At 63.6% G+C, this 110,854-nt stretch carries 116 protein-coding genes, 2 tRNA genes and 1 pseudogene (2 of these 119 cut by a window edge); 56 read left to right on the forward strand and 63 right to left on the reverse strand.

From position 1 onward, the window contains the following. The 5 genes from QMG80_RS19640 to QMG80_RS19660 all read left to right on the forward strand — a co-directional run. Positions 1-274 carry the 3' portion of a transposase gene (locus tag QMG80_RS19640; protein ID WP_199769031.1) on the forward strand. The gene continues 221 nt to the left of window position 1, outside the view, so 274 of the gene's 495 nt are visible here — the last part of the coding sequence; the start codon falls outside the window, past its left edge; its stop codon occupies positions 272-274. Between the two features lie 11 nt (positions 275-285). Then, positions 286-882 carry a cob(I)yrinic acid a,c-diamide adenosyltransferase gene (locus tag QMG80_RS19645; protein WP_085770703.1) on the forward strand — a complete coding sequence of 199 codons (597 nt, stop codon included), beginning with the start codon at positions 286-288 and terminating at the stop codon, positions 880-882. Positions 883-964: 82 nt separating this feature from the next. After that, the gene (locus tag QMG80_RS19650; RefSeq protein WP_085773539.1) at positions 965-1,279 is read left to right on the forward strand and encodes a DUF4164 family protein; all 315 of its coding nucleotides are present in this window, start codon (positions 965-967) and stop codon (positions 1,277-1,279) included. Between the two features lie 4 nt (positions 1,280-1,283). Then, positions 1,284-1,661 (forward strand): cell division protein ZapA, encoded by a 378-nt coding sequence (locus QMG80_RS19655; protein WP_085770704.1) that lies wholly within the window; start codon positions 1,284-1,286, stop codon positions 1,659-1,661. Positions 1,662-1,692: 31 nt separating this feature from the next. Then, positions 1,693-1,992, forward strand: coding sequence for a DUF1905 domain-containing protein (locus QMG80_RS19660; protein ID WP_085770705.1), 300 nt, complete (start codon positions 1,693-1,695; stop codon positions 1,990-1,992). Between the two features lie 21 nt (positions 1,993-2,013). Here the strand turns inward: QMG80_RS19660 and QMG80_RS19665 are convergent, their stop codons facing one another. The 4 genes from QMG80_RS19665 to QMG80_RS19680 all read right to left on the reverse strand — a co-directional run bounded on the left by QMG80_RS19665 (position 2,014) and on the right by QMG80_RS19680 (position 5,410). Continuing rightward, positions 2,014-2,538: a GNAT family N-acetyltransferase gene (locus QMG80_RS19665; protein ID WP_245300085.1), complete on the reverse strand. Its 525-nt coding sequence runs from the start codon at positions 2,536-2,538 to the stop codon at positions 2,014-2,016. Between the two features lie 8 nt (positions 2,539-2,546). Then, complete coding sequence (locus QMG80_RS19670; RefSeq protein WP_245300086.1) at positions 2,547-4,226, reverse strand: electron transfer flavoprotein-ubiquinone oxidoreductase; 1,680 nt, start codon at positions 4,224-4,226, stop codon at positions 2,547-2,549. A 96-nt stretch (positions 4,227-4,322) separates the two neighbouring features. Continuing rightward, positions 4,323-4,721 carry a hypothetical protein gene (locus tag QMG80_RS19675; protein WP_210190841.1) on the reverse strand — a complete coding sequence of 133 codons (399 nt, stop codon included), beginning with the start codon at positions 4,719-4,721 and terminating at the stop codon, positions 4,323-4,325. A gap of 116 nt (positions 4,722-4,837) precedes the next feature. Continuing rightward, on the reverse strand, positions 4,838-5,410 hold the full coding sequence (locus QMG80_RS19680) for a L,D-transpeptidase (protein WP_085770708.1): 573 nt from the start codon (positions 5,408-5,410) through the stop codon (positions 4,838-4,840). Positions 5,411-5,678: 268 nt separating this feature from the next. On the opposite strand from QMG80_RS19680, the gene QMG80_RS19685 reads away from it, so the two are divergent. Beyond that, a complete protein-coding gene (locus tag QMG80_RS19685) occupies positions 5,679-6,893 on the forward strand; it encodes a cation:proton antiporter (protein WP_158658611.1) in 1,215 nt (404 codons plus the stop codon). A gap of 56 nt (positions 6,894-6,949) precedes the next feature. Here the strand turns inward: QMG80_RS19685 and cysE are convergent, their stop codons facing one another. Continuing rightward, positions 6,950-7,834, reverse strand: coding sequence for a serine O-acetyltransferase (cysE, locus tag QMG80_RS19690; protein WP_085770710.1), 885 nt, complete (start codon positions 7,832-7,834; stop codon positions 6,950-6,952). A 263-nt stretch (positions 7,835-8,097) separates the two neighbouring features. Here cysE and QMG80_RS19695 point away from each other — a divergent pair, with 263 nt between their 5' ends. The 5 genes from QMG80_RS19695 (at position 8,098) to QMG80_RS19715 (ending at position 15,267) form a co-directional block, all read left to right on the forward strand. After that, positions 8,098-8,514: a SufE family protein gene (locus QMG80_RS19695; protein ID WP_085770711.1), complete on the forward strand. Its 417-nt coding sequence runs from the start codon at positions 8,098-8,100 to the stop codon at positions 8,512-8,514. Between the two features lie 304 nt (positions 8,515-8,818). Continuing rightward, on the forward strand, positions 8,819-11,122 hold the full coding sequence (gene rnr, locus QMG80_RS19700; RefSeq protein WP_085770712.1) for a ribonuclease R: 2,304 nt from the start codon (positions 8,819-8,821) through the stop codon (positions 11,120-11,122). Between the two features lie 326 nt (positions 11,123-11,448). Next, a complete protein-coding gene (locus QMG80_RS19705) occupies positions 11,449-12,072 on the forward strand; it encodes a CvpA family protein (RefSeq protein ID WP_085770713.1) in 624 nt (207 codons plus the stop codon). Positions 12,073-12,118: 46 nt separating this feature from the next. Continuing rightward, entirely contained in the window at positions 12,119-13,609 is a 1,491-nt protein-coding gene (gene purF, locus QMG80_RS19710) for an amidophosphoribosyltransferase (RefSeq protein ID WP_085770714.1), read from the forward strand. A 500-nt stretch (positions 13,610-14,109) separates the two neighbouring features. After that, positions 14,110-15,267 carry a hypothetical protein gene (locus QMG80_RS19715; protein WP_158658612.1) on the forward strand — a complete coding sequence of 386 codons (1,158 nt, stop codon included), beginning with the start codon at positions 14,110-14,112 and terminating at the stop codon, positions 15,265-15,267. A 490-nt stretch (positions 15,268-15,757) separates the two neighbouring features. Here QMG80_RS19715 and QMG80_RS19720 read toward each other — a convergent pair whose 3' ends face one another. Together QMG80_RS19720 and QMG80_RS19725 are read right to left on the reverse strand one after the other, a co-directional pair. After that, a complete protein-coding gene (locus QMG80_RS19720) occupies positions 15,758-17,179 on the reverse strand; it encodes an MDR family MFS transporter (protein WP_085770716.1) in 1,422 nt (473 codons plus the stop codon). After that, positions 17,176-17,865, reverse strand: a complete 690-nt coding sequence (locus QMG80_RS19725; protein WP_199769032.1) for a uracil-DNA glycosylase — start codon at positions 17,863-17,865, stop codon at positions 17,176-17,178. The genes QMG80_RS19720 and QMG80_RS19725 overlap by 4 nt, the downstream gene beginning before the upstream one ends. Before the next feature lie 419 nt (positions 17,866-18,284). On the opposite strand from QMG80_RS19725, the gene QMG80_RS19730 reads away from it, so the two are divergent. Beyond that, a complete protein-coding gene (locus tag QMG80_RS19730; protein WP_085770718.1) occupies positions 18,285-18,857 on the forward strand; it encodes an NnrU family protein in 573 nt (190 codons plus the stop codon). Between the two features lie 85 nt (positions 18,858-18,942). Beyond that, positions 18,943-20,376 (forward strand): homospermidine synthase, encoded by a 1,434-nt coding sequence (locus QMG80_RS19735; protein WP_085770719.1) that lies wholly within the window; start codon positions 18,943-18,945, stop codon positions 20,374-20,376. A 261-nt stretch (positions 20,377-20,637) separates the two neighbouring features. On the opposite strand, the gene grxD is transcribed toward QMG80_RS19735, so the two are convergent. The 3 genes from grxD to purL form a co-directional block, all read right to left on the reverse strand. Beyond that, positions 20,638-20,979: a Grx4 family monothiol glutaredoxin gene (grxD, locus tag QMG80_RS19740; protein ID WP_085770720.1), complete on the reverse strand. Its 342-nt coding sequence runs from the start codon at positions 20,977-20,979 to the stop codon at positions 20,638-20,640. 167 nt (positions 20,980-21,146) lie between these two features. Beyond that, positions 21,147-21,377 carry a BolA family protein gene (locus QMG80_RS19745; protein ID WP_199769033.1) on the reverse strand — a complete coding sequence of 77 codons (231 nt, stop codon included), beginning with the start codon at positions 21,375-21,377 and terminating at the stop codon, positions 21,147-21,149. A 4-nt stretch (positions 21,378-21,381) separates the two neighbouring features. Next, entirely contained in the window at positions 21,382-23,610 is a 2,229-nt protein-coding gene (gene purL / locus QMG80_RS19750; protein WP_085770721.1) for a phosphoribosylformylglycinamidine synthase subunit PurL, read from the reverse strand. Between the two features lie 410 nt (positions 23,611-24,020). Here purL and QMG80_RS19755 point away from each other — a divergent pair, with 410 nt between their 5' ends. Further along, positions 24,021-24,935 (forward strand): OmpW/AlkL family protein, encoded by a 915-nt coding sequence (locus tag QMG80_RS19755; RefSeq protein WP_085770722.1) that lies wholly within the window; start codon positions 24,021-24,023, stop codon positions 24,933-24,935. Positions 24,936-25,047: 112 nt separating this feature from the next. Here the strand turns inward: QMG80_RS19755 and QMG80_RS19760 are convergent, their stop codons facing one another. Beyond that, positions 25,048-25,485: a four-helix bundle copper-binding protein gene (locus QMG80_RS19760; RefSeq protein WP_085770723.1), complete on the reverse strand. Its 438-nt coding sequence runs from the start codon at positions 25,483-25,485 to the stop codon at positions 25,048-25,050. A gap of 245 nt (positions 25,486-25,730) precedes the next feature. Here QMG80_RS19760 and QMG80_RS19765 point away from each other — a divergent pair, with 245 nt between their 5' ends. Continuing rightward, positions 25,731-26,576, forward strand: a complete 846-nt coding sequence (locus QMG80_RS19765; RefSeq protein ID WP_085770724.1) for a hypothetical protein — start codon at positions 25,731-25,733, stop codon at positions 26,574-26,576. After that, positions 26,500-28,149 carry a Y-family DNA polymerase gene (locus tag QMG80_RS19770; RefSeq protein WP_085770725.1) on the forward strand — a complete coding sequence of 550 codons (1,650 nt, stop codon included), beginning with the start codon at positions 26,500-26,502 and terminating at the stop codon, positions 28,147-28,149. The genes QMG80_RS19765 and QMG80_RS19770 overlap by 77 nt, the downstream gene beginning before the upstream one ends. 485 nt (positions 28,150-28,634) lie before the next feature. Here QMG80_RS19770 and QMG80_RS19775 read toward each other — a convergent pair whose 3' ends face one another. After that, complete coding sequence (locus QMG80_RS19775) at positions 28,635-29,516, reverse strand: polysaccharide deacetylase family protein (protein WP_085773542.1); 882 nt, start codon at positions 29,514-29,516, stop codon at positions 28,635-28,637. A 98-nt stretch (positions 29,517-29,614) separates the two neighbouring features. Between QMG80_RS19775 and QMG80_RS19780 the strand changes: the two genes are divergently transcribed. Then, positions 29,615-30,043, forward strand: a complete 429-nt coding sequence (locus tag QMG80_RS19780; RefSeq protein WP_085770727.1) for a GNAT family N-acetyltransferase — start codon at positions 29,615-29,617, stop codon at positions 30,041-30,043. On the opposite strand, the gene QMG80_RS19785 is transcribed toward QMG80_RS19780, so the two are convergent. The 3 genes from QMG80_RS19785 to QMG80_RS19795 form a co-directional block, all read right to left on the reverse strand. Further along, the gene (locus QMG80_RS19785; RefSeq protein WP_085770728.1) at positions 30,040-31,542 is read right to left on the reverse strand and encodes a bifunctional aminoglycoside phosphotransferase/ATP-binding protein; all 1,503 of its coding nucleotides are present in this window, start codon (positions 31,540-31,542) and stop codon (positions 30,040-30,042) included. The two genes, QMG80_RS19780 and QMG80_RS19785, sit on opposite strands and share 4 nt — an antisense overlap. 117 nt (positions 31,543-31,659) lie before the next feature. Continuing rightward, on the reverse strand, positions 31,660-32,463 hold the full coding sequence (locus tag QMG80_RS19790) for an N-acetylmuramoyl-L-alanine amidase (protein WP_085770729.1): 804 nt from the start codon (positions 32,461-32,463) through the stop codon (positions 31,660-31,662). Then, a complete protein-coding gene (locus QMG80_RS19795) occupies positions 32,460-34,400 on the reverse strand; it encodes an acyl CoA:acetate/3-ketoacid CoA transferase (RefSeq protein ID WP_085773543.1) in 1,941 nt (646 codons plus the stop codon). The genes QMG80_RS19790 and QMG80_RS19795 overlap by 4 nt, the downstream gene beginning before the upstream one ends. A gap of 329 nt (positions 34,401-34,729) precedes the next feature. Here QMG80_RS19795 and QMG80_RS19800 point away from each other — a divergent pair, with 329 nt between their 5' ends. The 5 genes from QMG80_RS19800 to QMG80_RS19820 all read left to right on the forward strand — a co-directional run bounded on the left by QMG80_RS19800 (position 34,730) and on the right by QMG80_RS19820 (position 40,287). Then, positions 34,730-35,056: a copper resistance CopC family protein gene (locus QMG80_RS19800; protein ID WP_245300089.1), complete on the forward strand. Its 327-nt coding sequence runs from the start codon at positions 34,730-34,732 to the stop codon at positions 35,054-35,056. Between the two features lie 4 nt (positions 35,057-35,060). Beyond that, positions 35,061-36,665 carry a copper resistance D family protein gene (locus QMG80_RS19805; RefSeq protein ID WP_085770731.1) on the forward strand — a complete coding sequence of 535 codons (1,605 nt, stop codon included), beginning with the start codon at positions 35,061-35,063 and terminating at the stop codon, positions 36,663-36,665. A 122-nt stretch (positions 36,666-36,787) separates the two neighbouring features. After that, entirely contained in the window at positions 36,788-38,350 is a 1,563-nt protein-coding gene (locus QMG80_RS19810) for a glycosyltransferase (protein ID WP_085770732.1), read from the forward strand. A 148-nt stretch (positions 38,351-38,498) separates the two neighbouring features. Then, positions 38,499-38,780 carry a hypothetical protein gene (locus QMG80_RS19815; RefSeq protein ID WP_158658613.1) on the forward strand — a complete coding sequence of 94 codons (282 nt, stop codon included), beginning with the start codon at positions 38,499-38,501 and terminating at the stop codon, positions 38,778-38,780. Between the two features lie 139 nt (positions 38,781-38,919). Then, the gene (locus QMG80_RS19820) at positions 38,920-40,287 is read left to right on the forward strand and encodes a tyrosine-type recombinase/integrase (RefSeq protein ID WP_085770734.1); all 1,368 of its coding nucleotides are present in this window, start codon (positions 38,920-38,922) and stop codon (positions 40,285-40,287) included. A gap of 593 nt (positions 40,288-40,880) precedes the next feature. On the opposite strand, the gene QMG80_RS19825 is transcribed toward QMG80_RS19820, so the two are convergent. After that, positions 40,881-41,789: a hypothetical protein gene (locus QMG80_RS19825; RefSeq protein ID WP_158658614.1), complete on the reverse strand. Its 909-nt coding sequence runs from the start codon at positions 41,787-41,789 to the stop codon at positions 40,881-40,883. A 269-nt stretch (positions 41,790-42,058) separates the two neighbouring features. Between QMG80_RS19825 and QMG80_RS19830 the strand changes: the two genes are divergently transcribed. Together QMG80_RS19830 and QMG80_RS19835 are read left to right on the forward strand one after the other, a co-directional pair. Then, complete coding sequence (locus QMG80_RS19830) at positions 42,059-42,271, forward strand: hypothetical protein (RefSeq protein ID WP_085770735.1); 213 nt, start codon at positions 42,059-42,061, stop codon at positions 42,269-42,271. A gap of 246 nt (positions 42,272-42,517) precedes the next feature. Beyond that, positions 42,518-42,787: a hypothetical protein gene (locus tag QMG80_RS19835; RefSeq protein WP_085770736.1), complete on the forward strand. Its 270-nt coding sequence runs from the start codon at positions 42,518-42,520 to the stop codon at positions 42,785-42,787. 60 nt (positions 42,788-42,847) lie between these two features. Here the strand turns inward: QMG80_RS19835 and QMG80_RS19840 are convergent, their stop codons facing one another. After that, positions 42,848-43,351 carry a hypothetical protein gene (locus QMG80_RS19840; protein WP_199769100.1) on the reverse strand — a complete coding sequence of 168 codons (504 nt, stop codon included), beginning with the start codon at positions 43,349-43,351 and terminating at the stop codon, positions 42,848-42,850. On the opposite strand from QMG80_RS19840, the gene QMG80_RS19845 reads away from it, so the two are divergent. Next, a complete protein-coding gene (locus QMG80_RS19845) occupies positions 43,341-43,604 on the forward strand; it encodes a DUF3761 domain-containing protein (RefSeq protein ID WP_245300234.1) in 264 nt (87 codons plus the stop codon). The two genes, QMG80_RS19840 and QMG80_RS19845, sit on opposite strands and share 11 nt — an antisense overlap. Positions 43,605-43,639: 35 nt before the next feature. On the opposite strand, the gene QMG80_RS19850 is transcribed toward QMG80_RS19845, so the two are convergent. From QMG80_RS19850 to QMG80_RS19870, 5 genes are all read right to left on the reverse strand, one after another. Next, on the reverse strand, positions 43,640-43,870 hold the full coding sequence (locus tag QMG80_RS19850) for a hypothetical protein (protein ID WP_085770739.1): 231 nt from the start codon (positions 43,868-43,870) through the stop codon (positions 43,640-43,642). Between the two features lie 239 nt (positions 43,871-44,109). Next, positions 44,110-44,352 carry a hypothetical protein gene (locus QMG80_RS19855; protein WP_158658615.1) on the reverse strand — a complete coding sequence of 81 codons (243 nt, stop codon included), beginning with the start codon at positions 44,350-44,352 and terminating at the stop codon, positions 44,110-44,112. Positions 44,353-44,873: 521 nt separating this feature from the next. Beyond that, complete coding sequence (locus tag QMG80_RS19860; RefSeq protein ID WP_085770741.1) at positions 44,874-45,278, reverse strand: hypothetical protein; 405 nt, start codon at positions 45,276-45,278, stop codon at positions 44,874-44,876. Continuing rightward, positions 45,275-45,673, reverse strand: a complete 399-nt coding sequence (locus tag QMG80_RS19865; RefSeq protein ID WP_085770742.1) for a hypothetical protein — start codon at positions 45,671-45,673, stop codon at positions 45,275-45,277. The genes QMG80_RS19860 and QMG80_RS19865 overlap by 4 nt, the downstream gene beginning before the upstream one ends. A gap of 65 nt (positions 45,674-45,738) precedes the next feature. After that, complete coding sequence (locus QMG80_RS19870) at positions 45,739-46,053, reverse strand: hypothetical protein (RefSeq protein ID WP_085770743.1); 315 nt, start codon at positions 46,051-46,053, stop codon at positions 45,739-45,741. A 175-nt stretch (positions 46,054-46,228) separates the two neighbouring features. Here QMG80_RS19870 and QMG80_RS21610 point away from each other — a divergent pair, with 175 nt between their 5' ends. The 5 genes from QMG80_RS21610 to QMG80_RS19895 all read left to right on the forward strand — a co-directional run bounded on the left by QMG80_RS21610 (position 46,229) and on the right by QMG80_RS19895 (position 49,611). Further along, entirely contained in the window at positions 46,229-46,675 is a 447-nt protein-coding gene (locus QMG80_RS21610; RefSeq protein ID WP_342586569.1) for a helix-turn-helix domain-containing protein, read from the forward strand. 284 nt (positions 46,676-46,959) lie between these two features. After that, positions 46,960-47,166: a TOBE domain-containing protein gene (locus QMG80_RS19880; RefSeq protein ID WP_085770744.1), complete on the forward strand. Its 207-nt coding sequence runs from the start codon at positions 46,960-46,962 to the stop codon at positions 47,164-47,166. A 588-nt stretch (positions 47,167-47,754) separates the two neighbouring features. Then, positions 47,755-48,078, forward strand: coding sequence for a hypothetical protein (locus QMG80_RS19885; RefSeq protein WP_158658616.1), 324 nt, complete (start codon positions 47,755-47,757; stop codon positions 48,076-48,078). A gap of 153 nt (positions 48,079-48,231) precedes the next feature. Continuing rightward, positions 48,232-48,486 (forward strand): hypothetical protein, encoded by a 255-nt coding sequence (locus QMG80_RS19890; RefSeq protein WP_085770747.1) that lies wholly within the window; start codon positions 48,232-48,234, stop codon positions 48,484-48,486. Between the two features lie 582 nt (positions 48,487-49,068). Further along, positions 49,069-49,611, forward strand: coding sequence for a flavin reductase family protein (locus tag QMG80_RS19895; RefSeq protein ID WP_085770749.1), 543 nt, complete (start codon positions 49,069-49,071; stop codon positions 49,609-49,611). Positions 49,612-49,916: 305 nt separating this feature from the next. Here the strand turns inward: QMG80_RS19895 and QMG80_RS19900 are convergent, their stop codons facing one another. The 14 genes from QMG80_RS19900 to QMG80_RS19965 all read right to left on the reverse strand — a co-directional run bounded on the left by QMG80_RS19900 (position 49,917) and on the right by QMG80_RS19965 (position 58,165). Then, positions 49,917-50,288, reverse strand: coding sequence for a hypothetical protein (locus QMG80_RS19900; RefSeq protein WP_085770750.1), 372 nt, complete (start codon positions 50,286-50,288; stop codon positions 49,917-49,919). A gap of 143 nt (positions 50,289-50,431) precedes the next feature. Next, on the reverse strand, positions 50,432-50,761 hold the full coding sequence (locus QMG80_RS19905; RefSeq protein ID WP_085770751.1) for a hypothetical protein: 330 nt from the start codon (positions 50,759-50,761) through the stop codon (positions 50,432-50,434). A gap of 305 nt (positions 50,762-51,066) precedes the next feature. Further along, positions 51,067-51,651, reverse strand: a complete 585-nt coding sequence (locus QMG80_RS19910; protein WP_085770753.1) for a hypothetical protein — start codon at positions 51,649-51,651, stop codon at positions 51,067-51,069. Then, a complete protein-coding gene (locus QMG80_RS19915) occupies positions 51,651-51,908 on the reverse strand; it encodes a hypothetical protein (protein ID WP_085770754.1) in 258 nt (85 codons plus the stop codon). Before QMG80_RS19915 ends, QMG80_RS19910 begins: the two co-directional genes overlap by 1 nt. Beyond that, positions 51,905-52,132, reverse strand: a complete 228-nt coding sequence (locus tag QMG80_RS19920) for a hypothetical protein (protein ID WP_085770755.1) — start codon at positions 52,130-52,132, stop codon at positions 51,905-51,907. Before QMG80_RS19920 ends, QMG80_RS19915 begins: the two co-directional genes overlap by 4 nt. Then, positions 52,129-52,575 carry a DUF5681 domain-containing protein gene (locus QMG80_RS19925; protein ID WP_085770756.1) on the reverse strand — a complete coding sequence of 149 codons (447 nt, stop codon included), beginning with the start codon at positions 52,573-52,575 and terminating at the stop codon, positions 52,129-52,131. Before QMG80_RS19925 ends, QMG80_RS19920 begins: the two co-directional genes overlap by 4 nt. Next, complete coding sequence (locus tag QMG80_RS19930) at positions 52,572-52,925, reverse strand: hypothetical protein (protein WP_085770757.1); 354 nt, start codon at positions 52,923-52,925, stop codon at positions 52,572-52,574. Before QMG80_RS19930 ends, QMG80_RS19925 begins: the two co-directional genes overlap by 4 nt. Continuing rightward, the gene (locus QMG80_RS19935) at positions 52,922-53,413 is read right to left on the reverse strand and encodes a RuvC family protein (RefSeq protein ID WP_085770758.1); all 492 of its coding nucleotides are present in this window, start codon (positions 53,411-53,413) and stop codon (positions 52,922-52,924) included. Before QMG80_RS19935 ends, QMG80_RS19930 begins: the two co-directional genes overlap by 4 nt. Continuing rightward, on the reverse strand, positions 53,410-53,724 hold the full coding sequence (locus QMG80_RS19940; protein WP_085770759.1) for a hypothetical protein: 315 nt from the start codon (positions 53,722-53,724) through the stop codon (positions 53,410-53,412). The genes QMG80_RS19935 and QMG80_RS19940 overlap by 4 nt, the downstream gene beginning before the upstream one ends. A 151-nt stretch (positions 53,725-53,875) precedes the next feature. Continuing rightward, entirely contained in the window at positions 53,876-55,060 is a 1,185-nt protein-coding gene (locus QMG80_RS19945) for an AAA family ATPase (protein ID WP_085770760.1), read from the reverse strand. Further along, positions 55,057-55,704, reverse strand: coding sequence for a hypothetical protein (locus QMG80_RS19950; RefSeq protein WP_085770761.1), 648 nt, complete (start codon positions 55,702-55,704; stop codon positions 55,057-55,059). Before QMG80_RS19950 ends, QMG80_RS19945 begins: the two co-directional genes overlap by 4 nt. 75 nt (positions 55,705-55,779) lie before the next feature. Continuing rightward, on the reverse strand, positions 55,780-56,022 hold the full coding sequence (locus tag QMG80_RS19955) for a MerR family transcriptional regulator (RefSeq protein WP_085770762.1): 243 nt from the start codon (positions 56,020-56,022) through the stop codon (positions 55,780-55,782). Between the two features lie 81 nt (positions 56,023-56,103). Continuing rightward, positions 56,104-56,805: a hypothetical protein gene (locus QMG80_RS19960; RefSeq protein ID WP_085770763.1), complete on the reverse strand. Its 702-nt coding sequence runs from the start codon at positions 56,803-56,805 to the stop codon at positions 56,104-56,106. Positions 56,806-56,899: 94 nt separating this feature from the next. After that, positions 56,900-58,165, reverse strand: a complete 1,266-nt coding sequence (locus QMG80_RS19965; protein WP_085770764.1) for a tyrosine-type recombinase/integrase — start codon at positions 58,163-58,165, stop codon at positions 56,900-56,902. 132 nt (positions 58,166-58,297) lie between these two features. Here QMG80_RS19965 and QMG80_RS19970 point away from each other — a divergent pair, with 132 nt between their 5' ends. Together QMG80_RS19970 and QMG80_RS19975 are read left to right on the forward strand one after the other, a co-directional pair. Further along, the gene (locus QMG80_RS19970; RefSeq protein ID WP_158658618.1) at positions 58,298-58,771 is read left to right on the forward strand and encodes a hypothetical protein; all 474 of its coding nucleotides are present in this window, start codon (positions 58,298-58,300) and stop codon (positions 58,769-58,771) included. A 225-nt stretch (positions 58,772-58,996) separates the two neighbouring features. After that, positions 58,997-59,929, forward strand: a complete 933-nt coding sequence (locus tag QMG80_RS19975; RefSeq protein ID WP_210190842.1) for a hypothetical protein — start codon at positions 58,997-58,999, stop codon at positions 59,927-59,929. Between the two features lie 94 nt (positions 59,930-60,023). Here the strand turns inward: QMG80_RS19975 and QMG80_RS19980 are convergent, their stop codons facing one another. Beyond that, positions 60,024-60,470, reverse strand: a complete 447-nt coding sequence (locus QMG80_RS19980; RefSeq protein WP_085770767.1) for a hypothetical protein — start codon at positions 60,468-60,470, stop codon at positions 60,024-60,026. 21 nt (positions 60,471-60,491) lie between these two features. Further along, positions 60,492-61,619: a DGQHR domain-containing protein gene (locus tag QMG80_RS19985; RefSeq protein WP_085773544.1), complete on the reverse strand. Its 1,128-nt coding sequence runs from the start codon at positions 61,617-61,619 to the stop codon at positions 60,492-60,494. Between the two features lie 607 nt (positions 61,620-62,226). On the opposite strand from QMG80_RS19985, the gene rplJ reads away from it, so the two are divergent. The 5 genes from rplJ (at position 62,227) to QMG80_RS20010 (ending at position 73,667) form a co-directional block, all read left to right on the forward strand. Then, a complete protein-coding gene (gene rplJ / locus QMG80_RS19990; protein ID WP_085770768.1) occupies positions 62,227-62,742 on the forward strand; it encodes a 50S ribosomal protein L10 in 516 nt (171 codons plus the stop codon). 51 nt (positions 62,743-62,793) lie between these two features. Further along, positions 62,794-63,174, forward strand: a complete 381-nt coding sequence (gene rplL / locus QMG80_RS19995; RefSeq protein ID WP_085770769.1) for a 50S ribosomal protein L7/L12 — start codon at positions 62,794-62,796, stop codon at positions 63,172-63,174. Between the two features lie 159 nt (positions 63,175-63,333). Continuing rightward, positions 63,334-67,470 carry a DNA-directed RNA polymerase subunit beta gene (gene rpoB / locus QMG80_RS20000; RefSeq protein WP_085770770.1) on the forward strand — a complete coding sequence of 1,379 codons (4,137 nt, stop codon included), beginning with the start codon at positions 63,334-63,336 and terminating at the stop codon, positions 67,468-67,470. 191 nt (positions 67,471-67,661) lie between these two features. Continuing rightward, positions 67,662-71,873 carry a DNA-directed RNA polymerase subunit beta' gene (rpoC, locus tag QMG80_RS20005; protein ID WP_199769066.1) on the forward strand — a complete coding sequence of 1,404 codons (4,212 nt, stop codon included), beginning with the start codon at positions 67,662-67,664 and terminating at the stop codon, positions 71,871-71,873. A gap of 345 nt (positions 71,874-72,218) precedes the next feature. After that, entirely contained in the window at positions 72,219-73,667 is a 1,449-nt protein-coding gene (locus QMG80_RS20010) for a L,D-transpeptidase family protein (RefSeq protein WP_085770772.1), read from the forward strand. Positions 73,668-73,849: 182 nt separating this feature from the next. Here the strand turns inward: QMG80_RS20010 and QMG80_RS20015 are convergent, their stop codons facing one another. Next, complete coding sequence (locus QMG80_RS20015; RefSeq protein ID WP_085770773.1) at positions 73,850-74,866, reverse strand: RluA family pseudouridine synthase; 1,017 nt, start codon at positions 74,864-74,866, stop codon at positions 73,850-73,852. Positions 74,867-75,052: 186 nt separating this feature from the next. Here QMG80_RS20015 and QMG80_RS20020 point away from each other — a divergent pair, with 186 nt between their 5' ends. After that, positions 75,053-75,607: a hypothetical protein gene (locus QMG80_RS20020; protein WP_085770774.1), complete on the forward strand. Its 555-nt coding sequence runs from the start codon at positions 75,053-75,055 to the stop codon at positions 75,605-75,607. A 17-nt stretch (positions 75,608-75,624) separates the two neighbouring features. Here the strand turns inward: QMG80_RS20020 and dctA are convergent, their stop codons facing one another. Beyond that, a complete protein-coding gene (gene dctA / locus QMG80_RS20025) occupies positions 75,625-76,884 on the reverse strand; it encodes a C4-dicarboxylate transporter DctA (protein ID WP_199769034.1) in 1,260 nt (419 codons plus the stop codon). Between the two features lie 434 nt (positions 76,885-77,318). On the opposite strand from dctA, the gene QMG80_RS20030 reads away from it, so the two are divergent. Continuing rightward, positions 77,319-77,756, forward strand: a complete 438-nt coding sequence (locus QMG80_RS20030; RefSeq protein WP_158658619.1) for a hypothetical protein — start codon at positions 77,319-77,321, stop codon at positions 77,754-77,756. 3 nt (positions 77,757-77,759) lie between these two features. Here the strand turns inward: QMG80_RS20030 and QMG80_RS20035 are convergent, their stop codons facing one another. Continuing rightward, the gene (locus QMG80_RS20035; protein WP_085770776.1) at positions 77,760-78,524 is read right to left on the reverse strand and encodes a hypothetical protein; all 765 of its coding nucleotides are present in this window, start codon (positions 78,522-78,524) and stop codon (positions 77,760-77,762) included. Between the two features lie 240 nt (positions 78,525-78,764). On the opposite strand from QMG80_RS20035, the gene QMG80_RS20040 reads away from it, so the two are divergent. From QMG80_RS20040 to QMG80_RS20075, 9 genes and pseudogenes are all read left to right on the forward strand, one after another. Then, positions 78,765-78,841 (forward strand) — tRNA-Pro (locus QMG80_RS20040). A gap of 50 nt (positions 78,842-78,891) precedes the next feature. Continuing rightward, positions 78,892-79,209, forward strand: a complete 318-nt coding sequence (locus QMG80_RS20045) for an ETC complex I subunit (protein ID WP_085770777.1) — start codon at positions 78,892-78,894, stop codon at positions 79,207-79,209. A gap of 105 nt (positions 79,210-79,314) precedes the next feature. Beyond that, a tRNA-Arg gene (locus QMG80_RS20050) sits at positions 79,315-79,391 on the forward strand. A gap of 256 nt (positions 79,392-79,647) precedes the next feature. Next, entirely contained in the window at positions 79,648-80,070 is a 423-nt protein-coding gene (locus tag QMG80_RS20055) for an SxtJ family membrane protein (RefSeq protein ID WP_085770778.1), read from the forward strand. Positions 80,071-80,147: 77 nt separating this feature from the next. Next, complete coding sequence (locus QMG80_RS20060) at positions 80,148-80,297, forward strand: DUF5989 family protein (RefSeq protein WP_199769035.1); 150 nt, start codon at positions 80,148-80,150, stop codon at positions 80,295-80,297. Positions 80,298-80,306: 9 nt separating this feature from the next. After that, the gene (locus QMG80_RS20065; RefSeq protein WP_085770779.1) at positions 80,307-82,142 is read left to right on the forward strand and encodes a carbamoyltransferase family protein; all 1,836 of its coding nucleotides are present in this window, start codon (positions 80,307-80,309) and stop codon (positions 82,140-82,142) included. A 47-nt stretch (positions 82,143-82,189) separates the two neighbouring features. Beyond that, positions 82,190-82,390: pseudogene (locus QMG80_RS21770) on the forward strand (helix-turn-helix domain-containing protein); the annotation flags it as partial. Positions 82,391-82,813: 423 nt separating this feature from the next. Beyond that, positions 82,814-83,917 (forward strand): hypothetical protein, encoded by a 1,104-nt coding sequence (locus tag QMG80_RS20070; protein ID WP_158658620.1) that lies wholly within the window; start codon positions 82,814-82,816, stop codon positions 83,915-83,917. Continuing rightward, positions 83,917-84,672 (forward strand): Imm52 family immunity protein, encoded by a 756-nt coding sequence (locus QMG80_RS20075; protein ID WP_085770783.1) that lies wholly within the window; start codon positions 83,917-83,919, stop codon positions 84,670-84,672. Before QMG80_RS20070 ends, QMG80_RS20075 begins: the two co-directional genes overlap by 1 nt. A gap of 92 nt (positions 84,673-84,764) precedes the next feature. Here the strand turns inward: QMG80_RS20075 and QMG80_RS20080 are convergent, their stop codons facing one another. Next, entirely contained in the window at positions 84,765-85,016 is a 252-nt protein-coding gene (locus QMG80_RS20080) for a hypothetical protein (protein WP_085773545.1), read from the reverse strand. 302 nt (positions 85,017-85,318) lie between these two features. Between QMG80_RS20080 and ruvB the strand changes: the two genes are divergently transcribed. From ruvB to QMG80_RS20095, 3 genes are read left to right on the forward strand one after another with little or no spacing between them, the layout of a single operon-like run. After that, the gene (gene ruvB / locus QMG80_RS20085) at positions 85,319-86,365 is read left to right on the forward strand and encodes a Holliday junction branch migration DNA helicase RuvB (protein WP_085770784.1); all 1,047 of its coding nucleotides are present in this window, start codon (positions 85,319-85,321) and stop codon (positions 86,363-86,365) included. 23 nt (positions 86,366-86,388) lie between these two features. After that, the gene (locus QMG80_RS20090) at positions 86,389-86,559 is read left to right on the forward strand and encodes a hypothetical protein (RefSeq protein ID WP_158658621.1); all 171 of its coding nucleotides are present in this window, start codon (positions 86,389-86,391) and stop codon (positions 86,557-86,559) included. Continuing rightward, a complete protein-coding gene (locus QMG80_RS20095; RefSeq protein WP_085770785.1) occupies positions 86,556-87,098 on the forward strand; it encodes an RNA pyrophosphohydrolase in 543 nt (180 codons plus the stop codon). Before QMG80_RS20090 ends, QMG80_RS20095 begins: the two co-directional genes overlap by 4 nt. Before the next feature lie 46 nt (positions 87,099-87,144). Here QMG80_RS20095 and mnmA read toward each other — a convergent pair whose 3' ends face one another. Continuing rightward, on the reverse strand, positions 87,145-88,377 hold the full coding sequence (mnmA, locus tag QMG80_RS20100; protein WP_085770786.1) for a tRNA 2-thiouridine(34) synthase MnmA: 1,233 nt from the start codon (positions 88,375-88,377) through the stop codon (positions 87,145-87,147). Positions 88,378-88,774: 397 nt separating this feature from the next. Between mnmA and QMG80_RS20105 the strand changes: the two genes are divergently transcribed. Then, positions 88,775-89,302 (forward strand): GcrA family cell cycle regulator, encoded by a 528-nt coding sequence (locus QMG80_RS20105; RefSeq protein ID WP_085770787.1) that lies wholly within the window; start codon positions 88,775-88,777, stop codon positions 89,300-89,302. Positions 89,303-89,663: 361 nt separating this feature from the next. On the opposite strand, the gene phoB is transcribed toward QMG80_RS20105, so the two are convergent. The 16 genes from phoB to coaBC form a co-directional block, all read right to left on the reverse strand. Then, a complete protein-coding gene (phoB, locus tag QMG80_RS20110) occupies positions 89,664-90,410 on the reverse strand; it encodes a phosphate regulon transcriptional regulator PhoB (RefSeq protein ID WP_085770789.1) in 747 nt (248 codons plus the stop codon). A gap of 30 nt (positions 90,411-90,440) precedes the next feature. After that, entirely contained in the window at positions 90,441-91,148 is a 708-nt protein-coding gene (gene phoU / locus QMG80_RS20115; protein WP_085770790.1) for a phosphate signaling complex protein PhoU, read from the reverse strand. A gap of 62 nt (positions 91,149-91,210) precedes the next feature. Continuing rightward, positions 91,211-91,996, reverse strand: a complete 786-nt coding sequence (gene pstB, locus QMG80_RS20120; protein ID WP_085770791.1) for a phosphate ABC transporter ATP-binding protein PstB — start codon at positions 91,994-91,996, stop codon at positions 91,211-91,213. Next, positions 91,993-92,832, reverse strand: coding sequence for a phosphate ABC transporter permease PstA (pstA, locus tag QMG80_RS20125; protein ID WP_085770792.1), 840 nt, complete (start codon positions 92,830-92,832; stop codon positions 91,993-91,995). Before pstA ends, pstB begins: the two co-directional genes overlap by 4 nt. A 2-nt stretch (positions 92,833-92,834) precedes the next feature. After that, complete coding sequence (pstC, locus tag QMG80_RS20130; protein ID WP_085770793.1) at positions 92,835-93,839, reverse strand: phosphate ABC transporter permease subunit PstC; 1,005 nt, start codon at positions 93,837-93,839, stop codon at positions 92,835-92,837. A 94-nt stretch (positions 93,840-93,933) separates the two neighbouring features. Then, positions 93,934-94,977 carry a phosphate ABC transporter substrate-binding protein PstS gene (gene pstS, locus QMG80_RS20135; RefSeq protein WP_085770794.1) on the reverse strand — a complete coding sequence of 348 codons (1,044 nt, stop codon included), beginning with the start codon at positions 94,975-94,977 and terminating at the stop codon, positions 93,934-93,936. A gap of 227 nt (positions 94,978-95,204) precedes the next feature. Next, positions 95,205-96,665, reverse strand: a complete 1,461-nt coding sequence (pqqE, locus tag QMG80_RS20140) for a pyrroloquinoline quinone biosynthesis protein PqqE (RefSeq protein WP_245300093.1) — start codon at positions 96,663-96,665, stop codon at positions 95,205-95,207. Then, the gene (pqqC, locus tag QMG80_RS20145; RefSeq protein ID WP_085770796.1) at positions 96,662-97,438 is read right to left on the reverse strand and encodes a pyrroloquinoline-quinone synthase PqqC; all 777 of its coding nucleotides are present in this window, start codon (positions 97,436-97,438) and stop codon (positions 96,662-96,664) included. The genes pqqE and pqqC overlap by 4 nt, the downstream gene beginning before the upstream one ends. Continuing rightward, positions 97,435-98,364, reverse strand: a complete 930-nt coding sequence (pqqB, locus tag QMG80_RS20150; RefSeq protein WP_085770797.1) for a pyrroloquinoline quinone biosynthesis protein PqqB — start codon at positions 98,362-98,364, stop codon at positions 97,435-97,437. The genes pqqC and pqqB overlap by 4 nt, the downstream gene beginning before the upstream one ends. 197 nt (positions 98,365-98,561) lie before the next feature. Beyond that, positions 98,562-99,296 (reverse strand): hypothetical protein, encoded by a 735-nt coding sequence (locus QMG80_RS20155; RefSeq protein ID WP_158658622.1) that lies wholly within the window; start codon positions 99,294-99,296, stop codon positions 98,562-98,564. Positions 99,297-99,372: 76 nt separating this feature from the next. Next, positions 99,373-100,206: a CDP-alcohol phosphatidyltransferase family protein gene (locus QMG80_RS20160; protein ID WP_245300095.1), complete on the reverse strand. Its 834-nt coding sequence runs from the start codon at positions 100,204-100,206 to the stop codon at positions 99,373-99,375. A 47-nt stretch (positions 100,207-100,253) separates the two neighbouring features. Then, on the reverse strand, positions 100,254-100,952 hold the full coding sequence (locus QMG80_RS20165; protein WP_085770799.1) for a phosphatidylserine decarboxylase: 699 nt from the start codon (positions 100,950-100,952) through the stop codon (positions 100,254-100,256). A 242-nt stretch (positions 100,953-101,194) separates the two neighbouring features. Further along, positions 101,195-101,392, reverse strand: coding sequence for a hypothetical protein (locus tag QMG80_RS20170; RefSeq protein ID WP_245300097.1), 198 nt, complete (start codon positions 101,390-101,392; stop codon positions 101,195-101,197). A gap of 302 nt (positions 101,393-101,694) precedes the next feature. Continuing rightward, positions 101,695-102,147: an RrF2 family transcriptional regulator gene (locus QMG80_RS20175; RefSeq protein ID WP_085770801.1), complete on the reverse strand. Its 453-nt coding sequence runs from the start codon at positions 102,145-102,147 to the stop codon at positions 101,695-101,697. Continuing rightward, positions 102,144-102,608 carry a dUTP diphosphatase gene (gene dut / locus QMG80_RS20180; RefSeq protein WP_085770802.1) on the reverse strand — a complete coding sequence of 155 codons (465 nt, stop codon included), beginning with the start codon at positions 102,606-102,608 and terminating at the stop codon, positions 102,144-102,146. The genes QMG80_RS20175 and dut overlap by 4 nt, the downstream gene beginning before the upstream one ends. After that, on the reverse strand, positions 102,605-103,849 hold the full coding sequence (gene coaBC / locus QMG80_RS20185; protein WP_245300098.1) for a bifunctional phosphopantothenoylcysteine decarboxylase/phosphopantothenate--cysteine ligase CoaBC: 1,245 nt from the start codon (positions 103,847-103,849) through the stop codon (positions 102,605-102,607). The genes dut and coaBC overlap by 4 nt, the downstream gene beginning before the upstream one ends. A 145-nt stretch (positions 103,850-103,994) precedes the next feature. On the opposite strand from coaBC, the gene QMG80_RS20190 reads away from it, so the two are divergent. Then, complete coding sequence (locus QMG80_RS20190) at positions 103,995-104,516, forward strand: hypothetical protein (protein WP_158658623.1); 522 nt, start codon at positions 103,995-103,997, stop codon at positions 104,514-104,516. Positions 104,517-104,873: 357 nt separating this feature from the next. Here QMG80_RS20190 and QMG80_RS21775 read toward each other — a convergent pair whose 3' ends face one another. The 4 genes from QMG80_RS21775 to alr form a co-directional block, all read right to left on the reverse strand. After that, positions 104,874-105,206 (reverse strand): GcrA family cell cycle regulator, encoded by a 333-nt coding sequence (locus QMG80_RS21775; RefSeq protein WP_085770804.1) that lies wholly within the window; start codon positions 105,204-105,206, stop codon positions 104,874-104,876. 249 nt (positions 105,207-105,455) lie between these two features. Beyond that, a complete protein-coding gene (locus tag QMG80_RS20195) occupies positions 105,456-105,779 on the reverse strand; it encodes a phasin family protein (protein ID WP_085770805.1) in 324 nt (107 codons plus the stop codon). Between the two features lie 280 nt (positions 105,780-106,059). Beyond that, positions 106,060-107,409: a 30S ribosomal protein S12 methylthiotransferase RimO gene (rimO, locus tag QMG80_RS20200; protein ID WP_085770806.1), complete on the reverse strand. Its 1,350-nt coding sequence runs from the start codon at positions 107,407-107,409 to the stop codon at positions 106,060-106,062. Positions 107,410-107,457: 48 nt separating this feature from the next. Then, positions 107,458-108,594: an alanine racemase gene (gene alr, locus QMG80_RS20205; RefSeq protein ID WP_085773548.1), complete on the reverse strand. Its 1,137-nt coding sequence runs from the start codon at positions 108,592-108,594 to the stop codon at positions 107,458-107,460. Positions 108,595-108,751: 157 nt separating this feature from the next. Between alr and QMG80_RS20210 the strand changes: the two genes are divergently transcribed. From QMG80_RS20210 to QMG80_RS20220, 3 genes are all read left to right on the forward strand, one after another. Next, positions 108,752-109,015, forward strand: a complete 264-nt coding sequence (locus QMG80_RS20210) for a type II toxin-antitoxin system ParD family antitoxin (RefSeq protein WP_199769037.1) — start codon at positions 108,752-108,754, stop codon at positions 109,013-109,015. Then, positions 109,012-109,392 (forward strand): type II toxin-antitoxin system RelE/ParE family toxin, encoded by a 381-nt coding sequence (locus tag QMG80_RS20215; RefSeq protein WP_158658624.1) that lies wholly within the window; start codon positions 109,012-109,014, stop codon positions 109,390-109,392. Before QMG80_RS20210 ends, QMG80_RS20215 begins: the two co-directional genes overlap by 4 nt. A gap of 105 nt (positions 109,393-109,497) precedes the next feature. Continuing rightward, positions 109,498-110,854 carry the 5' portion of a lysine--tRNA ligase gene (locus tag QMG80_RS20220; RefSeq protein WP_085770808.1) on the forward strand. 344 nt of this gene lie beyond the right edge of the window, so the window shows 1,357 of its 1,701 coding nt (coding positions 1-1,357); the start codon lies at positions 109,498-109,500; the stop codon falls past the right edge of the window.

Below are 110,854 nucleotides of genomic sequence, written 5' to 3' on the forward strand. Positions count from 1 at the left end.
CCCAAAGGGCTCGCGGGTGCTCGACCCGCGCCGGGAGCTGCTCATCGCCGAAGCCATCGAGCATTATCGGGCAGCGCAACCGACGCCAAAATTCAGCGAGCTCGTCCAAACGGTCAGCCAGCGGTGCCGTGAGGAGCGTCTCCCCGCGCCCAATTGGCGCACCATCAGATCGCGGTTGGTCGATTCGCTGGGGCGACAGGAGCGCGAGCTCCTCGCGGCAGGATTTTCCGCCTCGCCGCACGAGGCGCTTGCTGACGGATCATCGAGGCGATAACCAGCCTCCCCATGGTGCGACTGGACAGAATCTACACGCGCGGCGGAGACGCAGGAGAAACTTCGCTCGTCGGCGGCGAGCGTCGACGTAAGGACGATGCGCGCGTCGGCGCCTATGGCGACATCGACGAGACCAACGCGGCGATCGGCGTGGCCCGCGCGGCGCTGCCCTCCGAGGATCAGGCGCTCGACCCCATGCTCGAGCGCATCCAGAACGAACTTTTCGATCTCGGGGCCGAGCTCGCGACGCCTGCCGCCAAGGGCGCCGCCTCGGCGCGACTTGCGGTCACGCAAGAGCAGGTGGCGCGCCTCGAGGCGGAGATCGACGAAATGAACGGCGCGCTGGCGCCGCTGAAATCCTTCGTGCTGCCGGGCGGCGCGCCGGTCGCGGCGCATCTTCATCTCGCCCGCGCCATCTCGCGCCGGGCCGAGCGCGCCATGGTGGCGCTCGCCGCCCTGCCAGGGGAAGAAGTCGCCGCGGTCGCGCTGAGCTATGTCAACCGCCTCTCCGACTTCCTGTTCGTCGCCTCGCGCTGGGTCAATCGCCGGCAGGGGGACGTTTTGTGGCGTCCTGGCGCGACGCGATCCTCCTCGTCAACGCCGCGCTAACCATTCCGCTGCTTTTTCCGTGTTAGAACGCGATGCGAGACGGCTCGAGCCGCCTTCGCAGGAAAGGATGCGCGTCGAACCCATGCCGCCCTCATCGAACGACGCCGAGCTGCCGCCTGCCCTCGCCGCGGCCTTCGACCGCCTTGAGGCCGCGCTCGAGGCCGCGGAGGACGTTGTGCGTCTGCGGCTCGATGAAGATTTGTCGCTCGCCGATTTCGAGGAGGAGCTCACCGTCATGCAGGACGACAGGAACCGCCTCGCGCAGGAGCTCGACGCGGCGCTCGCCCGCGCCTCGGGCATCGAACGTATCCGCGAGGAGGCCGTGCGCCGCGTTGAGCGCGCCAGCGCCGGCGTGGCGGCTGTTCTCGGCCTCGCGCCGCGCGAAGAGGGAAAATAGACTCATGGCGGTCGCCGTCGTTACGGTTGCCGGGCGCGCCTATCGCGTCGGCTGCGAGCAGGGCGACGAGCCCAGGATCGAGGCGCTCGGACGTCTCGTCGATGAGCGCATCGAGAAGCTGCGGGGAGGCTTCGGCGAGATCGGCGACCAGCGCCTGCTCGTCATGGGCGCGCTGGGATTCGCCGACGAGGCCGAGGACCAGCGGCTGCGCGCCGAGGCCCTGCAGAAGGAGGTGGAAACCTTGCGCGCTGAGCGTGTTGAGCGGGACGCGCGCGAGGCGGCCGTCGAGGCGCGGCTCGCTGAAAAGGTCACGGACGCAGCCGATCGTCTCGCCAAGCTCGCCCGCGATCTCGCGGGCCGCGGGGAGCCGGAGACGCCCTGAGCGGAAGGCTCCGGCTCCGAAGGAAAAACCAATGACCGGGACATATCGGTTCGCCTCCACGATTTGGCGCTATCCCGGAGAGGCGGCGTGGCGTTTCGTTACTCTGCCAGAGCCGATATCGAGAGAAATCCAGCTTTTCCATCCCAGACGCGCCGGCTTTGGGTCCGTCAAGGTCACGGCGGCCATCGGAGGATCCGAGTGGCGGACGTCACTGTTCCCGGACAAGAAGACCGGCCGCTACCTTCTGCCGATCAAGGCGGACGTCCGCAAAAAGGAACATCTCGAGGATGGCGCCGAACTGGAAGTAAGCCTCGTCGTTCCTTGCGACTGAGCGGCGCCCGCTCCGAGGCGCTCAGCCCCCGGCGAGGCTGAGCGACATCAGCATCTCATCGAAATAAAGGCCGTCTTCCTTCACGGCGCGAGGCTCGATCCCGTAACTCTCAAAGCCCCAGCGCCGATAGAACCCCACGGCCGGCGCATTGCCGCTCATGACCGTGAGGGTGACGATTTCGACCGTTCGTCTCGCTTCGTCGAGCAGCGCAGACATCAACGCGTCGGCGATGCCGGACCCGCGATATTCTCTGCGAAGATACATGCCGAAGAGCAGCGCTTTATGCGCGATCTTGCATCCGACGCCTCGAGAAAGTCCGCCGATCCCGACGAGCTCATCCTCGCAAAAGGCGCCAACGACGAAATCGCGGAGGAGCCGCGCTTCGATCTCTTTCGGCGTCAGCCGCTCTTCATCCGCGGGGGCATAGCGAAACTCGCGCGTCTGCAGCGCGAAGCCCTCGAGCCGCAGCCGATGGAAGTCGCGCGCGTCAGCGGGCGCGAGCCTGCGTATCTCGAACCCGCCGACGCCCAAGTCCGGCCGTCCCAAGCCCAGCCTCACATATTCGGATAGTTCGGCCCGCCGCCGCCCTCGGGCGGCGCCCAGGTGATGTTTTGCGCCGGGTCCTTGATGTCGCAGGTTTTGCAATGCACGCAATTCTGCGCGTTGATCACGAAGCGCGGGTCACTTTTCGCCGCCTCGTCGGCGTAGACCACCTCATAGACTCCCGCCGGGCAATAAAGCCGGGCCGGCTCCCCGTAGCGAGGAAGATTGTCGTGGATCGGAACAGCCGGATCCCTGAGCTTGAGATGACAGGGCTGGTCCTCCTCGTGATTCGTGTTCGAGACGAAGACGGAGGAGAGCTTGTCGAAGGCGATTTTTCCCGAAAGCTTCGGATAGGTCTTGGGCGCCACTTCGGAAATCGGCTTCAGCGACGCGTAGTCGGGCTTTCCGTGCGGCAAGGTGCCGAAGACGGAGAAGCCGAAAAGCTCGTTCGTCCACATGTCGAAGCCGCCAAGCAGCACGCCGACATAGAGCCCATATTTCGAGAGGAGCGGCTTGACGTTGCGCACCAGCTTCAGATCGCGGCCGATGTCGGAAGCGCGCCAGGACGAGTCATATTCGCCGAGCTCGTCCTGCGCACGGCCCGCCTTCAGCGCCTTTTCCAAATGCTCGGCGGCGAGCATCCCCGAGAGCATCGCATTGTGCGAGCCCTTCACACGCGGGAGGTTCATGAAGCCCGCGGCGCAACCGATCAGCGCGCCTCCAGGGAAGACGAGCTTCGGCACGCTTTGCCAGCCGCCCTCGGTCAATGCGCGCGCGCCATAGGAAATGCGCTCGCCGCCTTCGAGCTGCTTGGCGATCAAGGGATGCGTCTTGAAGCGTTGGAACTCGTCGAAGGGGGAGAGCGTCGGATCGTCGTAGTTCAAATGGATGACGAAGCCGATCGAGACGAGGTCGTCGTCGAAGTGATAGAGGAAGGAGCCGCCGCCCGTGCGGCTGTCGAGCGGCCAGCCGAAGGTGTGCATCACGGCGCCGGCGCGATGCTTCTCCTTGGGGATGCGCCAAAGCTCTTTCAGGCCGATGCCGAATTTCTGCGGCTCGCTATTCTTGTCGAGCCCGAATTTGGCGATGAGCTGCTTCGAGAGCGACCCGCGCGCGCCTTCGGCGAACAGCGTGTAACGCCCGCGCAGCTCCATGCCGCGCGTGAAACTCTCCTTGTGATGGCCGTCCTTGGCGACGCCCATGTCGCCGGTCGCGACGCCCAGCACCTCGCCCTTGTCGCCATAGAGAATTTCGGCGCCGGCGAAGCCCGGATAGATCTCGACGCCGAGACCTTCGGCCTCCTGGGCGAGAAAGCGCACGACATTGCCGAGCGAGCCCACGAACTTGCCGTGATTGCTCATGAGCTTGGGGTTGATGACATGCGGCAGCGGCGTCGCGCCCGTCTCGCTCAAGAGAAAGATTTCGTCGGACGTCACTTGCGTGGAGATCGGATGATCGGCGCGCTCGCGCCAGCCCGGCAGCAGGCGATCCAGCGCGATCGGATCAATCACGGCGCCCGATAAGATATGCGCGCCGGGCTCCGAGCCCTTCTCGATCACGACGACCGAGAGGTTCTCATCGAGCTGCTTCAGGCGAATGGCGGCGCAAAGGCCCGCGGGTCCGGCGCCCACGATGACGACGTCGTAATCCATTGCTTCGCGCGGCGGCAATTCGTCCTGTTCCGATTCCATGCTTCTCCCCTTCGCGGCGGCCGGGCGATCCGCTGCGCTTTGGCGTCTTTGAGCGGCACCTTATAGGCTTTGCCGCGCGTTGCAAAAGTGGCGGCGCTACTTCCGCTCGCTGCTATGGTCGATGATCTCTTCCTCTAACGTGCGCGTCGCAGGGTTGTAGGTGACGTTGACCCTGATGTTGTCCTGCTTCAGCTCCAGCGCATAATCATGCTTGCCGTTCGCTGCGAACAGCTCCGCCTCGAGGCGGCTCATTTGCTTGGCGTTTTCGTATCCCATCATCGGATCGAACGGCAAGCCGTCCACGTAGAATACGGGATAGACCCGATGGTTGAGGAGATCGACCTTCGTCAGTTTTATTTTCCATTTGGAAAAAACGTCTTTCGTCGGGTGACGCCAATTGGCGATATCGTCGACGGTGACAACATCATCCGCACTTAATACAGTGCATGTCAGAGCAATAATTAGGCCCAAGCCAGCAGCAAACCTTCGCCCCATCCGTCGCACCCTTCCCTACTCCCGAAGATCGCGGCGAAGGCGCCCGCCGCATGCCCGATCACACGGTGACGCGTGCGGGAGCGGGCCAATCTTAGGGCGTTGGACCCGGTGGCCCATTAGTTCAGCACGACGACTTTGGTTCCGACCTTCACCCGTCCATAGAGATCGACGACATCACGATTTGTCATGCGAATGCACCCCGATGAAACGGCGGCGCCAATCGTGTCGGGCTCATTGGAGCCATGAATTCGGTATTCGCTCGAGCCCAGATAAAGCGCGCGGGCGCCGAGCGGATTTTCCATTCCTCCGGCCATGTGCCGCGGCAGATCCGGTCGTCTTTTGAGCATTTGCGGCGGCGGGCTCCAATCCGGCCACTCACGCTTGGCCGAAATCGTCTTCGTGCCCGACCAGGTAAAACCCTCGCGGCCAACGCCGACGCCGTATTCGATCGCGTGGCCGTCGCCAAGCACATAGTACAGCCGACGCTCCTTGGTCGAGACGACAACAGTGCCTTTTTTGTATTCAGGGTGCTTCCACCGCACGACCTGAGCCGGGATCGCTTGCTCGCGGAAAAGATTGACGAAATCGGCGAGCGCGCCGCGATCGAAAGGACTCCCCAGCGCTTGCGCGGGAAGGACAAGGCTGAGGGCCACCAAACCCCCGCAAAGCCAAGCATGCTGACGAATCATTTTCAGACCTCTCCCGGCGCTTTCGAAGACTTGTGCGAGCGCCGACGGGGCGGAACTTTCGTTAACGAATGCGGCAGGAATCCGGCGCCCGCCACGAGTGACGTTACGGTGGAGACTGACAGAAAATGGGCGTGTCAAGGCAGAGCTGGAGCCCTAACTAAGTCCCAGCGACGCAGGATGTGTCTCAAGCCGGGTTCTTCTCCCGCTCTGCTCGCCAAGGGTCCGCGCGGCGGTGGGCTCCTTTTACGCTCAGGCGCAGGAGTCGATCATGGACGAAATCAATCCCAGCAATCTGATCGCCGTCGCCGTCGCCATGGTGATCGCTGCGGGAATTCCGGCTTTGCTGCCGCGCCTGCCGCTGCCGGCCGTCGTGTTGGAGATCGTGCTCGGCGCCGTGGTCGGGCCGCAGGTTCTTGGACTCGTCCATCCCGGCGCAAGGCTGAACTTCCTGGCGGACTTCCTCGGTCTCGGCATGCTGTTCCTCATGGCCGGCTTCGAGACCGACCCAAAAGTGCTCCGAGGCCGCCCGATTCGTAACGCTTTGTTCGGGTGGGCCATGACCGCGGTTATCGCGTTCGGCGCGGCCATGTTGCTCAACATGTTAGGGCTCGCGAGCGCCCCTCTCTACACAGGGCTCGCGCTCACCACCACGACGATCGGCACGCTTCTGCCCATGCTGCGCGATTCCGGCCTTTTGGCTCCGCCTTATGGACCGATGGTGCTGGCCGCCGGCGCCATCGGCGAGGTCGGCCCGGTCATCGCGCTGTCGCTCATACAGGCCAAGGACCGCGCCCCCGAACAGGCGCTGATCATGATCGTTTTCGCCGCCCTTGCGGCCGGAGCTGTCGTCCTGGCCCAGCGGGCGAGCCGCAGCTCCTTCGAGGGAATTGTGACGCGAACCATGACGACGTCCAGCCAGCTTCCCGTGCGCCTGGCGATGTGCGCCCTCATCCTTCTGGGCGTGTTGTCCGAACAGCTGCAAATTGAAGTGGTCGTCGGCGCCTTTATCGCAGGGGCTCTGACCCGAGCCGCGCTCGAGCGTCAGCATGACGAAGCCATGAAGGCGCGCCTGGACGGCGCGGGTTCCGCTTTCCTGATTCCGATCTTTTTCGTGACCTCTGGCGTGCGCCTGGATGTCGCCTCGCTCGTTTCCAGCCCGATCGCCTTGACGATGGCGGCGGTCTACGCCCTTTTGATGCTGGTGGCGCGCGGCGCGCCGGCTCTCCTGCTCTACGGCGCCGATTTGTCTCTCCGGCAGCGCGTGGGGCTAGCGCTTCATTCTGGCACACAGCTTCCACTGGTGGTGGCTATCACCGCTATAGCTGTTCGACACGGCGCGATGTCGAGCGCGCAGGGGGCCGTCCTGGTTGGCGGCGGAATTCTCTCGACGATCCTCTTCCCGCAGCTGGCCAAGCTATTCTTGGAGGCGGAACCCGCCCCACAGCCTGTCAAGGCAAGGGGCCGCTGGGCGTTTTGGGTCTGATCAGCTCGGTTGAAGCTCCTGCGAGCGAACAGGATGTCGAACGTCAAGGCCGCAATTCAGATCACATAGCTGAACGAGTCATAAGCGATGTCGCTCAGCAGCTGATCCATATCGCGCGCGGGCTCGCCGCAGCCCGCGGCGCCGACGATCTTGGCCGGCACGCCGGCGACCGTCACATTGCGCGGCACGTCTTGCAGCACGACCGAGCCGGCGGCGACGCGGGAGCAGCGGCCGATCTCGATGTTGCCGAGGATTTTCGCGCCGGCGCCGATCAGCACGCCGTCCCTCACCTTGGGATGCCGGTCGCCGGAGACCTTGCCGGTTCCACCTAGCGTCACCCCCTGCATGAGCGAGACATTGCGGCCGACCGCCGCCGTCTCGCCGATGACGAGCCCCGTCGCATGATCGAGAAACACCCCTTCGCCAAAAGGCGCCGCCGGGTGAATGTCGGTCTGGAAGACCTCCGACGAGCGGCTCTGCAGATAAAGGGCGAGATCGCGCCGGCCGTTTCGCCACAGCCAATTGGCGAGCCGATGCGCCTCTATCGCATGAAACCCCTTAAAATGCAGAAAGGGTTCGAGGAGCCGCACGCAAGCCGGATCGCGCTCGACGATCGCCGTGAGGTCCGCTCGAAAGGCCGAGAGGAGCGCGGGTTCGGCGAAGATCGCGCCGCAATAGGCGTCGGCGAGCAGCTCCGCCGGCGCCGCCGGCGTCCCGAGGCGCGCGGCGATCCGCCGAACCAGGGCTTCCCCGAAGCTCTGGCGATTGAGCACGGCGCCGGTCAGAAACCCCGAAAGCGCCGGCTCCAGCGCCATCGCCGCTCTGGCCTCGTCGCGCAAATGGCGCCACAAAGCGTCACGCCCGGCGCAAATTTCGCTTAGCGTCGCGCGCGCGTCGGAAGACGCCGCGTCGGACCGAAAATTTGCGCTGATTCTGTTCATGTCGCTCGCGCCGTTTCGCCGCCTGCCCTCCCGCAGCGCGGCAAGACTACCTATCATATAGCGCGGGGACGGGCGTGGAAGGGCGTCGGCGGGGAGGGTCATCGTGTAAACGGATGATGGGCGTAAGTCCCTCCCCTGGAGGGCGAAGCGCGACGGTCGGGGTGAAAATCTTCGCCTTGATCCTGCCCCAGAGGATGCGGCCTTTCCGCTCGGCCGCGGCCATGCGAGAAAGGCCGGGCAGCGGACTTTAACTGGAAGCGAGAATGGATATCGAGGAGATCATCGGCAATTTCGAGCTGCTCGACGAGTGGGACGACCGCTATCGCTATTTGATCGAGCTCGGCCGCACGTTGGAGCCGCTGCCGCAGGAGGCATACAGCGACGCAAACAAGGTCCGCGGCTGCGCGAGCCAGGTCTGGCTCGAGACGCGGCCCGGAGCCGGCCCCGCGGGCGAGCCCGTGATTCTCTATCGCGGCGACAGCGACGCGCATATCGTCAAGGGTCTCGTCGCGCTGGCGCTCGCGCTCTTCTCGGGGCGCGCGCCGCAGACGATCATCGAGACAGACCCGCAGCCGGTCTTCGCGAAGCTCGGCCTCGCGCAGCATCTGACGCCGCAGCGCGCCAACGGTCTCCGGGCCATGGTCGACCGGATCAAAAATGAAGCCCGAACTCTTGCCTAGCGGCTCACAGCATGAACCATTCTAAGGTCTGAAACACCGTCATGGCCGGGCTTGTCCCGGCCACCCACGCCGGCCAGACGCCGCGGAGTCGGAAAGCGGCGAAATTCGTCTCTCCGCAAAGATCCTGCCGGGGACGAGGTTCCAGCTAAACCGATAACCTCGGGTGGAACGTGGAGTTTACCGGACCTCGTCATATTCGCCAGAATCTCGTAGAAAGCCTCAATGTCTCTGCGTGGATGGCCGGGACAAGCCCGGCCATGACGGGGTCAGTGAAGTGCGATTCCCAAAGGCAGAGCGCGAGACCATGCCAGGGGAAACCGGCCGCGTGAAGAAAACGAAGCGGAGCGCCGCGTCCTCCTCCCTGCCGACCCGCGAGGAGATTCTGGCCTTTTTGGCGCGCGAGGAGCAGGCGATGCGCGAATCCGGCCACGCCGCCAAGCTCGGCAAGCGCGAGATCGCGCGCGCCTTCTCGATCAAGGGCGCGGACCGGATCGAGCTCAAGCGCCTCATCGCCGGCCTCGTCGAGGAGGGCAAGCTCGAGCGGGGTCGCGGCGCCAGACCCAAACGCGGCGCGCTGCCGCCTGTCGCTCTCGTCGACATCGTCGGGCGCGATCCCGATGGGGAACTCGTCGCCGTTCCCGTCGACTGGGACGAGACGGTTCATGGCGCGCCGCCCCGCATCCGGATCGAGGCCCCGCGGCGGGCGAGGCCGGGCGAGCCGCTCGGAGGCGTCGGCGAGCGAGCGCTCGTGCGCGCCTCGCGCGATTTCGACGCCGGCCCCAACGAGCCCGCCTTCGTCGGCCGCGTCATCAAGCTTTTGACGCGCGAGCGGCGCCGGCAAATCGGCGTTTTGCGGATCGCCGAGAATGGCGCGGCGCGCATCGAGCCGGTCGACAAGAAGCAGGCGGGACGGGAAGTGACTGTCCTGCGGGACGACTGCGGCGACGCCGAAGACGGCGAGCTCGTCGCCTTCGATCTCCTGCCGAGAGCGCGCCATGGCGGGCATTTGGGCCGCGTGCGCGAGAAGCTCGGGTCGCTCACGAGCGAGAAAGCGGTGAGCCTCATCGCGCTTCGCGCCCATGACATCCCCGACCTCTTTCGCGCCGAAGCCTTGGCCGAAGCGGCCAAGGCGCGGCCCGCGAAGCTCGACTCGCATCGCGAGGACTGGCGCGACCTCCCCTTCGTGACGATCGATCCCCCCGACGCCAAAGATCATGACGACGCCGTGCATGCGACGCCGGACACTTCCCCGGACAATCCCGACGGCTTTGTGGTGAGCGTCGCGATCGCCGATGTCGCCTATTACGTTCACGCCCATTCGCCGCTCGACCGCGACGCTCTCGAGCGCGGTAATTCGGTCTATTTCCCCGACCGCGTCGTCCCCATGCTGCCCGAGCGCATCTCGAACGATCTCTGCTCGCTGCGCGCGGAGGAGGACCGGCCGGCGCTCGCCGTGCGGCTGCGCCTCGACCCGAAAGGCCGCAAGCTCGGCCATCGTTTTCACCGGGTCATGATCCGGTCGGCGGCGAAGCTCAATTACGCCCAGGCCCAGGCCGCGATCGACGGCAGGCCGGACGAGACGACGGCTCCCCTGCTCGAGCGCGCGCTGCGGCCGCTCTGGGCGGCCTATGAATGCGCAAGGCATGCGCGCAAGGCGCGCGCGCCGCTCGATCTCGACCTGCCCGAGCGCAAGATCCTGCTCAAGCCCGACGGCAGCTTCGACCGCGTCGTGATCCCGGAGCGGCTGGAGGCGCATCGGCTCATCGAGGAGTTCATGATCCTCGCCAATGTGGCCGCCGCCGAGACGCTCGAGGAAAACCGGCAGAAGCTCATCTATCGCGCGCATGACGAGCCGACGCGCGAAAAGCTCGCCGCGCTTTCCGAGTTTCTGTCGACGATCGGGGTCAAATTCGCCAAGGGCCAGACCGTCCGCGCCTCGAATTTCAACGCGGTCCTCGCCCGCGTGAAGGGTCATGCGCAGGAGAATCTCGTCAATGAGATCGTGTTGCGCACGCAAGCGCAGGCCGAATACACGCATGAGAATTACGGGCATTTCGGCCTCAATCTGCGCCGTTATGCGCATTTCACCTCGCCGATCCGCCGCTACGCCGATCTGGTTGTGCATCGCGCGCTGATCCGGGCGCTCGGTCTTGGGCCCGGGGCCATGCCGGAGACGAGCGCGAGCGAGCTCGCCGAGATCGCCGCGCGCATATCGGCGGCCGAGCGCCGCGCCATGGCGGCCGAGCGCGAGACGGTCGACAGGCTGATCGCCGCGCATCTCGCCGACCGGCTCGGCGCTATCTTTTCCGCGCGCATTTCGGGCGTCACCCGATCTGGGCTCTTCGTGCGGCTCGTCGAGACCGGCGCCGACGGCTTCGTGCCCATTTCGACGCTCGGCCGCGACCATTTTGCCTATGACGAGGCGCGCCATAGCCTGACGTCAAAGGGTTCAGGGGAGAGTTATCGCCTTGCGGACACGTTAGAGGTGCGGCTCATCGAGGTCGCGCCGGTCGCCGGAGCGCTCCGATTCGAACCGGCGCAGACGCAAGCCGCGCCGGGCGCAAGACGCATTTCGAGGCCGGGCGCGCGGTCTCGACGTCGGAGTTAAGGAGCTGCGCGACGAACGGACGCCCCGGCGCCCGTGGCCAAAATCGGGCGAAGCGGGGCTTGTGCCGGCAAATGGCGACCGGGCCGTTTCACCGGCCGAAAAAATGCGCTAGAGCGAGTTCAGCAAAAGTTGATAGACTTTTGTGATCGGAACTCGCCCCAGCTTTATGATCTGGCGGGTTTTCTCATCGCTCGAGCGATTCCGTTCGAGCGGAAAGCGCGCTGAAATAGGCGCTATCCTCGCATGGGGCCGCCAGCCGGCGCCACGCGGGTTGAAGACTTTCCGGCGCCGCTGGCTCGCGCGGCTGAATCTTGGAGGTTCCGGGGATGCCGTCCTATCTCGACCTGGCAGTGCTGGGCATTGTACTGTTCTCAGCGCTGCTCGCGACGCTGCGGGGCTTCACGCGCGAGGTGCTTGCCATCGTCGCCTGGGCCGGAGCTGCAGCCGTCGCCTATATCGAATTCAAGTCGCCGCATTTCCTCGGCTTCATCAAGCCCTACATCAGCAAGGAGGTCGTGGCGCAAGCGGTGGATGCGGCGGCCGTGTTCTTCGTCGCGCTCTTCCTAATCACGATCGTCACCGTCAAGCTGTCGGACGTGATTCTCGATTCGAAGATTGGCGCGCTGGACCGCACGCTCGGCTTCGTCTTCGGCGCGGCGCGCGGCTTCCTTATCGCCGTGGTGCTCTTTATTTTCTATGGCTGGCTGGTGCCGGAAAACAACCAGCCGTCTTGGGTAAAGACCGCACGCGGCAAGCCCGTGCTCGAAGCGATGGGCGACAGCCTGCGCGATATGGTTCCTCAGGACGCCGAGGCTTTCATCAACGAATTGAAGAACAAGAAGAGCATTCCGGCGATGGAGGAGCCGCCGCCGGAACCCGAGGGTGAAAACGCCAAGCAGGACGAGCCGTCATCGCCGCCGCAGCAGCCGGCTTCGCACAAGACGAGATGAGCAGGAGAATGGGGCGTCCAATAAAAATGCGGAGGAGAACCGCCCAATGACCTCTCCACCGCGGGACGAAACGCAGACGCCGCCCGAAGAAGCGACGGCGCTCTTGGATGAGGACAGGCTTCGCGAATATTGCGGCGTCTTCGGGGTCTTCGACTTGCCCGAGGCCGCCGCTTACACCGCGCTCGGCCTGCATGCGCTTCAGCACAGGGGACAAGAGGCCGCCGGCATCGTGTCCTTCGACGGGACACGCTTCCACGCCGAGCGCCGTCTCGGGCTCGTCGGCGATCATTTTTCGCACGAAAGAACGATCAAGCGCCTGCCGGGCGCCTCGGCGATCGGCCATGTGCGCTATGCGACGACCGGCGAAACGATGCTGCGCAACGTGCAGCCGCTTTTCGCCGAGCTCAACTCGGGCGGCTTCGCAGTCGGCCACAACGGCAATCTCACCAACGCGCAGACGCTGCGCCGCGAGCTCATCAACGAAGGCGCAATCTTCCAGTCGACCTCCGATACGGAGGTGATCCTGCATCTCGTCGCGCGCAGCCGCGAGAGCAAGCTCATCGATCGCTTCATCGACGCCCTGTCGCACATAGAAGGCGCTTATTCGCTGGTCGTCCTCACCAACGGCAAGCTCATCGGCGCGCGCGATCCTCTGGGCATCCGGCCGCTCGTCCTCGGCGAGCTCGACGGTCGATACATCCTCGCCTCCGAGACCTGCGCGCTCGACATCATGGGCGCACGCTTTGTTCGCGACGTGGCCAATGGCGAGATCGTCGTGATCTCGCATGAGGGAATCAGGAGCATCTGTCCTTTCCCGTCTCGGCCGGCGCGACCCTGCATCTTCGAATACATCTATTTCGCCCGCCCCGATTCGATCGTCCATGGGCGACCGGTCTATGAGGTGCGCAAGGCGATGGGCGTCGAGCTCGCGCGCGAGAACCGGATCCAGGCCGATGTCGTCGTGCCCGTTCCCGATTCCGGCGTGCCGGCGGCGATCGGCTTCGCGCGTGAGGCGGGCCTGCCCTTCGAGCTCGGCATTATCCGCAACCATTATGTCGGACGCACCTTCATTCAGCCGACGCAAGCGGTGCGCGAGATCGGCGTGCGCCTGAAGCACAGCGCCAATCGGGCCGTCGTCTCCGGCAAGCGCGTCATTCTCATCGACGACTCGATCGTGCGCGGAACAACCTCGATCAAGATCGTGCAGATGATGCGCGACGCCGGCGCGACCGAGGTGCATTTCCTGATCTCCTCGCCGCCGATCACGCATCCCGACTATTACGGCATTGACACGCCGCAGAAGGAAAAGCTGCTCGCGGCGACGCATAGTCTCGAGGAGATGCGCAGGGAGATTGGTTGCGACCAGCTCGCCTTTCTGTCGATCGACGGCATTTACCGCGCGATGGGCGTGGGTCGGCGCAACGACCGGCAGCCGCAATTCACCGACCATTGCTTCACCGGCGACTATCCGACGGCGCTGACCGATCTCGCGGCCGAAAACCGAGCGCAGCTGTCGCTCTTGGCGGAGGCGAGCTGAGACAGGCTCTAGATCACGCTGCTTTCAGGCGGAATCGCCTGAAAGCAGAAAAGTGATCGATTCTAAAAGTTTAGAGCGCGATTTGTGCCAAAAAACCGGTTTCCGCTTTTTCGCATCGCGCTCTAGCGCGCTTCCCGCTCGAACGGTACCGTTCGAGCGATAGGGAATCGCGCCAAATCAAAAGGGTGGAGCATGTCCTGACCGGAAAACCGCTTCACACTTTTCCGGGACATGCTCTAGCTCTGGCTCGCCCGCAATGTAGCCACATTCTTTAACAGAATCCTTCCTTGGGCGACGCTTCGGTCGCAAGGGAATGGGCGCGAGCGCAGAAGCGCGCGATGGCGCTTGAGTTCGACACCCCGTTTTCGGCTCACGCGCGATCGACGCGTTCGCAATCGATATCGACGGATCGAGGCGGCACGGAAGGCCGCCGTTTGACCGGATCATCCGCTTCGCGAGTTTTCAAAGCGCTCGACGAGCTTCATGTTGAGGAATGGGAAATGAGCGGCAGCATTGACAGGCGGAGCGACTCGCGAGTCGATCGAAGCACATCCGCTTCCACCCCCCGCTTGCGCTGGCCCCCGAAGCAGAACAGCAAGCCCGAACCCGCAGTGAGCCTCGGCCGCGGCGCCCCCGCCGACGACGAACGACAGGCCGACCGCGCGCCTCCGCGCGGCTTCGTCGCCGAAGGTGTGGGTCAGCTCGCGCTTTCCGTGCTGATCGTGCTGGTGCTGGGCTTCTTTTTCCTTCGCATTTTCGGACCCAAGGACGCGAGCCTCGTCGGCGCGCCGGCGCCAAGCGCCTCTCTGTCGGGCGCGCCGAAGCAGCCTGGGGCGGGGCCGTCCGACGCCGCGAAGCTCGAGGTCGAGTTCGACCGCTCTGCGCCGGCCGGGAAGCCGCTATCGCTGCGTATGTCGGTCGGCGATGCGCCGGAGGGCTCGACGATCGTCATTTCGGGCCTGAGAGCGAACGCGGCGCTCTCAGCGGGCGAGAATCGGGACCTCGAGTGGCGGCTGGGACTGGCGGATCTCTCCAATCTGTCCGTCATCCCGCCCAATGATTTCGTCGGGACCATGAGTCTCGTGGTCGAGCTGCGACTGCCCGATGGCAGCGTCCGCGGACGCCAGATCGTCAATCTGGAGTGGACGAGCGAGGCGGCTGCGGAGCCCGCGACAGACGCGAAGCCGGCGGACACGCCGCTTCCCGGCGCCCCCAGCGAAGCGCCGCCTGCGGCGATGACGACGCCCGAAGCTGCGCCCGTTACGGAAAGCGGCGCAGAGAAGCAGGTCGCCCGCGCTTTGCCGAGGGCGGAAGACGCGCCCCCGCCTCAGACGGAGGCGACGGCGCCGGCAAAGCCAGCCGCGGCGGCCCTCGCCACGCCCGAGGAAAACAACGTGGGCCGCACGTCTCCCTGCTTTGCGAAGCTCGATGGCAAGATCGTCCTACAGGGAAATTGCCGGGTCGCCGGCGCGGAGGGCAAGACCGTCACCTACGAGTTGGGGGAGAACCGCCTTTCTCTCACCTTGGATCACGGCCGGATCTGGCGGCTGAAGTGGAACGATGAAGACAAAGGCAAGATCTATAAGCGCGAGGAATGCTGGGGCAGCGAGAAGGCCTTTGTCTGCGAGCACCCTCCTCGGGCGAAGCGAAAATCGTAGAACGCGATGCGAAAAAGCGGAAACCGGTTTTTCGCGCGATTCGCGCTCTAAACTTATAGAATCGATCACGTTTTCTGCGTTCAGGCCTTTCCGCCTGAACGCAGCGTGATCTAGAGCCCCGCCTTCCCTTGCGCCGGGACCACGCCATATTTGCTTGGCGGCGCACAAAGAACTGGGAGGGTCGCCATGGCCAACCGGGAACAGCGGGGGAATCGAGAAGTCAAGAAACCGAAACGCCAAAAGCAGAAAGCCGTGCATCACGCGGCGACGGGGTTGCTCGCCGCCATCGCTGAAGGCGGGTCGGGCTCGACAGGCGGAAGAAAGAAATAGGTCGGACGCTCTGAGCGCTTAGAGCATGTCACGGAAAAGTGCGAAGCGGTTTTCCGGTCAAGACACGCCCTAACCTTTTGATTTAGCGCGATTCCTTATCGTTCGAACGATTCCGTTCGAACGGGAAACGCGCTAGGGCGCGTCACGCCCATCGGGAGCGTTAGGACGCCGGCGAGTTTCGCAGCGGCTTCTCCTCCATGCGAGCGAGGAAGAAGAGAGAACACCCCACGCATAGGGTGGTCGCGGCGAAGACCTCGCGAAAGGCGCTGCGCAGCGCGTCGATCGCTTGCGGGGAAGCGGTCTCGGCTTCGAGCGCGGCGGCGCCCGCGTCCATGACCAGCGCGCCGAGCAGCGCCACGATCAACGCGCAGCCGATCTGCCGGGAAAACTGCATCACGGCCGTCGCCGAGCCGAGGTTGCGGCGCTCGACCGCGTTTTGCAGCGAGACGGTGCTGATGGGCAGAGTCGTCCCGACGCCGATGCTGATCGTCGTGAGCAGCGCGTCCAGCGCGACGAGCGAAAGGCTCTGGAGGCCGAACGCAAGGAAAGCGGAGGCCGCGGTGGCGAGGGCGAGGCCGATGAGGCCGGGCGCTTTGTAGCGTGCAAGATGCGGCATGAGCCGTCCGGAGATCGTCGCGCCGACGACGACTCCGATCATCGGCGCGATGAGCGCCACGCCGACGCCGTCGGCGTCGAGCGCGAAGGCGCCCTCGAGATAGATCGGCGCCACAACGGAGATCCCAACGAAGCTTCCCAGCCCGAAAGCGCCGCACAGCGAGGCATTCCGCGCCGTCGCATTGGCGAGCACGCTCAGCGGGATGAAAGGTTCGTCGGCTTTGCGCAGCCGGTGCGCGAAGAGCGCCCAGAACAGCGCCGAGAGAATCGTGAGGCCGACCACGTCGCGCGCCGCTGCGTTGCGATCGCCGAGCGCCAGCGCGAGCAGGCCCGAGGCCGCGGCGAGCAAGGCGGCTCCAATATAGTCGAGCTCATGCGGATGCCGGCGCACAGGCAGGCGGCGCAAGGAGGAGTCGACGAAGAGCAGCGCCAAGAGCCCGAGCGGCACATTGATCCAGAAAATCAGCGACCAGTGCAAGTGGCTGGCGAAGAAGCCGCCGAGCAAGGGGCCGGCGATGCTCGACAGGACGAAGACCGCCGCGAAATAGGTCTGATAGCGACCGCGCTCGCGGGGACTGACGAGATCGGCGATGATCGTCTGCGCAAGCGACAACAGCCCGCCGCCGCCGAGCCCTTGCAGGGCGCGGGCGAGGGCCAGCGCCAGCATGCTCGGCGCCAGGGCGCAGGCGATCGACCCCAGGATGAAGACGCCGACGCCGATCAACAGCATGATCCGGCCGCCGTGAATGTCAGCGAGCTTTCCGTAAAGCGGCGTGACGATCGTCGCCGCGACGAGATAGGCGGTGACGATCCAAGGCGAATCGGCGAAGTCGCCGAGCTCGAGGCCGATCGTCGGCAACGCCGCCGAGACGATCGTCTGATCGAGCGCCGACAGAAGCATGGCGAGACAGAGCCCCACGAATGCGCGGCGTATTTCCGCCGTGCTCGGCAGGGCGTCGGCAGTCATCGTTTGGGAGGTCCTGGGAGAGGAGAGGCTGCTCCTGGTTTCGCCGGCTCAAATGGGCGAAATTGTGGCGGAGACGGCGCGCCCGCCCGCTCAACGCCTCGCAACGCCGCGATCTGCGCGCGAAAGCGGGCCTCGCCGCCAAAGCTCGGATGGCGCAGCGCGACACAGGCGAGCCCCGGCGCGACGCGCCCGGCCGCCCCTTCGGCGTCGCGGCCGACGGCGACGATTCGTTCGGGACGCAACAAGCCGATGAGCGCGCACAAGATCTCTTCGCCCGCAGCGCGCTCGGCCGCGTTATGAGCGCGGTTGGAGAAGGGCGCGCCCGGAAGATGCGGGTGGAGCGGAAAAACATTCCAAAGAAAGGGCTTTTCCTCGAATTGCCGCAAGGCGTCCCAGACGACCGTCGCCGTGCGCTCAGAGAGCGGCGGCCCCCGAGTCGGCCGCTGGGCTTTTAGGCCGAAGCCGGCGAGATGCTGAGCGAAACGCGCATCGTCGGTGAAGGCGAGGCCGGTCCGCCGCCCGCCGCGCCAGCCGAAATCGCGCCCGAGCCAAAGCGAACGGGTCCCGCGGCGCTGGGCTTCGGTGAGAAGCTTAAGGAAGATTTTGGCGCGTCTCTCGGCCGCCCTCGCCCCATCGTGGATCGCGCAACGCTCCGCAAAAGGATTGAAGGCGTGCTTGAAGCGCATCGCGCCGAGCGCAGAGAGGAACTGCGAAGGGGTTATGGCGTCACCCTTACCTTTCGGCTCCCTCTCCCCGCCAGCGGGGCGCTTGCGGCGCCCTTGATTTTTCGCGGACGCAGAGATCGGAAAGGAACTCGACGGACTCTCGGCATCTGTCTCGCCGCACGGCTCCCTCTGCCCGTTTTACGGGGAGAGGGCTGGGGTGAGGGGCTTGGGCGCTTGTCACCCGACGATCCGCCCAGTCCAGGCGCCGCTCGCTTCACGGCGGAAATCCCCGGCCCCTCTCCCTAACCCCCTCCCGCTGGCGGGGAGAGGGAACCACCGCGCGCCGGACCAAGAAGGCAGATTAACAAACTGGCTTGAATCGCGCATAGCTTCGCCGCGGCTGCATCGATCGGCAGCCCAAGGCCTATGGAGTTGCGACGATGCTCATCCTTCTTCTCGGTATCATCATTTTTCTCGGGGCTCACGTCTTCGTCACCTTCCGCCCGCAACGCGCGGCGCTCATCGAGCGCGTGGGGCTCAAGACATATAAAACAGGCTATGCGGCCGTCGCGGCGACGGGGCTTCTTCTCATCATCTTCGGCTTCATCCGCTATCGGTCCGAAGGACTGATCCAGATTTGGTACCCGCCGCACTGGCTGCATCATGTCGCCATGCCGCTTGTTTGGTTCGCCTTCGTGGCCTTCGCCGCGCGGCGCGCGCCGGCGGGGCGCATCAAGGGATGGCTGCGTCATCCGATGCTTGTTGCGATCAAAGCCTGGGCGCTGGCGCATTTCCTCGTCAATGGCGACCTCGGCGGCATGCTGCTCTTCGGCTCCTTCCTGGCCTTCGGCGTCTACGACCGCATCGCGGTGAAGCGGCGCGGCGACGCCGGCGCCCCGCGGATCGACCATTTCACGCGCGGCGATGCGATCGCTCTGGGCGCGGGCACGCTCGTCTATGTGATCGTGCTGCTGTTGCACCCCTATCTCTTCGGCGTCGCGGTGCTCGCCTAAGGCTGGGCTTCGTGGCCGGGCTTGATTAATTCACCCCTCCCTGCTTTTAACGCGCCGCAATATCGCAGCGCAGCAAGGAGCCGCCATGTCCTCCCTTTGGCCCGTTCACGGCAAGATTTCCGGTCCCATCGTCCTCATCGGCTTCGGCTCGATTGGTCGGGGAATCTTGCCGCTGATCGAGCGGCACTTCGAGTTCGACAAGAGCCGCTTCACGGTCATCGACCCTTCCGACGCGAATGGCCACCTCCTCGAGGTGCGCGGGATCAGCTTCCTGCAGAAGGCCCTCACGCGCGAGAATTATCGCGACGTGCTGACGCCGCTCCTGCGGGGTCCTGGCCAGGGATTCATCGTCAATCTCTCGGTCGAGGTCTGCTCGCTCGACATCATCAAGCTCGCGCGAGAGCTGAAGGCTCTCTACGTCGACACGGTCGTCGAGCCCTGGCCGGGCTTCTACTTCGACGCAGCGCTCGGCAATGAGTCGCGCACCAATTACGCCTTGCGCGAGACCGTGCTCGAGGAACGCCGGCGCAATCCGGGCGGCTCGACCGCCGTCTCCTGCTGCGGCGCCAATCCCGGCATGGTCTCCTGGTTCGTCAAGGAGGCGCTCGTCAACATCGCAAAGGACACGAAGGCGCTCGACAAGGAGCCGCAGACGCGCGCCGAATGGGGCGCGCTCGCGCAAAAGCTGGGCGTTAAAGGCGTCCACATCGCCGAGCGCGACACGCAGCGCGCGCGCACGCCGAAGCCGCGGGGCGTCTTCGTCAACACCTGGTCGGTCGAGGGATTTGTCTCCGAGGGCATGCAGCCGGCGGAGCTCGGCTGGGGCACGCATGAGAAGGAGCTTCCGGCCATCGCCGGGACGCATTCCACGGGCTGCGGCGCCGCGATCTATCTGAACTCGCCGGGCGCCAACACGCGCGTGCGCAGCTGGACGCCGACGCCGGGGCCGCAATATGGCTTCCTCGTCACGCATAATGAGGCGATCTCGATCGCCGATTATCTCACGCTGCGCGACGCCTCCGGCAAGGCGGTCTATCGCCCCACCTGCCATTACGCCTATCATCCTGCGGACGATGCGGTGCTCTCGCTGCACGAGCTGTTCGGCGCCGCCGGAAAGCGCCAGCCGCGCGAGCACATCCTCGACGAGCACGAGATCGTCGACGGCATCGACGAATTGGGCGTTCTGCTCTACGGCCACGCAAAGAACGCCTATTGGTACGGCTCGCAGCTTTCGATAGAGGAGACGCGCGAGCTCGCCCCCTATCAGAACGCGACGGGCTTGCAGGTCAGCTCGGCGGCGCTCGCCGGCATGGTCTGGGCGCTGGAGAATCCGGAGGCGGGCATCGTCGAGGCGGACGAGGTCGACTACAAGCGCTGCCTGGAGATTCAGAGGCCCTATCTCGGCCCGGTCATCGGCGAATACACAGACTGGACGCCGCTCGAAGGCCGCCCGGGCTTCTTCCCCGAGGATATCGATCTCGAGGACCCCTGGCAGTTCAAGAATATTCTGGTGAAATAGGCAGTCGGCAGATCGGCAGTCGCGAACAGAGGTTCTCGACTGCCCACTGCCTATTGCCTCGGCCCTATCTCGGCCCGGTCGTCGGCGAACACAGACTGGACGCCGCTCGAAGGCCCGCGGGCCTTCTTCCCCGAGGATATCGATCTCGAGGAGCCCTGGCAGTTCAAGAATATTTTGGTGAAATAGGCAGTCGGCAGATCGGCAGTCGCGAACAGAGGTTCTCGACTGCCCGCTGCCTATTGCCGATCTGCCTATTGCCTCTTACGCCTTCGCTGGCGCCTTGTGCGGAATGCCTTCCTTGTCGAAGAGCGCCGCGAGCTCGCCGGACTGGAACATCTCGCGGGTGATGTCGCAGCCGCCGAGGAACTCCTGCTTCACGTAAAGCTGCGGGATCGTCGGCCAGTTCGAATAGGCCTTGATGCCATCGCGGATCTCGCCGTCGGCGAGCACATTGATCGCCTTGTAGGGCGCGCCGAGGTGGTTGAGGATCTGCACGACCTGCTGCGAGAATCCGCATTGCGGCGCCTGCGGCGTGCCCTTCATGAACAGCACGACGTCGGCGCTGTCGATCTCGCCTTTGATGCGGGCGTTGGTGTCGCTCATCTGTTTGTCCTTTCGCGCGGAGGTCAAGGCTCCGCCGGTTGGCCGTCATTGCGAGCGAAGCGAAGCAATCCAGGGGCCGCGCCTGCAAATTGACGATTTCGATTGCGCTCTCGACTCCCGGATTGCTTCGCTTCGCTCGCAATGACGAAGCCCCAAGCGTCGCTAGTTTAGGGCGTGCGCGTCGTCAACGCGAGCGCGTGCAGCTCGCCGCCAAGCTTGTCGCCGAAGGCGGCGTTGACGAGCTGATGCTGCTTCACGCGGCTCAAGCCTGTGAAAGCCGCCGAGGTCACGGTCGCCGCCCAATGGTCGTTGTCGTCGGCGAGCGCGGTCAGCTCGATCGTCGCGTCCGGCAGCGCCGTCTTGATCATCCGTTCGATTTGTTCTGCGGGCATCGGCATTTGTTCAGTTCCTGACGATGAATACTCTCTCCTCGCCGGCCATGTAGGCCGGGAGGGGCGTCTCGTGCGCCTCGCGCAATGCGCTGAGCAATATCGGCGCCTCGCCGGGCAAATTCAATGCGTCGCCACCCGTGAACCCGATCGGGATCGCCGGGACGCCGCGCGCCGCGGCCGCCGCGACGATCGCGTCGAGCTCCGCGAGCGCGACCGCGACGAGATAGCGCGCCTGATCCTCTCCGAATAGCATGGCCCGCGCCGGTCCGTCCAAGGAATGCACGATGCGCGCGCCGACGCCGCCCGCCAGACACATTTCGGCGAGCGCGACGGCGAGGCCGCCGTCGGAGAGGTCGTGGGCGGCCCGAGCCGTCCCCGCCAGCACAAGCTCGCGGACAAAGTCGCCGTTGCGGCGTTCAGCGGAAAGATCGACCGGCGGCGGCGCGCCTTCGGCGCGGCCCAGAAGATCGCGCAGATAGATCGACTGGCCGAGCCAGCCGCGTGTTTCGCCGATCAGGACAATGGCGTCGCCCTCGGCGCCAAAGCCCGTGCGCGAGGCCTTTGCGACGTCTGCGATCACGCCGACGCCGCCGATCGCCGGCGTCGGCAGAATGCCCGCCCCTTGCGTCTCATTGTAGAGCGAGACGTTGCCGGAGACGATCGGGAAGTCGAGCGCGCGCGCCGCATCGCCGATCCCGCGCAGGCAGTGGACGAATTGCCCCATGATCTCGGGCCTCTCCGGATTCCCGAAGTTGAGATTGTCGGTCAAAGCGAGCGGCGTCGCGCCGGTCACGGTGACGTTGCGCCAGGCCTCGGCCACGGCCTGCTTGCCGCCCTCATAGGGATCGGCGGCGCAATATCGCGACGTCACGTCCGTCGTCAGCGCGAGCCCCTTCGGCCCCTCGCCGATGCGAATGACCGCCGCGTCGCCGCCCGGCGGCCGCACCGTATTGCCGAGGATAAGATGGTCATATTGCTCCCAGATCCAGCGCTTGGAGCAGAGGTTCGGCGAAGCCAGCAGCTTGAGCAGCGCCTCGCGGTTGGAGAGCGGCGCGGTGATCGTGGCCGGATCGATGACCGCAAGCGTCGGCGGCTCGCTATAGGGCCGGTCGTAGAGCGGCGCCTGATCGCCGAGCTCCTTGATCGGCAGATCGGCCTTGACCTCGCCCTTGTGCCTCACAACGAAACGCAGCGTGTCGGTGGTCTTGCCCACGATCGCGAAATCGAGGCCCCATTTGCGGAAGATGGCCTCGGCCTCGCGCTCCTTCTCGGGTCGCAGCACCATCAGCATGCGCTCCTGACTCTCGGAGAGCAGCATTTCATAGGCCGTCATGCCTTCCTCGCGGCAGGGCACGGCGTCGAGGTCGAGCTCGATCCCCAGATTGCCCTTCGCGCCCATCTCGACGGCGGAAGAGGTGAGACCGGCCGCGCCCATGTCCTGGATGGCGATGACGGCGCCCGTCTTCATGAGCTCGAGGCAGGCCTCGAGGAGGAGCTTTTCGGAGAAGGGATCGCCGACCTGCACGGTCGGGCGTTTTTCCTCGGCGTCGGCCTCGAAGGCGGCGGACGCCATCGTCGCGCCGTGAATGCCGTCGCGCCCCGTCTTCGAGCCGAGATAGACGACCGGATTGCCCAGGCCCGCCGCGGCCGAATAAAAGATCGAATCGGCGCGCGCGAGGCCGACGGCCATCGCATTCACGAGGATGTTGCCGTCGTATGACGGATCGAACTCAGTCGAGCCGCCGACCGTCGGCACGCCGAAGGAATTGCCATAGCCGCCGATCCCCGCGACGACGCCGGCAAGCAGCGCACGGGTCTTGGGGTGCTCGGGCGCGCCGAAGCGCAACAGGTTCAGGCAGGCGATGGGTCTCGCGCCCATTGTGAAAACATCGCGCAATATGCCGCCCACGCCCGTCGCCGCGCCCTGATAGGGCTCGATGAAGGAGGGGTGGTTGTGGCTCTCCATCTTGAAGACCACGGCGTCGCCGTCGCCGATGTCGATCACGCCGGCGTTCTCGCCCGGCCCTCGAATCACCCAGGGCGCGCTGGTCGGAAGCTTGCGCAAGTGCAGGCGCGAGGACTTGTAGGAGCAGTGCTCGTTCCACATCGCGGAAAAAACCCCAAGCTCCGTGAAGCTCGGCGCGCGACCGAGCAGCGCCAGGATGCGTTCGTATTCCTCGGGTTTAAGGCCATGAGCGGCGACGAGCGCCGCGTCGATCTTGGGTTCTGCCGGCGTCAAAGGGGCGTCTTTCCTTGAATCGGGCGTTGATCGGAGAAACTCTCCTATGCCCGCTCAGAACGGATTCCGCAAAAATTGACCACGTTTTTGTGATTGGAACGCGCAAACGGCCGTCTCGCGAGGCCTCGGCTTAAAGTGGGATCTTGTTCGAGCTTAGCGCTCGACAAGCATTGTTTAGTGCTGAAGCAGTTGAAAGCCTTGTCTTTTGTGTGTGTACAGAAGAGCCGAAGTCTCATTTCTAACTGGTCAAAAAGTGTTGCCAAACTGACACAGCTCAAGAGAAAGCGACATGGTCCCTTCAAAAATTGACGAAAATCAAGGCCAGCTGCGCATTTTCGTAGCAACCTCCGCCGGACTCGACACGGCGCTCATGCAAGGTGTCGTCACCCGATCATACCAAGGGGGATCCGATGAAGACTTTTATTCGTGGCGCGCTTGCCGCTACACTGCTGAGCGCCGTGAGCATTCCCGCTCTGGCGGCTGATCTGCCTTCCGTGAAGGCGCCGCCGCCGCCGGTGGTTTATGAGACCTTCCAGCCCTTCCAGGTCCGCCTCGAGCTGTCGGGCGTGGTTCCCCTGGCCGGCCATGGCACGGCCTATGACGAAGGCGCTTTCTATCCGGGCGCGACCTTCGCTCCCTACGGCGGCAGCCCGCTGATCGCGACGGGTCTCAGCGCCGGTCCCGGCACGGTGATCCCCTTCGCCAGCACGAACACCTCCTGGTCCGTCATCCCGACGCTCGCCGTCGATTACTACATCAACAAGAACTTCTCGATCGAAGCGATATGCTGCGTCAGCCCGGCGCACATTCAGGGAACCGGGTCGATCAAATCGACCTTCGCCCATACCTGGGTGTTCCCGCCGTCGATCTTGCTCGACTATCACTTCACGCAGTTCGGCGCCTGGCAGCCCTATATCGGCGTCGGCGTGAACTTCACGGCCTATTGGGGCACGCGCGTCAACAACGAGAGCTGGCCGGTCATGTTCAGCCCGGTGGGCCCGATGACCTCCGCCCTCGCTGCCGGCGGCATTACGGGCCTCAGCGCCCAGTTCTACAACGCGACAGTCACCCCCTCCTGGGGCGTCGTCGGCCAGGTCGGCATGGATTATATGTTCAACGAGCATTGGGGCCTCAACCTCGACGTCAAATACATCATGATGGAGCCGACCGTTCACGCCAAAGTGGCCGGCGTCATCCCGGCGGCGGGCATTGTGACTTACCTGCCGGTGCGCGTCGCGCTGCCGATCGACCCGCTGGTCATCAGCGCCGGCGTGACCTACCGCTTCGGCGGCGGAAGCTCGGCTCCGGTCCTCGCCAAATACTGAAATTCGCGGCGACGAGTAGTGAAAGGGCCGGTCCTTCGGGACCGGCCCTTTTTATTGTTGTGAAGGACTTAAAACCTAGAGCTCTTCTCTCGGGAGCGAGGCGACGCTCTGATCAGGCGGCGGCCTTCTTGCACTCTTCGGCGCAAGCCTTGCAGGACTCGCCCATCGCGACACATTCGGAATATTGCGGGAACTTGTCGCATTCCTTCTTGCAGGCGAGGCAGATGCTTTCGACGACCTTCGCGAGCGCGGGGGTCGCGGATGAATTGACGGAGGCGAGCGTCGCGAGCGCGCGGCAAGCGGCGATCGTGTCGAAGGACGCCTGGGTGCAGGCGGCCATGCTCGTGTCGTTCATGGACAGCATGCCGAAACAGTGACGCAGGCAATTGTCGCCCTCGAGGACGCATTTGCTGGCGGCGTCGCTCAAGGCTTTGAATTTGGGCGGATGCGAATGATGCATGCCGGAGCCGGCCTCTTCAGCCAGCGCGGGCATAGCCGACAAGACGGCGGCGGCGGCGCCGAGAGTGGTCATGAATTCGCGACGTTCCATTAAGAGTCTCCCGCTTTTTTGCGCCCCGCCGGATTGGGCAGGGCTTGGTACGTACGATTCTATACATAAGCCTTCCAACCCTGCGGACAAGTACACGCTTCCGTCGGCAACTATTTATTTAATCTATGAAATATATCGTCTGTTATTCGAGACGCCTCGACGCAGCATGGCCGAGCGGTCGCGCTTGACTCTTTCCTCCCCGCGACCTCATTATAGAACATAACAGGAACACGGAGTCCGATACAATGCCGCCAGCCGGCGCGCGCGAGCGCATCGCCATTTTGCGCCGCCGCATCGCCGCCCTTGAGGCGCACGGCGGCCCGCTTTCTGACGGCCTCGGGGCCAGCCGGGAGGAAGTCAAGCCAGCTTCGGCGCAGGAATTTTTCGAGGCCCTGCCCGGCGTTTTCGTCGAAGGCGGCTTGAGCGAGATCGTTCCGGCCCGTCCGCGCGACGCCGCCGCCGCCGCCGGTTTTGCCTCGGTCCTAGCGTTGCTCGCGGTCGCTCCGCGCGGCGCCTGCGCCGTCTGGATCGCCGAGGACATGGCGGCGCGGGAGATCGGCCTGCCTTACGCCAAAGGGCTCGAGTCGCTCGGCCTCGATCCGGCGCGGCTTATCGTCGCGCGCACGCGCGATTCGCGCGAAACCCTGTGGACAATGGAGGAGGCGCTGAAGCGCCGCGTCGGCGCCGTCGTCGCCGAAAGCTGGATCGCCCCCCGCGCTTATGGCCTTGCGGCGTCGCGAAGGCTTTCGCTCGCGGCGCAGCGCGGCGGCGGTCTCGGCCTTCTCTTGCTGCTGCGCGCCGCCAATCAAGGCGGTCGCCTCGCCAGCGCGGCGCGGCTGCGCTTCGAGGTCGCAGCGCCGCCGCCGCCCCGCGCCGCGCCAGGCGGCGGTCTGCCGCTGCCCGGTCCGCTCGGCTGGCGCCTGCGGCTCCTCAAGGCGCGTGTCGGTCTCGGCGCGCTCGACGCGTCGGAATGGCAAGAAATTCTCTTCGATCCCGATAGGGGCGCGTTTCGTCATGCGTTTCCTCAGCGTCTTCCTGCCGAGGCTTGCGACCGACCGGATCCTGCGGCGGCGCGGCGCGCCAGCGCGTGAAGCGCCTTTCGCGCTTTGGAGCCGAATCAATGGCGCCGAACGCCTCGCGGCCGTCAATGCGGCGGCCGAGGCGCAACGGCTCAAGCCGGGGATGGCGGTCGCCGACGCGCGCGCGCTGTGTCCGAGCCTGCGGCTCGAGGACCATGATCCCGAGGCCGATGCGACGACGCTCGCGGCAATCGCCGATTGGTGCTCCCGCTTCACGCCGCTCGCCGCGCTCGATGCGCCGAACGGCGTCATGCTCGATGTGACCGGCGCGGCCGAGCTCTTCGGGGGCGAAGCGAAATTACTGGACGAGATCGAGGCGTGCCTTGGCGCCCAAGGGTTTCACGCCCGCGCGGCCTTGGCGGGCGGGCCGGCCTTTGCCCGCGCGCTTGCGCGATTCTCCAAGCTTCGCCTCGTCCCGCCGAGCCTGACGCAAGAAGAGATCGAAACGCTCGCCGCCCCTCTGCCCGTCGCCGCGCTCGGACTCGATGAGCCGGCTGCAACGCGCCTCGCCCGCGCCGGGCTCGTCCGTGTCGGCGATCTTCTGGCGCGGCCGCGCGCGCCGCTCGCCGCCCGCCTCGGCGCGGCGGCCATCGCGCGTCTCGACGCGCTCGTCTGCCGCACGCGCGAGCCGATCGTCCCGCGCTTTCCCGCTCCCTCGCATATCGCCGAGCGACGCTTTCCCGACGGATTGACGCGACTTGCCGATATCGAGGCGACGCTTCGCCTCCTTTGCGAGGATCTGCGCCCGCTCCTCGAAAGAAGCGGCCTCGGCGCGCGGCGGCTGGAAGCGGCCTTCTACCGCGTCGATGGCGCGGTCAAGCGCCTCGTCGTCGGGACGAGCCGGCCGCTACGCGATCCCCTCCGCCTCTTCGGCCTGCTGCACGAGCGGCTCGGCCGGCTCGCCGAGGAGGGGCTCGATACGGGTTATGGCTTCGACGTGCTGCGGCTCGCCGCCATCGCGACCGAACGTCTCGACGACGAGCAGAGGGGCCTGGACACCATCGCGTCAGATCACGCTGTGTTCAGGCGGAATCGCCTGAACACAGAAAACGTGATCGATTCTAAAAGTTTAGAGCGCGATTTGTGCGAAAAACCGGTTCCCACTTTTTCGCATCGCGCTCTAGATCACATCGCCGACGAGTTCGCCGATGTCGTCGATCGGCTCGGCGCGCGGCTCGGCCCGAGCCGCGTGCTGCGGCTCGATCTCATGGAGCGCCATCTGCCCGAATGCGCCGTGCGCGCCGCCCCCGCCGCATCGGCGCCGGCGGCGGTTGCGTCAATGAAATTTGCGCCGCTGGCCCGGCCTCTGCGCCTCTTCGAGCAACCTGAGCCGATCGACGCGATCGCGCTCGCCCCCGACGGGCCGCCGTTGCGTTTCCGCTGGCGGCGCGCCCTGCACGACATCGCCGCTTTCGAAGGACCCGAGCGCATCGCGCCGCCCTGGTGGCAGGCGCCGCGCAATGAGCTCGCGCGTGACTATTTCCATGTCGTGGACCGCGAGGGCCAGCGCTTCTGGCTCTTTCGCGAGGGGCTGCCGGGCCAAGACGCGATCCATGCGCGCTGGTTCGTGCACGGGTTGTTTTGAAGACCCGAGGGCGCTTCTCGCCGCGCGCGTCTTTATTTCGCTTTCGCTTCGTTTTCGTTTCGCGCGAAACGCGCCGGCGCTGGAGCACCCTCCGGCGGCGCGGCGAGGCGGGCGCGGAAGCTCACCACCTCGGAAGGCGCGGGGTCGCGCGGACTGACGCGCACGATCTTGTCACGAAGGCCGATGAGCGCGGCCGCTCCGATCAAGGTTGCGACGATCGCCGCAAAAATCAATGACCGCTGCTCGGACCGCTTGGGCTCTCCGTCACGCCCGTTTTCGGGGGGCAGACGCCATGAATTTTCGAGAGGCGGGCAGCCGGCGGTATCCGCCCGGCGATGCGGGCGCGAGCTCTGTTGCGTGCGGCGTCTTTCGTCGGGATGACCGGGCATTGCGGAACGACTTCGGCTCGAAAGGGACATTAACCCGCATGCACATTAAGAAAGCGTTTTGCCGCGCCACCTGCGCAAGGAAGCGCAGCGAACTCCTCACCTCGGCGCCTCTTCGATCGGCCGCAGCGGCTTGGGAACTTTCCCCTCCTGCAGCAGGCGCGTAAAAATCTTCAAGCCCGCCGGCTCATTGCCGTTGGGATGCACCAGCATGATCGAGCCTGGCCTCGGCCTTGGCCCGAGCGCGATCCAGCTGTCGGCGCCGAGCGCGACGAGATGGCGCTCGCGCAGCTTCTGCATCAGACTCGCATCGGAGACGAGGCCGGGGAAGCGGAAGAACACGGAGGGTGTCAATCCGTTCTGAAGCATCAGCTGCTCGGTTTCCAAAATCTCCGCGTCGATATCGACGCCTGCGCTGAGCAGAAACGTCTGTTCTTTCGGCCTGCCTTTGGCGAAAGGGTGGCTATAGGAGTGGTTGACCCAGGAGACGGCGAGCGCGCCGCTCTCGATCTCGTTGCGCAGCCAGTCGAGATCCTCCGCATGCTTGAGCATCCAGCCGCCCGAGATCGAGAGCGCGATCGGCGTCCCCGCGCCCTGCTTGGCGACGAGCTCCAGAAAGCTGCGATCGAGCGGACGGCTGCTTGGGCAAAGGTCGCCGGTGAGAAAGGAGCCGCCGCCGTCCCCATGAATGAGGCCCATATTGACGAGCGCCTTGGGCGTATCGGGCTCCTTGCCGGAGCCCTCGACCGCCCGCATAAAGCGCGTCTCGGACTCTTGCGCGTCGCTCGTCTCGGCGCAGCGCCAGCAGGCGGCGCGCGCAACGCGGGTTTGGAGCGTATGCGGATGGACGAGGAGCAGCATTCGCTCCTCGCCGACGCGCCAGCCGCGCGTCGCAAGCTCGGAGGCGCCCGACGCGTCCCAACAACGCAAAAAGATCGGCGCATAATCGTCGATCTCGGCGCCGCGCAAGGGGACGGGCATATCGCAAGCGCCTTCCTGACTTGTGGACGACGTCGGCGTCGCGACGAGAAGCGCCGCGCCAAGAATCAGGTAGAGACTTCTGCCCATGGAGCAAGATCATGACGGCGCCCGGCGACGATGAAAAGCCCTTGTTTCAACGTGAGGGGAGCGAATCGGCGGATCTCGCCTCGCGGCTCGCAGAGGAGATCGGGACGCGCTTCGGCCGACGTGACGAGACCCCTTTTTTCATATCCGCGCGCGACGCCGAAGGCGCGCTCCTCTGCGGCGCCAATGGCGTGACGCATTGGCGCTGGCTTTACGTGCGGCATTTCTGGGTCGCGCCGGACGCACGTGCGCAGGGCTTGGGAAGGGCGTTGATGGCCGAGGTCGAGCGCCTTGCGCGCGAGCGCGGATGCCTTGGCCTCTATCTCGATAGTTTCGACGAAGGCGCGGCGCGCTTTTACGAGCGCTTAGGCTTCGCGCGCTGCGGGCGGATCGAGAATTTTCCTCAAGGCGCTGCACGGATCTTTTTGGCGAAACGCATCTAGCTCCCTTGCCGGTTGCGTTCCGCCACACCCGTCGCAGCGATCGCCTCGGCGGTCTCCTGCGCAGGGCGGCTCGCGTCGAGGCGCAGCCAACGGATATCGCCCGTCTCGCTCTGCATTTGCCGCAGCAGCACGTCGCGCGTCGCATCCGAGGGATCGCCCTTGCGCGCGTCGACGCGTTGGAGTCGCGCTTCAAGCGGCGCGTCCAGCCAGACCCCAAGAAAGGGCGCGCCCGCTCGCTTTGCGGCGGCTTCGATCTCTTGACGCGCTTCCTCCTTGTCGAAGACGGCGTCGACGACGACCGCCCAAGGAGAAGCGGCGACGCGCTGGGCCTGCTCGATCATTTGCGCATAGACCTTGACGGAAACCGTGCTTGCATAGGCCTCTGGCGGCAGACGCGCGGTCGGCTCGGCGCTAAACAACGCCTTGCGCAATCGATCGCTGTTCACGCCGCGCGCGCCGGGCGGGGCGCCGAGAAGAGGCGCGAGCGCGGCAGCGACGCTCGACTTGCCCGAGCCGCTGAAACCGCCGATGGCGACGACGAGCGGCGAAGCTTCATGAGCGAGGCGCTGCGCCAGCGCGAACTCCTCGCGCGCCTCTTCCATTCGCTCCTGCGAAACCGCGACATAGGCGCGGATCGTCGCGCGCAGCGCCATGAAGAAAGGCAAGAGCGGCAGGCCGTCCGCCTCGTCGCGCGCGTCGAGATAGCGATTGAGCGCGACATTGGCGAGCCGCGTCAGGCCAAGGCGCCAAAGGTCCATCAGCAGGAAAGCGAGATCGTAGAGCGTGTCGATCTGAGCGAGCGCGTCGGAGAATTCGATGCAGTCGAAGGGCGTCGGCTCTCCTTCGAAGAGGCAGATGTTGCGCAGGGTCAGATCGCCATGGCCGTGGCGCGTGCAGCCGCGCGCGTCGCGCGCATCGAGCAGCGCAGCGCGCCCTTCGAGCAGCCCGGAGAGGCGATCGAGATGCGCGTCCACCGCTTCTTTCGGCGCCGGCGGCGCGCGCCGCAGGCTCTCGGCGGAAAGCGTGATGACCTCGCGCATCGCCCTGGCGCCGCCCTTTTCCCGCGTGATCTCGGCCGCGTCGTGAAAGTGTGCGAGGCGGCGCGCGAGCCGCTCGATGACGGCCTCGTCCAGCAATCCTTCGCGGGCGCGGCTCTCGAACAGCGCGTCATCGGGAAAGCGGCGCATTTCGACGACGGCGTCGACGAGCGCGCCCGCGCCGTCGAGCGCAAGGCGCCCATCCGCTTCGCGCGTCACGCGGCGCGCGCCGAGATAAAGTTTTGGCGCAAGCCGCATGTTGAGCGCCGCCTCATGCTCGCAGCAGGCGAGGCGCTTCTCGGCCGTCGAGAAATCGAGATAGGGAAAGACGATGGCGCGCTTGAGCTTATAGACTCGCGCAGCCCCGAGCACGACGCGCGAGATATGGGTCGAGACGATCTTCGCGCCGGCGTCGAGCGTCGAGAGGAAGCGCAGCGTCTCGTCTTGTGGATCAATATTCATTTGGGGAGGATACGACGCCCGCTTGAAGGATTCGCGAAGAGCGCAAGCAAGCGCTCACCCTCTCCCCGAGCGTGACGATAAAGCAGGGTAAGGCGCTGGTCGACCCGCGCGCCGCGCTCACGACCGGCGTCGGCTTTTTTCCGCCCGCGGAAAGGAGGGCAGCGGGAGCGAGCGCTTCTTAGGGTGGCGCGACGAAAGCAGGGCGTCGAGCGTCTCGAGCGTCGAGACATCCGCTCGGCCATTCGCGCTTTCCGGCCGGAAATGGCGCTGGAAGGCGGCGACGGCGTTGGCCGTTCTTTCGCCGAAGCGCCCGTCGATTTCGATCTCGTAGCCGTAACGGGCGAGCTTGCCCTGCAGCTTGCGCACAGCCGCGCCTTCGTCGCCTAGGCCGAGCCCCACGTCGGCGCGAATGGGCGCTGGCTCCACCCATCGTCCGACGCCGCGTCGCGCAAGCTTCTCCCAGGGGAAGAACTCGCCGGGATCAATCTTGCGCAAGATCGCGACATCCGAATGCGCGAGCACGCCCTCGGCGGAAATGCCGCATCGCGCGCAAATGTCCTGCGCGAGGTCGATGACCGCCTCGATCTGCGCCTCCCCATAGGGCCGCGGATCGCGATGACCGGGATGAGCGATTTCGACGCCGATCGAGGCCGAGTTCACGTCCGTCTCGCCGCGCCAGAAGCTGCGGCCAGCGTGCCAGGCGCGCCGCGACTCGGGCACGAGCTGGAGGACGCCGCCGTCCTCGTCGACGAGATAGTGAGCGGAGACCTCGGCGGCGGGGCTCGTGAGGGCGTCGAGCGCCGCTTGGGTCGTCGGCAGGCCGGTGTAATGGAGGATCAGCAGCGAGACCGGTCGCGCGCGCAGGCCGTGGTTAGGCGAGGCGTAAACGCGCGCGGCCGGATAATCGGGAGCAAAGCTCACCCCTCGACGACCTCCAGGAAGGCGTGCGCCGCCTCTTTGCGCTCGAAAACATGCGGCTGCAAGCCGCGCTTCGTCAACGCCTCCTTCATCTTGAGGCGGGCGAAGGCGCTCGTCGCATAGCGCGCCGTCGTCGAGTAGTAGTGCTGCATCATATATTGGATCATCTCGGCATAGTCGTCGTAAAGCGCTTCTGCAATCTTGGCGCCGTCGTGGTTGACGACGGAGGCCACGCGCTTGCCGACCTTCTCGCAGGCCTGGACCAGCGTCTTGCGCAATTCGTCGACGTCCTTCTTCGTGCGGGCGTGCCAGCCCTCGAGATTGACGAAGAGGATGTTGCGATCCGGATCATATTGCACGCGCTCGTGCATGTTGAGGTTGAGGAGCTCCGCCAGAAGCCCCATCGGCTCATCGAGGAAGAGGCGCTTGTCCATGAGCTCCGGCTCTTCGACGATCGGCTTGAAGTCCATGTGGCGGAGAATGTCCTTCTCGATGTCGATTCCCGGCGCGACCTCGATCAGCTCCATGCCGGCCTGACCCAAGCGGAAGACGCAGCGCTCGGTGACGTAGATGACCGGCTGCTTGCGCTTTTGCGCGAATTTGCCGGAGAAGGTGATCTGCTCGACGAAATTGAGGAACTTCTTGTTGCGGCCTTCCTGCAGAATCTTGACCTGGCCGTCCTCGATCGCGATCTTCAGTCCGCCATTGGTGAAGGTGCCGGCGAAAACGACGGAGCGCGCGTTCTGGCTGATGTTGATGAAGCCGCCGCAGCCATTGAGACGTCCGCCGAACTTGGAGGTGTTGACATTGCCCTGAACGTCGCATTCGGCCATGCCGAGGCAGGTCATGTCGAGCCCGCCGCCGTCATAGAAGTCGAACTGCTGGTTCTGCTGGATGATGCTGTCGGCGTTGGTCGCGCCGCCGAAGGAGGAGCCCGAGGCCAGCACCCCGCCAATCGCGCCGGCTTCCGTCGTCAGCGTGATGTAGGGCGTGAATTTTTCCTCATTGGCGACGGCCGAGATGCCCTCCGGCGCGCCCACGCCTAAATTCACGACGCCGTTGGGCGGCAGCTCGAAAGCGGCGCGGCGGGCGATGACCTTGCGCTCATCGAGCGGCATCTTGGCCATGCCCTCGACAGGCACGCGGACCTCGCCCGAGAGCGCAGGATTATACAGAACGCCGTAATTCATGCGGTGCAGCTCTGGCTCCGGCGCGACGACGACGCAGTCGACGAGAATGCCCGGAACCTCGACGTCCTTGGGATGGATCGAGCCCTGCTCGACGATGCGCTCCACTTGGGCGATGACGATGCCGCCATTGTTGCGCGCGGCCATCGCCTGGGCGAGGTTGTCGAGAACGAGCGCTTCCTTCTCCATGCTGATGTTGCCGGAAGGATCGGCGCTCGTGCCGCGGATGAAGGCCACGTCGATCTTGGTGGCGATGTAGAAGAGCCACTCCTCGCCCTGGATGTTGTGATATTTGACGATGTCCTCGGTGGTCACGTCATTGACCTTGGCGCCGCCAAAGCGCGGGTCAACGTACGTATAAAGACCTACCTTCGAGAAAAGGCCGGGCTGTCCGGAGGCGCAGGCGCGGTAGAGCTGCGAAATGACCCCCTGCGGCAAATTGTAGCCGAGGATTTTGTTCTCCTGCGCGGCCTGCGCCACTTTGGGCATGCGCCCGAAATTACCGGCGATGACGCGGCCGAGCAGACCGTCGTGATGCAGGCGGCCCGTGCCGAGACCTTTGCTGTCGCCCGCGCCGGCCGTCATGATCAAGGTCAAGTTCTTCGGATGGCCCGTCTCGACGAAGCGTTTCTCCAGGCCCATGTGCAGCGCTTCGGGAATGCAGCTTTGAACGAAGCCGCTTGTCGTGACGACATCATTGTCCCTGATGAGCGCGATGGCCTGCTCCAGGGTCGTAATTTTGTTGTTGGCCATGGTCCCGAGCTTTCCCCCTTTGAGCCTTCTTTTGTCTTTGCAATTCATTGCGCGGGGAGTTCCCCTCGTCGCGGCGCGCTCTTACAGCGCTTCGGCGCAAGGCTAGTGACTGGACGGGGGTTGCGCAAGACCTGCGGCAAACGGGCCTTCTTGCGCGCGGGGTGGCTGCGCTTTCCCGCGGCGCCCTTCGGCGTCCGAGCGCCCGAAAAATTGCCCCAATTGGCATCCTTTCTGCAGCCGCCGCTGGGCCTCCCAATGGCGAGGCGAACACCCAACCCATTGCATCGATGGCGACGAAACTCCCACGCGCGCTTCTTTTCTCGATACTCGTGTCGACCCTTTTCTGGCCGTCGCAAGCGGCGGCGCATGCGATCGTCGTCGCGTCCTCGCCGCAACCACGCCAGATCGTCAGCCAGAGCGAGCTCGAGATCGAGCTGCGCTTCAACAGTCGGATCGATCGCGCCCGCTCGCGTCTGACGCTCCTTGGCCCCGACGGCGCGCCGAAGGCGCTGGCGCTCAAAGACACCGGCGTCGGCGAAAGGCTGGAGGCTTCGGCCAAGGGATTGGAGAAAGGCGCTTACCGACTGTTGTGGCAGGCGCTGAGCGTCGACGGACATGTGACGCACGGAGAGATACCGTTCGAAGTCGAGCGTTAGCGCCGTGCGGCTCTTCCTGGAAATTTACGGCTATCTCAGCGTCGTGATGCGCGGCTCAATTCTCGCCGCGCAGACGCTGACGCTCGGCGGCGCAGCCTTTCTCGTCCTCGCCTTGCCGGCGCGCGAAACCTCGACGGCCGCGATGGCGCGACGCCTCATCTTCGGGAGCGCGCTCGCGCTTGCGCTCGGCGAGGCGATGTCTGGAGCGGGACTGCTGGCGCTTTTGCGCGGCACGCTGGACCTGCCTCTCGCCGACCTCGTGGGCGCGGATGCGGTGCTCGCCGCCGCCGCCGGCGCCGCGAGCGCGGCGCTCGTCGCTCTGCTCGTCAAAGCGGGCGCCGCCCCTCGCCTCCTGCTGCTTTGCAGCGCCCTTCTCTTGGCTGCGCAGGTCGCCGTCACCCATGCGGCGAGCCGGCCGGACAATGCCTTCGGCCTCTATCTCGCCGAATATGCGCATATGCTCGCCGTCGCGGTCTGGATCGGCGGCATTCCCTATTTCCTGTTGGCCCTCACGCGCGTCGAGGGGCCGGCGAGGCGGGTCGCCGCCGCGCGCTTCTCGATGATGTCGATCGCGTCCGTCGCGACGCTGATCGGCAGCGGAATCTATCTGGCCACAGATTATGTCGGCGAGCCGGCGGCGCTCTACGGCGCCTCCTATGGCGTGATGCTCAGCGCCAAGCTCGTGCTGCTCGCCGCGCTCCTCGTCCTGGGCGCCCTGAACTTTCTTACCGTGCGCCGCTGGCGGGCCGAGCCCGGGACGCCCATTCTGTCGATGCGGCGTTTCGCCGAAGTCGAGATTGGCGTTGGGCTAACCGTGGTGTTTTGCGCCGCCTCGCTCGCCTCGCTGCCGCCGGCGCGGGACCTCGCGCGCGACTGGGCGAGCGGCGCGGAAGTCGTGGAGCGGCTCGCGCCGCGCTGGCCGCCGCGTCTCGAGAGTCCCGATCTTGCCAGCCTCTCCATCACCAAGGCGCAGGAGCCGTCCGCGACGGCGCCGGCGACTTACGCGATCGGTGAGCCGCCGCCGCCGCGCAACGCCGCCGACATCGCGTGGTCCGAATATAATCATCATTGGGCCGGCCTCTTCGTGCTCGCTATGGGCGCGCTCGCCTTGGCGGAACGACGGAGGGGCCTCGCGCCGGCGGCGCGCCACTGGCCGCTCGTCTTTCTGGGACTCGCCGCCTTCATTTTTCTGCGTGCGGACGAAGCCGCCTGGCCACTCGGCCGCATTGGCTTCTTCGACAGCCTGAGAGACCCCGAGATCGCGCAGCACAAGCTGGCGATGCTGCTCGTCGTCGCCTTTGGCCTGTTCGAATGGCGCGTGCGCCTCGGCAAGATCAAGGAGGGCGCGGCGCTCTATGTCTTTCCGATCGTGACGGCGGTCGCCGCCGCCGTGCTGCTGACCCACTCGCACGGCTTCGCCAATCCCAAGGAAGAGATGCTGATCGAGATCACGCACACGCCGCTCGCGCTCGTCGGCGTCGCCGCCGGCTGGTCGCGATGGCTCGAGCTGCGCTTGGAGGCAGGCCGCATGCAACGCGCCGCGGCGCTCGTCTGGCCCAATTGCTTCCTGCTCGCGGGCCTCCTACTGCTCTTCTACCGCGAGGCGTGAGATTGCTCGGCCGGGACAGGGCTCGGGCGTCAAAAAGTCGCTTTTAAGCTCAATCGTGACAGTTGGCGCTGGCGCGTCCAAGATGGACGCCGCCTCACTGGGGCGCGTTGCGAGCTTCGTCTATGTATCACCCGCGCGTTGAGAGTTTTGCGAAGGCGCATCGCCATGACGGCGCGCGGCTCGCCCCTGAGCGCCTGTCCAACACGGTCGCGCTGCGCTTGAACAGCGCGGCTCCCGCCTCCGCGTCGGCTCCGTCCGAGCTTCCTGCCGAAATCGCCTTCCTGCTCGACTTCGGCGTGCCACGCGGCGTGCTGCAGCAGGGCGCGCGCCTGGCGCGCCGGCACGGCGTTTTCGCCGACGAGGCGCTCTTGTCCGAAGGTCTCGTCGACGACGAGGTTTTTTACCGCGCTCTTGCGCAACGCCTCGGCCTGCCCTTCCTGACGAGCGGATTCACAATCGAGCCCGGCTCGGATTTCCGCCTCTGCGCTCGGCGCGGCTACGCGCGGCTTGCGGGACAAGGCGGGAGGCCGGCTTGGGTCTGCGCGCCGCAGGGCGAGGCGATCGGCCGGTTAATCGAGGCGGCGCGCGTGCGCAAAGCTGCTCCCGGTCTCGCGGTCGCAACGCGCGCGGAATTTCTCGATGCGGCGGCTCGGGCCACGCTGGGCGCCGTCGCGCGCGCGGCGCCGTACCGTGCGGAGCGCATCGACGCCGCCCTCTGCGCGAGACGCGCGACGCAGGGGGCCGTTCTTCCCGTCCTTGGCGTGGCTGGCCTCGTGACGCTCGTCATGCCCTTCTGGCCAAACGCCGCGCTGGCGCTCGCCGCCGCCTTGCCACTGGCGCTGTTTTTCGCCGCCGCCGTGGCGCTGAGGCTCATCGCCTGCGCCGCGAGCCTCTTCGCACGCGACGAGCCTGAGATCGAAATCGCCGAAGACCGCTTGCCGCGCTACACAATCGTCGCGCCCCTCCATCTCGAGGCGCGCGTCGCGCCGCAGATTGCGCGCGCGATCGACAAGATCGACTATCCGCGCGCCAAGCTCGAGGTGATCTTCGTCGTCGAAGAGGGCGACGACGCAACGCTCAGCGCTTTGCGCCGCTGCGGTCCGCGCACGCCTCATCTTATTCTGATCGCTCCTCGCGGCGCGCCGCAAACCAAGCCGCGCGCCTTGAACATCGCCGCGGCCTATGCGCAGGGCGCGCTCCTGGCCGTCTATGACGCGGAGGACATTCCCGAGCCGAAGCAGCTCAAGCGCGCGGCGGCCTTGTTCGCGCGCGCGCCGCGCAACGTGGCGTGCCTGCAGGCGAGCCTCTCGATCGACAACGGCGCCGTCAATCGCCTCACCGCGCTTTTTGCGCTCGAATACGCGGGCCTCTTCGAGGTCTTCAACAAGGGGCTGGCCGCGCTCGATCTGCCGATTTTTCTCGGCGGCACCTCAAATCATTTCCGCATGGAGGCCTTGCGGGCCGTGGGCTTCTGGGACGCTTACAACGTCACGGAAGACGCCGATCTCGGACTGCGTCTCGCGCGCGCGGGCTTCGCCGTCAGGACCTTCGGCTCTCAAACGCGCGAGGAGGCGCCGCAGAATTTCGGCGCGCTGCTGTCGCAACGCGCGCGCTGGCTCAAAGGCTGGATGCGCCTTGCAATCCTCCGACGAATACAGTTACTAAACAATATTTTATATGAATAAGCCGCCTGACTGCGGTCTATTGTCGCAACGCGGTCGCAACAATTCTCGCCGCCCCACGCGCCCGATGCTCGCGCCAGTCACGGAAACGTCTTCAGGGCGTATTTGAAAAGTGCCAACCGTTTCTATGGGGGCTATGGAGCGCGATCCAATGCCACTTCAAAGAATCGAGGGTGAAATCGTGCGGGAGAGGCACGGCTTCGCTTTCCCCATGCGCATCGCGGGAACTGCCCAAAACGTCCAGGTCATCATCGATGATGACGCGCTCGTCGTGACGACGTCTATGCTGGCGGGCGACGAGCTGAGAACGCAACTCGAAGCCGACTTGCCAGCGCTCGAGTTTCTGGCGGCCGAAAAATTCGACCATGGCCGAGCGACCGCCGACGGGGTTGTCCTCATTTCTGCCAGCGACGTTCTCGGCTTCTTGAATTGAGAGACCGAACTCGGACGGCCGAAGCGGCATACAGCGGCGTTGCCTCTGCTGCGCCGCGGGGGAAGACGCGTTGGCGTTCCGCCAAAGCTGACCGCCTAACCACGAAGACCTTGAGGGAGCTATCATTGCCGGCGCAGCGATGGCTGCGAATAGCAACAAGGTGAAGAAGGCCAAGATCACGCGGACGCGCGTTGCGGCTTTGAAGCCCGGCGAGACGCTCTGGGATAACCTCGTCGTCGGCTTCGGCGTGCGACGCCGGAAGGGAAGCGAGATGCGCAGCTACTTCGTGAAATATCGAAGCTGGGGAGGCGCGGGACAATCCTTGACGCTGGGGACATCGGGGAAGCTCGCACCTGAGGCCGCACGCGAAGCCGCCCGCGCGGTTTACGCCGAACTTGCCATGGGCACCGATCCGGCCGAGAGGAAGAAAAAAGCCCGAGCCAGCCGCGTTCAAAAGCCCGAGACCGTTGCTGATTTGATCGACGAGTATGTCAAAGCCTGCGAAGCAGGGCTGCCGCTGGTCAAGGGCAAGCCGAAGAGCAAGCGCACGATCGCGTCGGACCGCTCCGCTTTCCGCAAGCACATTCGCCCGCTGCTCGGTTCGACTCCGGTCGCTGAGCTTCGCCGCCGCGACGTGATTGCCCTTCGCGACAAGGTGGCTGCGCGCCCCAAGCGCGACGGCGATGGCCTGGCGACAAGCCTGTCCACGCGCGTTGTGGCGAGTCTGAGCAGCGTTTTGCAGTGGGCGGTCAAGAGCGAGCGGCTCGAATTGAACGTTGCTCGCGGAGTAGAGCTTCACGCTATCGGCCGGCGCGATCGTCGCCTCGCCGTTCAAGAATATGGGGCGCTCGGCCGCGAACTGCGCCGTTCCAGGGAGGCGCCTTTGGTGAAGGCGGCGGTGTTGTTCCTCGCGTTCTCAGGCTGGCGTCGCGGCGAAGCGCTCGGCCTCAGATGGAGCGACCTCGACATGGAGAGCGCGACCGCTGTTTTGCCAATGACGAAGACCGGAAAAAGCATCCGCCCGCTTGGGCGCGCCGCTTTGAGCGTGCTGCGTAGCCTCCCGAAGATCAAGGGCAATGATCATGTGTTCCCGGGTAGGAAGGGCACCCTAGGCCAAGGCACGTTTTGGCGGACCCTCGCGCGGATTGTCGAGGCGGCCCGGCTCCCGAAAGAAGTGACGGCTCACGTGCTGCGCCACTCATTCGTTTCGGTCGGCGATGACATCAATGAGACCGAATCCGCCATCGCCGCCTGCGTCGGACACAAGCGCAACACGATGACGTCGCGCTATTCGCATCGCTCTAGCGCGGCGAACGTCGCCGCCGCCAACAGGATCAGCGACGAGATTTCGATCCGGATGGGCTTCGCCAAGCGGGCCGACCTGTTCAACGAAGCGAAGCGCATTCCGCAATCGCACGTTGCGAAGATCGAGCGCACGCCAAGGCTGCGCATGTTGGCGAGGTCCAGCGCTGGACCATCGAATCGGCGAGGCATGGCGAGAGGATAGCGCAGGCCAAGGCGATCCTGGACGAACTGCGGGGCGCTACGGCGCCGCTGGCAAGCCGGGAGATCGCACGGGCGATTCTGACTGTGAATGAGCTGGACCCGCGAGACCGGAAGCTTCTAACCGAGCACACGCGGCGTGTGAGTAAGGCGCTGCGGAATTTGAAAGCGGAAGGGTTGGCCGGGTCGGCGAAGGACAGCCGCGGGAATATGGTTTGGGCTAGAGGGAGAATTATGAAATAGGCGAGCACGAAAATTAAAGGGCCGCTTGCTCACAAGCGGCCCTTAGAGGATCTCGACATCCGCTCTTGCAGACACCTTATCAGACACCACGTTCCTCTGCCATGTGCATGTGGGTCTCCCTTCGGTTCGCATGCGATAAGGCTGCTAGCACGTCCCATACCACCCGCGGCTTAACGGTTAGTTAAGCACAGGTTTGAGTCGCTCTCAAGCGGAGAAGGTAGGCGAGCCCTCAGGTTTTTCAAGTGGGGAAATCTTAAGTTGGTACACAAGCCTATCCGGCTTTATATCTCGTATAGAAACGGCTTGCATAAGATCCCCTGGGCTTATGACAATCTCGTGGCTTGAGCCGGCAAGTTAATCCTTGGCGAAGGAAACTTTAATTTTTTGATCTTCAGGAAGAATGTTTTCTATATATAGAGTCGCCTGCTGCGTATATCGTACGGGTCGATTCGAGTAAGTTTCATCGTCCGCTTTGAACCACATTCTAATTTTGCTAGTGACAGTGCATGTCTCTGATGCTGGGATCAATGTTTGGAATTCTCTTTCTATTTTATTATCAAACTCGCAAGTATGCTTAGTAGATCCATTCACCCTCAAATATATTACCATGTTTCTCGGCGATGCGCCCGGGTGCGTTGTGATAGAATCCAGAGACAGCATAGATTTATATGTGGTTTCAGCATCATCAATGTAGCTTTTTATAATAGACTCCCCCTCTATACAAATTCTAAATAGTTTGTGTGTCTTGTCGTATTCCTCTACAGACACTTTAACAGTAGCTCTTTCTGTATAATGCTCAAACATACTTGATAGCTTTGATAAAATATACTCTATGTGTGTGCCAGTTTGCTTCCTAAATAAGATACGGGCTCTAGATTCAAAAGATTTATTTTCAGGCATATCGAGGGACGCCAGCGCGACCGCAAGCCCGATTACCAAAAAGAAGGCTAGGCTCGCGCACCAACCCGCAAATACAGATCCATTAAATGTACTCGGATCCCTAAACGAACCGATAAATGTCTCTTTACCATGGCCTTCTCCAAGTTTGTACAGGGCTATAGATAATATCAGCGATAAGGTTGTAAAAAATAGTATAGATAATACGCGTATATCAAGATGCTTTAGCCGTTTATACGAAATATAGAATACCACAAATATGAAAATAGCAAATACGATTAAGTGCCATAGGCTAATTATGCCGGATATTATAGATACTGCTCCGTTTTCCCATACTAATGTAGCCGTCTGCTCTGAAGAAGCCACTGCAGCCCCCCATATGTTGCATAATTCAGTTGGAACAGAATTAACGGTAATGAAAGAATCACACAAATAAGTTTCTCTGCCAATACCCTTTCCATTGCCGCGACACCGGATGCGCCAGCGCGGAGGCCCGCGACGTTAAGCCATTGTTCGCCATGCTCGCGCTAAGAGCAATGCGTCGCCAGTCACGTGCCTCGTTGCGTCTGTGCCACGGCCATAGGCTGGGCCGAGCGTCGCCGAGCGCAACGCGAGCGCCAGCAGAGATTCGTCCGATGATTTTCGATTGGTTTCGTGAGAGCCCCGCACACCGCGACGCGATCACCGCCGACGCCAGGGCGCTCATCGAGGAGCACGGCGAACACGCGCTGTTTGAGGCACGCTATCTCGCCTTGCGGGAATATGAAGGCGGCCCGCTCGGCGACCGTCCGCGAGGTCATTGGGGCGAAGTTAGAGACGAAGTGCGCCGGCTCACTCAGCGGCCCTAGCCAGTGCTGCTTCACAGCCGCCGGCCCGGGCGGCTGCGTGAACGCCGGGCGCTGGCGATCGTCTCCGCCCGCATCGCCAACTCCCGCGCTAGGCGGCCCCGGAGCCTCTAGCCTCGATCCTGCATCGCAAAAAGCGGATGCCGCGCTGCAGCGACGCTAAGCAATTGTCACAATTCAAAAAACCGTCATGAAAGCGCATGATGTCGATGGTAGTCCACTTCAGAGGGAAAGAGTGGAGAGGGCGTCATGAGTAGCGTGGAGCAATGCGCTGAGTCCGAGAGGATGGCTACGCCTGAACTGCCTCTTTGCGCGCTGCCTTCTGAGCGGCATAAATTGTTGCTTGAAAGCTATCGCTTTAATTTGAAACGCGGCAAGCCATCCGTGTGCAAAATGATCCTTGAGGATCTTTGGCGCTTCATGGATTTGGGGGCGTGGGAGCACGCTGCGGATCTGCTCGTGGTGCATCGGATGCTTATGTCCGGTTGCGCTTCGCCGGAATGTTTGAGGGCCGGTTAGCTGGAATAGAGACTTGCCGGCTTAGGAAGGGCGGCGCTGGCGCTGTGCACCGCCAGCCCGTCATCCGCCCCTGTTGCAGTCAGTCCCGACGTGTCGCCAGTCGCTCCAGATGCGCCGCCGCGCTTCGTCCAGCGTGATCTTACCGGCGCAGACAGCGCGCACAAGGCAAGCCTCGATCGCGTCTTTTTCCTCGGCCTCCTCCCATGGCTCCAGTTGGAAGTTGCGAAGATCATCGGGCGCGCCGCCGAGCGCCAACGGGATTATATGGTCCAGCTCGAAGCGGCTTCTGTCCGCTTCCGTTAGGCCCAACTCGCGAAGCTTGGCGAGCTTGATCGCATTCGTGACCTTGAACCGTGGGCGCACGGTCTTCGTCCAACCGGGAACACAGACTGTCACACTGATCGTCTCTTGCGTCACGGCCGGATTGAGCGGAAGTTCAGCATCGCTCGCGCTCGCAACTGGGGCTATCCCCAACGCCGCAACGAGAGCGTGGCCAGCGAGCGATAATTTATGAGGCGTGCTCATGTTGCGTGCGTTCGTCGTCGTAGTTTTGATGTTCTTCATTGGCAGCGCCGCAAGAGCGGAATCGCAACATAAGCCAGAGTTGATTCCCGGCGCGGCCGTCGAAGAGCAGCTTCACGAACATGGGCAATATCTGAACAAGGCCGGCGAGAGCGTGCATGCGCCAGCTCACAGCGAAACAGGCAACGCGCCAGACGGTGCGACCGCAAAATGCGGCGACAGCTCCTATAGCTTTTCACACTCGCGCAGCGGCACATGCTCTCGACACGGCGGCGTCGCGCAGTGGTTGCGATGAGAGATGCGAGCCTAGGGTTGATGGGGAGCGGAAGCTCACTTGTTCAGGCTGTTATTCGGATGCGGACACGGCCGGAGCGATCTTAAGAACGCGTCAAGTTTTCCAAGCGCCTGGACCGGAGCGCCCCGGCTTTTGAGATCTTTTCGCATCGTCAGCAGACCGGCTATGACCTCGGATGTTTCAACCGAACCGTCAGCGAGACAGCTTTTCGAATGGGCTATCGCCGCTTCGACGATGCGATTGAACTCAACTTCCTGGTCGGGCATTCTTTCGGGCCTTCCTGATGCGCGTCTCTAGGGTTGCCCCTGTCTCGATCGCCATCACTAGCGCAAAATGAGCCCTGGTGTAGCAGCGCTTGCGCCGATGCTTAATTCCAAGATGAAAATTGCTGTAGGAACGCCACAGTGTGAGCTTGCTGGCGTCCCCTCTTTGCAACGCGGCTTCCGCGCAGGCTAGGCGTCAACAATGGAATAGAGGACGGTCCCTTTCGCGCAGTTGCGGCCCGTCAATGGCGGGTTCCTCCGCAATAAGTTTGTTTTGATGTCGGTATGACGCCTTCGCTGCGAGCAGTGGATTCCGCCTCAGCTTGGGCCATTCGCAGAAAGTAATTTAGCAATGGCATGTTGTTATTGGTTGCCATCACCCCCAATTCCTCGACCAACTCGCTGATATACGCCGCGATATCTCCTCGACTGCCGCCTCGTATGGATTGTACTTGATATAAATATTTAACATTCTTACTCTTCATACCAATACCCTCCGATACTATCATGCATGCGACCCTGCGAAGACATATCACGTAGCAGAAACATTACACAGAATCAAATTCCTTCCGAAGCATTGCCGGACTGCGTCAATAACGTAGGGTTCAGGCCGGTTTAGCGTACAGTCGAGAGTTTTAGTCTTTGCCCTGCATGCTCGGCTTTGGAAGATCAACTTGGTTAAGGGAGGGGCTGTAAACCCAGCGCCGATCTCCAAAAGCGACGCCGTGTCGATCAGGAGAGGGCGCAGGCCGGAGGGGTTGAGGGACGGCGCGGCCATCTCAGTTGAACCTCCGCCGGCGCCTCGCCAACTCCGCGTCAAGAGCGTCGTCCCGCCAATCTCTTCCCGTTCCGTCTAGCTCCTGATTCACCTTTCTTATTGCGACAAAGCGCTGGAGAAGCTCCGTCGAGCCTTTCCTCAGAAGCAACTGGCCGAAGCGGTCCTCGGCGAGCTTGAGTCCCAGCCGTTCCTCGTCGGGCGTCTCATGGATTGAGAGTTTACGCGTCTTCATTGGCCGCCCTCAAATAGCTCTAGGGCGGCGGCGGGTGCTGCGCCTTCCTCGACCTCCAGGACTGAACCGGCGCAGAGGATGCGGGCTTCAGCAATCCTCAGCATCTCAAGCCCGCTTTCGAAAAAGGAAATCGCACCCTGGAAACCGTCCATTAATTCGGTAGCGACTTCGTCATCGTCGCCGATCTTGCGAAGCATCTCGACCAGCTCCGGCTTTGTCATCGCAAGGACACGCCAGGCTAGGCGCCATGTCACCAAATGCGGATTGGCCAGCGCGGCCCACTTGGCGTTGCTTGGCGGCTTGATGGCCTTGAGCACGTCCTGAGCAAAAGGCTCGAATTGTAGGGCGGCGGCTTCTTCGGCTGTCGCCGCGATCGGTTGCTTGGTCTTAGGCGTCGTCATTTGGACGCCCTCCACTCGACCATCAGCTCCGCGCCAAAGGCCTCGGAAATCCGCTCGAGGTCAATCGCCAGCTCCTGGACGAGGCGCGAGACGCCATCCGAGGTTTTGCCAGGGTTGTCCTGAGCAAGCGAGGAGACCGCCTCAGCGACGCCCCAGGAGCGCAAGGCCAGCTCATCGAGCCGCTGGCAAAAGTCGGAAGCGGTGATCTCCTCGCCATCCTTCTTTCCGAAGTAGAGCCGGGCCAGCCGCGCGGCGGCGGCGTTGTAGAACTCGCGCTCAGCATCCGCGACGGCGCGCAGATGGGCGAGATTGGCACCCTCCGCTGCCAGTCGCATGAAGAGTTCGGCGCTGCATTCTTTTGGCTGCGTCGCGGTGGTTTCGGTCTGGTCGTTCACGTGGTCCTCCTTGGGGCTTGAAGCTGGCGCTTCGCGGGGCGGCTCGTGGGTCGCCCGGCGCTGCGTCAGGCGGCGAACGAGCCGGCGATGCGGCCCGAAGTGCGGGTGAAGAGGCGAGAGATGGGAACGACCCCAGCGAAGGCGCCAGACCGAGGCGCGGCGTCGGCTGGGCAGGATCGCAGCGGCAGACCGAGGTTGCTTTCGAGCGGGGTCGTCTTGTTCCACTCGCGGCGAGCTGCGCGTTCCCTGGCCTTGCGCCACTCGGCGGCGAGCGTCTTGGCGAACCATGCCCGATAGGAGCCGCCAACCGTCAACACGCGCCAGCGGGCAAGGAAATGGGCTTCCTTCATGATGCGGGAGCGGTCGAACTTGGCGGGCATGGCGGGCCTTCCTTTGGGCAAGCCGATGGCGTTCGCCGAGATCAGGGTCTCGGCGGCGGGGGTGAACAGAGGCGTTGTTATTCGATGGTTATGTCTATAATAGACGCACGCGCCCCTGTCAATCTATTTTCGATGGTTCTGGCGTTTTGATACGGATTGTGTTATGAGCAGGGCCATGATGACGCCAGCACAATGCCGCGCCGCGCGCGGCCTGATATCTTGGTCGCAGCAGCAGCTTGCCGACGCCGCGCAAGTTGGGATTGTGACAGTCCGGCAATTCGAGACGGAAGCCGCCAAACCGCGGAACGCTACCCTGGCGGTTATTCGCTTCGCGCTCGAATCGGCGGGCGTCGTCTTCGTTGACGAGAACGGGGAAGGGCCGGGCGTCAGGCTGAGGAAATCTCAAATGAGCAAGGAACCGATCTATGTGGACGCCACGCGCTCGGCAGTTCTCAATGACGGTGTGAGGTCAATAAACTGCCCGACTCTTGGAGAGGCGAAAGCTGAATTCGATAGGCTTACGCCAGAACGGAAGGAAGCGGCTACCATAACCTCCCTCGGTAGAACCTATACTGCGGAAGAGATCGAGCGCTTCCACGACAAGCGAGACCTCGCCTCTTGACCGAGAACGGCGGCGGCGCGGCTCATTGTGCTGGCGTGCTTGCCCGTCGCTTCGACGGTCGAATCCACAAACGAGCAAGATTGCAAATTGAGAGTTTGATCGCTCTTGCGGTCCCCGCTGTGCTTCGTCTCCGGGTGCAGCGCCTCGTATATGGATTTGCGGCGGGAGCTTGAGCCTCGGAAGGCTCGCGCCACTTAGCTCCAGGGCGAGCAACCCGCGCGGTAGCCTGTCTCCAACGTGAGCCCGCCATTAACCGCGCTTGAATCCCCGATGGAGATAAGGCCATGAATATCTCGGCACGTAACGTCTTCGAAGGAACGGTGACAGAGATCAAGGAAGGCGCCACAACTGCCCACGTCATCATAGACGTTAAAGGGCTCCACTTCACGGCCTCGATAACGAATGAGTCCGTCGAACAGCTTCACTTGCATGTTGGCGGCAAAGTGAAAGTCGTCATAAAGTCTTCTGACGTGATGGTCGCCGTCGAGTAAGCTTTTGCGCCCGACTTGAGAGCTTCTTGTCTATTCCAGGGTCGGCGAGAGTGGGCGGGCGTTTGATGGTTCCGAGCGGGAACCGTCTTTTGAATGCCGGCACCCGTGCTCTCTCCCGGTTGCAAGCCCCAAGGTCTCTGTGTGCTCGCGCAGCGTCTCGCCGAGGTGGCGCTCGCCGCGATGGCGGCGCCCGCGCTTAGCGCTCGCCTATCGCGAGAGCGAGGGCGACGTTGCCGCTCCTTCGGTTGCTCGGCTTCGGCGTGCGCCGCTCGTATGCATTCTTGCGTCCTTCGATCGCGCTGGGCTCTATTTTGACGAGGCTGGGTTTGCCGGCGTGCCGAACCGGCTTCCCTCGCGCTGGAGAATTTGAACGCCGAGAATGGCGGGTGAGGCGGAGGCGGTCGCCGCGCCAGCGCAATCTTGTCAAAAGCGGCAAATTCGGCGAAAGTCGCATCCGAACCGGCACCTATCCGGTGAATTCTCGATTGGACGATCTTGTCGCTGGGGGGCGCTTTGCGGGGTCAAGCTTGTGTCGCGATGATCGTTGGTTTCGCATTGTCCGGTTGCGCGGGGCGCGACCCTCAGCCAATGGCCACGGTGCAGGTGCAGGACCAATACTCAAACTGCACGATGATTCGCGCCGAGATCGAAGCCAACAATCAGAAGGTTCAGCAGCTCGCCAATGAGCAAGGCTGGAAGGTTGCTCAAAACGTCGGTGCTGGAGTCGTAGGAATCGTTCTCTGGCCAGTTTGGTTTGGAATGGATTTTAAAGATGCTGCCGGCAAAGAGGCCGCTTCCCTGCAAGCGCGCCAACAATATTTGACGGAACTGGCTACAGAACGATGTAGGCCAGGATACCGGACGCCCGCGCCGCCAGCTCTGTACGTCGCGCCTTCTGCCCCTCAAGGGTGACGAGACCGTAAGACGCAAGCGACCTCACGCCTCAGTGTGTCTCTGCGGCGAGCTACCTCTCGCCTTTCCACTTCGCCAGGCCTTCAATAGGCCGAGGGTTTTCAGTGCAGCGTGCGGGGCGGGTCTCCGGACGAGAAAGGTCGGGCCAGATCCATGAATGACGAGACGCCGACCAGAGCAAGCATGGCCGAGAAAGTCGGAGATGCAGCTTTCTATGCAGGGTTCATAGCTGGAATCGTTTGCGCGGGACTCCTGCTTTATGCCGAAATGAAAGACATGAAGCGCAGTTTGTTCGACCAACTGTTGGGAGACAGCGCCATCACATTTTCGCTCATAGCCGCTTTTGTCGTGCCCCTCGGTATTGGCTGGCTCTTGCGATATGTGATCTCGAGGAAAAGGTGGAGCTAAATCAAGTCGCTGGCATGCCGGAAAACGTCGGCGGGGCGGGGCTGAGGCTCCGCAAGCGGTAAGGAGTGGGCGCGAAGGCCGCGTCTATCCCGCTCGAGGATTTGAGCGCTGAGAACGACGACTGATTGAGCACTGACAGGCCGCCATCGATCGCGACAGAATCGCGGAGAGCCGCATGGATAATCGCGCCGACAGCCTGACCCCAAACACACCTCTGTCTCTAAAGGAGGCTGCGGAAATTTGCCTGCGGGGCATCGTGAAGGCGTCGACTTTAAGAGCAGCCGCAGAGCGCGGCGAACTTGCGATCGAGCGCTTGGGGCGGCGCATCGTCGTAACTCCGGCAGCCATTGAGGCATGGCGCGAGCGGTGCCGCGTCCGAGCGAAGTCGCCAGGCATAGCCGGAGCCGATGGCGGCGACACTTATCGGACTGCCGAGGTGGCGCTAGCCTCAGCGAGGGCTCAGATTGAGAAGCTCAAGAAAGCCGCCAAAAGATAAGCCGAGCTAGCGCATGGCGACGGAGAAAATCCGGCTCTTCGGGAGACCGCCACGCTATCAAGCCACGCCTGAGAACGGAGGCCTCTATGGAAAGTCTGGCGATCAGCAAAGCCTTCACGCTGATTGAGCCAGGGCCGGTTGTGCTGGTCACGACAAGTGATGGTCACAGAGACAACGTCATGACCATCAGCTGGACCATGGTCCTGGATTTCTCGGCATCATTCGCCCTTACGACTGGGCCATGGAACTATTCCTACGCAGCGCTTGAAAAGACAAAGGAATGCGTGATCGGCGTCCCCGCGGTGGATATGCTCGATACCGTCATCGGCGTGGGGACATGCTCCGGAAGAGACGTAGACAAGTTCGAGAAATTCGGCTTGACGCGCGTTAAGGCGAGGCACGTCCACCCACCGCTCATCAAGGACTGTATCGCGAACATCGAATGCCGGGTCGTCGATATCATCGAGAGACACAACATTGTTGTTCTGGAGGGCGTCGCCGCCTACCTCAATGCGTCTCGCAGAGAGAAGAGGCGAATCCACGCCATTGGCGACGGCACCTTCGTCGTGGACGGGCGCAAGTTCGACAGAAAAGAGATGATGCGGTCCAAACTGCCTGAGGGAATATAACTTCATCCAAGGGCTTCCCCGCGTGCGGCGGCGCGCTGAATGTTGCGCTCCGCCTTCCCGGTCGCCGCGGCATTCGCAGCCGTGAAGCGGTCGGCTTTCAGTTCGCCAATTTGGCAATCTGAACTTCTCCGGTCTCCGCCGTTCACGGTCTCCGGAGCAGCTTCGGAAGCTGGCGGCGAGGTTCCGGGACGACAAGGACATGGCGAACGACCTGAGAGCGCTGGCGGCTCTCGTGGAGAGTAAAGCATCGATTGCCGAGCCTGCGAAGCCCTCTGACGCGCCATCGCTGAAGGACCAGAGCACATCTACCTGAGATCAGCCTTGCCGTTCGTCGCCGCCTCTCGCTCTTTTGCCGCGATCTCCAGCGCCAACTTCCGCAATTTCGCGGCTTTCTCTTCCAGCGGCGCGGGCCTTCTCGCCTTCCCGGCTTGCCAGGCCTTCAATAGGCCGAGAATTTTTAACGCGGCGGACGTGCTCTCATTCACTTTGCCGCCGCCGCCGCCGCAGCCGCGTCCAGATCCGATCAATGTCTTCGCCGCCTCTTTCACGCGAGACGCGCCCTCAATGCGGACGCGAACAGGCATGAACGCCGCGGGATTAGCCATGAGACCGCAGGACGAACCTTCCGCACCCCATTGCAGCGCGGGGCATTCGCCATCATAAACTTCGAACAGCATTCGACCGATCCAACACGGTTCGCAGATGCAGCACATTCCACAGTGATTGCACGGCGCCCAATACGCGGGCTTCGGTATGAGGGGCGCGCCGGCCCCTGAAGCGGCCATGCGCTGGCGGCGCGCGACGTCTATCGACCCCACGTTCACACCTGCCCGGTTCCTAGCGTTGCGTTGAACAACTCGTCGGCGCGCATCTGGTTCAGATCGGGAGCGTTGGCTCCCATCTGCCAAATCAGAAGCTGATTGATGACGCGCAACTCGACCAACATCGCGTTCAGCGCCGCGACGCCGCCGACCTGCTGCCAGTTCGCGTAAGGGTTGACGTTGCTCTGCGCGAGAACGCCCGCATTGCCGCTGAAGCCGGGAACGAAAGCAAACGTTCCGTCCTCGGTGTCGACGAGCAGCGAGCCGTCGCTATTGACGGTCGGCGAGGGAGAATAAGCCGGAAGACCGGGTTTATTGAACGAAGCCATTTTTCATCCTCTCGATACGTTGGCCCCACGCATCGGGTGTAGCGGGCGGAGCGCAGCGCCGCGCCAGCGACATGCCCGCGAGCACGATCTTTCCCGCCACGCGGCTGCGCAGCGCGTAAAGCCGCGGTCTCTCGCCTCGCCGTTCCAGTTCCGCAATCCTAACGCCTCCGGCGGCCCCGCCGATCCATGGCGCCACACACACTGCGATCATCGTTCCGGTTCGAACGACAATGCTGGCGACGCGGTAACGAAGGTCATCAAGCATCATTTTCTCCCGCTCAGTGAAGGCCGGTGGCGACGAGTTGTTAGGCTGTCGTCAACAGACGCGGCGGCGCGTCGAACTCCCAATGGGAGAATTGCGTGCCCGCCGTCGAGACGCTGTTGAGCAAGCCGGTGAGCGCCTGAATCCTTGCTGCCTTCTTGGCGTTCCGCGCCGCCATCACATCGAGATTGGCCTGGTTCTGATCGGAGGTCGCCTGCACTTCCTCCGCATAGGCTTGGTTCGCAGCGTTCGAGCGGATGTTGAGCGCATCGGCCATGCCGGCGGCTTTCGTCCCCGCTCGCACCGCCACGGCAGAACCCGTCGAGCTGTCGATCCCGGCCCCCCCCTGCTGAGCCTGTTCCTGATTGACCTGCTGCTTGACTTGAAAGCCTCGGTTTGAAGCCGCGACTTCGCCGGCCTCCATCGTCATCCCGGCCTGGCGGTTTTCGAGCACGGCGTTATTTGCCGCGACCATCGCGCTGTAGAGGCCAGCGTTGTATGACGCGGTTCCGGCCGCCCGCGCCCCGCCATAGTTCATCAAGCCCCCGGCGAGACTGATTGCGGGGCCGGCGAGGGCCGAAGCGGCGGAGACCGGACTCGCCGTTGCCATTTGAAGAATACCGCCCATCATCCTGTCCTTTCCTGCTGCTCCGCCCAATCGGCGATGCGATCGATTGTGTCGGCAGGCAATGCCGCCATGGTTTCTTCGAAGCCGGCGCGCGTCAGTCTCACTGTGGCCAACGCTTCGTCAGTCACTGCCTCGCCTGTGGCGTCGGCGCGGCACTGCACGACCAGCGCGAACACTTCGCTGTCCGTTAGCGCCTCGAACGGATTCCGCGGGAATCGGTCTTCAAGGGTTTGCAACCGCTTCTCGAGCCGGTTCATTTGAGCCTCACGAGATATGCGCGCTCGAACAGTTCGCGGGCTTGTGCTGAGAGCATCCCCGCGTCGTAGTCCTGGCGCACCTGCGCCCATCGCGCGTCAGCCTCACGCCTCGCGCGCGCCGGGTCTCGCCGCATGAGCGCCAGGCGCGCGGTAAGCTCGCCGGCGATGTCGATTGCGGCCAGGGTTGTTTGTTCAAGCCGTTCGATGCGTCGCTTCAGCATCATCGATGTTTTCCTTCGTTTGCCCTTTCGAGCGCCGCGATCCTGGTTTCCAGTTCGGAGGTCTCGAGCGTCTTGACGAAGCCTTCGACCAACCGCGCGACGCCATCGGCTTCGCTCGGCGTGATCTCGCCGTCCGCGACGGCCTCGAGAAGCGCGGTCATCGCCGCTGCGGCCTCCGATGGCCTCTCGATCCGCGGCAGGTTGAAGCGGACGGGACTGTCACGCCGCGGCGGGGCGATGCGATCGAGAACGAGACGCGCCGCTGTGAGATCGCCGGCCTTCGCCGCCTCGACGACTTTCTTCACGATCGCCTCGGCGTCATCGCTCATGAGCGTTTCGGCGAGCTGCGTGGTCCTGCGGCGGGCTCCCTTCGGCTTGCCGGGGTTTCCCGGTTCGAAAGGCCGTCCCCGCGTTTTTTTCGCGGCGTTTCGCGGTTCGTCGGTCATCGCGCCGAGCCGATACGTTGGATGCCGGAGGGCCCTGGGGCTGCGTCGAAATGCCCGCCCGGCATGGCGGGGGCCGCCGCCACCTGTCGGCGCGCTTGGATCTGCTCCCGGCCGGCGCGTAACTTCAGCGCCTCGATCTGTTCGCTGGCGAGAGCGTCGGACCAGGGATCACATCCAGCGGCACGAAACATGGCCACGAGGGCCGGGCGCACGTCTTCGGGCTGCGGCCTCCGCTGCGGGACGCGTCGCCTCGGCGGCGGCGGCGGGGCGAGGGCCGCATCGACCAAGTCGTTGACAAACTGCGATAAATCCTGCCGGTCGTCGGGGTTCAGGTAAGGCGTTTTGGTCATTTGTGATGTTCCTTTCTTGTGAGTCCGGCGACGGCGATGAGCGCCGCCTCGGCGCGGCCATCGTCCTTGACGCGGGCGAACAGTGCGGCCTTGTCAGGCCAGCGGCGGATGGCTTCAGAGCGGGCCGCGTCTTTAGCCCCATCCTTGCCTGGCGGAATGCCGACCGCGCGTTTCCAAACGGGAGGCGTGATAAACGCCACAGGAAGGCCAGCAGCGGCGCAAACGCCCTCGACGACACCTTTCGAGCGGCCGAAGGCAAACGCGCCTGTAGGGCCTTCTCCGGGGCGCGCGCCGACGAATTCGACGAAGGCTTTAGAAGCCCCCCAACGATAGATGATCGCGGCGAGCAGCGGCGCGTTGACATTGGGGCGCTTGGCCGGCCCGTCGCGCAAGATCGGCATATCTTCGACCGCGAGCAGCTCCCCGGCGGGGCTGAGCAGTGCCAGTGCGCCCTTGCTTCCGAGGTCGACGCCAATGATGTTCGTCATCGGGCGCTCTCCCCTGCAACCAGATCGAGCGCTGCGCCGAGCAAACCGGCAGGGGAGCCGTCAGAGTCGCGAGAGACGGCGGCTCGCAGCGTTTCCAGATCCATCCCGCTTTGCAGTCCAAGAGAGGCGGAGACCGCAGCGTCACGCGCCACATGGTCGAGATCGGTCGAGCCGGGCTTGGCGGTGTCGATGAACAACTCGGCGAGTCTGCCGTCATCATACCGGCCGAAGCCGACGACGAAGCGCTTGCCGTTAAAGTCCAGGTCGCGCAGCTCATGGGCGCGGCGATTGGGGAGACGAATCCGGCTCATTGCCCGCCCCCTTGCTGACCGGACAAACCGGACAAACCGGACATTTGTCCGCGAATGTCCGGGCCATAACTCGGGACGGAAACCGGACGGACAGGACACACCCCCTTTAGGGGGTGTCCGAAATGTCCGGTCCGGTCCGAATGGGGGAAATTCACGGAAGCCACAGAAAGCGCCTCCCGTTTTTTTCGACGGCCACGAGGCTCTCTGCCTTAAGCGCCGCTTCGATGGATCGCTTGAAACCCTTCCGCTGGCGGTCGAACAGTTTTTCTTTGTCCTCGTCCGGCTCCGCCTGCTCGGCGATGCGGGCGAAGAAACGCTGCCGGACTTTCTCGTCAGTGATCGCTCGAACAGTCGGGCCGCCCGGGCCATAGGGCCGCAGGTCTTCCCCGGCGTCGTCGATAGCGTCGTCGATGACGGACATGAGGAGCCGTTGCGCGCGAGGAATAATCCTCGGCTTCTCGATCTTGGCGGCCTCCGCATCCTCGATCTCATCGACTACCAGCGTCGAGATTTCGTCGCCGTCTTCGTCATGACCTATAACGACTCGGGAGAGGCGCGCGCGCAGCCGCACATCGCTTGCGTCGTCTTTCAGCTTTTGGAGGGTCAGCGTCGCCGCAAGGTCGCCCTCGGCGCGCTCGCACAAGATTTGCGCGTCAAGAGCGCCGTTGAGGCTCGAATGCCCGCGCAGCCGCTTGTCGTCGCCGAGGCCACTGTGGTGGACGATCAAGACCAGCGCCTTGAAGTGCTCGGCCAGTGCCCCCGCATTCGCAATAAACGCCGTCATTCCCGCGCCGTTCTCGTCTCCGGCGCCCATCGTGCGGGATAACGTGTCGATGACGATCAGGCCTGGCTCGAGGTTCGCGGACTCGATTGCGGCGATGAGCGCGGAAAGGTCGCCATTGTCGCTTCCGAGATTCGGCGCGGCAGATATGAGCGCGAAGGGGAGATCGCCCGGCAAATCCGGCTCGGCTATTTGATAGCCCGCCTTGCGCTTGCGGAGCCCTGCGGCGCCTTCTGCCCCGATGTAAACCACGGCGGCCTGAGCGACGCGTCTCCCGCCCCACGCGCGCCCCAAGGCGACGCAAAGCGCGATGTGGAAGGCGATGAAGCTCTTGAAGCTTCCCGGCTTGCTGTAGATCGCCGCCAGCCCTTGCAGGGGTAGAACGTGCTTGATGAGCCATTCCGCGAAGCCTGTGAACGCGATGTCGCGCCAATGTTCCAAGTGAAATTTCACCCGGGGAGGACCCGCGGGCGCGCCCGGCGGATTGTATCTATCGTATGGCTCTGCAGCGTCGATTTCTTCGATTGAGACGATGCGCGGGCGTTGAGAGCTCATGCGGCGCGCCTCGCGTCATTGGCCATGACGAACACTTGCGGCGGGGGAAGGCGCAATGCGTCCCGAAGTCGACGCCCAAAGGCGAGATCGTCGACGACAAGGCGCTCCTCGGCTAGGCGCCAGCGGGCGCGGGCCGGGTCCAGGATGATGACGCCAGTCCGGCCGGCGCGAAGCCACGCGAGCGCGTCAGGATGGACGGTCAAGCCGTCGTGCTCGATGCGCGGGGCGCAGATATTCTCCTCGCCGAGCATGCACGCCGCGCCGCGCCACAAGGCCAGCGCGCCGCTATCGAGATCCCACGCGGCAACGTCAATGGTCTCGCCTTGGTCGTCAAAGACAGGAAAGACCACTGCGGCGAACGTGCTGCGCTTTAGACCTGTCTCGGCGGCGAAGTCGAAGCGACCAGGCCCCGAAGGGTTCACGTCGGCGATTTGCAGCGCGTCGAGAAAGCGCCCGCTGGCGCGATCGTCACGTATTCCGAGCCGGCGGAGCGCTGGCCAAAGAGGATGCCCTACCGTCAGATACGCGAATTCATTGAGCGCCCGTTCGCAGGCGTTCAATCCGATACCGAGCCAACGCGGATCGATTGAAGCTTCGTCTTGTTCGTCGGGGCCATTTGGTGTATCGAGCGAGCTGCCAAGCATCGCAAAATTTTGGGGGTCGCCAGCCGCAGCGCGCAGGCTAGGCGGCCCTCTCAGTTCCGAGGGCGCCGCCATCGATCACGCGGCCTGCGCGTCGGGAGTCGAAAGGCGCCGTTGTCCGGGCCGATAGGCCTTGGCGACGGGACCGGGAATCCGGGACGAGCGGCCGTGCTTCTCGACTTCCAGGGCACCGCTTTTGATGTCCTCGTATATTTGCGTCTTTCCGCAAGCCTTTAGAGCGCAAAGCTCTTCGATTGTGAGATATCCATGCTCGAGCCGATCAGCGAGCGTGACGCCCGGCGAAGTCGTTGCAAGCTGCATTTTGTCCTCTCTCGTTTCCGCGAAGGTTGCGACGGGATTGAGAGAACAACAGCGGAAATGGGATGTCACGAAGGGCGGAATTTAATACTTTCCGCCCCCCTTCTTGGGCGAATACCGTTTCTCCTTTTTTACCCCTCGCGCCCTCTTAAAGGCGTCGTCTAGTGCCTTCGTCGAAGGAACATTTATGGACAACGCCTCACATGTGTCTTTCACAAATGCGTTACGTCCGCGTTGACCTGGGATGGTTACATCGATCCACAAATCAATAATCCTACTCCTCAGATAGTTGTTGAATGTGTCGGTCTCCTTGGTCCATCTACGCGGGTTCCCACCCTCATCTACACTCGATAAATGATTTAGCAGTGACATAAAATTCTCATCTAGGCCGCTAACATTTTTCAGCGATTCGATTAACTTCCGCGCATGGTAAGAGATTTCTCGCCTTGATTCGTGCATACCGCGCTCATTATCGATCTTAATTCTAGCTATTCCTATGATACCCTTCTGAATATCTAATATTCTGCGCTCATGGGCATTGCTCCCCGCAAAAATGTTGCGGCTAGGTTTTAAATTCAACGCACCTACAATCTTGCCTAACCGCGAGTAATCCACGCCAAAGGCCCTGCAATAGCTCTGAATTTCTTCCGCTTGCGATTGCCGAGCGCGTTGCGCGAGACGGCGGTGACGCTGCATCTGAGATTCGGCTGTCTCAGCCGGGCGCGCGCCTATCCGTTCCACCTTAGGAGCGCTGACGCTGGCTCCTTCTTCGCCTTCATCATTCATCGCGAGCCCTCGCGTGCGCCCTGTGGAGCGCGGGGAAGCGAGTGGGCTTGTCTCGCTTGTCGGCTGGCCGGCCTATCCCCGCGCGTCTCTTCGTTCACGCCGTCCTGATTAGTGGCGTGACGTTCTCGCGCTCCACCGCGCCATCCTCGCCCGCGATGATCGCCTGCAATCGACGGTCCCACGCTTCCAGTGCAGCGCGCTTTCTTTCGAGTTTGTCTGTTCGCAGATAATGCCGAACCAACGTCTTTGCCTGCCGGTTGACCGCGGAGTCATGCCCGACGATCGCGGCAATGAGTTCGATGCTAATCCCCATGCCGTCGAGCGCCGTAGCGAACGTCCGGCGCAAGTCGTGCGTCGTGAAAGTCGAGATCGGTAGCCGCTCACGTCTCACCAAAAGAGCTTGCCCGACGTGGGCTGCGGTTAGTGGCCGTCCGGTCTCCGAGGCGAACACTGGTCCTGTCTTTGGCAAGCGCCGTTCCACGATCTCGCGAGCGACGCCAACAAGCGGCGTAACTCTTTCGCGCCCATTTTTCGAACGAGCAGCGGGAAGCGTCCATATCCATTTCATCGTGTCGACCTCATCGGCCATCATGCCCGCGACCTCGCCGCAGCGGGCGCCTATAGCGACCTGCACCTTGAGGGCGTCAACGTGGGCGCGTGGGAGGGTGTCCGCTTCGAGCCACGACCAGAGCGCCAGAATCTCTGCATTGCTCAACACCCGCTCGCGTGGCGTGCCGGGGTCATAGACCGTCAATCCTGCGGTCGGGTCAGCAGGGAGGTAGTCCTGAGAGACGGCCCAACGGAACATCGCGCCGACAGTCTGGCGTCGCTTCTCGGCTTCGCGCAGGGCGCCGGCGTCGGCGGCTTCGTCGAAAAGGTCCCGAAGGTCTCGGCGCTTGATCTCTTCGGCCGGGGTCTCCAGCTTCGGAGCCAGAGCGCGCTTTAGTCGGCTCTCAATCTCCTTGCCGCTGCGTAGCTTCCCGCGCACCTGCTTCCGGCAGTAATTCTCAATCAGGTCAGCGACCGTTAGTCGGCTCGCCTTCTCAGCGAGCGCGGCCTTTTCTTCCGCGAGCAGATCAACTCCAGACCGCCCAGCCCTTGTTAGCTCATTGGCGCGGTCGCGCGCCTTGTCGAGATCCACATCGAGGAACTTTCCTAGGGAAGTTCTGACGGAGCGCCCGCCTTTAATCCTGAACGCGAGGTCAAAGGTCTTCACGCCATCGGTCGCGACCCGGACGGCGAGCCCAGCGCAGCGCGAGTCGGGGACGCGGTAGGGCGCGCTCTCCGGCTTCATGGCCTCGATCGAGCGATGCGTCAGCGCCACCGCTTTTTTGGTCAGCCCCGCCCCGCCAGTCCTCATCGCAAAGCTCTCCGTCGCAACACAGTCGCAACAAAATTCCCGGCTCTGGGCGAACGGATGCGAACCGCGACGAACAAGTCATCCTTATATCACACTGATTCTCAAAGGCCAGGAGGCCCGCAGCGAATTTTGGTGAACGTCGGCGGATCGAGGCTTAAAGGCTGGATGCAGACGGCCTTGGCGCATTGCCGCGATCCGCGCCGCCTCTTCGAGGATCTGGGGCCAATACGTGCGCTCGCTGCGCTCGGCATGTTTGCGGGCGGCTTCGCCGCGCCCCTCGTCGGCCCGCCACTGACGGCAGCCTTTCTTTGGCGCGCGCTCTTCGGCGACCTGCTCCATCCCCGAGACGGCTTCGAGCTCGCGCTTACGACGATCTGGTGCTCGCTCGCGCTCGGCGGCCTTCTCGCTTCCTTCTGCCCGATCCTTCTCGGCATGCGGCGGGCCGGCCTGCAAAAGCTCGCGCCGGCGCTTCTCGCCGCGCCGGCCTGGCAAGCGATGCAGAGCGCCGCCGCCTGGCGCGCGCTCTGCGAGCTCAGAAGCCAGCCTTACCTGTGGCGCAAGACCGAGCACGGGCTCGCGCGAAGGGCGGAAGAGGCGGGGCTTTAGCGCATTTCTCCCCCAACCAGCGCGGTCGCGCCCCAGCTCAGACTTAAAACAGCCACAATTGCGTCACTTGCTCTTAAGGTCCCTTCCTGCTTTTTGGGGCGGCGCGCTTGAGCGCGGCGCAACTTCTGCGGGCCGGGCGGTGTTTGCGTAAGGCGACGCGCGCTGCGCAGGGTGCTCCGCGTATTTGGAGCCGCCCGAGCCTTGAGCGAAGAAAAGGGTCGGCGCGTGACAGCCTCCTTTGAAACGCATGAGTTGTTGACGAATTTAACAGGGCTCAAGAAGCGCGGTGAGGGGCATGCGCCCGTCAGTCGGCTCGCGGGGGCGACAAGCGCCGAGCTTGATAGCGATCTCGCCGCGATCTTGACCTCGGCGAGAGCGAAAAGCGCGTCCCAGGCGGTCGAGGCGTCGCAATCTGCGACGATCGATTCCCTGCCCCAAGGCGAGCTCGGCGCATATGCCGCCGGCCCTGTGAGAGCGCTTCCGCCGTCTTACCGGCGGCTGTTAGCGACGCCGTCGATCCTGATTGCCATCGGTTGTATCATCGGCGGCGCCGGTTACACGGGGATGCAAGCCTTGCTGACGCTCCAGGCTCCCCCCGCCTGGCAGGAAGTCGATCCGCCGCAGGAGTCGACGGCGCAAGCCCCTGCCTCCGAGCAGACCGCGGATAGCGCGTCGACCGTTGCGGAGGCCGTCGCCGTCGCGCCGCCGTCGACCGCGAAGACAGCGGCTGCCGTCGAGCCTCTTGCGCCCTTAGATCACGCTGCGTTCGGGCGGAATCGCCTGAACGCAGAACACGTGATCGATTCTAAGAGTTTAGAGCTCGATTCGCGCGAAAAACCGGCTTCCACTTTTTCGCATCGCGCTCTGGCGGCTCCGCAGACGCCCGAGGCTCTCGTCGCCAAGCCCGCAAAGCCGGCGAAGGAACGAAAAAAACATTCCGCCGACAAATCCGACAAGCATGAGCCGCGATCGAGCCGCGACGCGAAATCCAAACCCGCGAAGGTCGCCAAGCCTCACGAGGCTCACGGCGCGCCGGCTGCGCCTCCGTCCGAGGCGAACGCCGAGCCGGCCGTCGTCTCGGACGCGCGGCGGGCCGCCCAAAAGATTACGGGAGCGCTCAAAGGCTTGGTGGACACAGACTTCCGCGCTCGTCCCTGACGCGGTTGGGGCCCGCGCGCTTCGGCCTGAGGCGTCAGCCTTTCGCGTGACGCAGGATTTTCGCCGCCCGGCGCCCGAGAAGACGCACGGCAGGTTACGGAAAAGCCGGATTTCGGCCCTTGCCGTGGAACCGCACGCTTTGTTCCCCAACAAATCGGCCGCCGGGCGGAGGCGGGAATGAGGCGCCGACCACAGCTTCGCGTAAGATCGCAGCAAGCTCGCTCACATCGGCGCGACAGCTTGTAACATGCGCCCGCCCGTCGGAACCGATCCGGAACGAGCAGCTTGCCGAGCAGGTCTGGACCTCGACCGTCGCCAGGGGATAGGCCCATTCCCGCTTGGTCGGGCACGGGGCCGGCGTGTTGGCGTAAGGATTGACGAGGGGCATGCGCGCCCGAATGATTTGCGAGACCTCACTCGCATAGGCGCTATTCGGCTGCCCTTCGGCGGGCTGGGCCTTGGCGGAGGCGGAAAGGGCCGCCACGGCCAGAAGTTGAAGGTAAACGGAGGCGGTCGCGCGCCAAACGAAACGAGCGCTCATGTCCAGTCCTTGAGGAAGGCGTTAGTTGAACAGCCAGTCCTTGAGCGAGAAGCCCGCGGTGAGCGTCTTGCGGAAGTGCTCGCGCATCGCCAGATGGCCGGCGCCCGGCTTCGGCAGCTCGCTCTTCTTCAGCCGGCGGAACATCGGCAGCAAGATCTGCTGGAAGGCCTCGACGCGAAGCTCGCCCCCGCCCCGTTCCGCCACGCGTTCCGCAATGTCGGGGAACAGCAACAGCAGGGCTTTGAACAGCGCCGGATTGACCATGTTCTCCTGCGCGCCCTGCAGTCTCAGCCCCTCGGCGCAAACCGACAGATAGCGATTGAGCGCGCCATAGACGTCCTCGGCGCTGGCGTCATTGAAAATGCTCTCGATCGGCTTCAAGGCGGCGTTGAAGGTGACGCGCGAGATCATCCCCTTGCGTCGCTCCGCGGGAGACAGCAGCCCGTTCAACGCGCTGTCCTCATTCTTGGCGAAGAGGTCGAAAACATCGTGGAGCAGCGCCTCCGCGGCGGTCTCAGACTCGGAGAGGCGACGGATGTCGAGCAGCAGCTCCTGAGGCACCGGCCGCTGCTTGGTGTTGATGTCCATGAACAGCTGACATTCCTGGGCGCGCGTCAGCTTGTTGTAGACGACGACCGGCACCTTGATCTTCCGCTTGGCCATATGGAAGCCGAAGATGCGATGCTGCCCGTCGATGATGAGGAAGGCGCCCGGATCCCTGCGGAAGCGCAGCAGGCCGCTCTCGCGGTCGTAGCGCAGCTGCGCCTGCGGCTGCGCCGAGAGAATGACGGCGCAAGGCGTCGTTCCGAAGCCGCTGTCGATGTATTTGGCGATCTCCTTCGCCCGGCGCCGATCGAGCAGGCGCTGGAATCCGTCGAGCGGATTTTCGGCGCGCGTGTCGGCGGTGCAGCAGGCTGCGAGAACGTCGCTCGAGAGCGTCAAGGAGTAGAAACGGTGCCGTCCCTGCGTGACGATATGCGCCGCTTCGGTGATCGACTTGCCCGCGTTTTCCGGCAGGGCTTCCTCTTCGCCCTCCGCGTCAGGCCCCACGATGGGGGCGTTGGGAGACGCGCCGGCGACGCGTGCGGCCTCCTCCGCGGAAAAAGCGGTTGCGACCTGGGTCGGCGGGCTGTCGAGAGAGCTGTCCATGCGCGTGATCCCCATTGGCGGATTTTTTGCCGTCCGCAGGACGGCGACTCGCAACGCGGTGATTCGACACGACGAACGAAGGCGTAAGCCCGCATGGGCGCAAAAATAAGGCTGTCAAGCCCTTCTTGAACAGGTTTTTGAAAATCCCTCTTGGCAAGGGGCCGCAAAATGGCTAAATAACTCGTTCCGAGGAGCAGGCCGGGCGCGGCCGCCCCTCTCAATAAGGAATCAGAGCTTCCGTTGAAACCTCGCGTCAGCGCAAGGCGAAACGGTGGATAGGCCGGAGGGCCGGGGCCTCAGTCCCGCGCCCCGTCCGGCCATATCCTGTCCGAGACTGCCGGCGTCCGCAAAGGGCTTCTCGCCCTGCGCGGCTTAATCTGCCGAGTCGCCCGCAAGGGCGCTTGGCGGCCTGCACAGACGGGGAAACCACGAATTTGGGGCCGGCCCGCTTGGGCCTGGTCCTTCGGATTTGGTTCGGCGCCCCCTCAACCGCAGCGATCTTCGCCGCGGGGACAGGATCTACGGAGGCCGTCCGGCTCCCCTCGGGGCGGCGGGCGGCATGTCGCAACCGGCGGGGCTACGACCCCGCTTTGCAGAGAGAGCACCCGTGGATAGAGCGGAGAAAGCCCAAGCTGTGGCGGCGCTGAAGGAGGTCTTTTCCAAGACCTCCGTCGTCGTCGTCGCGCATTACTCCGGCTTGACGGTCGCCCAAATGCAAAAGCTGCGTAAGCAGGCTCGCGCAGCGGGCGCCACCGTTCAGGTCGCCAAGAACCGCCTCGTCAAGATCGCTCTCGACGGCGAAAGCGCCGCCTCCATCGGCCCCTTGCTCAAGGGACCGACACTGATCGCCTATTCGGACGATCCGGTGGCGGCGCCCAAAGTCGCGGCGACCTTCGCCAAGGACCACGACAAGTTCGTGATCCTGGGTGGAGCGCTCGGCGCGACGGCCCTCAATCCCGATGGCGTGAAGTCGCTCGCGACCATGCCTTCGCTGGACGAACTGCGCGCAAAGCTCGTCGGCCTCATCCAGGCCCCGGCGACGAAGATCGCGCAGCTCCAGACCGCGCCTGCAGCCAAGCTCGCGCGCGTGTTCGGGGCCTACGCCAACAAAGACGCGGCCTGATCAAGGCCTTCTGTAACAAACCATCGAACCAATCCGAAGGAAGACACCACAATGGCCAATCTTGAAAAGATCGTCGAAGACCTCTCGTCGCTGACCGTGCTCGAAGCCGCCGAGCTCGCCAAGCTCCTCGAGGAGAAGTGGGGCGTCTCGGCCGCCGCCGCCGTCGCTGTCGCGGCGGCTCCGGGCGGCGCCGCCGCCGCTGCCGCTCCGGTCGAGGAGAAGACCGAATTCAACGTGATCCTGGCCGCGGCCGGGGACAAGAAGATCGAGGTCATCAAGGAAGTGCGCGCCATTACCGGCCTCGGCCTCAAGGAAGCCAAGGACCTCGTCGAGGGCGCGCCGAAGCCGGTCAAGGAAGGCGCCAGCAAGGAAGAAGCCGAGAAGATCAAGGCCCAGCTCGAGAAGGCCGGCGCCAAGGTCGAGCTCAAGTAAAATCTACATTCTCCCTCTCCCGCCTCCGCGGGAGAGGGTTTTCGGCCGACCACCGCCGGGGCTAGCAGCGAATAGCGAATAGCGAATAGAGTGGTTCATCTATTCGCTATTCGCAACTTGCTATTCGCCTGAAACAAACCTTAAGGTTCGAGAGACGACATGGCTCAGCAGAGCGCGCAAAAATTCTCAAGCCGCAAGCGGGTTCGCAAATATTTCGGCCACATCCGCGAAGCCGCCGAGATGCCCAATCTCATCGAGGTCCAGAAGGCCTCCTACGACCAGTTCCTGATGGTTGATGAGCCGGAAGGCGGGCGTCCCGAAGAAGGACTGCAAGGCGTTTTCCGCTCGGTGTTTCCGATCTCCGATTTTGCTCAGGTCTCGCTGCTGGAATTCGTGCGCTACGAGTTCGAGGCGCCGAAATACGACGTCGACGAATGCCGTCAGCGCGGCATGACCTTCGCCGCGCCGCTCAAAGTGACGCTGCGCCTCATCGTCTTTGACGTCGATCCGGAGACGCAGGCGAAGTCCATCAAGGACATCAAGGAGCAGGACGTCTACATGGGCGACATGCCGTTCATGACGTCGAACGGCACCTTCATCGTCAACGGGACCGAGCGCGTCATCGTCTCGCAGATGCACCGCTCGCCCGGCGTCTTCTTCGACCACGACAAGGGCAAGAGCCATTCCTCCGGCAAGCTCTTGTTCGCCGCGCGCATCATTCCCTATCGCGGCTCCTGGCTCGACATCGAATTCGACGCCAAGGACATCGTCTATGCGCGCATCGACCGACGCCGCAAGATTCCCGCGACCTCGCTGCTTCTGGCGCTCGGGCTCGACAGCGAGGAGATTCTCTCGACCTTCTACAAGACGATTCCCTACACGCTGGACGGCGACAGCTGGCGCATGCCCTTTGACGCCGAGCGCCTGAAGGGCGTCAAGGCCACGGCCGACATCATCGACGCCGACACGGGCGAGGTCATCCTCGAGGCCGGCAAGAAGCTTGCCGTGCGCGCGGCGCGCCAGCTTGCCGAAAAGGGCGTGAAGGCGATCAAGGTCGCCGCCGAGGAGCTTTACGGCCAATATCTCGCCCAGGATCTCTTCGACATGTCGACCGGCGAGATCTTCGCCGAGGCGGGCGATGAGATCACCGCGAAGACCTTGCCGCTCCTCATCGACAAGGGCTTGGGCGAACTGCCTATTCTCGACATCGACCATATCAATATCGGTCCCTACATCCGCAACACGCTGGCGCTCGACAAGAACAGCGCGCGGGAAGACGCGCTGTTCGACATCTATCGCGTCATGCGCCCCGGCGAGCCGCCGACGATCGAGACGGCGGAGGCGATGTTCCATTCGCTGTTCTTCGACGCCGAGCGTTACGACCTCTCCGCGGTCGGCCGGGTCAAGATGAACATGCGCCTCGACCTCGACGCGCCCGACACGATGCGCGTGCTGCGTCGCGAGGACATCGTCGCTGTCGTCAGGGCGCTCGTCGACCTGCGCGACGGTCGCGGCGAGATCGACGACATCGACCATCTCGGCAATCGCCGCGTGCGCTCTGTCGGCGAGCTGATGGAAAATCAGTATCGCTTGGGGCTTTTGCGCATGGAGCGCGCCATCAAGGAGCGCATGTCCTCGGTCGACATCGATACGGTGATGCCGCAGGATCTCATCAACGCCAAGCCTGCGGCCGCGGCGGTGCGCGAGTTCTTCGGCTCGTCGCAGCTCTCACAGTTCATGGACCAGACCAATCCGCTCTCCGAGATCACCCACAAGCGCCGTCTCTCGGCGCTTGGTCCGGGCGGTCTCACGCGCGAGCGCGCCGGCTTCGAGGTGCGCGACGTGCACCCGACGCATTACGGCCGCATCTGCCCGATCGAGACGCCGGAAGGTCCCAACATCGGCCTCATCAACTCGCTCGCGACCTTCGCGCGCGTCAACAAATACGGATTCATCGAGGCGCCCTATCGCCGCGTGCGCGACGGCAAGGTCACGGGTGAGGTCGTCTATCTTTCGGCGATGGAGGAGCAGAAGTTCCACGTCGCACAGGCCAACGCGGCGGTCGACAACGACGGCGTGCTGACCGAGGACCTCGTGCTCTGCCGTCACGCCGGCGACGTCGTGCTGACGACGCGCGATCGCGTCGACGCCATGGACGTGTCGCCCAAGCAGCTCGTCTCGGTCGCGGCCGCGCTGATTCCGTTTCTGGAGAACGACGACGCCAACCGCGCGCTGATGGGCTCCAACATGCAGCGCCAGGCCGTGCCGCTCGTCAAGGCGGACGCGCCGCTCGTCGGCACCGGCATGGAAGGAGTCGTCGCGGCCGACTCGGGCGCAGCGATCGCGGCGCGCCGCACCGGCGTTGTCGATCAGATCGACGCGACCCGCATCGTTATCCGCGCGACCGAGGACTTCGATCCGGGGCGCCCCGGCGTTGATATCTACCGCCTCATGAAGTTCCAGCGCTCGAACCAGTCGACCTGCATCAACCAGAAACCGCTGGTGCGCGTCGGCGACCTCGTGCGCAAGGGCGACATCATCGCCGATGGCCCCTCCACTGATCTCGGCGACCTCGCGCTCGGCCGCAATGTGCTCGTCGCCTTCATGCCTTGGAACGGGTACAACTTCGAAGACTCGATCCTCTTGAACGAGCGCATCGTCAAGGACGACGTGTTCACCTCGATTCACATCGATGAATTCGAGGTGATGGCGCGCGACACCAAGCTTGGTCCCGAGGAGATCACGCGCGATATTCCGAACGTCTCCGAAGAGACGCTGAAGAATCTCGACGAGGCGGGGATCGTCTACATCGGCGCCGAGGTTCAGGCGGGCGACATTCTCGTCGGCAAGATCACGCCCAAGGGCGAAAGCCCGATGACGCCGGAAGAAAAGCTGTTGCGTGCGATTTTCGGCGAGAAAGCCTCGGACGTGCGCGACACGAGCCTGCGCGTGCCGCCGGGCGTTCAAGGCACGATCGTCGAAGTGCGCGTGTTCAACCGCCACGGCGTGGAGAAGGACGAACGCGCGCAGGCGATCGAACGCGAAGAGATCGAGCGTCTGGCCAAGGACCGCGACGACGAGCTCGCGATCCTCGACCGCAACGTCTACGCGCGTCTCGCCGAGATGCTGACCGGCAGGAAGGCTGTCGCCGGGCCGAAGTCCTTCAAGAAGGATCAAGTGCTCACGCAGGCGCTGCTTGAGGAGCATCCGCGTTCGCAGTGGTGGACCTTTGCCGTCGAGGACGACGCGCTGATGGCGGCGATCGAGGCCGTGCGCAAGCAATATGACGAGGCGAAGAAGGGCCTCGAGACGCGCTTCCTCGATAAGGTCGAGAAGTTGCAGCGCGGCGACGAGCTGCCGCCCGGCGTGATGAAGATGGTGAAGGTCTTCGTCGCGGTGAAGCGCAAGATCCAGCCGGGCGACAAGATGGCCGGACGCCATGGCAACAAGGGCGTGGTTTCGCGCATCGTGCCGCAGGAAGACATGCCCTTCCTCGAGGACGGCACGCCCGTCGACATCGTGCTCAATCCGCTCGGCGTGCCGAGCCGCATGAACGTCGGCCAGATTCTCGAGACGCATCTCGGCTGGGCCTGCGCTGGACTTGGCAAGCAGGTCGGCGCGGCGGTCGACGCCTATCTGCGCACGAAGGACGCCGGGCCGCTCCGCGAGAAGCTCTTGGAGGTCTATGACGGCGACAAGGGGATCGCGGAGCTCGACGAGCGGCTCCTGCGCGAGGTCGGCGAGAACCTGCGCCGCGGCGTGCCGATCGCAACGCCCGTCTTCGACGGCGCGCGCGAGAAGGACATCGTCGACATGCTCGACCGCGCGGGTCTCGCCTCCTCGGGTCAGGTGACGCTCTTCGATGGCCGCACGGGCCAAGCTTTCGATCGCAAGGTGACCGTCGGCTACATCTACATGCTGAAGCTGCACCATCTCGTCGACGACAAGATCCATGCGCGATCGATCGGTCCTTACTCGCTCGTCACGCAGCAGCCGCTCGGCGGAAAGGCCCAGTTCGGCGGGCAGCGCTTCGGCGAGATGGAGGTGTGGGCGCTCGAGGCCTATGGAGCGGCCTATACGCTGCAGGAAATGCTGACGGTGAAATCCGACGACGTCGCCGGCCGCACCAAGGTCTATGAATCGATCGTGCGCGGCGACGACAATATCGAGTCGGGCATTCCGGAGAGCTTCAACGTGCTCATCAAGGAAATGCGCTCGCTTGCTCTCAACGTCGAGCTGACCTCGACGGCGCCGGAAGGCGAGGATCAGGCGATGCCGTCGGAAGCCGCCGAGTAAGACGTTGAGCGCGATTTCTCCCTCGAACGGCATCGTTCGAGGGAGAAAAATCGCGCGAGGATCAAGAGCTGGAACGAGTTCCAATGCAAATGTCTAACGACTTTTGCGGAGCTCGCTCTAAGCGGAACCGAAATCGGGAGCGGCGCGCCGCGCGCTCGTAAAGGAGAAACCCCGTGAATCAGCAAGAGGTCATGAATCTCTTCAGTCCGGTCGCGGCCACGCAGGCCTTCGATCAGATTCAGATTTCGATCGCGAGCCCCGAAAAGATCCTGTCCTGGTCATACGGCGAGATCAAGAAGCCCGAGACCATCAACTATCGCACCTTCAAGCCGGAGCGCGACGGGCTGTTCTGCGCCCGCATCTTCGGCCCGATCAAGGACTATGAGTGCTTGTGCGGCAAGTACAAGCGCATGAAATACAAGGGCGTCATCTGCGAGAAGTGCGGCGTCGAGGTCACGCTCGCGCGCGTTCGCCGCGATCGCATGGGCCACATCTCGCTCGCCGCGCCCGTCGCGCACATCTGGTTTCTGAAGTCGCTGCCGTCGCGCATCGGCCTTCTGCTCGACATGACGCTGAAGGATCTCGAGCGCATTCTCTATTTCGAGTCCTACATCGTCATCGACAAGGGACTGACCGACCTCAAGGACCGTCAGCTCCTCACCGAGGATGAATATCTGCAGGCCCAGGACAAATATGGCCAGGACTGCTTCACCGCGATGATCGGCGCCGAGGCGATCCGCAAGCTGCTCGAGTCCATGGACCTCGAGAGCATCGCGGCGAGCCTGCGCCAGGAGATCGCCGAGGCGACGACGGACCTGAAGCCCAAGAAGCTCGCCAAGCGTCTCAAGATCATCGAGGCCTTCATCCAATCCGGCAATAAGCCGGAGTGGATGGTGCTGAAGGAAATTCCGGTCATTCCGCCGGATCTGCGGCCGCTCGTGCCGCTCGACGGCGGGCGCTTCGCGACCTCGGATCTCAACGATCTCTACCGCCGCGTCATCAACCGCAACAACCGCCTGAAGCGGCTCATTGAGCTGCGCGCGCCGGACATCATCATCCGCAACGAGAAGCGCATGCTGCAGGAGGCGGTCGACGCGCTGTTCGACAACGGCCGCCGCGGCCGCGTCATCACGGGCGCGAATAAGCGCCCGCTGAAGTCGCTCGCCGATATGCTCAAGGGCAAGCAGGGCCGGTTCCGCCAGAATCTTCTCGGCAAGCGCGTCGACTATTCGGGCCGCTCCGTCATCGTCGTGGGCCCGGAGCTCAAGCTGCATCAATGCGGCCTGCCCAAGAAGATGGCGCTCGAGCTCTTCAAGCCCTTCATCTATTCGCGTCTCGACGCCAAGGGCTTTTCGGCCACCGTCAAGCAAGCGAAGAAGCTCGTCGAAAAGGAGAAGCCCGAGGTCTGGGACATTCTCGACGAGGTCATCCGCGAGCACCCGGTCCTGCTCAATCGCGCCCCGACCTTGCATCGTCTCGGCATCCAGGCCTTCGAGCCCGTGCTGATCGAAGGCAAGGCCATCCAGCTGCATCCGCTCGTCTGCGCGGCTTTCAACGCCGATTTCGACGGCGACCAGATGGCCGTGCACGTGCCGCTGTCGCTCGAGGCGCAGCTCGAGGCGCGCGTGCTGATGATGTCGACCAACAACATCCTGCATCCGGCCAATGGTCAGCCGATCATCGTGCCGAGTCAGGACATCGTGCTCGGCCTTTACTATCTCACGCTCGAACGTGACGGCGAGCCGGGGCAATATCGCGAGGATCCCAAGACCAAGGCCCCGCTCTCCGGCATCTTCGCCAATATGGGCGAGATCGAGCACGCTTTGGCCTCGGGCGCCGTGACGTTGCACGCCAAGGTCAAGGGTCGCGCCTGGACCTTTGACGCGAACGGCAAGCGCGTCTCCAAGATCTTCAACACGACGCCCGGTCGCATGATCTTGGGCCAGCTGCTGCCCGACCATGTCAAAATTCCCTTCGACGTCGCCAACAAGCTGATGACGAAGAAGGAAATCTCCAACATGATCGACACCGTCTACCGCAATTGCGGGCAGAAGGAGACGGTGATCTTCTGCGACCGCATCATGTCGCTCGGCTTCCGCGAGGCGTTCAAGGCGGGCATCTCGTTCGGCAAGGACGACATGATCGTGCCGGAGACGAAGGAGCGCATCGTCGGTGAGACGCGCGCGGCCGCCAAGGAATATGAGCAGCAGTACAACGACGGTCTGATCACCCAGGGCGAGAAATACAACAAGGTCGTCGACGCCTGGGGCAAATGCTCGGAGAAGCTCGCCGAGGAGATGATGAGCCGCATCTCGTCGGTGCGTAAGGACGAGCACGGCCGCGATCTGCCAATCAACTCGATCTACATGATGTCGCATTCCGGCGCGCGCGGCTCGCCCGCGCAGATGCGCCAGCTCGCGGCGATGCGCGGCCTGATGACCAAGCCCTCGGGCGAGATCATCGAGAGCCCGATCATCTCGAACTTCAAGGAAGGCCTCACGGTTCTCGAATACTTCAACTCCACGCACGGCGCCCGCAAGGGTCTCGCCGACACGGCGTTGAAGACCGCGAACTCGGGCTATCTGACCCGCCGCCTCGTCGACGTGGCGCAGGACTCGATCATCTCGTCGAAGGATTGCGGCTCCAAGAACGGCATCCGCATGCGCGCGATCATCGACGCGGGCCAAGTGGTCGCTTCGCTCGCCATGCGCATTCTCGGACGCACCGCGGCCGAGGACTTGCGCGCGCCGGACGGCAGGGTGATCGTCCCCGCCGGCGAGATGATCCAGGAATGGCACCTCGAGCCGATCACCGCGGCGGGCATTCAGGAGGTGAAGATCCGCTCGGTGCTGACCTGCGAGGCCAAGGAAGGCGTGTGCGCGGCCTGCTACGGTCGCGACTTGGCGCGCGGCGTGCCGGTCAACATGGGTGAGGCCGTCGGCGTCATCGCCGCGCAGTCGATCGGCGAGCCGGGCACGCAGCTCACCATGCGCACCTTCCACATCGGCGGCGCGGCGCAGCTCGCCGACCAGTCGTTCTTCGAATCGAATTTCGATGGCAAGGTGCATGTGCGCAACCGCCACGTCGCGCGCAACTCCGACGGCGATCTGATGGTCATGGCGAGAAACGTCGCCGTGGTGATCCTCGGACCCGACGGAACGGAGCGCTCGGTCACCCGCGTCCAATATGGCGCGCGGCTCAAGGTCGACGAGGGCGATACGGTCAAGCGCGGCCAGCGCGTCGCCGAATGGGACCCCTACACCCGGCCGATCCTGACCGAGGTCGACGGCGTCGTGGGCTTTGAGGATCTGGTCGAAGGCCAATCGATGGCGGAGTCGGCCGACGAATCGACCGGCATCACCAAGCGCATGGTCATGGACTGGCGCCTCAATCTGCGCTCGGCGAGCCTCAAGCCCTCGATCTCGGTCAAGGGCGCGGACGGGAAGATCATCAAGCTGCAGCGCGGCGGCGACGCCCGCTATGCCCTACCCGTCGACTCGATCATCGCCGTCGAGCCGGGGCAGAAGGTGACGGCGGGCGACATTCTCGCGCGTATCTCGCTCGAGAGCGCCAAGACACGCGACATCACCGGCGGTCTGCCGCGCGTCGCCGAACTCTTCGAGGCGCGCCGGCCGAAGGATCACGCGATCATCGCGGAAATCTCCGGCACCGTGCAGTTCGGCAAGGACTACAAGAACAAGCAGCGCGTCTCGATCATCCCGCATGAGGACGGCGCCGATCCCGTCGAATATCTCATCCCGAAGGGCAAGCACATCCATCTGCAGGATGGCGACGTCGTCGAGAAGGGAGACTACATCGTCGACGGCAATCCGGCGCCGCACGACATTCTGGCGATCAAGGGCGTCGAGGAGCTTGCGGCCTATCTCGTCAATGAGATCCAGGAGGTCTATCGCCTGCAAGGCGTCAACATCAACGACAAGCACATCGAGGTGATCGTGCGTCAGATGTTGCAGAAGGTCGATATCGTCGATCCCGGCGACACCGGCTTCCTCGAAGGCGAGCAGGTCGACGAGATGGAGCTCGAGGAGGCGAACGCCAAGGCGCAGGAAGAGGGCACGAAGCCCGCGACCGGCACGCCGGTGCTGCTCGGCATCACCAAGGCCTCGCTGCAGACGCGCTCCTTCTTCTCGGCGGCGTCCTTCCAGGAGACCACGCGCGTCCTGACCGAAGCCGCCGTCAACGGCAAGGTCGACCCGCTCGTGGGCCTCAAGGAGAATGTCATTGTCGGCCGGCTGATCCCGGCGGGCACCGGCGCGGCGATGGCGAAGTTCCGCCATCTCGCGACGAGCCGCGACGACCTGATCATCGCCCAGCGCGCCGAAACCAGCGAAGCCAAGGCGGCGCAGCAGGCGCCGGCGCTTCCCCCCGTGCCGGTGGAATAAAGGCGGTCGCGAGACCTCTTCCGACGCCCGGCTCTCCGTTTCCCGGAGAGCCGGCGCCGGGGACGCTGGCGTGCGCCGCGACATTTTCTGTATTTGATTTGGCGCTTAGTCCTTTTTTGTCGCGCAATTCCACGAGATCCGAACGCGCTCTAAGGCTTCCTTTAGGATCGACGCCCAATTTCATTGAGTTCTTCTTTCCGGCCGTCCACGCGCCGGGCCTCCGTCCCGTCACAAAATCGCCCGAGACATCGGGCTTCTTAACCCCAACGTCACCCGTTTCGGCGAAAACACTCTCGCCTGTCCCGCCGCGCGCCTTGGCGGATTTCTCCCGACTGGAGCTTTGCCTTGTTCAGGACCACGACGATTCGCTTTGCCGCCGGCGGTTTGCTGGCTCTGAGCCTTTCGGGCGGCGCCCTCGCCGATTCCTACGACGGCCAAGCCGAATGGGCGCAGCGCTATGACGCGGCGGAAAAACTTACCGTCTCGCGCTCCACGACGCCCCTTCTCTCCGAGCAGACGGTCGCGGCGACCGAGCAGGCGATCGAGCAATATCGCCAGATCCTCGCCAATGGCGGCTGGCAACCCGTGCCTGGCGGGCTCCAGCTCGCGGTCGGCTCCAACGGACCCGCGGTTTCCGCGCTGCGCCGGCGATTGATCGCGTCGGGCGACATCGGCTCGGAGACCGGAACGAACCCTGTCTTCGATTCCTACGTCGAGGCGGCGGTTCGTCGCTTCCAGGCGCGCCACGGCTTCAACGAGACGGGCGTCGTCACGCCGCAGACGCTGGCCGCGCTCAATGTGCCTGCCGAGGAGCGGCTGCGCCAGCTCGAGATCAATCTCATCCGCCTGAAGAGCGTCGTGCACGACCTTAGCAACCGCATGGTGGTCGCCAATATTCCGGCGGCGCAGGTCGAGACGATCGAGAACGGCCAGGTGATCACGCATCACATCGCCGGCGTCGGCAAGATCGACCGCCAGTCGCCGATCATGCAGACCAAGGCGATCGAGATTAATTTCAACCCCTTCTGGACCGTGCCGGCCTCGGTGATCCGTAAGGATCTGATCCCGAAGATGCAGGCCGACCAAAACTATCTGCGCGACAACCATATTCGCGTCTATGACAAGGAAAACCAGGAGCTTCAGCCCGAGCAGATCAACTGGAACTCGCTCGACGCGCTGAATTATCGCTTTCGCCAGGACACGGGCGGCGACTTCAACTCGCTCGGCGTCGTGCGCATCAACATCAACAACGCCTATGGCGTCTATATGCACGACACCCCGGCCAAGGGCGTGTTCGGCGACGATTTCCGCTTCGTTTCCTCGGGCTGCATACGTTTGCAGAACGTGCGCGACTATGTCGCCTGGCTGCTCAAGGAAACGCCCGGCTGGGATCGCGACCACATCGACGAGGTCATCCGCTCCGGCGAGCGTCTCGACGTGAAGATCGTTCCGCCCGTGCCGGTCCACTGGGTCTATGTGACGGCCTGGGGGTCGCCGGACGGCGCGACGCAGTTCCGCGACGACATCTATCACAAGGACACGGGGGACGTCGTCGGCATGGAGACGACGCCGCCGCCCGTGCAGCCTCACGCCAAGCACGAGGCCAAGGGCAAGGCGGGCGCTATGGCCGGCAAGGCCAAGACGGCCGCGAAGGACGCCAAATCGAAGACGTCGGCGCAGCCCGCGAAGGCCAAGACCGCCGCCCAAAAGCCGCAGGCGGATCAGGCCGCGGCCCCGAAGCCTTCCAAGGCCGCCCATGTGTCGCGCCGCGACGACGAGCCCACCTGGCGGTGAGAGGCGGGCGAGGCTGAGTCCGCCCACGTGATTTTCTAACAGGAAAGCCTCCCCCTCCCCGACCCTCCCCCGCTTTCGCGGGAGAGGGGGTAGACTCGGGCGGTCAATTCAAACTTCGCAAAACGCAGATCGTTAGGGTCCCCTCTCCCGCTTGCGGGCGAGGGACAGGGAGGGGGCCTTGGTTACGCGCCTTCCGCCAGCGCCTTGCGCAACGCCTCTAAATCCGCTGGCAGCTCGCTTTCGAACAACAGCTCCTCGCCCGTCACCGGATGGGTGAAGCCGAGCGTCGCCGCATGCAGCGCCTGTCGTCCCAAGGCCTCGACAGCCTCCCGCGCCGGCGCCGAAAGCCGTGCGACCTTGGTCTTGAAGCCCGCGCCATAGGTCAGATCGCCGATCAGCGGATGTCCGATATGCGCCATGTGCACGCGAATCTGATGCGTGCGGCCGGTCTCCAGGCTGCACCGCAGCAACGAGGCTGCGCCGAAATCCTCGAGCTTTTCCCAATGGGTGATCGCCTCGCGGCCGCGCGCGAGGGCGACCACCGCCATCCGCTCGCGCTGCGTGGCGTGGCGCCCGATCGGCGCCTCGATCGTCCCCTGCCCGCGCCCCGGCGCGCCCCAGACGAAGGCGAGATAGTCGCGCGTGAGGTTGAGTCTGCGGCCGTGATCCTCGAATAGCCGGGAAAGGCCCGCATGCGCCGCGTCGGTCTTGGCGATGACGATGAGCCCGCTCGTGTCCTTGTCGATGCGATGCACGATGCCGGGCTTCTTGACGCCGCCGATGCCGGAGAGGCTGTCACCGCAATGGGAAATCAGCGCATTGACGAGCGTGCCGCTCTCGTGCCCCGGCGCGGGATGCACGACGAGGCCCGCCGGCTTGTCGACGACGAGCAGATGCGCGTCCTCGAAGACGACCTCGAGCGGGATGTCCTCGCCTTGCGGCGCCGCAGGCTCCGGCTGCGGCAACAGGAGCTCCACCCGATCGCCTTCTCCGAGCCGCGCGCTCGCATCGCGCGCAGGCGCGCCGTTGAGCGTCGCTGCGCCCGACTCGACGAGCGCCTTGACCCGCGTGCGCGAGACATGCGCCGCGGCGATTTCGGCGCGCTCCGCGAGATAGCGGTCCAGGCGCTTTCCCGCCTCCTCCGGCGCGACGAGGAAGGAGAAGGCGGTCTCTGAGGGGATGTCTGGCTTAAAGGTCATTCTGGTTCGGGTTGCGCCTGATGTGTCGTGTCGACCGCGCCGCTGCGCAGAGGAGTTACGATTAGCCTTCGGCAGGCGCAAGACGACGCCGACTTCGAAACGCCGATCGCTACGCATAGACCACAATTCTAAAATTGCGACCGGCCGGCTATCAAACTCGAGAGCGCGTCCCGATCGCATGGAAGCATGCGATCGAAAAGGACGAAGCTTCAAATCAAAAACTTAGAGCATGTCCTGACCGGAAATCCGCTTCGCACCTTTCCGGGACAGACTCTAAAGCGCGATGCGAGCGATTTCGCTCAAGCGCAACGTGATCTGGGAACACGGCCATTGAGCGGCATAAGCGGCAGTGAGGATCTGAACATGATAAGCGCCAAAGACTATGCAATTCTTGAGGGCCCAACATCAGACCACTGCTTTAATCTGTCTGAATTGCGCGAGCTCGGAGAAAAAGAGAGAGCATTTTTGGAGGACACGGCCAGAAACATAGAGAGTGTTATCCTCAACGCGAAAATTTCCGCTCTCGAGTCTGGCCTTGAAATGGGCTTGGCGCAGAAAGGCCTTATCACCTCTCTTATTGTTTCGACAGCAAGTTTTGCAGCGCTATATAGCAAATCACAAGAAAACGAAGCACAGGCCTTCTACTCGATCATGCGTTGCATGGCCGAAGCGCTCATCGATGTTTCAAAATCTGCGCCTCGAGCCAGAACGCCCCAGGTGAGAAATTATCGAACGGCCTGAAGACGACGAGTCGGGTCTCAACCTCCAAGCTCCCGCGAGAGCTTTTCGCGATCGAGCGCGTTTTCCCACGCCGCGACGACAATTGTCGCGACGCCATTGCCGCAAAGATTGGTGAGCGCGCGGCATTCGCTCATGAATTTGTCGACGCCGAGCATCAGCGCCATGCCCGGCGCCAAGCGCGGATCGACCGCGGCGAGCGTCGCGGCCAGTGTGACGAAGCCCGCGCCGGCCACGCCCGAGGCGCCTTTCGAGGTCAGCATCGCGACGCCGATGATCGTGAGCTTTTGCCAAAGGGTGAGATCGACGCCCAGCGCCTGCGCGATGAAGACCGTCGCGAGCGTCATGTAGATATTGGTGCCGTCGAGATTGAAGGAATAGCCGGTCGGAACGACGAGGCCCACCACGCTTTCCTCGCAGCCGAGCCGTTCGAGCTTTTGCATCAGCCGCGGCAGCGCGCTCTCGGAGGATGAGGTGCCGAGCACAATCAGCAACTCGTCCTTGATATAGGCGAGGAAGCGAAGAATGGAGAAGCCGACGAGCCGCGCGATCGAGCCGAGCGCCAGAACGATGAAGAGAATCGACGCGAGATAGAAGGAGCCGACGAGCCAGGCAAGCGAGGCGAGCGAAGCGAGCCCGTAATGGCCGACCGTGTAGGCCATCGCGCCGAAGGCCCCGATGGGCGCCGCCTTCATGATGAGTCCGACGACGCCGAAGGTCGCGTGCCCCGCGTCGTCGAGAAAGACGCGCAACCGCTCCGTTTTCTCGCCAGCCGGCATGAGCGAGAAGCCGAAAAGGATCGCAACGAGAAGGACCTGCAGGATCTGCCCTTGCGAGAAAGCGCCGAAGATCGTCTCCGGAATCACGCCGAGCAGAAAGTCGACCGCGCCCTGCGACTCGCTCGCCCGCTTGGCGTATTGCTCCACGGCCTCGGCGTCGGGACGGCCGGGAAAGCCTGCGCCCGGACGGACGATCTCGCCGACGAGAAGGCCTACCAGCAAGGCGAAGGTCGAGACGGTCTCGAAATAGATAAGCGCCTTGGCGCCGACGCGGCCGACCTGGCGGGCGTCGGAAAGATGCGCGATGCCGCCCGCCACGGTGCAGAAGATCACCGGGGCGATCGTCATCTTGACGAGCTTCACAAAACCATCCCCGAGCGCCTTGACCCAATGGGCGTCTGCCTGCGCCGGCAGTAGCGCGCCAAAAAGAACGCCGAGCGCGATCGCCGCGAGCGTCTGCGCATAGAGCTCGCGATGCAGGGGTTTACTGGGTTTGGCCAAGACCAGTACTCAGGGGCTCGAGGGGCTGGATCGGGGAAAAGCGCGTGAACGCGGCCCGGGAGAGACAATGACAGTTGTTTCGTCTTCTGCCTGAATATCACCATCGTGAAAAGCAGCCTTCACGAGCCTCTCCGTCCCCGGAATAGGGGGAGGATGGCTCTCAGCTCGTGGACCTTGCTGGGAGACCTCCCCGCGTTGCGCGCCTGTGGGTCGCCTCACATTACGTATATGCACGCATTGAATTCGTATAAGTATAGTATATAATTGCACATACTCAGCTTTATCTTTATGACGATCGCCGACCACGATATGATTTCCGTGGGCGACTTGTTGATAGACCCCGGCTATACATAACCTGCCTAAGCGGTCTCGCGGTCTCGCGGTCTCTCACCCGCTAAAGCAGCAGAGAAATGGGCCGATATCGAGCATTTTTCTTGGGCATTGCTTTTTGTTCGATACTGATCTCAACCAACGCCGGCGCGGAATGGTGGAAGAGAAACCTTGATCAATATAGTTATAATACAGTAAGTTATATAAGCTCAGGCCATCTCATTGACGTTCGATGCGATTTGGAAAAAGGCTATCGCCATCGTGTTATTTTAGACGATAGCTTAGATAGCAAGGTGCGGTCCTTCGGATATGACGACAAAGCCATGCACGATGTATTGTATCGAGTGTTGTCTTTCCAAGAGCAAAGCGAAGAAAGAGATTTTGCATCAGGCGTTTGCCGCGTTGAGGTCCTGTTTGACGGCAAATATGACTCATTCTCTTATCATGCCGGAAATGAGCTGTTTCCTCAGGAGCCGGGGAATGATCTGCTGACTCCTAAGACAGGCAGTGAAACTCTGCTTCCCCTGGCTACAGGCCGGTAGACTCTATTTGATGTTTCGCGCGTCGAATGGATACATGCTACGGCCTTCCGGCGCTGGATCGGCCAGCGGCGCCGACACAGCGAGCTTGGCGAGGTCGAAATCGCGGTAATTGGCCGTGTCGTTCAGCCAGTCCGTCTCGTAGATCATCGTCACTGCGCCGCTTCTGCTGGTGATTTTCCAGGCGCCCTCGCGGGAATTCGGCTGGGTCGCGCCCGCGAGCAGGCGGCAGCGAGAGGCGGCTTTCTGCCTGAAACCTAGTAAGCGGTCGACAAGCGAAAGCCGCGCCTCGTCGAAAACATAATATTGATGGTCGATCTTGATGAAGACCCGCGCAACGGCCGCGTCCCGTTCGTCGCCTGAAAATTCCAAAGTGCTGGAGACGAGAATTGAGGGGGCGTCGCAGGGCGGAGCCGCGAGCCTGTCACGCGATTGCAGCGATACGCGACGACAGAAGGTCACGTCGCGCCGATCGAGATCCAGTGTTGCGACGACCCGCCGCCCCTGTTCGTCGATCACATGGAGGCGGCAGGCGTTGTCGCGGCAAGGCTCCTTGCCCTCGAGCCGAAAGCTCAGGGCTGGGTGCGACCGCGAATCCGGCGCGCCCAAGGCGGCGGACATCGCCTGCTCGCTCGTGTCCGGCTTGTAATAGACCGGCGTCAGGACCTGAGATGTTCTGTCGCAGCTCTCATAAGCCGTCTCGGCGACGGCGCAGGAGCACAATGCGAGCAGCCCGGCCACAAAACACCAGACCATGACAGCTTGTTTCATCGCCGACCTTTCCCGCCGCTCGAAGACAAAAGTAGGCGCGCTGGCGGGAGAAGACAGATCGGTGAAGCCGCGACGCCGGCTGGTTAGGCTTTCACCGCTGTCGCCCCCTCTCGCGAGGTCGATTCCTTCCTCTTCCGACTAATCGGCGCCGCAAAGCGCGCTCAAATCGAACGCTACCGCATGCGGCTTCTTGTGAGCGGGCCGTCCCCATGCTAGCGATGCCCTGCCGCGGGCGAGCGTCGGGGCATAGCGCAGCCCGGTAGCGCGGAAGTTTTGGGTACTTCAGGTCGCAGGTTCGAATCCTGCTGCCCCGACCATGCCCCGGGGGTCGCGGCGGAGAGCAAAAAGAGATTTACGGCGAGGCCCCATGACCGCTTGCATCTATCGCCCCGAAAATTTTCGCCCGGAAGGCCAGTCGGGCGATAACGAGAAAAAGCCCTGGCGCCTGCGCTTCGACGCGGAATCGCCGCGCGGCGTCGATCCGCTAATGGGCTGGACGTCCTCCTCCGACATGCGCTCGCAGGTCAAGCTGCGCTTCGGGACGAAGGAGGAAGCGATCGCCTACGCCGAGCGCGAAGGTCTGGCCTACCGGGTCGAGGAGCCGAAGCCCAACACGGCCGCGCGGCGCATCGTCTCCTACGCCGACAATTTCAAGCCGACCCGCAAAGGCCTCTGGACGCACTGAGGGGCTCTGGCTTCAACGCCTTTCCGTCGCCGAACCGACGCTCACATCGACGGAAAACGCGCCGAACGTCGAACGCGCACGCTCGCAAGTAGCTGAAAATAAATCGACTCCGTAGCTCAGTTGGATAGAGCAACTGCCTTCTAAGCAGTAGGTCGCAGGTTCGAATCCTGCCGGGGTCGCCACTCCAGAAGCTTTTCTCGCCGCCAGCGGACCGCAGCGCAATAAGAGTCATGGGCGGCGTAGTTCCCTTTGATGCCCTTATCTCGCGGAAAACGTGGAAGCCTGCGGCCGCCCAAGCCAAGACGGCGGCTCGACAGGATTACCGCTTACTGAAACACCTGAAGGAACATTGAAACGGGTCTGGCGACAACGCCTCAAACCGGCAACCGCCTTGTGCGGTTTTCTTCAGATGCGGGCTTCATAGGAGGGCGCGCGCCAATGTCCAATCACGAGCCAGTCCGGTCCTATCGCGCAATCGCCGCGAGCTCGAACCGCACCTTCGGTTTCGCCTTCGCCTGCTTCTTTCTGATCGTCACCGTCTGGCCCTGGCTACGCCATGGGCAGCCGCTGCGCTTATGGGCGATGGCGCCGTCAGCCGCTTTTCTAGGTCTTTCGCTCTTTGCAGAGCAGTATTTGGCCCCGCTCAATCGCCTCTGGTTCCAGCTCGGCCTGAAGCTGCACGCGGTCGTTTCGCCGGTCATCATGGGCTTGCTGTTCTTTTGCGCCGTCACGCCCACGGGCCTGCTCATGCGGGCGTTCGGCAATGATATCTTGATGCTCCGCCGCAACGAGGACAGGACTTACTGGATCGAACGCAGTCCTGCTGGCCCTGCGGAAGGCTCAATGAAGAACCAATTCTGACGACCGTCCCACAGCGAAGGCTGCCGCCCTGCGCGAGAGCCGATTCCCCACCAATCTTCAAAACGGGAGAAAACGACATGTCGTTCATCCAGGAACTCTTCGCCTATCTGGTCTCGCACAAAAAATTCTGGCTCATTCCGCTGACCATGCTGTTTGCGCTGATCGGCGTCTTGTTCGTAGTCAGCCAGGGTTCGGTTGTCGCGCCTTTCATCTACACGCTCTTCTAAGGCCGACAGATGATCGTTCTCGGGATTTCCGCATTTTATCACGACAGCGCCGCGGCTCTGATTCGTGACGGCGAAATCGTGGCTGCAGCGCAGGAGGAGCGTTTCACGCGCAAGAAGCATGACGCGAGCTTTCCCGAGAACGCCATCCGCTATTGCCTGCGGCAAGCCGGCGTCGATGGCGCTAAAGTCGATCGAGTCGCCTATTACGAAAAGCCTTTCGTGAAATTCGATCGCTTGCTCGAAACCTATCTGGCCTTCGCGCCCCGGGGTTTCCGGTCTTTTAGCAAAGCGATGCCTGTGTGGTTGAACGAGAAGCTCTTCCAGCGGGATCTGCTTCAAAAGGAGCTTAAGAGGCTCGACGCCGCCCTTGCCGCGCCAGAGAAGCTGCTGTTCTCGGAACACCATTTCTCACACGCCGCATCGGCGTTTTATCCCTCGCCCTTCGAGCGCGCCGCCGTGCTGACGATGGACGGCGTCGGCGAATGGACGACGACATCGCTGTCACTCGGGGCCGGCTCCCGTCTCGGGATCATCAAGGAAATTCGGTTTCCGCATTCGCTCGGGCTCCTCTATTCGGCGTTCACATATTACACCGGCTTCAAGGTTAATTCCGGTGAATATAAGGTTATGGGGCTCGCGCCCTATGGCGAACCGAAATATGCGCCGCTGATTTTGGAGCATCTGATCGACGTTAAGGCCAACGGATCGTACCGTCTTAACATGGATTACTTTGAATATTGTACCGGCCTTACGATGACAGGCAGGAACTTCGAGACACTATTCGGAGGCCCGGCGAGAAAGCCGGATGAGCCGCTGGAACAACGGCACATGGACCTCGCGGCGTCGATTCAAGCGGTAACCGAGGAAATTGTGTTGCGACTCGCCCGCTCCGTCGCACGGGAGACCGGGGAGAAGAACCTTTGCCTTGCAGGAGGCGTCGCTCTGAACTGCGTCGCCAACGGCAAGCTCCTGCGCAACGACTTGTTCGAAGGATTGTTCATTCAGCCCGCGGCCGGCGACGCCGGCGGCGCGCTTGGGGCGGCGCTTGCCGCCTATCACCTTCAGGAAGGCGGCGCGCGCCAGCTGACCGGGCGGCGCGACGCGATGAAAGGTTCCTATCTGGGCCCCGAATACGAGCAGAGTGAGATCGAACGGCGACTGACGGCCGTCAACGCCCGGTTCGACGTGGTTGATGACGATGCGCTCATCGAGGAGACTGCGCAGGCGCTTGCATCGCAACAAGCCGTTGGCTGGCGCCAAGGGCGACTCGAGTTTGGGCCGCGCGCGCTTGGCGCCGCCTCGATCCTCGCCGATCCTCGTTCGCCGACGATGCAGAAGAACCTCAATCTCAAGGTCAAATTCCGCGAGAGCTTTCGTCCCTTTGCGCCCTCCGTTCTCCGTGAACGCGTTGAGGAGTGGTTCGAGCTGGACTGCGACTCGCCTTACATGCTGCTCGTGGCGGACGTGCGAAAAAACCGCCGCCGCGAGATGACGCCGGCAGAGGAGGCCTTGTTCGGCATCGAGAAGCTGAACGTCTCCCGATCAGACGTTCCCGCCGTCACGCACGTGGATTATTCGGCTCGGATTCAGACGGTTCACGCAGACACGAACCCAAAATATCATCGCCTGCTAAAGACGTTCGAGGCCAAGACGGGTTGCCCCGTCTTGGTGAATACGAGCTTCAACGTCCGGGGAGAGCCCATCGTGGCGACGCCCGAGGACGCGTTCAAATGCTTCATGGGCACTAATCTCGACTTCCTAGCCGTGGGCAACTGCATCATGCGGAAAGAGGCGCAAGATCAGGCTCTGCTATTGAATTATGAAGAAGCTTTCGAGCTCGACTAGAGAGCCGCCGCTTGCTGTCATAGGCGACGGTTCAAACCGGCAAGGATCAGGCTGAAGCGGCTCAGATCCGCGGGATCGATCGGCAGATGCTGCGCGACCGGGTGCATCGCTTCAACGCGAGCGGCCCGGAAGGCTATTGGACAATTCGACGGAGGGCCCCAGGCCGGCGACGCCTGGCGAAGGCTCACAGCCCAACCAGAGACAATCACCTCAATCGGGATGCGCGAATGGGCTCATGTCGGTCATGACTCATAGCCTTTGGCATGACACCAAATGTTCTCTTTTTGTTCTTTACACTCGCTCTACCCTCAGCTAGGCTGTGAAAAGGATGACCCCTTAGGAGATGCGGATGCTTCGCAGGGATGCGCTCGAAGAGCGATTTGAAAAGCGCTTGCGGTCTCGACCGGTCGCATATGCTCCAGAAATCTGCGAGGAGGGGCTCGTCCTCGGCGCCGGAACGATACTCGCCCGCATGAAGCGCGACGCCTCTGGCGCGCCTTGCCTTGCCGTTGAGGAGGACGAAGACCGACTTCTCGCGCTGCTTGCGGCCGCGCAGGGGCGCCCTGCCTCGCCGGCGCTGCGCCGCCATTTGGAGGGCGCTTCAGGCTATTGGCGGCGGGGCGAGAAGGCGCTGGCCAACATCCGCTTGGCCTTTTGCCGCCATCCCCCGGTTGGACGATCGCAAGGACGCCTATCGGCTGTTTCTTGCCGAAGAACTGCTCGACGGCGGCATGTCGCCGAGCGCTTTGATGAAGGGGCTCGGCTTCGGGCCGCCGCGTCGGGATTTCGTCAAATATGATCCCAACCAGCCCCGCATTCCTGCGGGCAACGGTAGAAGCAGCGGAAGATGGGGGACCGGCGGCGGCACGCCGACAGAGCCGGTTTCGGCGCGAGGACTCCCGCCGGCGGCGACGCAAGCCTCGCGAGACGCCCAGGCTTTGAGGGCCACGCGCGGCGTCGGAACTTTCGCGGAAGGGCTGTTCGACACCGTAGCGAGCAGCGAATTCCTTACTGGTCTCGGAACACTGGCGGAGTCGGCGGCCGGCCCCGCCGTCACGCTCGGCGCGATTTTCATTCCCACCCCCGCTGGACGCGTGTCGGAGGGCGTGATTCCCGGCCAGCCGGACCTGCATTACTCATTCGACGAGCCGGCGGGCGTATTGCGCTTGTATGGCGAGGACGAGAGCGGCCGGCAAACCGTCGCTTACGCGTCTCGGGGCGCCCATGGAATCTTCGCTGACAGCGACACCGGCGTCCCCATCGCCCGCCTCCTCAACGGCAGCCTCGTCTTCGACGCGGATTCGCTCGCCGACGACTGGCCCGATCAAGCCTCGCAAAGCACGCCCGACGAGCCGAGGCTTTGTCCCGATCCCGGGCCCGACGTTCCGCATGGCGCCTCTGAGCGCGCCAAAGCCTATCAGCTTCAGATCAGCGCGTTGAATAACCCGCAAAGACCCCTGCCGCCGGGCATGGCGGTGAGTCTGATCAATCCGAGGACGGGGAAACGCGTCACTTTCGACGATTGCCGCGAGAGCGACGGGACGATGATCGAAGCCAAGGGGCCCAGCTTTTCGAGAATGTTGAAATACGAATTTCTAGCCGAGAGAATCAAGAACAGATGGTTATCACAAGCCGACCGGCAGCTTGCGGCCGCCGGATCGCGCGACGTCGAGTGGTTCTTTGCCGAGCCCGAGGCTCGCGAAAAAGCCCGTGAGTGGTTCAAAGCGAAGTATCAAAAAATCGAATTATCCCTCGTTCCTGCGGAGGCGCCCTGATGAGCAAGCCAAACGTCATTGAGGACAAAAACGAAAGCAAGAACTTCTTTATCAGCGCCGACTGGGAGGCGCGCGCCGAGACGCCGGACGAGCTCGCCGCGCGTTTTCTGCGCATGAGCGATTCCTTGAAAGCGATTGATCCGGCATTCGGTCTCTGGACCTGCGGCGTAAAGCGTCCCGAGAGATTCGAGGAAGTCCGCGACCGAAATGCCAAGGAAATCGCAGCAGGAGTGACGCGGGACGATTGGAGGGAGCCCGAGCCTGAATTCGGCTATCGGTTCGGCGCGTTCACGCGCAATACGCCGAAGGATTGCAGATTCACCTTGCACTGCCATGCCGGCTCGATTCTTGGACTTCCCTTCGCCAATGACGTCACACTCGCGACTGACGCCTTATATCGATCTCCTCCAAATGCAGCTGTCGTGACCTATAGGATATTTCGTGCCGCTCTCCTGGCGATCGTGGACGCCTGGGATCCCGTCATGGCGGACGCCAAATCTCACCCGCTCTTGGAGTCCTATGAATCCAGCTCATATTTCGCTCCGGCGTGGATACAATATCTCTCTCCCTGGCTCGCCCAGAAGATCACGCCCCCTCCCACGGTCTTGGCCGAACATCTGCCGCATGGCGGGCTGCTGATGAGCGCGACGACGGAAACCTTTGACGTGGACAACCCCAGGCACATGGCGGCGGCCCGGGACATGGCGAGCGCCATGGAGCCGCTCGACCGCCTGACCTGGCCCTCGAAAGGCTGAGCCTCGCTGGTTTGCATCCATCGGCTCAGGACAGCGCGCGGATGCTTGTCGACGGGGCCAGTCGGCGCTTCTCCTTTCGCGACGCGCCGCGCTCAGCCCTCTTGCGCCGGGCGCGGCTTGGCGTGATGACGATGGTGGCTGTGGCCGTGGCCGCTCAGGCCCCAGCTCTGGGAGATGCCCGGCCCCGCCGTCGCGCCGATGAGCGCGCCGCCGACGAGCCCCACCGGGCCGAGCACCAGGCCGCCCGCGGCGCCGCCGAGAATGCTGTCCACCACCGCCTCGCCAGCGCTGGCCGGCGCGGCACAAAGAAAGATCATCGGCAAAGCGAGAAGAAATCGTCGCATCGATTCGAGCCTCCGGATTTTGAATTGCGTTTCCGCATTTATGGAAGGCATATGCAAGCAAATAGGTTAAAATTCGGCGCACGGCTCATTCATCCGGCGGCGCGAACAGGGGAAGCGGGGTTTCTCTTGAGAATGCCCTCTAGTTGCTTGGAATTGATCACGTTTGCGCGCTCGGCGCATCCCGTCTGAACGCGGCGTGATCTTGAGGATGCCGCCCCGAGCCTTCGGCCTCTTCTTCTCCGCTTGGCTTCAAGGGCCGCAGGCCCTAAACCCGGCCATCGGCCCCGTTGGAGCGATTCTCTTTGGCCACGCCGCCCCGTCGCCTGCTGACGCCCGAAAAGCGAGAAGACGACCGCGAGGACGCGTCAATCCGCCCGCTCGCGCTCGAGGATTTCACCGGACAGCAGGCGGCGCGCAACAATCTGAAAGTTTTCATCGAGGCGGCCAAGGCGCGCGGCGACGCGCTCGATCACGTCCTCTTCGTCGGCCCTCCCGGCCTGGGCAAGACCACGCTGGCGCAGATCATCGCGCGCGAGCTCGGCGTCAACTTTCGCTCGACCTCCGGTCCCGTCATCGCCAAAGCAGGCGATCTCGCCGCGCAGCTCACCAATCTCGAACCGCGCGACGTGCTCTTCATCGACGAGATCCATCGCCTCAACCCGGCGGTGGAGGAAATCCTCTACCCGGCGATGGAGGATTTTCAGCTCGATCTTATCATTGGCGAAGGACCGGCGGCGCGCTCCGTCAAGATCGACCTCGCGCGCTTCACGCTCGTCGGCGCGACGACCCGCGCCGGCCTGCTAACCACGCCCTTGCGCGACCGTTTCGGCATTCCTGTGCGGCTCAATTTCTACACGGTGGAGGAGCTCGAGACGATCGTCACACGCGGCGCGCGCGTGCTCAAAATCGCCATGAACGAGAGCGGCGCGCGCGAGATCGCGCGGCGCTCGCGCGGCACGCCGCGCATCGCCGGCCGCCTATTGCGCCGCGTGCGCGACTTCGCGATCGTCGAAGGCGCCGCCGAGATCACGCGCGAGCTCGCCGCGCGGACGCTGACGCTGCTCGAGGTCGACGACATCGGCCTCGATGTGATGGACCGGCGCTATCTCGACATGGTCGCGGTGAATTTCTCGGGCGGGCCGGTCGGGATCGAGACCATCGCCGCGGCGCTCGCGGAGCCGCGCGACGCGATCGAGGACATCATCGAGCCCTATCTTCTGCAGCAGGGCTTTTTGCAGCGAACGCCGCGCGGCCGCGTGCTCACCGCCGCAGCCTTCCGACATTTGGGGCTCGCGCCGCCGACCGCCGCCCCATCCCAGCCAGGGCTCTTTGGAGAAAGCGAGCCGTAACGCGACCCCGCGACGCGCTCGAGATGAAAGTGGATTGGCGCTGGCTCATGGGCCGCTTCACGGGCTATGTTGGACTCATGAGCCTTCTCGATTCCCGCTTGACCGCGAATGAACGGGCGGTCGCCCGCGCGCCCATCTTCTCGATCATCGAGAAAATCACGAGCGCGAAGACAGCCGGAGAGGCCCCGCTATGAGCGGACGCTACAGACCCTGCGTCGGCGTGATGCTGCTCAATGCGTCGGGGCAGGCCCTCATTGGCCGGCGCCGTCCGAAGGCGCCGCACGACCGGCTCGATGCGCAGCATGAGTGGCAGATGCCGCAAGGCGGCGTCGACCATGGCGAAGAACCCTATGCGGCGGCGCTGCGCGAACTCTGGGAAGAGACGAATGTCCGCAGCGTCGAGCGGCTCGCCGAGATCGAGCCTTGGCTGAGCTACGACTTGCCGCCGGGCGTCGGCGGGCGCTGGGAAGGAAAATATATGGGGCAGACGCAGAAATGGTTCGCCCTAGGCTTCACCGGGCGCGAGGCCGAGATCGACATCCACCATCCCGCCAATGGCGCCCATAGGCCGGAATTCGACGATTGGCGCTGGGAGGACCCCGCCCGGCTGCCCGAGCTCATCGTGCCCTTCAAACGGCAGGTCTATGAACGGGTCGTAGCGGAGTTTGCGCCGGTCATCGCCTCGCGACGAGATCACGCTGCGCTCGAGCGCAAGCCCACACCAAAGCTTTAGAGCGCGATTGGCAGCGTTCTCGGTTTAGGGACCCCGTCTTCTGCATTCACGAGGAGAGCTCGCGCGCAGATTGGTCTTGCGCCGGCTGCGTCGCTTGGATGAATCCCCCGCCGAGCACGCGTGCGTCTGGCCCCCCATTCTCATAGAAGACGCAGGCCTGACCGGGAGAGACCCCATACTCGCCCACTTCGAAGGCGACGATCGCCTCCCCTGCTCCGCGCGGTAGGAGCCGGGCGGCGACCGGCGGGCGCGTCGAGCGCGCGCGCGCGAAAACTTCGAGCCCTTCGGGGGGGAGATCGGCGAAGGCTCCCGGCCCGATCCAGTTGACGTCGCGCAGGCTCGCCGCGCTGGTCTCCAAGGCCTCGTGCGGGCCGACGATCACCCTCGCGCGGGCGGCGTCGATCCGCACCACGAAGAGCGGCTCGCTCGCATTGGCGGACCTGGAAGAGCCCAGGCCCAGCCCGCGTCTTTGTCCGACCGTGTAGTTCACGACTCCGGCGTGGCGACCGAGCACGCGCCCGTCGATGTGGACGATCTCGCCGGGAATAATCGCCTGCGGCGCCAAGCGCTCGACCACTTGCGCGTAACGGCCGGAAGGCACGAAGCAGATATCCTGGCTGTCGGGCTTCTCGGCGACGCTCAGACCGTAACGGCGAGCGAGCGCGCGAACCTCGCTCTTGGCGAACTCGCCGAGCGGAAAGCGCAAGAGGCGTAGCTGTTCCTTGGTCGTCGCGAACAGGAAATAACTTTGGTCGCGCGAGGCTTCCTTGGCGCGATAAAGCGCGCGCTCGCCCCACGCGTCCATGCGCGCCGAGACGTAATGGCCTGTCGCGAGAGCGTCGGCGCCAAGGTCGCGCGCCGTCTCGAACAGATCCGCGAATTTGATGAATTGATTGCAGGCGACGCAGGGCACGGGCGTTTCGCCGCTGGCGTAGCTCGCCGCGAAGCCGTCGATGACCTTCTCCCGGAAACGGCGCTCGTAATCGAGGACATAATGCGGGACGCCGATACGCCCCGCGACATCGCGGGCGTCCCTGATGTCCTGACCGGCGCAGCAGGCGCCTTTGCGTTGGATCGCCGCGCCGTGATCGTAGAGCTGCAGCGTGACGCCGACGACGTCATAGCCCGCTTCCTTCAGCATCGCCGCGACGACGCTCGAATCCACGCCGCCGGACATGGCGACGACGACGCGCGTGTCGGCAGGACTCTTGCCGGCAACGAGCGGGAGCGGATCGCGCGCCGCGATGGCGTCATCCAGTGAGGCGATAGCTTCGTCCATTGAGGGTGCAGGGCGTTCAGAGGGATGAGGCGGACGCGCCGTCTCTTGCACAAATTAATGCACCATTGGGGGGCGCCTTGCAATTTGGGCGCGATCTGCGGTTCGGCCCAAGTTAGCTCGGCCGGTCTCGCGCCCGCCGCGCGCGAACTATGCGCTTTCGGTGACAATCCTCAGGAAAGACTGTGGGGAACGCGCCTTTCCCTTGCCTGTGACTCTTGCGCGTGATTCACTGCAAAGAGTAACGTCGTATCTGTCGTCGATGGCCTTCGGTCACTCGACGTCTTCTCTCGAGTTCGCGTGAATTGCCGCCGTCAGCCTGCCTGACTCGGCGAACTCTATTGGATTCTCAGATCGGCGTCGCAGCCGATAACGGCGCGACCGTCGAACGGAGGCCCATATGTCCTGGACGCAAGAACGGGTTGAACTGCTACGTAAGCTTTGGCTCGAAGGATTGAGCGCGGCTCAGGTGGCCGCGGAGCTTGGCGCCGGCGTGACGCGCAACGCCGTGATCGGAAAGATTCACCGACTCGGATTGGCGGAGCGGGGCAAGGCGGCGAGTGCGCCGCGCCCGCGCGCGCAGCGACCGGCGCGCGCCGCGCCCTGTGAGGCGCCGATCCGAAACGGCGGCGGCGCCACGATGGTGATCGGCAATCTCGCTCTCGCCGTGGCGCCCCGCCCCGTCGTCGCGACGGCGCTGCGACCGGATCAGGAGGTGGTGGTTCCCATCTCGATGCGCGTCACGCTGATGGAGCTGCGCGAGACGATGTGCCACTGGCCCCTCGGCGACCCGACGACGCCGGAGTTCCGCTTCTGCGGCTCGCGTTACGAGGATGGCGAAGGCCCTTATTGCCGCCAGCATGCGAGGATCGCTTATCAGCCTCACGCAGCGGATCGCCGTCGCCAGGCGGGGCGCTCTGGACGCTGAGCGCTTCTGGCTCTGAGGCCGCTGAAGCGAATTCCGCAAAAGCTGCCGGACTTTTGCGGTCGGAGTTCGCTTCAACTTTTCATTTCGGGCGATTGCTTGTCGCTCGAACGATTCCTTTCGAGCGAGAAAGGCGCGAGAGCGCACCCCAATCGCGCGCGATCACGCGATCGAAGAGGACGCGCTCCAGATTAAAAACTTGAAGCACGCCCTGACCGGAAAAACGCTTCGGGCATTTTCGTGAACGGCTCCGGAGCGCGATGCGAAAAACTGGAAAGCGGCTTTTCGCACAGATCGCGCTCTCAGCCTTTAGAATCGATCACCTTCTCTGCGTTCTGGCGATTGCTCTCGAACGCAGCGTGGTCTAACCGCGACCGAAAGTCTCATCGAAGGAATAGCCGGCGCCGCGCACCGTGCGGATCGGGTCCTTCTCGCGCGAGCGGATGAGCGCCTTGCGCAAACGTCCGACATGCACGTCGACGGTGCGCTCGTCGATCTCCGCCGACATGCCCCAGACGCTGTCGAGAAGCTGCGCGCGGGTGAACACCCGTCCTGGCTTCTCCATGAAATATTCGAGCAATCGGAACTCGGTTGGGCCGAGGTGGATCTCGCGCCCCCCCCTTTTGACGCGCCGCGTCTCGCGGTCGAGATCGATGTCGCCGGCGCTGAGTTTATTCGCGACGCGTTCGGGGCGGGCGCGGCGCAGCAGCGCGTGCACGCGCGCTTTCAGCTCCTCCATTGAGAAAGGCTTGACGACGTAATCATCGGCGCCGAGCGACAGACCGCGCACCCGCTCGCTTTCCTCGCCACGCGCCGTGAGCATGATCACCGGCATGTCGCGCGTTTCATCGCGCGCCCGCAGCCGCCGGCAAATCTCGAGACCCGAAACCCCCGGCAGCATCCAGTCGAGAATGACGAGATCCGGCGGTGACTCGGCAATGCGAAGCTCCGCTTCGTCCCCTCGATCCACATGCTCGACCAGGAAGCCTTCTGCTTCCATGTTGTAGACGAGGAGCAGAGCGAGCGACGATTCGTCCTCCACGATGAGAATGCGCGGCGCCCGGTCGCTAGCGTTCGTCTCGCGCTGAACGGGAGTGCGGGTTTCGTTCATGTCCTTGCCTTAGTTACTGAAAGCCCAGGCCTACGGTTTTTCCTCCGCTTGGCCAAAAGACCGGGTTTTTGGACGGTCGGTCGGCATGGGCGCGCCGGAGGCGAGATACACGACCGTCTCGGCGATGTTCGTGGTGTGGTCGCCAATCCGCTCCAGATTCTTGGAGCAGAACAGAAGATGAGTGCAGAAGGAGATGTTACGAGGGTCTTCCATCATGAAGGTGAGAAGGTCGCGAAACACCGAATCTTCCAAAGCGTCGAGATCGGCGTCATTCAACCACACGGCGCGAGCGCGCTCCGCGTCCCGCTGCGCATAAGCGTCCAGAACCTCTTTGAGCTGCAGGGCGGCGAGATCGTGCATCGACTTCAAGCCGATGATCGCGCGCAGCGTGCGCGCCTCGTCGACGAGCTCGGTCGCGCGTCGGGCGATGTTTTTGGCGAGATCGCCGACGCGCTCGAGATCCCCCGAGATGCGGATCGCGGCGATGCATTCGCGCAGATCGACCGCGAGTGGCTGGCGACGCGCGATCGTCAGGATCGCCGCCTCCTCGATCTCGCGCTGCAGGACGTCCAGCCGCTGGTCAGTGGCGACCACCTGCTGCGCCAATGCGACATCGAAGGTCGACAGCGCGTCCATTGCGTCGGAAAGCATCTTCTCGGCGATGCCGCCCATTTCTGAGATCTTGCGATCGAGCGCTTCGAGGTCTCGATCGTAGGCTCTGACGGTGTGTTCGCTCATTGCTCTTGTCCCTGAAGCGGCTGAGAACGCCGCAGATCAATTGCGTTTGGACTTGGACAATATTAACCGAACCGACCCGTGATGTAATCCTGCGTTCTCTTTTCCTTCGGACTCGTGAACACGGCGTCCGTTTCCGCGAACTCGACGAGCTCGCCCAGATACATGAAAGCCGTGAAGTCGGAGACGCGCACCGCCTGCTGCATGTTGTGCGTCACGATCGCAATCGTGTACTGCGACGCGAGATCGTCCATGAGCTCCTCGACCTTGGCGGTCGAGATCGGATCCAGCGCCGAGCAGGGCTCGTCGAACAGGATCACGTCGGGCTGAACGGCGACGCTGCGCGCGATGCACAGTCGCTGTTGCTGGCCGCCCGAGAGGCCGAGCCCGCTCGAGTGCAGCTTGTCTTTGACTTCATTCCAGAGCGCCGCGCCGCGCAGCGCTTGCTCGACGCGCCCGTCGAGGTCCGTTTTCGAGAGCTTCTCGTAGAGCCGGACGCCGAAAGCGACGTTCTCGTAGATCGTCATCGGAAACGGCGTCGGCTTTTGGAACACCATGCCGACGCGCGACCTCAGCAGATTCACATCGACTCGAGGATCGAGAATGTTCTCCCCGTCGAGCAGCACCTCGCCCTCGGCGCGCTGATGGGGATAAAGATCATACATTCGGTTCAGCACACGCAGCAGGGTGGACTTGCCGCAACCGGAGGGTCCGATGAAGGCGGTCACCTTGTTCGTGTGCAGCGGAATCGACACATTCTTCAAAGCGTGGTGCCCGCCGTAGAAGAAGTCGAGGTCCTGAACAGATATCTTGGTCGGAAGTTCGGCTTTCACGATCGAGGCCACGTTCATCCCTTTGCCCTCTGTGCGCCGAGCGCGCGTGCGGTAATCGACAGGAACAGCACTGCGGCGGTGATGAGCAAAGCGCCCGTCCACGCCAGTTGCTGCCAATCCTTGTATGGCGAGAGCGCGAATTGGAAGATCACGACCGGCAGGCTCGCCATCGGCGCATTGATGTCGCCGCTGAAGAATTGATTGTTGAGCGCGGTGAAGAGCAACGGGGCCGTCTCGCCGGATACGCGCGCCACGGCGAGCAGCACGCCGGTGACAAGCCCTGCTTTCGCCGCGCGATAGGCGACTTGGCGAATGACGTAGGAGCGCGGCAGACCGAGCGCCGTCGCCGCTTCGCGCAGCGAGCCGGGCACGAGGCGCAGCATGTCCTCCGTGGTGCGCAGGACCACGGGGATCACCAGAATCGCCAGCGCCGCGGCTCCGGACCAGGCCGAAAAGTGCTTCTGCCGCGCGACAATCACCTCGTAGACGAAGAGGCCGATGACGATCGACGGCGCGCTCAGAAGGATGTCGTTGATGAAGCGAATGACCATGGCGAGCTTCGAATTATTCCCATATTCGGCGAGCCAGGTGCCGGCGAAGAGTCCGAGCGGCGCGCCGACCACGACGCCGAGCACCGTCATGATCAGCGATCCGACGATGGCGTTGAGCAGGCCGCCCGCGCTGCCCGGCGCCGGCGTCATTTGCATGAAGACGGCGGGCGAGAGGCCCTTCACTCCTTCGTAGATGAGCACGACGAGTATGGCGACGAGCCATGCGAGACCGAAGACTGCAGCGGCGAGGCACAGCTTCCGCGCGATAGAATCCGCGACGCGACGGCGGGCGTATATGGACACGCTCAACCTCCCCCTTTGCGTTCGACGCTCATATGCAGAAACCTTGCGATCGAAAGCTCGACGAAGGTGATGACGAAGAGGATGAGGCCGAGCAGGACCAGCGACGACGTGTAGAGATCGCCCACCGCTTCCGTGAATTCATTGGCGATCGTCGCAGAGATCGTCGTGCCCGGCGCGAGAATGGAGGTCGCGATCTTGTGCGCGTTGCCGATGACGAAGGTCACGGCCATGGTCTCGCCGAGCGCGCGACCGAGCCCGAGCATGATCGCGCCAATGACGCCGACCGCGGTGTAGGGAATGACCACATGCCGGACGACCTCGGTCGTCGTGCAGCCGATGCCGAACGCCGCCTCCTTCAACACGACTGGAACCGTCTCGAAGACGTCGCGGCAAACCGACGCGACATAGGGCAAAACCATGACGCCGAGGATCACGCCTGCGGTGAGCATGCCAATGCCGTAGGGCGGGCCGGTGAAGAGCAAGTTCAGGCCTGGAACTTCCTTGAAAGTATTGATGAGCCAGGGCTGAACATAGGTCTGGAGGAACGGGGCGAGGATGAAGAGGCCCCAAATCCCGTAAATGATCGACGGGATGCCAGCGAGCAGCTCGATCGCGATGCCGATCGGGCGCCGCAGCGCTATTGGGCACAGCTCCGTGAGGAACACGGCGATGCCGACGCCGACCGGGGCGGCGATCACCAGCGCGATCGCCGAGGTGACGAGCGTGCCATAGATCGCCGGCCCCCCGCCGAATTTCTCGGTGACAGGGTTCCAGGACTGCGACGTGACGAACCCGAGGCCGAATGCGCCAAGAGCCGGCAATGACCCCTGGATCAACGAAAGAATGACGCCCCCGAGGAGGATCAGCACAAGGAGCGCGCAGCTGAAGGTTGCGCGACGAAACACGACATCCACGAGGGCGAGCCGCTGCAGCACGCGCCCCCGCTCCGCCGTTGTGGAGACCTGCGCTCCGAGCGCGCCGAGGTTTGGCCCGGCCGCGCTATCCATGACTCGTTCGCTCACTTGTGCTTCCTCTCCTCGCGGACGCATCTTCCGTTTGCCGTCTAGGCCTTAAGACGCATCTCGTCGCTTGAGGCTCGTCTCAATACAAAGCCTTGCCGTCCGCGCCCTTGACCTCGCTCGCCCACGTCTTCTTGATGAGGGTGACGACGTTCGCCGGCAACGGAATATAGTCGAGCTCCTCGGCGGCCTTGCCCCCGTTGGCGAAGGCCCAAGCAAAGAACTTCAGGGCTTCCGCCGTGGCTGCGGAGTCTTGCGGCTGCTTCGGCAGCAGGATGAAGCTCGCGGCGGTGATCGGCCAGGACTTGGCTCCGGCCTCATTGGTCAGGATTTCATAAAAGCCCGGCGCCTTCGCCCAATCCGCGTTGGAGGCGGCGGCCTGGAAAGCCTCGGAAGTCGGCGCGACGATTTTCCCGTCCTTGTTCGCCATCTTCGCGAAGGTCATCTTATTTTGCTTCGCATAGGCGTATTCGACATAACCGATGGCGCCCTTCGTGTTGGCGACGGTGTTCGCGACGCCTTCATTCCCCTTGGCGCCGACGCCGACCGGCCATTCCACCGCCGAGCTCTCGCCAACCTTCTCCTTCCAGGCCGGCGAGACCTTGGAGAGATAATTGGTGAAGTTGAAGGTGGTGCCCGAGCCGTCGGAGCGATGCGCCACCACGATCGGCAGCTGCGGGAGTTTCACCTTGGGATTGAGCTTCTTGATCGCCGCATCGTCCCAGCTCGTGATCTCGCCGAGGAAGATCTTTGCGATGAGCTCGCCGTTCAGCGTGAGGGCGCCCGGCGCGATGCCTTCGAGATTGACGACGGGAACGATGCCGCCAATGATCTGCGGCCATTGAATGAGGCCGGCGGCCTGCAGCTCCTCGGGCTTGAGCGGCTGATCGGAAGCGCCGAAAGTCACGGTGCGGGCCTTGATCTGCTTGATGCCGCCGCCGGAGCCGATCGACTGATAGTTCAGGCTCGCGCCGGTCGCGGCCTTATAGGCCTCCGCCCATTTCGCATAGATCGGATAAGGGAAGGTCGCGCCCGCGCCGGAGATGTCGACGGCGAGCGCGACGCCCGCGGTCGCGACGAGAGCGAACGCGCCCAGCGCGGCGCGCTTGAGAAATTGCAAAGTCATGACGAAGATCTTCCTGGCTCGAGAACGAGGGCGCCGGCCGCAAGCCCTGACGCGAAGGCAATGCTAGCCGGTGTCGACCAGCGTTTTGCGACATCAAAGTGACAACGACGCGACAGCTGATATTTTTATAAATCAATCAGATGCTCGCGTCTTGCCCGCGCTCGGGCCGCGGCGAAGGCTTAGTTGCGCGAAAAGCGGCGGCCGAGTTCGAGCCTCCTCCTCGCGGCTCAGGCCGGCTCGGTCTCCTTCGAAGCCTCGGCGCTCATGCGTCGATAGATGAAGGCGGGGGCCGGGGTTTGCGCCTCGGTCTCGCCAAGCCTGGCGAAAGCCTCATGGGCCAGCGAGAGATGACAGGCGGGATCGGTCGCGTTGGCGTCGCCGATCGCCGCCATCGCCTGGCAGCGGCAGCCGCCGAAGTCGATTTCGCGGCGCTCGCAGGAGCGACAGGGCTCTTGCATCCAGTCGGTCCCGCGGAAGGCGTTGAAGGCTGAGCCATTGCGCCAGACGTCGGCGAGATCGCGCGCGCGCACGTCGTCGAAGACGAGGTCGGGGAGCGTCTGCGCCGCGTGGCAGGGCAAAGCCTTGCCCGAGGGCGTCACGACGACGATTGAGCGGCCCCAGCCGCCGGTGCAGGCTTTCGGCCGCGAGGCGTAATGGTCGTGGATGACGAAATCGAAATTGAGCACGCCCTTGAGCCGCTTCTTGGCCTCCTCGACGATCTCGACCGTGCCGAGGAACGTCTCGCGCGTCGGGATGAGCGCCGCGCGGTTCTTCAAGGCCCAGGCGTAATATTGAATATGCGCGATCTCGATGCGCTGCGCCTTCGCTTCGACGGCGAACTCGATGATCTGCGGCAGATGCGCGATGTTCTGCCGGTGCATGGGCGCGTTGATCGTGAGGGCCATGCCGAGCTCGCCGGTCCATTCGGCGACCTGGCGCTTTTTTTCAAAGCCGCCCGCATAATGAGAAATGCGATCTGCGTTCTCGGGCTCGACATCCTGAATCGAGAGCTGCACGTGATCGAGCCCGAGCTCGGCCAAGCCTTCGAGACGGGCGCGCGTCAGCGTGACGCCCGAGGTGATGAGATTGGTGTAGAGTCCGGCGTCGACCGCGAAAGCTAGAATCTCCTCGAGATCCTTGCGCACGGTCGGCTCACCTCCCGAGAGATGAAGCTGCAGCGCGCCGATCGCCGCCGCTCGCTGGAAGACGGCGCCCCATTCCTTGGCCGTAAGCTCCGCATTGGCTCGCTCGAGATCAATCGGATTGGAACAATAAGGACATTGCAGCGGGCAGCGATGCGTCAGCTCCGCCAAGAGCCCGGTCGGACCGCCAGCGAAGGGCTCGTAGCTCTGCGCCCGCAGCGAGGGAGGCGGCGCCGAGAAGGGCGAGGGTCCGTCGCGCAGCAGCCGCTTGTCCGAGAGGCCTTGCAGCAGATTGACGACGTCGCGCGAAACGATCTCCAGCGGCGCGCCGTAATGCGATGAGAGCGCGCCAGCGATCTCGCCCACGGTCTTCGCGCCGTCGATCTCGTTCAAGACCGCAAGCGAGATCGCGTCGATCTCATAGGCGCGCTCTGGGGCAAGCACGACGCTGCGCGATCTCGCCCGATCATGATGCAGCCGCGCGTAACGCTCGAAGGCGGGACGGCTGCTCGATTCGATGACGTAGCGCGCCGGCGACGGGCTCACTGGAAAGTCTGTCCGAGTTGGAAGGCGCCCGGCGGAACGACGGCGGGCAAAACATAGGCGTGATGTAAGGCGTCGAGCTGAGCCCACAAGACGTCGCATTTGAACCGCACGGCGTCGATGCAGGCCTCCTGCTCGGCGCGGCTCAGCGCGTTCTTCTTGATATAGTTCAGCGCGAAGTCCGCGTCCCGCGGCGCCTGAGACAGCCGACGTTTGAAGTAGGCCATCACGTGATCGTCCACGAAGTCGTAATTCTCGAGCATGCCGGCGATGCGCTCCCTATGGATCGCGGGAGCGAAAAGCTCGGTGAGCGAGGAGGCCACGGCGACGACGAGCGGCTGCTCGACGACGAAGCGAACATAGGCCTCCACGGCGAACTTCGTCGCCGGCAGGGCGCCGCGGCGCGAGATCACATATTTGCGGGGCAGGCCGAGCCCATCGGTCAGCACGAGCCAACGCTCGATGCCGCCCGCCTCCTCGCCGAGGCCGTCATGATCATGAATGCGATGCAGCCATTCCCGGCGCAGCTCGCGGTCATGCGCGCGGCTCATGAAGGCGGCGTCCTTGCGCGGCACGGCCTCCTGATAGCAATAGCGGTTGAGCGCCCAGGCGCGCACCTGCTCGCGGTTGAGCTTGCCGCCGTGCAAGAGCTTATGGAACGGATGCTTGTCATGGTAACGCTCGACGCCGACGGCGCGGATCGCCGCTTCGAAAGCCTCGGGCGAAAGCGTCGGCGAATTGAGAAAGGCGTGCGAGTCGAGAACGTCGTTGTTCACAGAAGGACCTCCATTCCGTCTTCGCCGATTTCCCAGCCCGAGGCTTCCGCCTCGCGCCGCTCCCTCGAGAAAGCGTTCAGCACCGGGTTCGAATTGTTAATGTGCACATAAATTTTTCGCGCGACGCCGAGCGGCGCGAAGGCGGCGATCGAGCCGTCCGACCCGCTCATGTTGATGTGCCCCATGCGCGTTCCGGTCTTGCCGAGCAAACCCTGCTCGATCATCTCATTCTCATGCCAGAGCGTGCCGTCGAAGAAGACGAGCGCGGCGCCGCTGAGGCGTTGGGCCAGGGCCTCATCCACGCCGGCGCAGCCGGGGATGTAGTAAAACGCCTTGCCGCTGGCGGTCTCGGTGATTTTCAATCCGAGCGTATCGCCTTCGGCGCTTCCGAAATTGGCCTTTAGCGCGTCCTCGAGCCAGAGCGCGATTTTACCGAGAACCGGAAAGGCCTCTACGGAAAGGCCGAGATCCGCGCCCGCGCCCTTAAGCGCGACGGGCGTGTCGATGGGCAGCACTTCACGCGCGACGCAAGCCGGCGCAAGCACGTTGAAGATGCGGTTTTGCGAAAGCACCTCGAGCACCCGCGACGAGCCATAGACCGTGAACGGCTGCGCCTCGCGCAGCGTGAGAAGGCCGGTCACGTGGTCGACGTCGCCATTCGTCACCACGACGGCCTTGATCGGGCTGGCGCGGACGGGATCGTCGCCGCTCGGCGCAAGCACGGGATTTTGCGCGATCTGCTCTCGCAGGTCCGGCGACGCGTTGAGAAGAACCCAGTCGCGCCCATTGGCGGTCGCAGCCAGCGAGGACTGCGTGCGCGGGGAGAAGCCAGGCTCGCCGGCGCGGACGGCGCGGCAATTGGCGCAGTTGCAGTTCCACTGCGGAAAGCCGCCCCCGGCTCCGGACCCGAGAATCCTGATGCGCATGTCGTCTGGCTGACCATGGCGCGGCTCTTTTGGCCCGCCAGGCTCCCTTATCGCTATTGTTTTGAGGCACTATGCGCATCGAGGCGCAGCGGGCGCAAGTGCGGCATAAGGGCGCGAGAAACTCGGGCCCTCACGCGACGGCCGGCGCGGGGCGCAACCCTTGTTCCTCTTCCGTAAACTGGGGGTGTAGGCCTCTCCTAATCGGTCTTCTTATTTTTCTCGGCCTTCCGATGGAGGAAGAACCCTATGAGCCCAGCCATTCCCGTTCCAGCGGCGGCTAAGGCGGCATATATGGGCTGTATTTCCGAAACATAGTATTTGATCAGCTCAAAACCGCGCGCCTGCGCCGTCCATGTCTCATGCATGACCAGAGCTTCGCTGACCGGGCTGCCCGCCGCGGGATTATCTTGGCTGAAAATATCAAAAGAAATTCTAATATTGCCAACACGCAAGGGAACTATATACCAGGACCAATATAATTTTTCGTTTTCGTCCGTCCTCCGCAATTTATCATCTTTTGGGGTTATGGAGAGCATCTGAGGATCAGCCTTCAAATAGGCCGACAGGTATTTATGGACTCTCACGGTTCTTTCAGCGCGCTCCCCCGGCAGGCCTCGAAAGAGATCATTTTTTTCCAGATCGCTCAATGCTTTTGTATCGAGGATGGCCTGAATCTCCGTACTCTCGCCTACGTACAAGATGTTTGGCTTGTTAAACGTAACGGTTTTTATTTCGAATGAGGCGCGCTCGACGACCGGTTTTTCTTCTCCGCAGCCCGCAAGAAAGAGCGATGCGAGCGCGAGGCAGGGGAAGGCGAGTGACGGAGCCGAAAAAGAGGAGCGAGACACTTTGAGTCCCTCCGAGCAAATTGCGCGCATCGCAAAATCGCGCAAGGGCAATGTAATTTTAGGGAAGCCGAGGACGGCCCTCAAGTGATTGCGTGCAGCCCGATCTTGCGCCTGGTTGCGTTCTCAAACGAACTTGGAAAAGACCCTCGCCCGTGCGCTCTCAGGGCGCCGCCTCCGCGGCGCGCTCTTTCTCCGCCTGCGCCAGCGATCTGTATCGGCGGACCGCCAGCGGGATGGAGGCGAGATAGCAGAGGCTGAGCAGTGTCAATATTTCCATCGGATAGGTCCACAACAGCAGTAGCAGCACGACGACGCAAAAGAGCAGAGGAATGATCATATCGCGTGGCACGCGGCCCATTTTCTTTCCCGAAAAATGTGGGATGGGGCTCGCCATCAGAAAGGCGATCACGAGGACATAGACGACGAAGATCGGCGCGAAAGCCTTGGATGCCGGAAGCTCCAGCGTCGAAAGGTGCAGATAGAGCGGCAGCAGCACGGTCACCGCGCCGGCCGGCGAGGGCATGCCAACGAAGAATTGCGCGTGCCAGGCGGGCCGCGTCGGGTCCTCGGCCATCACGTTGAAGCGCGCGAGGCGCAGCGCCGCGGCGATGGCGAAGGCGAGCGTCGCGAACCAGCCGAAATTCTTGACCTCGTGCAGGAGCCAGAAATAGAGCACGAGTCCCGGCGCGACGCCAAAATCCACGAAATCGGCGAGCGAGTCGAGCTCGGCGCCAAAGCGTGTCGTCCCTTTGAGCGCGCGCGCCAGACGTCCGTCGAAGCCGTCGAACACGGCAGCGGCGATGATGGCGAGCACAGCGGTCTCGAATTTTCCGTCGACCGCGTAGCGGATCGCCGTCAGCCCCATCGACAACGCCAGCAGCGTGACGAGATTGGGCAGCACCGCGCGGAGCGGAATGTTGCGAAAGCGCAGACGGCGCCGCTCGATTGGCGTGAGCTCGCTCTCGGGATGGTCGAAGGACTGGCTTTCGGTCACGTGGCTCGAGCCTGCTCAGGGGGGGTCAGCTAAGCGCCGGCTTGGCGTCAACCCGATTTAAAGGACAGGGCTGGCGTGTGCGCGGAAAAATCCGCAAGCACGGTCTCCCCGGCGATGGCGCGCGAGCCGATGGCGACCATCGGCCGCGCATGGTTCGGCATATAGACGTCGACGCGCGAACCGAAGCGGATGAGGCCAAAGCGCTGGCCGACGGCGAGCTGCTCGCCCTCGCGCACGACGCAGACAATGCGGCGCGCGACAAGACCGGCGATCTGCACGACGCCGAAGCGGCCCTGCGGCGCGTCGATGACGAGGCCGTTGCGTTCATTGTCCTCGCTCGCCTTGTCGAGATCGGCGTTGACGAAAAGCCCAGGGCGATAAGCGATGCGCGCGATCCGGCCGGCGATCGGCGCCCGATTCACATGCACGTCGAAGACGCTCATGAAGACCGAGACGCGCTGCATCGGCTCGGCGCCGAGCCCAAGCTCGGCTGGCGGGAGATAGAAGCCCACGGAACAGATCACGCCGTCTGCGGGCGAGACCACGAGTCCTTCGCGCAAGGGCGTGACGCGCGCGGGGTCGCGAAAAAAATAAGCGCACCATGCCGTGGCGATGAAGCCGATCCATCCGAGCGAGCCGGAAATCCAATGGAGCAGGAAGGCGACGATCGCAAAGATCGCGATGAAGATATAGCCCTCGGGATGGATCGGGGTGAGCGATTTGCGAAAGGAATTCAGCACCGACATCCGACTCTCCCGCCCCCGCGCTGGTGGCGTCGCTTTTGGCATGGTCGGGCCGCAATGTCACCCCGCTGGGCGCGGGTGCGCCGCGCCTTAGAGCATGTCACGGAAAAGTGCGAAGCGGTTTTCCGATCATGACATGCTCCCCCTTTTGATTTGGCGCGATTCCTTATCGCTCGTACGATTCCGTTCGAGCGGGAAACGCGCTAGTCGCCGGCGCGGCGGTCGGATCGGCGGTCAGAGGCGGCTTAAAGCTGGCGACCCAGCTGCCTCACGTCGACTCCATACTGCGCGAGCCAGTTGCGAAGCTTGTCGGAGACCGGCAGGACGCGCGAAGCGTTCGAATTGGTCTGGCAGGCGCTTCGCAGCGAGAGGTAACGCGACCAAATCGTCCCGACCTCCTTGTCGCTCAACACAGAGCGCACCTCGCCCAGCAGCGTACGCACGTCGGAGTCGCTATATTTACTAAGCAAAGGGCAGCCAACGACAACGTTTTCGGAATGAGCGGCGGAAGAAACGAGCAGGAAGAGGATAGCTAGGGCAGTGCGTCTCATGCGTTCACCTCGGGGATGTTGGTTTCTTGCGATTTCTGCAACCCGCAAAGCTTAAGATCTTAGAAGCTTTGGAGCGGGTCAGGGGACGCGCATATCTCTGCGTCGCCCGCGCTTCATCGTCGGGTCTGGATCAACATCAATGACTTTCCAGGCAAAAGTTTGACCATGACTCTCACGCGAAAGCGCGCGGTCTCTCAAATCTCGAAATCCGCTTGAGTCTTCTCCGCGCTTCCGAAGCCGTAGACGAGCGCGCGGGCGCAAAGATCGTCGAGCGTGACCATTTCCAAGCGCTGAAAGATCTCAGCTTCAATCTCCTCCAAGGCGGGCGCGATCGCCGCCTCGAGCGAGAGGGGCGCAATCTTCGGTTCGAGGTCCCCTTCTTCTTCGACGCGCAGCGCGACGCGGAGGACGTCGGCAAGGGTCAGGCGCCGCCTTTCCTTGGCGAGCTCGTAGCCGCCGGACGGCCCGCGCAGCGATTTCAGCACGCCGGCGTGCACGAGCGCCTGCAGCAGGCTCTCGAGCCGGCGCGGCGGCAGCGCATGCCTGGTCGCGAGCTCCTTCGAGCTGACCGGGCGGCCGCGCGCATGCAGCGCCACATCTAGCACCGCGAGCAAGGCCGCGCGCGCCGCGCGAGGCAGAAGCGTCATCGAGACGGGCTCTTGGCGAGCCCCGTCGAGCCAAAACCGCCGCTACCCCGAGGCGTCTCCGCAAGCTCCACGACCTCGACGAGCTCGACGCGGACCACGGGCGCGACGACGAGCTGCGCGATCCGCATGCCGCGCAGGATCTCGAAAGGACGCGGGCCCAGATTGACCAGGATCGCTCTCACCTCGCCGCGATAGTCGCTGTCGATTGTGCCGGGCGCGTTGAGGATCGTCACGCCGTGCTCCAGCGCAAGGCCGGAGCGGGGCCGCAGCTGCGCCTCGAATCCCGGCGGCAAATGTATGGCGAAACCGGCTGGCACGAGGTCGCGCGCGCCCGGCTCGAGCACGAGCTTCGACCCCGCCGGCAGCGCCGCGCAAACGTCGAGACCGGCGGCGCCGCTCGTCGCGTAAAAGGGAAGATCGAGTCCTTCCCCATGAGGAAAACGACAAATTTCGACTTTCACGCCGCTCCCCCTTTGCCAGCGCTCGCCTCGAGCATCGTCGCGATGCGCGCGACGAGCCTTGAAGCGACTTCATCCTTGCCGAGGCGAGGCCAGCTCTCGACCCCCTCCGCCGTCACGAGATGCGCCTCGTTCTCTCCCGCGCCGAAGACGCCCGACCCCACGTCATTGGCGACGATGAGATCGACGCGTTTTCGCACAAGCTTATCGCGCGCGTGAGCGAGAAGATTCTCGGTCTCGGCGGCAAAGCCAATGACGAGCCGGGGCCGCTCACGCCCGCGCGCGGCGACGTCGGCGAGAATGTCGGGGTTCTCGACGAGCGCGAGCGCCGGCGGCGAGTCGCCCTTCTTTTTCTTGATCTTGTCGCCCGCGGCCTCGACGCGCCAGTCGGCGACCGCCGCGGCGCCGATAAAGACGTCGGCCGGCAAAGCGGCGTCCACAGCGGCCAGCATCTCGCGAGCGGTCTCGACGCGGCGGACCTCCACGCCGGCGGGATCAGGCAGATTGACGGGACCGCTCACAAGCGTCACGCGCGCGCCGGCCCGCGCCGCCGCAGTGGCGATCGCATGGCCTTGCTTCCCTGAGGAACGGTTAGCGATATAGCGCACCGGGTCAATCGGCTCATGCGTCGGACCCGACGTGACGATCACATGGCGGCCGGCGAGCGGACCGGAGGCGGGCGCGAGCGCGGTTTGGACCGCGCGCACAATGGCCTCGGGCTCGCTCATGCGGCCGGGACCGTATTCGCCGCAGGCCATGTCCCCTTCCTCTGGACCGACGAAGAGCGCGCCGTCCGAAGCCAGGCGCTCGACGTTGCGGCGCGTCGCAGGATGAAGCCACATGCGCCAATTCATCGCGGGCGCGAACAGCACGCGCTTGTCTGTGGCGAGCAACAGCGTCGTTGCGAGATCATTGGCGAGACCATTCGCCGCGCGCGCCAGAAGATCTGCGGTCGCGGGCGCGACGACGACGAGATCGGCCTCGCGCGAGAGCCGTATGTGCCCCATCTCGCCCTCGAGCGCTGAACTGAAGAGATCGGTGTGGACCGGCGCGCCGGAAAGGGCCGCGAAGGAAAGCTCCGTGACGAATTCCTTGCCCGCCGCCGTCAGGACGACGCGGGTCGAGGCGCCGGCGTCGCCGAGCCTGCGCACGAGCTCGAGCGCCTTATAGGCCGCGATCCCGCCGCCCACGACGAGCAGAATGCGCTTGCCCGCGATTGCTCGCGCCGGCTCGAGAACCGTCACGCCACCCTCCCTCACGCCCCCAAGGCTTTGCGCAAGGATACAGATTTTCTCGGCGGGCCGCCAAGCCGAGCGTCGCCCTTTTGCGTGTCTTGGTGAAGCTGCCCGGCCATGCTACGGGCCTTTGCGAAGGCTTGGATGCGAAGCGATGCAGCAATTAATTCGGTGTCTTGCTCCTTACCCCGTCGTGCTTCTGGCTTTGTGCCTGTCTTCCGCATCTGCAATGGCGGATAGCTTCGCCGCTGCGCACCGGGCGGAGATAAGGGAAATGACGGCGGCGGGAGTGCGGTTTCGGGAGGAGTTTCAGAAGTATAACAGAAAGCTATACGAGGGGCTGGAAAAAGGAAGCCCAGCCTTCAACGAGGCGGGGCGCTTAAGCGCAGATTGTTACTGGTTAATTTACTCTCGATTTTATGTCAAATTTCGCAATGTAATTGATAAACTAAACACTTCCCCTCTTAAATATCCTGATGATATCGATGAGGGGCGGGGCGATGAAATAATCCATGATCCGAAAAAGATAGTCGTTCTCACGCGGAAGGTGATTGGCGATATTTGGTATCTGGAGGGGACTGGCCGCTCTGCCGGCGATTTTGCGGCGGAATATGCTCGGCGCCCCGAGTTTGAAAAGAAATGTGAAGGATATTTGGACGCAACGGGACTGAGGTGACCAGCTTCGGGACGCCGCGCATTGACCCCCTCCCCTGCCCTCCCCCGCCATAGGGCGTCTTCAGACGCCCGTCTTTCGACGGGCTATGGCGGGAGAGGGGGTTTGGTTCCGCCCGTCATCGAGAGTCCGAGTAACGCCTGCCGCTTTCCCTCTCCCGCGAAGCAACGCGAAGCGGGGGAGGGTGAGGGAGGGGGCTTATACGCCGATTCCTGGGCTCAAGAGGCCACGCCATAAAGATCATAAGCGTCGGCGCGCTCGATCTTCACGCTGACGATCTCGCCCGCGCGGACAGTGCGCCGCGCTATCCGCCGCGCCGTCGATCTCGCGTCCGCGCCGCGCCGCGCCGCTGGGTCCGTTTCAGGCGGTTCCGGTTTTGGGCAGCCGCAAAGCTCCGCTACTTGGCGGCGTCCTCGGCCTGTTCGGCACGCTGGAGAGGGCCTCGTGCGTCGTGCAGTAAATGGCTTCCACAGCGCAGGCGCAGCCGCAAAAACGGAACTTTTCCAAATCCCGCGGCTCGCCAAGCGGCCAGCGACATCGGCCTGGGCGAAGCTCCATGAAGCCTATGGGCCTCGATGCAGGAAGCGGCGCCCAATTGCCGCCACGCTCTTGAGTGCGCAAAAAATGCTTCGCCGCATCCTGCCGCGATTGCAACACGCCGGTGGTCGTCGCAGGTCGCGCCGCCGGTGTCATGGGTTTGCTCACTTCGAAGCCGTTACGCTTTCTCTCGTGCGAAGCAGGACGCGAATGCCCCCCGGTCGGCGGCGAGTCAAATGCAGATCGCCCGATCGACGAAGCGGATCGGGCGATGGGATGAGGCGCTGCTCGGGTGGGAGCGAATTCCCGCAAAAGGCGACAGTCTTTTGCAATGGAAATTCGCTTCAACTTTTTAAGCTGGCGCGATTTCTTACCCCTCGAACGGTTCCGTTCGAGGGAGGCGCGTTACGCCTGCGGGCCGGCGGCCGTGACGGGCTTGAAGGCGCTCTGGAAGAGGTTCGCATAAAGACCGCTAATCTTCGTGGCTTGCGCCATGAAATCTTCATAGGTGGATTTGGCGAAATCCGTCTGAAGCGCCAAGGCTTCATCCATCTGCTTGACGGTCAGCAGCTTCTCGTAAAAGGCGCGGCCCTTCTCGAAGGAAGTTTTGGAATATTCGGCCGTCTCGGCGGCGATGGCCTGGAGGCTTTCTGTCGAGGGATTTGCCTTGACGAAGGCCTCGAATGGATTGCCGCCGAAGGCTTTGATCTCAGAAAAGTCGAAACGCATGGATTGTCCTTATCTTGGGGCGGGAACGCCCCGCTGTGCCGCCATGTTGGGTGTATGTGCGGCGCACAAATTTGTCAAGGAGTGATGTTGCGCTGCAGCATGAGCGCGGCAGAATGTGCCGAGGATCCCGTGGCCTTGCTCCGGCGACCTCGGATTCGTCTTAGTTTGAAGCCCCCTCCCTCACCCTCCCCCGCTTCGCAGGAGAGGGGCCTGCCGGCGTTACGCGAAAAGTCGGCGACAGGCGCGGTCGAGCTCCCTCTCCCGCCGTAGCCCAACTGCCTCAGGACGCTGCGCCGAAAAGATCATAGGCGTCGGCGCGCTCGATCTTCACCGAGATGATCTCGCCCGCGCGCAAGGGTCGGTGCGAAGCGATATGCACCGCGCCGTCGATCTGCGGCGCGTCGCCCTTGCTGCGGCCCTTGGCCGCCCGGCCGAGCGCGCCGCCGCCGGCCTCGTCGATGATGACAGAGAGACGCTTGCCGACCTTGCGCTTGAGGAGCCGCGCGCTCGTCGCCTGCTGGCGCGCCATGAAGCGGTTCCAACGGCTTTCCTTGATCTCGTCGGGAACGAGAGGAAGCCCGAGCCCATTGGCGGGCGCGCCCGCGACCGGCTCATATTTGAAGGCGCCAGCGCGATCGATCTCGGCCTCATCGAGCCAGTCGAGGAGAAAAGCGAAATCCTCCTCCGTCTCGCCGGGAAAACCGACGATGAAGGTCGAGCGCAGCGTGAGATCCGGAACCGCGCGCCGCCAGGCGCGGATGCGCTCCAGAACCTTCTCCTCATTCGCCGGCCGCTTCATCGCCTTGAGCACCGAAGGCGCCGCGTGCTGGAAGGGGATATCGAGATAGGGCAGCGCCTTTCCTTCCGCCATCAGCGCCATCACCTCATCGACATGCGGGTAAGGGTAGACGTAATGCAGCCGCACCCAAACGCCGAAATCGCCGAGCGCCTTCACGAGATCGAGAAAGCGCGCGCGCACTTGCTTGTCTCCGTATAGGCTCTCGGCGTAGCGCAGGTCGCGCCCATAGGCGCTCGTGTCCTGCGAGATAACGAGGAGCTCCTTGACGCCGGCCTTCACGAGCTTCTCGGCCTCGCGCAGCACATCCGCCGCTGGGCGCGAGACAAGCGGCCCTCGCAGATGCGGGATGATGCAGAAGGAGCAGCTGTTGTCGCAGCCCTCCGAAATCTTCAGATAGGCGTAATGGCGCGGCGTGAATTTCACACCCTCTTCCGGCACGAGATCGAGGAAGGGATCATGCGCGGGCGGCGCGGCGCGATGCACCGCCTCGACGACGCTCTCATAATCCTGCGGACGCGTGATCGCGAGCACGTCGGGAAATTTGGCGAGAATGTCGGCAGGATCGGCGCCCATGCAGCCGGTCACGACAACCTTGCCGTTCTCCTTCAGCCCCGCTTCGATCGCTCCAAGCGACTCGGCCTTGGCGCTGTCGAGAAAGCCACAGGTGTTGACGACGACGACATCGGCGGCCGCGTGAGTTTTGGCCAGCTCATAGCCTTCGGCGCGCAGCCTTGTGACGATGCGCTCGCTGTCGACGAGCGCCTTGGGGCAGCCGAGCGAGACGAAGGAGACGCGCGGCGCGGAGGAAGAGGAGCTTGCGGAGGAGGACATGGCGCCGCAGTGCCACGTCGCGCCGGCGATGGCAAACGCAGCGGCAGCCTACCCGCCGACATAGCGCCGCGCATAGCGGCGGCCGAGCCGTGTGAGGATCTCGTAGCCGATCGTCCCGGCGCGTTCGGCGAGCGCGTCGACGCCGGTCGTCTCGCCCAAAATCTCGACGAAGTCGCCGCGCTGCGCGATGAAGGACGGCGCCTCCGTGAGATCGAGCACGATGGCGTCCATCGAGACGCGGCCGACGATGGGGCAGCGAAAGCCCGAAACAAGGGCTTCGAGCGGCTCGGCTCCGGCTCCGCTTGAGACGCCCCACGGCAGGCCGTCCGCATAGCCGAGCCCCAGCGCCGCGAGCCGAGAAGGGCGCGAGGCGGTCCAGGTCGCGTCATAGCCGACGCTCTCCCCCGGCTTAATTTCGCGCAGCGCCAGAATGCGCGCCTCGAGCTTGACGACGGGGCGCATGGGGTTCGGCTTTCCGGGCGTCGGATTGCCGCCGTAGAGCGCATAGCCTGGCCGCACCAGATCGAGATGCGGCCGATGCGGCAGAAAAATCCCCGAAGAATTCGCGAAGGACGCGGCGACTTCGGGAAAATGCGCGCGAGCGAGCGCAAACTGAGCGATCTGCCGGTCGTTGCAGCGATTCTCCGGCTGCTGCGACGAAACGAAATGGCTCATAACGAGCTGGAGCGAAAGGCCGCGCGCGAGTTCGGCCGCGACGCCCGCGTCCGGGGGCGCGACGCCCAGCCGGCTCATGCCCGTGTCGATATGGAGCGCCGCCGGCGTTCCCGGCGCCAGCGCCGCCCATTCGGCGATCTCGTCGAGCGAGTTCAGCACGGGCCGCAACTCATGCGAGAGAAGCAGCGGGCCGGAACCCGGCGGCGCGCCGTTGAACATGTAGAGGACCGCGTCGCGCGCAATCGCCCGCGCCTGGACGCCCTCGGCGGCGGTCGCGACGAAGAATGTGCGGCAACCGGCGGCAAGCAGCGCGCGCATGACGGGCTCAAGGCCGAGCCCATAGGCGTCCGCCTTGACGACCGCCGCGCATTCGGCCGGCGCCGAGCGCTCGGCCAGGAGCTTCCAGTTTCGGGCGAGCGCCGCAAGATCGATCGTCAAAAGCGCGACCTCGCCCGCGTCGCAAGGCGAAGCGCCGAGGGAAAGCGGAGAGGGCTTTTCGCGGACGGACATGGCGGGATCCCGGCGCGTGAATGATTCCACCATCATAGCTGCCGCGACGCCGCAGCCCAAATGGCGGGGCTAACGAAAGCGACTTTGCCTTTCACAGGAGGCGCCCTTTCGCTGGCAAAATTTGCCATTCGGAGTAGCATGACGAAGGAGGTGAGCCATGCCGACCATGAACGTGAGCCTGACGCCGGAGATGGCGGAATTCGTCGAAAAGGAGCTGGCGACCGGCGATTATGCGACGGCGAGCGAGCTCGTCCGCGACGCGCTGCGGGTTCTGCGACGTGATCGCGATCTGGAAAGCGAGCGGATTGAGCTCCTTAGGCAAGCCGTCGACCATGCTCTGGACCAAGCGGAGCAAGGTCAGCTCTCTCGACGCGGCGTCCTGGAAATCGCCGAGGACGTATTGAGAGAAAGCAAGGCTTGAGATCTCGTCTCACCGTTGATGCGGATGCAGACATCGCCCGTATTCTCAGGACCACGGCGCGTCTGTTTGGGGAAAGACAAGTTAGGGAATACGCGAGGATCATCGCCCTTGGGATCGATAGAGTTGCAGAAGACCCGCTCCGGCCGTCGAGCGTGGACGCCAGTTGGATCCGCGAGGGCGTGCGGCTTTACCACCTGGATCACGCCGCCGGGCGCCGGCATGGCGCCGCGCATCTCCTTTTCTACAAGATCGCCAAGGGTCGAGGCGAGGTCTGCGAGCTCGTCGTGTTGCGCGTGCTCTATGAGCGGATGCAGCCAAAGCGGCGATTGATCCAAGCGCTGCGTAACGAGGAAACCGAGGATCGTCGCCTTAGCTGACGACGCCGTCCTCCACGTCCTGGCGCTAGAGCCGCGCTATGCGCCGTTGACGCCGCGACGCGTCATTCCTACTGTGCGCCCCCCTCCCCCTCCTCACAGGCGCCAATGTCCCCGCTTCCCGCTGAAACCGCCGTTTTCCCTTCCGATCTTGTCGAAGCCGCGCGCGTCTCGCCCGCCTGGCCCTTCGAGGAGGCGAAGAAGCTCGTCAAACGCGTCGAGGCCACGGGGCAGAAGCATGTGCTGTTCGAGACGGGCTACGGCCCCTCGGGCCTGCCGCATATCGGCACCTTCGGCGAAGTGGCGCGCACCTCCATGGTGCGCCACGCCTTCCAGGTTCTGACCGAAGGCCGGATCACAACGAAGCTCCTCGCCTTTTCCGACGACATGGACGGGCTGCGCAAGGTCCCCGACAATATCCCCAATAAGGAGCTCGTCGCGAAGCATCTCGGCAAGCCGCTCACGCAGGTGCCGGATCCTTTCGGCACGCATGAAAGCTTCGGGGCGCACAACAACGCCCGCCTGCGCGCCTTCCTCGACGCCTTCGGCTTCGACTATGAATTCGCTTCCTCGACGCATTACTACTGCACGGGCCGCTTCGACGAGGCGCTTTTGCGCCTGCTCGCGCGCTATGACGCCGTCATGGAGATCATGCTGCCGACCTTCCGCGAGGAGCGCGCGGCGACCTATTCTCCCTTCCTGCCCGTCCACCCCAAGACCGGCGTCGTGATGCAGGTCCCGCTCACGGGACGGAGCGTCGACGCCGGCACGATCGATTGGCGCGATCCGCAGACCGGCGAGGACTTCACGACGCCCGTCACCGGGGGCCATTGCAAGCTGCAATGGAAGCCCGATTGGGCGATGCGCTGGCACGCGCTCAGCGTCGACTATGAGATGGCCGGCAAGGACCTCATCGACTCGGTCAAGGTCTCGAGCGCGATCGTACGCGCGCTCGGGGGCAAGCCGCCCGAGGGCTTCAACTACGAGCTGTTCCTCGACGCCGAGGGGCAGAAGATTTCGAAGTCGAAGGGCAATGGGCTGACGATCGACGAATGGCTGACCTATGCGAGCCCCGAGAGCCTCGCGCAGTTCATGTATCAGAAGCCGACGGCCGCGAAGCGTCTACACTTCGACGTGATCCCGAGGAACGTCGACGACTATCTCGCCTTTCTCGACGCCTATCCGCGTCAAGCCTGGAAAGAGCGGCTCGGCAATCCCGTCTGGCACATTCACGGCGGCAACCCGCCGCAGCCCGAGGTTCTGCATCATCGGGGCGAGACCGACGCCAAGGGGACGACCGTCAGCTTCGCGATGCTGCTCAATCTCGCGACCGTCGCCAATGCGGAAGAGCCGGGCGTGCTCTGGGGCTTTCTGCGTCGCTACGCGCCGCAGGCCTCGCCCGAGAACCACCCCCGTCTCGACAAGCTTGTCGGCTATGCCGTCGCTTATTTTCGCGACTTCGTGC

Source organism: Methylocystis bryophila, assembly GCF_027925445.1.
GTDB classification, from domain to species: Bacteria; Pseudomonadota; Alphaproteobacteria; order Rhizobiales; family Beijerinckiaceae; genus Methylocystis; species Methylocystis bryophila.

Coding starts and splice junctions, on each gene's coding strand:
- QMG80_RS20020 (WP_085770774.1), top strand. CDS start 75,053: ATGCGATCGAAAAGGACGAAGCTTCAAATCAAAAACTTAGAGCATGTC.
- QMG80_RS19845 (WP_245300234.1), top strand. CDS start 43,341: ATGTTCTTCATTGGCAGCGCCGCAAGAGCGGAATCGCAACATAAGCCA.
- QMG80_RS19870 (WP_085770743.1), bottom strand. CDS start 46,053: ATGCCCGCCAAGTTCGACCGCTCCCGCATCATGAAGGAAGCCCATTTC.
- rpoB (WP_085770770.1), top strand. CDS start 63,334: ATGGCTCAGCAGAGCGCGCAAAAATTCTCAAGCCGCAAGCGGGTTCGC.
- mnmA (WP_085770786.1), bottom strand. CDS start 88,377: ATGGACGAAGCTATCGCCTCACTGGATGACGCCATCGCGGCGCGCGAT.
- QMG80_RS19730 (WP_085770718.1), top strand. CDS start 18,285: ATGCTCATCCTTCTTCTCGGTATCATCATTTTTCTCGGGGCTCACGTC.
- QMG80_RS19945 (WP_085770760.1), bottom strand. CDS start 55,060: ATGAGCTCTCAACGCCCGCGCATCGTCTCAATCGAAGAAATCGACGCT.
- QMG80_RS19965 (WP_085770764.1), bottom strand. CDS start 58,165: ATGAGGACTGGCGGGGCGGGGCTGACCAAAAAAGCGGTGGCGCTGACG.
- pqqB (WP_085770797.1), bottom strand. CDS start 98,364: ATGCGCATCAGGATTCTCGGGTCCGGAGCCGGGGGCGGCTTTCCGCAG.
- QMG80_RS19890 (WP_085770747.1), top strand. CDS start 48,232: ATGAATGACGAGACGCCGACCAGAGCAAGCATGGCCGAGAAAGTCGGA.
- pstB (WP_085770791.1), bottom strand. CDS start 91,996: ATGAACGTGGCCTCGATCGTGAAAGCCGAACTTCCGACCAAGATATCT.
- QMG80_RS20015 (WP_085770773.1), bottom strand. CDS start 74,866: ATGACCTTTAAGCCAGACATCCCCTCAGAGACCGCCTTCTCCTTCCTC.
- QMG80_RS19940 (WP_085770759.1), bottom strand. CDS start 53,724: ATGAGCCGGATTCGTCTCCCCAATCGCCGCGCCCATGAGCTGCGCGAC.
- QMG80_RS19735 (WP_085770719.1), top strand. CDS start 18,943: ATGTCCTCCCTTTGGCCCGTTCACGGCAAGATTTCCGGTCCCATCGTC.
- QMG80_RS19780 (WP_085770727.1), top strand. CDS start 29,615: ATGACGGCGCCCGGCGACGATGAAAAGCCCTTGTTTCAACGTGAGGGG.
- QMG80_RS19885 (WP_158658616.1), top strand. CDS start 47,755: ATGGCCACGGTGCAGGTGCAGGACCAATACTCAAACTGCACGATGATT.
- QMG80_RS19985 (WP_085773544.1), bottom strand. CDS start 61,619: ATGGACAGCTCTCTCGACAGCCCGCCGACCCAGGTCGCAACCGCTTTT.
- QMG80_RS19905 (WP_085770751.1), bottom strand. CDS start 50,761: ATGGCTTCGTTCAATAAACCCGGTCTTCCGGCTTATTCTCCCTCGCCG.
- QMG80_RS19670 (WP_245300086.1), bottom strand. CDS start 4,226: ATGGAATCGGAACAGGACGAATTGCCGCCGCGCGAAGCAATGGATTAC.
- QMG80_RS19820 (WP_085770734.1), top strand. CDS start 38,920: ATGGCTGCGAATAGCAACAAGGTGAAGAAGGCCAAGATCACGCGGACG.
- QMG80_RS20095 (WP_085770785.1), top strand. CDS start 86,556: ATGAGCGGACGCTACAGACCCTGCGTCGGCGTGATGCTGCTCAATGCG.
- QMG80_RS19650 (WP_085773539.1), top strand. CDS start 965: ATGCCGCCCTCATCGAACGACGCCGAGCTGCCGCCTGCCCTCGCCGCG.
- QMG80_RS19960 (WP_085770763.1), bottom strand. CDS start 56,805: ATGAATGATGAAGGCGAAGAAGGAGCCAGCGTCAGCGCTCCTAAGGTG.
- QMG80_RS19900 (WP_085770750.1), bottom strand. CDS start 50,288: ATGCTGTTCGAAGTTTATGATGGCGAATGCCCCGCGCTGCAATGGGGT.
- QMG80_RS19770 (WP_085770725.1), top strand. CDS start 26,500: ATGCGTTTCCTCAGCGTCTTCCTGCCGAGGCTTGCGACCGACCGGATC.
- QMG80_RS20105 (WP_085770787.1), top strand. CDS start 88,775: ATGTCCTGGACGCAAGAACGGGTTGAACTGCTACGTAAGCTTTGGCTC.
- QMG80_RS19680 (WP_085770708.1), bottom strand. CDS start 5,410: ATGATTCGTCAGCATGCTTGGCTTTGCGGGGGTTTGGTGGCCCTCAGC.
- rpoC (WP_199769066.1), top strand. CDS start 67,662: ATGAATCTCTTCAGTCCGGTCGCGGCCACGCAGGCCTTCGATCAGATT.
- QMG80_RS19810 (WP_085770732.1), top strand. CDS start 36,788: ATGTATCACCCGCGCGTTGAGAGTTTTGCGAAGGCGCATCGCCATGAC.
- purF (WP_085770714.1), top strand. CDS start 12,119: ATGACCTCTCCACCGCGGGACGAAACGCAGACGCCGCCCGAAGAAGCG.
- QMG80_RS19795 (WP_085773543.1), bottom strand. CDS start 34,400: ATGGCCAACAACAAAATTACGACCCTGGAGCAGGCCATCGCGCTCATC.
- phoU (WP_085770790.1), bottom strand. CDS start 91,148: ATGAGCGAACACACCGTCAGAGCCTACGATCGAGACCTCGAAGCGCTC.
- QMG80_RS19675 (WP_210190841.1), bottom strand. CDS start 4,721: ATGGGGCGAAGGTTTGCTGCTGGCTTGGGCCTAATTATTGCTCTGACA.
- QMG80_RS19785 (WP_085770728.1), bottom strand. CDS start 31,542: ATGAATATTGATCCACAAGACGAGACGCTGCGCTTCCTCTCGACGCTC.
- QMG80_RS19745 (WP_199769033.1), bottom strand. CDS start 21,377: ATGCCGATGCCCGCAGAACAAATCGAACGGATGATCAAGACGGCGCTG.
- pstC (WP_085770793.1), bottom strand. CDS start 93,839: ATGGATAGCGCGGCCGGGCCAAACCTCGGCGCGCTCGGAGCGCAGGTC.
- QMG80_RS21775 (WP_085770804.1), bottom strand. CDS start 105,206: ATGACACCGGCGGCGCGACCTGCGACGACCACCGGCGTGTTGCAATCG.
- QMG80_RS19660 (WP_085770705.1), top strand. CDS start 1,693: ATGACCGGGACATATCGGTTCGCCTCCACGATTTGGCGCTATCCCGGA.
- QMG80_RS19930 (WP_085770757.1), bottom strand. CDS start 52,925: ATGACCAAAACGCCTTACCTGAACCCCGACGACCGGCAGGATTTATCG.
- QMG80_RS19915 (WP_085770754.1), bottom strand. CDS start 51,908: ATGAACCGGCTCGAGAAGCGGTTGCAAACCCTTGAAGACCGATTCCCG.
- QMG80_RS20175 (WP_085770801.1), bottom strand. CDS start 102,147: ATGACGCTTCTGCCTCGCGCGGCGCGCGCGGCCTTGCTCGCGGTGCTA.
- QMG80_RS19920 (WP_085770755.1), bottom strand. CDS start 52,132: ATGATGCTGAAGCGACGCATCGAACGGCTTGAACAAACAACCCTGGCC.
- QMG80_RS20090 (WP_158658621.1), top strand. CDS start 86,389: ATGAAAGTGGATTGGCGCTGGCTCATGGGCCGCTTCACGGGCTATGTT.
- QMG80_RS19755 (WP_085770722.1), top strand. CDS start 24,021: ATGAAGACTTTTATTCGTGGCGCGCTTGCCGCTACACTGCTGAGCGCC.
- QMG80_RS19765 (WP_085770724.1), top strand. CDS start 25,731: ATGCCGCCAGCCGGCGCGCGCGAGCGCATCGCCATTTTGCGCCGCCGC.
- QMG80_RS19895 (WP_085770749.1), top strand. CDS start 49,069: ATGGAAAGTCTGGCGATCAGCAAAGCCTTCACGCTGATTGAGCCAGGG.
- QMG80_RS20060 (WP_199769035.1), top strand. CDS start 80,148: ATGTCGTTCATCCAGGAACTCTTCGCCTATCTGGTCTCGCACAAAAAA.
- QMG80_RS19835 (WP_085770736.1), top strand. CDS start 42,518: ATGAGTAGCGTGGAGCAATGCGCTGAGTCCGAGAGGATGGCTACGCCT.
- QMG80_RS20080 (WP_085773545.1), bottom strand. CDS start 85,016: ATGCGACGATTTCTTCTCGCTTTGCCGATGATCTTTCTTTGTGCCGCG.
- QMG80_RS19685 (WP_158658611.1), top strand. CDS start 5,679: ATGGACGAAATCAATCCCAGCAATCTGATCGCCGTCGCCGTCGCCATG.
- QMG80_RS19715 (WP_158658612.1), top strand. CDS start 14,110: ATGAGCGGCAGCATTGACAGGCGGAGCGACTCGCGAGTCGATCGAAGC.
- QMG80_RS19935 (WP_085770758.1), bottom strand. CDS start 53,413: ATGACGAACATCATTGGCGTCGACCTCGGAAGCAAGGGCGCACTGGCA.
- QMG80_RS19655 (WP_085770704.1), top strand. CDS start 1,284: ATGGCGGTCGCCGTCGTTACGGTTGCCGGGCGCGCCTATCGCGTCGGC.
- QMG80_RS19815 (WP_158658613.1), top strand. CDS start 38,499: ATGCCACTTCAAAGAATCGAGGGTGAAATCGTGCGGGAGAGGCACGGC.
- QMG80_RS19760 (WP_085770723.1), bottom strand. CDS start 25,485: ATGGAACGTCGCGAATTCATGACCACTCTCGGCGCCGCCGCCGCCGTC.
- QMG80_RS20035 (WP_085770776.1), bottom strand. CDS start 78,524: ATGAAACAAGCTGTCATGGTCTGGTGTTTTGTGGCCGGGCTGCTCGCA.
- QMG80_RS19775 (WP_085773542.1), bottom strand. CDS start 29,516: ATGCCCGTCCCCTTGCGCGGCGCCGAGATCGACGATTATGCGCCGATC.
- phoB (WP_085770789.1), bottom strand. CDS start 90,410: ATGAACGAAACCCGCACTCCCGTTCAGCGCGAGACGAACGCTAGCGAC.
- rimO (WP_085770806.1), bottom strand. CDS start 107,409: ATGTCCTCCTCCGCAAGCTCCTCTTCCTCCGCGCCGCGCGTCTCCTTC.
- QMG80_RS20075 (WP_085770783.1), top strand. CDS start 83,917: ATGAGCAAGCCAAACGTCATTGAGGACAAAAACGAAAGCAAGAACTTC.
- QMG80_RS19705 (WP_085770713.1), top strand. CDS start 11,449: ATGCCGTCCTATCTCGACCTGGCAGTGCTGGGCATTGTACTGTTCTCA.
- QMG80_RS19645 (WP_085770703.1), top strand. CDS start 286: ATGGTGCGACTGGACAGAATCTACACGCGCGGCGGAGACGCAGGAGAA.
- QMG80_RS19880 (WP_085770744.1), top strand. CDS start 46,960: ATGAATATCTCGGCACGTAACGTCTTCGAAGGAACGGTGACAGAGATC.
- QMG80_RS20195 (WP_085770805.1), bottom strand. CDS start 105,779: ATGCGTTTCGACTTTTCTGAGATCAAAGCCTTCGGCGGCAATCCATTC.
- QMG80_RS20055 (WP_085770778.1), top strand. CDS start 79,648: ATGTCCAATCACGAGCCAGTCCGGTCCTATCGCGCAATCGCCGCGAGC.
- rnr (WP_085770712.1), top strand. CDS start 8,819: ATGCCAGGGGAAACCGGCCGCGTGAAGAAAACGAAGCGGAGCGCCGCG.
- QMG80_RS19850 (WP_085770739.1), bottom strand. CDS start 43,870: ATGCCCGACCAGGAAGTTGAGTTCAATCGCATCGTCGAAGCGGCGATA.
- grxD (WP_085770720.1), bottom strand. CDS start 20,979: ATGAGCGACACCAACGCCCGCATCAAAGGCGAGATCGACAGCGCCGAC.
- QMG80_RS19980 (WP_085770767.1), bottom strand. CDS start 60,470: ATGAGCGCTCGTTTCGTTTGGCGCGCGACCGCCTCCGTTTACCTTCAA.
- alr (WP_085773548.1), bottom strand. CDS start 108,594: ATGTCCGTCCGCGAAAAGCCCTCTCCGCTTTCCCTCGGCGCTTCGCCT.
- QMG80_RS20165 (WP_085770799.1), bottom strand. CDS start 100,952: ATGTCGGTGCTGAATTCCTTTCGCAAATCGCTCACCCCGATCCATCCC.
- QMG80_RS19720 (WP_085770716.1), bottom strand. CDS start 17,179: ATGACTGCCGACGCCCTGCCGAGCACGGCGGAAATACGCCGCGCATTC.
- QMG80_RS19950 (WP_085770761.1), bottom strand. CDS start 55,704: ATGCTTGGCAGCTCGCTCGATACACCAAATGGCCCCGACGAACAAGAC.
- QMG80_RS19910 (WP_085770753.1), bottom strand. CDS start 51,651: ATGGGCGGTATTCTTCAAATGGCAACGGCGAGTCCGGTCTCCGCCGCT.
- pstS (WP_085770794.1), bottom strand. CDS start 94,977: ATGACTTTGCAATTTCTCAAGCGCGCCGCGCTGGGCGCGTTCGCTCTC.
- QMG80_RS19695 (WP_085770711.1), top strand. CDS start 8,098: ATGGATATCGAGGAGATCATCGGCAATTTCGAGCTGCTCGACGAGTGG.
- QMG80_RS19955 (WP_085770762.1), bottom strand. CDS start 56,022: ATGCAGCTTGCAACGACTTCGCCGGGCGTCACGCTCGCTGATCGGCTC.
- rplL (WP_085770769.1), top strand. CDS start 62,794: ATGGCCAATCTTGAAAAGATCGTCGAAGACCTCTCGTCGCTGACCGTG.
- QMG80_RS19840 (WP_199769100.1), bottom strand. CDS start 43,351: ATGAAGAACATCAAAACTACGACGACGAACGCACGCAACATGAGCACG.
- QMG80_RS20045 (WP_085770777.1), top strand. CDS start 78,892: ATGACCGCTTGCATCTATCGCCCCGAAAATTTTCGCCCGGAAGGCCAG.
- QMG80_RS19830 (WP_085770735.1), top strand. CDS start 42,059: ATGATTTTCGATTGGTTTCGTGAGAGCCCCGCACACCGCGACGCGATC.
- QMG80_RS21610 (WP_342586569.1), top strand. CDS start 46,229: ATGATGACGCCAGCACAATGCCGCGCCGCGCGCGGCCTGATATCTTGG.
- QMG80_RS19855 (WP_158658615.1), bottom strand. CDS start 44,352: ATGAAGAGTAAGAATGTTAAATATTTATATCAAGTACAATCCATACGA.
- QMG80_RS19725 (WP_199769032.1), bottom strand. CDS start 17,865: ATGCGCTTCAAGCACGCCTTCAATCCTTTTGCGGAGCGTTGCGCGATC.
- QMG80_RS19925 (WP_085770756.1), bottom strand. CDS start 52,575: ATGACCGACGAACCGCGAAACGCCGCGAAAAAAACGCGGGGACGGCCT.
- cysE (WP_085770710.1), bottom strand. CDS start 7,834: ATGAACAGAATCAGCGCAAATTTTCGGTCCGACGCGGCGTCTTCCGAC.
- QMG80_RS19860 (WP_085770741.1), bottom strand. CDS start 45,278: ATGACGACGCCTAAGACCAAGCAACCGATCGCGGCGACAGCCGAAGAA.
- QMG80_RS20210 (WP_199769037.1), top strand. CDS start 108,752: ATGCCGACCATGAACGTGAGCCTGACGCCGGAGATGGCGGAATTCGTC.
- QMG80_RS20190 (WP_158658623.1), top strand. CDS start 103,995: ATGCAGCAATTAATTCGGTGTCTTGCTCCTTACCCCGTCGTGCTTCTG.
- QMG80_RS20065 (WP_085770779.1), top strand. CDS start 80,307: ATGATCGTTCTCGGGATTTCCGCATTTTATCACGACAGCGCCGCGGCT.